We start from the raw sequence: 115,343 nt of genomic DNA on the forward strand, positions 1-115,343 counted from the left end.
ATCGGGGGCAGTGAGGACGGCGAGACGGTGCTGGCGGACTTCATCGGCACCGATGACGCGGCGCTGGAGCTGGTGGAGGACTTCCATGCGCTGGCTCCGTTGATCGCGGGTCTGGACGAGCGGGACCGGAAGATCATTCACTGGCGGTTCGTGGAGGAGCTGACCCAGGCGCAGATCGGGGAGCGTCTGGGGGTGTCGCAGATGCACGTGTCGCGTCTGCTGTCGCGCACGCTGAAGAACCTGCGCGAGGGCATGCTCTCCACCGGCTGACACCCTTCTGTCCGAGGCCGGGTCCCCGGGTACGGGACGACCGCGCACCGGCGCGACCGGGAGCGGCCGGCCCGTCGCCCGTCATGCCGGTCGGTGCCGGCCTCGTCACCGGGTCCGCGAGTGCGGCACAGGTAGGGCGGACGGCACAGGTAGGGCGGACAGGGGTCGGCAGGCGACGCGAAGGACGAGCTACGGGTGTTCCGGGTGGTGGAGGTGGCGTGGTCCGGCGACGTAGCGGTGCTCGCCCCGCGGGGCGAGCTGGACCACGACAGCGTCGTGCAGCTCGACGAGGCCGCCGACACCTCTCGCCGAAGGCGGCGCCCCGCTCTCCGTCGTCGAATGCTCCACGCCGGCCTTCTGCGACTCCTCCGGGATCGGCGGCTTGGTCCGCCTCTACCAGCGGCTGTCCCGCGACGGCGCGGTGCTGCGGGTGGCGGCCGCGCCGCCGTCCGTGCGGCGCGCCTTCGTCCTGACCGGTTCGGACCGGGCGATCGCGGTGCATCCGACCCTGGACGCGGCACTGGCCTGGCCGGTGGGGCATGCTGTACCGGACGGTGCGGCGGCCGCCGCGGCGGGACAGCGCGCCGTCGGGGAAGGGAGGCGGAGGACGTGACAGCCGAGCCCGAGCGGCGACCGGCTTTCCTCGCGGTGGCGAGGCCCGATGCCTCCGGAGCCCGGCGCGGAGCCGCGGCGCAGTGCACCGCCAAGGACGATCTGTCCACGCTTTTCGGCCATTCCCGCGCGGCCTTCGCGCTCATGTCGGGGCCCGCCCACGTACTCGAATCGGCCAATGCGACCTTCTTCGCGGCCATCGGCGGCGGTGAACGGGAACGCACGGGTGTGCCGCTCGGGGATCTGGTGCCGGAACTGGCCGGGCAGGGCTTCCTCGCCCTGCTCGACCGCGTCCACGGCACCGGCGAGCGCCACGTCGGCCGCAACGCCCGCATCGTCCTCGGCGAAGGTGCCGCCGCCCGCGAGGCCTACTTCGACTTCACCTACGAACCGCGCCTGGACGAGAGCGGCGACGTCGTCGGCGTGTGCATGATCGGGGTGGAGACCACCCAGGTCAAGCACGCCCAGCGGCTGGCCGCCGAACACCGGGTGCTGCTGGAGCAGATCGCCCGGGAGGCGCCGCTCGCTGACGTCCTGGACGGCATGTGCCGGGCCATGGAGGAACTCTCCCCCGAGGTGCTCGTCTCGGTGCTGCTGGCCGATCCGGACGGGGGCCGGCTGCGGCACGGCGCGGCCCCGAGCCTGCCCGACTTCTACAACCAGGCCATCGACGGGATCGCCGCCGGGGAGGGCGTCGGATCCTGCGGCACCGCCGCCCACCGGCGCGAGACGGTGATCGTCGCCGACATCGCCGGCGATCCGCTGTGGCGCGACTTCCGCCACCTCGCGGACCGGGCCGGGCTGGCGGCCTGCTGGTCGACGCCCATCCTGGCCCGCGACGGCCAACTGCTGGGCACCTTCGCGATGTACCACCGCACCCCGCGCGCCCCGCAGGAGGCGGACCTCGCCCTGGCCCGCGTCTTCGTCGACACGGCCGCGCTCGCCATCGAGCGGCACCGGGTCGAACAGGCCCGCCGGGCCGCCGACGCCCGCGAGAAGGCGGCCCGCGAGGACCTCGCCTTCCTCCTGGCGGCGAGTACCGCCCTGGCCGCAGGCCTGGACGAGATGCAGACACTGCACCGGCTGGCCGCCCTGTGCTCCCCGAACCTGGCCCCCATGGCCACGGTCGACGTCGTCGAGGAGGGCCGCGTGCGGCGCGTCGCCGCCGTGGCGCCCGCCGCCCGCGACCGCGCGCTGCTGTCCTCCCACGTCCCGGCCCACGACCCGGCCCGGAACGCGGTGGCCCGTGTCCTGCGCTCCGGTGTCACGGAGGTGGCCCGCCGCCCCCCGACCGAGCCGGGCCCCTGGCGGGAACTCGGTGTCACCGGTTACGTGTGCGTCCCGCTCACCGGCCGGGGACGGCCGTTCGGCGCCCTCACCCTGCTGTCCAGCGGTGACCACGGCCTGGACGGCCACCAGGTGGGCATGGCGGAGGAACTGGCCCGCCGCGCCGCCTCCGCCGCCCGCAACGCACGCCTGTACACCCAGCGCGCCGCTCTCGCCCGCGACCTGCAGAGGGGTCTGCTGCTGCCCGACCTGCCCGAGATTCCCGGGGCCGAACTGGCCGCGCACTACCACCCGGCCGGCGAGGGCCTCGACATCGGCGGCGACTTCTACGACGTCTTCGCCCTGGACGACGGCACCTGGGGGTTCGTGCTCGGCGACGTCTGCGGCCGCGGGGCGGTCGCCGCGACGACCACCGCCCTGGTCCGTCACACCGCGCGCGCCGTCGCCCCGCTCCTGCCCGGGCCGGTGGACGTCGTCAGGGCCGTCAACAGGGCGCTGCACAACCGCCCCCCGCACCACGGCAACGGCTTCGTCACCCTCATCTACGGCCGTCTCACCCCCACCCCCGAGGGCCTGGCCGTCGACCTCGTCCGCGCCGGGCACACCCTCCCCCTGCTGCTGGACGACCGGCACACCGTCCGCACCATCGACGCGCGGGGCGCCCTGCTGGGCGGGGGCATCGACCCGCAGGTGTCCCCCTGCCGTCTTCTGCTGCGGCCGCACGAGAGTCTGCTTCTCTACACCGACGGCATCACCGAGTGCCGCACCGCGACGGGGCCCGAGCAGTACGGCGACGCCCGCCTCGCCCGCGCCCTGGCCTCCGCCCCGCGGCGGCCGGGCGCCCAGGACGTCCTGAGGGCCGTGACGGGCGACGTGCACTTCTTCACCGGCGGCGGCGACGTCGACGACGACCAGGCGGCCCTCGTCATCACGGCGAGATGACGCACGGCGCGCGGGCGGACGGCCGTCCGCCCGCGCTCGGGGACCTTCGCCCCCCGGTCGGCCGTACGGGTGACGCCCGGTAACCTCCTGCATGGCCGCAGCCCGGCGAGGAAGACGGCAGTGGCTTGTTGGAACAGGCAAGGACGAGGCGCAACGCATGCATGAGACAGCGGATGGTGACCGCGGTGGTGAGCCGCTGCCGCAGCCGATTCGAGCGGCCGCGGCCTACGGCGGCTCGACCTCCGGGCTCATCGCCGACGCCCGTGATCTGGTGCGGGGCGTCCTGGTGCACACCCGGTCCCAGCGGGGCACGGTCGTCCCCGAGCACGTGATCGCGTCCGCCCAGATCGTCGTCAGCGAACTGGTCACCAACGCGTTCAAGTACGCGCACGGCACGTGCCAGCTCCGCCTCGAGGCCCGCGCCGACGTCCTGGAGGTGGCGGTCTGGGACGACAGCCCGGCGAAACCCGTGGCCCGCTCACCGGACCCGGGCCGGGTCGGCCAGCACGGCCTGGAGATCGTCAAGGCGCTCTGCCACAGCGTGGAGATCAGTTCCGCGGCCGCCGGGAAATGGGTCACGGCCGTCCTCGCACTGACCGGCTGACCCACCGGCACCATCCGCCGCCCGCGCCTGGGTCCACCCGCGTCCGCCCGCGCCTGGGTCCACCCGCGTCCGCCCGCGCCTGGGTCCACCCGCGTCCGCCTGCCCCGGGGTTCGTCCGCGTGCCCGCCTGCCCCGGGGTTCGTCCGCCCTCGCGTCCGCCCGGGCCGTCCGCGTGACGCCGCCTGCCGGAACCGCCCGCCACCGCCTGCCGGAACCGCCCGCCACCGCCCGCCGCGAGGACACCGGACGCCCGCCACCCCACTCCTCGCCGGCCACTCGGCGGCCTGCCGCTCGCCACCAGGTGGCCCGGTCCGTGCGGCGGGGGAGGACGGACGGACCGGTGCCACGCCGGCCAGGCGCGGCCCACCCCGCGCCGGCGGAACGGACGGGGCGCCTCCGCGCCGACGGCGCCGTGGCCGCGAGCCGCCGGGCATGCGACCGGGGCAAACCTGGTATACGTACGCCGACCAGCGGCTCGGAGTGCTTTTCGGGTTCGGAGGGGTCACCCCGCAGACATGACCGGCCACCGGGAGACGGAACGCGACGTGCGACAGGCGACGGAACACCACCAGGGCATCGACACCACCGCCATGGAGGCGGTGGACACGGCCGACCTCCGCAAGCAGCGTCTGCGAAGACGGCTGGAGCGTCTGATAGGCATCGCCGCGACCGAGGGGAACGAGCTGGTGCCGCTGCGCAACGGCGACGCCATCTTCCCCGCCATGCTCGAGGCGATCCGCGGCGCGCGGCACACCATCGACATGATGACGTTCGTCTACTGGCGCGGCGAGATCGCCCGCGAGTTCGCCGACGCGCTGGCCGAGCGGGCGCGTGCCGGTCTGCGCGTGCGACTCCTGCTCGACGGGTTCGGCGCCAGGGAGATCGAGAAGGACCTGCTGGACGCCATGGACGACGCGGGCGTGCAGGTGGCGTGGTTCCGCAAGCCGCTGCGGCTGTCGCCGCTGAAGCAGAACCACCGCTGCCACCGCAAGGCCCTCGTGGTCGACGAGACGGTGGCCTTCACCGGCGGTGTCGGCATCGCCGAGGAGTGGTGCGGAGACGCCCGCAACCCCGGCGAATGGCGCGACACCCATGTGCGGGTGCGCGGTCCCGCCGTCGACGGCATCGCCGCCGCCTTCGCGCAGAACTGGGCCGAGTGCCACGACACGCTCTACGACGAGTGCGACCGGTTCAACGAGCACGAGCAGCCGGGCCGGGCCACCGTCCAGGTGGTCCGCGGGTCGGCCAGCATCGGCTGGCAGGACATGCAGACGCTGATCCGGGTCGTGCTGACGTCGGCCGAGGAAAGCTTCCGGCTGGCCACCGCGTACTTCGCCCCCGACACGTACTTCGTGCGGCTGCTGGCCGAGACGGCCCGGCGCGGGGTGGCGGTGCAGATCCTGCTGCCCGGTCCGTACACCGACCAGCGCGCGTGCCAGCTGGCGGGACAGCAGCACTACCAGACACTGCTCGACGCGGGCGTCGACATCCGCCAGTACCAGCCCACCATGCTCCACACGAAGATCATCACCGTGGACGGCGTCGCCTCGCTGATCGGCTCCACCAACTTCAACCGGCGCTCCCTGGAGCACGACGAGGAGGTCATGCTCGCCGTCCTGGACGAGGACTTCACCGCCACGCTGGATCAGGACTTCGACAACGACCTGGCGCGCAGTGAGGCCATCGACCCCACCCGCTGGCGTCGCCGTCCCCTCGCGCAGCGGGCGCGGGAGGCCGTCGTCACGCCCATCCGACACTTCCTGTGAGGGGCGGGCCCTGCTCCGGCGGGCGGCGCCGGATGATCGTCCTGCGGGGCCCCTCGTACGGGCGCTCCGGACAGATCGATAAAGTGACTCCCACGGTTGACTAAAGAAACGTTCAAGTGGGGAGGGTGACCGTGGGCGCCATGCGCATGAGCAGCACGCCGTTGCCGGGCATCGGAGTCCGGTACGACCTGACGACGCGGGAGCACCGCCGGCTGTCCGTGGTCGCCCACCGGGACGGCTCGCGCACACTGAGCGCCTACCGGGAGGACGATCCGGACGCCTGCGCGCTGTCCGTGCGGCTGACCTCGCCGGAGGCGGAGGCGCTGGTCGCCGCGATGATGCCGGGGCACCACAGCCCCAGCCTGCTGTCGACGACCGAACTGGGACTGGTGGCCGAGCGCGTCGAGCTGTCCGCCGCGTCGCACTGGAACGGCCGGCTGCTGGGCGAGACCCGGATGCGCACCGAGACCGGCGTGTCGATCGTGGCGGTCCTGCGCCGGGCGGAGGCCTTCCCTTCCCCCGGACCGGACTTCCGCCTGGCGGGCGGTGACATCCTCATCGTGATCGGCACCCGCGAGGGTGTGGAGGCGGCCGCCGCGATCCTCGGCCGGGAGTGAGCGCGATGCACTCCTCCGCGGTCTTCCTGATCGAGTTCGGCGCCATCATCCTCGGCCTGGGGCTGCTCGGCCGCTTCGCCGGGCGCCTGCGGTTCTCCCCGATCCCGCTGTACCTGCTCGCCGGCCTGGCGTTCGGGGAGGGCGGGCTGCTGCCGCTGGGCGCCAGCGAGGAGTTCGTGGCCATCGGCGCCGAGATCGGCGTCATCCTGCTGCTGCTCATGCTGGGCCTGGAGTACTCGGCCAGCGACCTGGTCTCCAACCTCAGGACCCAGTACCCGGCCGGACTCGTCGACGCGGCACTCAACGCCCTGCCCGGCGCCGCCGCGGCCCTGCTGCTCGGCTGGGGACCGGTGGCCGCCGTCGTGCTGGCCGGCGTCACCTGGATCTCCTCCTCGGGCGTCATCGCCAAGGTCCTCGGCGACCTGGGCCGACTGGGCAACCGCGAGACCCCCGTCGTCCTGAGCGTCCTCGTCCTGGAGGACCTGTCCATGGCCGTGTACCTGCCGGTCGTCACCGCGCTGCTGGCGGGGACCGGACTGGCGGCCGGCAGTGTCACCCTGGCGATCGCGCTGGGGGCGGCCGGGCTGGTGCTGCTGCTGGCGGTGCGCTACGGACGGCACATCTCCCGCTTCGTCTCCAGCGACGACCCGGAGAAGCTGCTCCTGGTGGTCCTCGGCCTCACCCTCCTGGTGGCCGGCATCGCCCAGCAGCTGCAGGTCTCCGCGGCCGTGGGCGCGTTCCTGGTGGGCATCGCCCTGTCCGGCGAGGCCGCCGAGGGCGCGCACACCCTGCTGGCGCCCCTGAGGGACCTGTTCGCCGCCGTGTTCTTCGTCTTCTTCGGCCTGCACACCGACCCGGCCAGCATCCCGCCGGTGCTGCTGCCCGCGCTCGCGCTGGCCGCCGTCACCGCGCTCACCAAGATCGCCACCGGGTACTGGGCGGCACGGCGGGCCGGGATATCGGCGAAGGGCCGCTGGCGGGCGGGCGGCACCCTCGTCGCACGCGGCGAGTTCTCCATCGTGATCGCCGGCCTGGCCGTCACCGCCGGGATCGAGCCCTCGCTCGGCCCGCTGGCCACGGCCTACGTCCTCCTGCTGGTGGTCGTCGGCCCGCTGACCGCCCGCTACACCGAGCCGGTCGCCCTCTGGGCCACCGGCCGGCTGCGCGCCGGATCGCCGCAGCACCGGGCGCCCGCCCTGGCGCCGCACGAGCTGCCCGCCGACCGGGAGGACCCGGTCGGCGGGTCCTGACAGCGGCCGCCCCCGCGGTCCGGCCGGCCGGCCCTTAGTCACCCGTGAGTGCGTCGACCGGCCGGACGAAACCGCACACGGCTCCCACGAGAGAGGGCGGCGGTGCGGGGGGCGGGGCGGCGACCGGCTCGCACCGGCCGCCGCCCGCCCGCCACCGCACCGCCGCCCTTGCGTCACGGCCGTACCCGGCCGGTCCGCCCATGCTTCACGGCCGTACCGGTCCGGTCCGCCCCGTACCTCACGGCGGTACCGGCCCGGTCCGCTGGATCAGACAGCCGGGGCCGGGTACGTCGGGTACTCCACGCCGGAGACGTGCTGGACGACCCGGACGACCTGGCAGGAGTAGCCGAACTCGTTGTCGTACCACAGGTAGAGGATCGCGTTGTCGCCCTCGACCTTGGTGGCGCCGGCGTCGACGATCGAGGCGTGGCGCGAGCCGATGAAGTCGCTCGACACCGCGTCCGGCGCGCTGATGAAGTCGATCTGGCGCTTCAGCGGCGACGTCAGCGACACCTCGCGCAGGTAGTCGAGGACGTCCCGGCGGGTCGTCTCGCGCGCCAGCTGGAGGTTCAGGATCGCGATCGAGACGTCCGGCACCGGGACACGGATCGAGCTGCCGGTGATCCGCGCCTTGAGGTCGGGCAGCGCCTTGGCGACCGCCGAGGCGGCACCCGTCTCGGTGATGACCATGTTGAGCGGCGCCGAGCGGCCGCGGCGGTCGGACTTGTGGTAGTTGTCCAGCAGGTTCTGGTCGTTGGTGAACGAGTGGACGGTCTCCACGTGACCGCGCAGGACGCCGTACTCGTCGTCCATCGCCTTCAGCGGGGGGACGATGGCGTTGGTGGTGCAGGAGGCGCAGGACAGGATCTGCTCGTCCGGCTTGATCGTGTCGTGGTTGACGCCGTGGACGATGTTGGGGACGTCGCCCTTGCCCGGCGCGGTCAGCACGACCTTGTCGATGCCGGGACGCAGGTGCTTCGACAGGCCCTCGCGGTCGCGCCACTTGCCGGTGTTGTCGATCAGGATGGCGTTGTCGATGCCGTACGCGGTGTAGTCCACCGACGCCGGGTCGTCGGCGTAGATCACCTTGATCTCGTTGCCGTTGGCGACGATCGTGCTGTTCGCCTCGTCGACGGTGATGGTTCCCTGGAACTGCCCGTGGATGGAGTCCCGGCGCAGCAGCGAGGCGCGCTTGACGAGGTCCTCGGCGGCCCGCCCGCCGCCGCTCCGCACGACGATGGCGCGCAGCCGCAGACCGTTGCCGGAGCCCGACTTCTCGATGAGCAGACGCGCCACGAGGCGGCCGATGCGCCCGAAGCCGTAGAGGACGACGTCACGCGGCTCGCGGCGCTCGATCCTGTCGGCACCCGTCGCGCCGGCGACGGCCTCCGCGGTGAACTCCTCGACCGACAGCCCGCGGCCGTCGCTGCGGTGGGTCGCGGCGAGCATGCCGATGTCGATCTGGGACGGGCCGAGGTCGAGGGTGGTCAGAGCCCGCAGGAACGGCAGGGTCTGCGTCACCGAGAGTTCCTCGCCGGCGATCTGCCGGGCGAAGCGGTGGGTCTTGAGGATGCTGACCACCGACTTGTTCACCAAGGAGCGGCTGTGGAGCAGGACAGTGACGTCCCGCTCCCGGTGCAGCTTGCCGATCATCGGGATCATCGATTCCGCGATCTCTTCGCGGGTCTTCCAGTCGGTGAACGCGTCGTCGTTGACAGTCACAGAAGTCATCTTTCGAGCTAGGTGGCGCTCATATGCTAAGCCCATGCCGTGATGATCTTTCACTGGGTGTCCTGACGTGGGTCTCCCGGTGCGGGTGGCGAGGCGGCGTCCGCCGCGAGGGGGCTCGCTGTCCGACCGGGCGAAGGGGGTGTATCGGGTCGTTCCGCTCCCAAGGGGGCGGCAGGCCCGCGGGGTTCGCCCTTGGGGTGCTCGCGGCCGGGGCGGTGCCGTGGGCGGTCACGGAGGTCCGGCGCTCGTGCGGGGAAGTCGCCCGCGTCCTCCGCGCCGTCCGGCACGCGCGCGGTCCCGCCGGAACCCGTGAAGTGCGCGCGGTTCGCCCGCTCTTCCTCCGCCCCTCCCCCGGGCGTCACCACCGGGGTGCCGCGTCCGGCGGTGCGGGCGTCGGACCCGCCGCCGAGCGGCCGGGGAGGTCGTCCACCCGCCGGTTCCGCGTCATGCAAGGATGGGTGTGTGGTTCTTGTGACGGTCTGCAATTGCGGTGCCCGTCAAGCTCGTTGAGCATATGCGGCTGATAAGATCATCCCGCTTTTCGGTAGGCTGACGGCGTGTCATGAACGCGTACGGGGGACAGTCTCGTAGGCCCCATCGCTAAGGAGTGAGTGTTGGTCCGCCGGCAGGACCGCGGGTGTTCGAGAGCAGAGCCCCGACCCGGACCGGTGGGCTGCCCGCGCACGCTGTGCGATGCGACTTGAAGAGAGTCTCATGACGTCTTTGATCCGGGATCCACTGCTGTGGATCTTGATTGTGGTGCTCGCGGCTGCGGTGATCGCAGTGATGCGGGCGCGGAGAACCAACATGGCGCTCCGAAGAACGAAGAAGGACCTGGAGACAGGACTGGGCGAGGCCCGCGGTGAGGTCGGTCAGCTCCACGCCCACGTGTCGGCCCTCGGCGCACAGCACCAGCGTGACCTCGCCGACGTCCGCGCGGACGCCGAGTCGGCGACCAAGGCGGTGCTGAAGTCCGCCATGGGCACCCTGCAGTCCCTCGCCGAGGAGCAGCAGGTCCTGCTGGACAGCCTCCTGAAGAAGTACGGGAACGACACGGAGGTCCTCGCCGACCTCATGTCGGTCGACCACACGGGCAGCCAGTTCGGCCGCCGCGCCAAGGGCATCTCGGTCCTCTGCGGCGGATGGCTTGGCCGGCGCGACGGCGCCGCCACCGTCTACGACGTCGCCCGCAGCGCGCAGGGCCGGATCAAGGACTTCAACCGGGTCGGCGTCCACTCCCAGGTCAACGTCTCCATCGCCAGCAAGGCGGTCGAACCGATCGCGGTCGTCCTCGCCGAACTGCTGGACAACGCGACGAATTACAGCGCCCCCGGCACCCCGGTCGAGGTCAACATCCAGGCCGTGCCCACCGGTGTCTGCTTCATCGTCGACGACGCCGGCCTCGGCATGGACCAGGAGACCAAGGACCGGGCGGCGACCCTGCTGTCCGCCGACGGCCCGGTCGACATCACCAGTCTCGGTGACCCGCCCCGATTCGGTTTCGCCGTGTGCGGCATGCTCGCCGCGCGCTACGGCTTCACTGTCTCCGTCGGCTCGGTCTCCCCCTACGGCGGAGTGCGTGCAGTGATTCGTGTACCCGAGGAGCTCCTCGCGGCCGACGCCCCCGCGCCCGCCGCCGGTACCCAGGACACCGGCGACCAGGAACCCGCCCCCCAGCGCCTGGCGCCGGTTCCCGTCGTGGGCCCCTCGCACGTGGTGGGCACGACGCAGGGCGGTCTGCCCAAGCGCCGGCGCCGGTCGGGCCCCGTCTCGGTGGTCCCGGTTCCGGACGCCCCCACGCCCGAGGACGTCACCTCCGAGCCGGACAGCGAGGTCACGGCATCGCGTCTCGGGGCCTTCGCCCGCGGCACTCAGCTCGGTCGGACCACGAACACCACGGAAGGACCTGACAACCAGTGAACACCGATCTGTCGTGGGTGCTGAACGACGTGCTCGAGGTGCGCGGGGCCCGTCACGCGGTCCTCGTCTCGGGCGACGGCCTGCTGCTGCAGCGCTCGGACGACATCTCGCGCGACGACGCGGAGACGAACGCCGCGGCGATGAGCTCGATGCAGTCACTGAGCCGCGCCGTCGCCGGCTTCGTCGGTTCGGGCCACGGGATATGGAAGCAGACGCTGCTGGAGTACGACGGCGGCTGGATCTTCCTGATCGCCGCCGGCTCGGGCGCCTACCTCGCCGTCTCCGCCGCGCTGGACGTCGACATGGAGGCCATGTCGTTCCGGATGCAGAAGACGGTGGCCGCGCTGAGCAAGGCCATGAGTGTGGCGCCGCGCTCGGACAACGGTGTCGGCGCATGACGACCCCCGGCGAGGAAGGGTCCGTCACCAGCGACTTCGTCCGCTCCTACGTCATCACCGGCGGCCGGAGCCTGCCGGCCTCCGACGACCTGGCCCTGCACACCCTGGTCACCCTGGCTCCCGAGCGGACCCTTCCGCTGGGGGCCGGCCCCGAGGTCAAGGCGATCTGGAACCTGTGCGCGGGAGGCTACCTGTCGGTCGCCGAGGTGGCCGGCCACCTGGGCCTGCCGGTCGGGGTGGCCCGGCTCCTGCTCACCGATTTATTCGAACAGGGGCACCTCCTGCGCCGCGCCGAACCGCCCAGGGCGCAGAACGTTGACCGAGCGATCCTCGAGAAGGTTTTGAATGGACTCCACTCCCTCATCGGCTGAGACGGCCAATGGATCCATCTACGTCTCCAGCGCGGTGACCAACGCTGCCAAGATCCTGGTCGTCGGGCATTTCGCCGTGGGCAAGACGACCTTCATCGGCTCGCTGTCGGAGATCACCCCGCTGCGCACCGAGGAGAAGATGACGAAGGCGTCCCTCCACGTGGACGACCTGAGGGGCGTGGCGGACAAGACCACCACCACCGTGGCTCTGGACTTCGGCCGCCTGACGCTGAGCGACGAACTCGTGCTCTACCTGTTCGGCACCCCCGGCCAGCAGCGTTTCATGCAGCTGTGGGAGGACATGGCCCGCGGCGCGCTCGGAGCGCTGCTCCTGGTCGACCCCGCCCGGCTGGAGGAGACCTTCCCCGTCATCGACCTGGTCGAGGGCTGCGGACTCGAGTACGCGATCGCGGTCAACAGCTTCACACCGGAGAAGGCGTACGAGGAGTCCGAGGTGCGCGAGGCACTCGACCTGCTCCCCGACACCCCCGTGGTCTACTGCGACGCCCGCGACCGGCAGTCCTCCGCCCGGGCGCTGATCGCGCTGGTGCGTCACCTGCTCGACCGCGCAGCCTGATCCGCCACGCCCACCCGCCCGGACCGCGAGGTCCGGGACCAGCATAAGGATTCCCATGGACCGTCAGACAGTCTCCGCCCCCGCCGGCGGCAGATGCCCCATGCACGACGCCGCGTTCGCCGCCGACCCGCAGCAGGTCTACGACCGCCTTCGCGCCCACGGTCCGGCCGGACCGGTCGAACTCGCACCCGGCGTCGACGCCACCCTGGTCGTCGGCCACGAGGTGGCCCTGCGCGTGCTGCAGAACTCCACGCTCTTCGCCCGGGACGCCCGCCGCTGGAAGGCCCTCGGCGAAGGCCGCATCGGCATGGACAACCCCGTGCTGCCGATGATGGCCTACCGGCCCAACTGCCTGTTCACCGACGGCGCGGTGCACCTCAGGCTGCGCAAGGCCGTCACCGACAGCCTCGCCAAGCTGAACATGACCCGCATCCGCCGCGACGTGGAGCCGATCGCCGACTACCTGATCGACCGGTTCAGCGAACTCGGCCGCGCCGACCTCCTCAACGACTACGCCAAGCTGCTGCCGCTGCTGCTGTTCAACAAGCTCTTCGGCTGCCCGGCCGACATCGGCGACAGGCTCACCAGCTCCATGTCGGCGATCTTCGACGGCAAGGACGCCCTGCGCGCCAACGAGGAGCTCACCGCCTGCCTGATGGAGCTGATCGCCCTCAAGCGCCGCCAGCCGGGCGACGACGTCACCTCCTGGCTGATCCAGCACCCCGCCGGGCTCACCGACGAGGAGCTCAAGGACCAGCTGGTCATGCTGATGGGCGCCGGCGTCGAACCCGAGCGCAACCTGATCGGCAACGCCCTGCTCCTGTTGCTCTCGCCGAGCGGGGGCGGCCGCGCCGCCGGCATGCTGATCGAGGAGGCGCTCGACCACGTCCTGTGGAACCAGACGCCGATCGCCAACTACGCCACCCACTACCCCGTCCAGGACGTCGACCTCGGGGGAGTGGTCGCCGAGGCGAACACCCCGGTCGTCATCAGCTTCGCCGCGGCCAACAGCGACCCCGCGCTCGCCGAGGCCCGCCGCAAGCACAGCAAGGGCGCCCACCTGGCGTGGGGAGCCGGCCCGCACGCCTGCCCGGCCAAGGACCCGGCCCAGGTCATCGCCACCACGGCGATCGAGCGCCTGCTCAACGCCCTGCCCGACATGACGCTGGCCGCGCCCGAGCAGGGCCTGCAGTGGCGGCCCGGACCGTTCCACCGCGCCCTGGTCGCCCTGCCCGTGGCGTTCGGCCCGACGCCGGCGACCCGCATGGCGTCCCTGCGGCAGAACCGGACCGCCGCGACCGCGGAACAGCCGCCCCCGGCGGCCTCCACCGCGGCCGCCCGCCGCGAGCCGGCCAGGAGGAAGGGCTTCTGGAGCAGCTTCCTGGACATCTTCCGGGTCTGAGACCCGTCGCGCGTCCGCCCGCCGGCCCGGTACACGGCGCCGGATCGGCGCGGCCGCGGGGGCGGGTGCGCGCGGCCGCGGGGGGAGGGGAAGCCGGCGCCACGGGCACCCGCTCGTACCCGCCGGGAACTTCGCGGAGCCGCCGGCCGGCGGCTCCGCGGCCGACACGTGCGCCCGGACCGCGGCCCCCGACGATTCACACCGCACGTCCCGTGTCCACGGCATGTGACGGGAGCAACACGCAGCGGCGCATGGCGCAGGTGAGAGGAGGGGTAGATTCCGGCGGTACCGGTAGCGCCCAGCACAAAGGAGCTTCGCGTGACCGTCGTTGGCGACATACGCGGCACCACCACCGACCGCCGAGCCGTCATCTCCCTCCTCCGTCGCCTGCGTTCGCCCGAGGGCCAGGCCAACCCCCTGCCCGTCTGGGCCGACTTCCGTGCCCTGGGCGACGTGGTGCCCGCCCCCTGGGGCGGCTACTTCGTCACCGGATTCGAAACCTGCAGCCAGGTCCTGCGCGGCAGGAACTGGCTGGCCCCCGACTTCGCCTGGCAGGAGCGCCGGCCCGACCCGGAACGCTGGCAGGCCCCCGCCACGCGGGAGATGACACGAACCCTGTCCCGGCTCAACGCGCCCGCGCACACGTGTCAACGACGCGCTCTGGGCAACCTCTTCGACCGCCGCACCCTCGACGCCATGCGGCCCGCGATCGCCGCGCACGTCACCGGGCTCCTCGACGACCTCGACCAGCGGCTGCGGGAGAAGGGCGAGGCCGACTTCGTCTCCACCGTCAGCGAGCAGCTGCCGATCCGCACCGTCGGCGGGTGGCTCGGCATCCCGGCCGAGCACCACCCGCACATCCTGAGCTTCACCCACCGCCAGGTGCACGCCCAGGAACTGCTGCCCACCAAGAGCGAACTGGCCGTCTCCGCCGAGGCCACCCTGGAGATGAGGGCCTTCTTCACCGACCTGGTCCGCCGGCGCCGGGCGCACCCTGGCAACGATGTCGTCACCGGCTGGATCCACCACTGGGACGCCCAGTACCCCGACGACCGCGCGGCTGCCGACCAGGTGCTCTACGACCTGACGATGTTCATCACCATCGCCTCCCTGGAGACCACGGCGACCCTGCTGACCAACGCCGTGTGGTTCCTGACCCAGGACCCCGCCCGGGCCGGCTGGCTGCGCCGGCACCCCGAGCACATCGACGACGCCATCGACGAGGTCCTGCGCTACGACCCGCCCATCCACCTGAACTCCCGCGTCGCCGCCGACGACACCGTCCTGGCCGGCGTCCCGGTCGCCAGGGACACGATGGTCCACGTCCTCTACGGCGCCGCGAACCACGACCCGCGCCGCAACGAACGCCCCCACGTCTTCGACATCCGCCGGGGCGGCAGCCACCTCACCTTCGGCGGTGGCGCACACTACTGCCTGGGAGCCGCCCTGGCCCGTCTGGAAGCCCGCCTGCTGCTCACCCGGCTGCTGGAACGCTTCAGCACCCTGAGGCCGACCGCACCGCCGGTCTACGAGCCCCGTATGGTCTTCCGACGCGCGACTTCCCTGAAGGTGACGACATGACTGCCCTGCCCCTGACCACCGACCCGGACGAACGGATCCTGAAGACCCTGCGCACCCGGCAGCAGGGGCACGTCCTCACCGTCGAGCTGCACGCCCCCGAGCAGGGCAACACCGTCACCGAGGCCATGCTGGACGACCTCCTGGCGGTCCTGAACCACCAGGACCCGGCCGTGAAGGTCGTCGTGCTCACCGGCGCCGGGGACGACTTCTGCCTCGGCGGCGACCGCGCCGAGTTCGCCCAGCACCTCGCCCACGATCCGACGGCCGCCGGGGTCCGCGTCTCCGCGGCCAAGGCCCGGCGGGTGTGCGACGCCCTGACCGCCCATCCCGCCGTCACCATCGCCCGGGTCCACGGCAGGGCCATCGGGGCGGGCCTCGCCCTCGCACTCGCCTGCGACCTGCGGGTCGGGGCGCAGGACGCCACGTTCCGTCTGCCCGAGCTCGCCCTCGGGCTGCCCACCGCCTGGGGCGGGCTGCTGCCCCGCCTCATCAGCGAGGCGGGCGCCGCCCGGGTGCGCGAGCTGATTCTGACCGGCCGCGTCTTCACCGCCGAAGAGGCCAAGGCGCTGTCCGTCCTCCAGCGGACCGTCCCCGCCGACGAGCTCGACGCGGCCGTCACCGCCTGGGCCCGGCCCGTCCTCAGGCGCCCCGCCGCGGCCCTACGCGTCACCAAGACGCTGCTGAACTCCCTGAGCGCCGCGACCCGCCTCGCCGACGCCTCCCTGCTGGACGCCGAGCTGCTGGCGGCGGTCGTGGCGGAGGCACACGCGGCCCGCGGAGCGGACTGACCCGCGCGGTCGGGGGCTGGTCCGCGCGGGCCGGGGACACCGCGCCGCGCGCGCGGACCCTCCGGCGTCCTGCGGTGGCGCCGGCGGCCGCCGCGCACGGCACCGGGGCGACGTACGGGGGTGCCGATGAGGCCGCACGAGCACTTCCGGACCCGCGGCACGGGAGCCCCGGAGGTGGCCGGCGGCCCCCCACGGAACAGGAGCGGGGCGTGCCGTGGGCCGTCCGGCACGGCGTCGGCCAGGGGGCTCCGGCAGAACCCGGCCGGCCGGCGGGACCGCGGTGGTCGGGGCCGTACGAGCCTGCGCCTAGACTCAGCAGCTGCTGCAGTGCGGTGAAACCGCAGACAGGAAGGCTCAGTTACGTGTTCCAGGACGCCCCCATCTATCACCAGCTCGTCGCCGAGCGCGGTGATGTGCCCGCCCGAGTTCGCGACGCGGCCGAGAGCATACGGCGCGAACTCGAGGGGGTGATGAGGACGGGACACCCCTCGGACGCCTTCCGGCAGCCCTCGGACGCCTTCCGGCGCCCCGCACCCGCCGGCGCGCTGCCGCCGCACCCGCCCGCGCTGCCTCCGCACCCCTCCGCACTGCCCCAGGGCCCGCACCGGCTGTGATCCCCCGGCCGCCGTGCGGTCACCCCTCGGCCGGCCGCGGCAAGGCCCGCGGCGTGACGACGGGCGGCCGGGTCGCACACCGGCCCGGACGCCCGCTGCGTCGAGCCGCCGGTGCCGCCGGGCGGCCGGGGCGGGGAGGGGGCCGGTGCGGGTTGAGGGGGAGTGGCCGGGCCCCCCGATGATCCAGTTCGCCGAGGCCGTGACGGCCCGGGACCGGCAGTGTTAGAAATGCTGGATGGCAGACCGTTTTGCCCGGCTTCGGGGTGTATCGCTGCGCTCCCTGGCGGGAAAGAGCCCGCGGAGTGTCGCCGGGCAGGTGTTCGTGTTGCAGGTGGCACTGGTCGTGCTGCTGGTGGCCTTCGCCGTCTTCGCCCTCGTCCTGCAGTCGCAGCGCGACACCCAGGCCGAGGCACGACGCCGCTCCGTGGCCGTCGCGCAGACCTTCGCCCACTCCCCGGGCGTGCTCACCGCGCTGCGGGCCCCCGATCCGTCGAAGGTGCTCCAGCCGCTGACGGAGGCGGGGCGCAAGGCGGCCGGGGTGGACTTCATCGTGGTCATGGACACCAACGGCATCCGCTACACGCACCCCCTGCCGGACCGGATCGGCCGGCGGTTCGTCGGCACGATCGCCCCCTCGCGGGCCGGGAAGGTCCACACCGAGAGCGTCCACGGCCCGCTCGGCCACGAGGTGCAGGCCACCGTCCCCGTCAAGAGCCCCGAAGGCAAGGTGGTCGCGCTCGTCTCCGCCGGCCTCAAGGTCAGGAACGTGGCCAGCCAGGTCGACCGGCAGATCCCGATCATCCTGTCCGCCGGGGCGGGCGCGCTCGGCCTGGCCACCGCCGTGACGGCGCTGGTCGGCAGGCGGCTGCGCCGGCAGACCCACAGCCTCGCCCCGGACGAGATGACGCGCATCTACGACCACCACGACGCGGTCCTGCACTCCGTGCGCGAAGGGGTGCTCATCATCGGCGAGGACGGACGGCTGGTCCTCGCCAACGACGAGGCCAGGCAGCTCCTGGGCCTGCCCGACGACGCCGAGGGCCGGCACGTGACCGAGCCGGCGCTCCTCGAACCCGGGATCGCCGAGCTGCTCACCTCCGGGCGCGAGGCGACCGACGAGGTCCTGTTCGCCGGGCCGCGGCTGCTGGCGGTCAGCCAGCGGCCCACGGACCGCGGCCAGGGCCCCACGGGCACCGTGGTGACCCTGCGCGACTCCACGGAGCTCCAGGCCCTCTCCGGCCGGGCCGAGCTGGCCCGCGAGCGGCTCAAGCTGCTCTACGACGCCGGCCTGGGCATCGGCACCAGTCTGGACGTCGTCCGGACGGCCGACGAGCTCGCGCGGGTCGCCGTCCCGCGCTTCGCCGACTTCGCCACCGTCGACCTGGCCGACGCGGTCCTGGACGGCGAGGAGCCGGACGCCCCGGCCTCCGGGATGCGCCGCATCGCCGTGGCCGGAGTCCGGGACGACCACCCGCTCTACGAGAAGGACCGGCTGATCCACTTCCTGCCGTCGACGCCGCAGGGACGCGGCTACGGCACCGGCCGCGCCCAGCTGGTGCCCGACCTGTCGACGGCGCGGGACTGGCACGCGCAGGATCCCGAGCGCACCCGGCAGATCATGGACTACGGCATCCACTCGCTGATCACGGCACCGATCCAGGCCCGCGGCGTCGTGCTCGGCACGGCCAACTTCTGGCGCTCCAAGGAACACGGCTCCTTCGACGAGGAGGAGCTGTCCCTGGCGGAGGAGCTGGTGGCCCGCGCCGCCGTGAGCATCGACAACGCCCGCCGCTACACCCGCGAGCATGCCCTCGCGGTCACCCTCCAGCGCAGCCTGCTGCCGCGGGCCCTGCCCGAACAGAGCGCGCTCGAGGTCGCCTACCGCTACCTCCCCGCCCAGTCGGGCGTCAGCGGCGACTGGTTCGACGTCATCCCCCTGCCGGGCAGCCGGGTGGCGCTGGTCGTCGGCGACGTCGTCGGCCACGGCCTGCACGCGGCCGCCACCATGGGACGGCTGCGCACGGCGGTGCACAACTTCTCCACGCTCGACCTGCCGCCCGACGAACTGCTGAGCCACCTCGACGACCTGGTCGGCCGGATCGACCAGGACGAGGCGAGCTCGGGAGGCGCCGCGGCCGTCGTGGGCGCCACCTGCCTGTACGCGATCTACGACCCCGTGACGCGCCGCTGCGCGATGGCCCGGGCGGGACACCTGGCGCCCGCGGTGGTCCACCCGGACGGCAGCGCGACCTTCCTCGACCTGCCGGGCGGCCCGCCGCTCGGACTGGGCGGGATGCCCTTCCAGACGGCCGAGTTCGAGCTCGCCGAGGGAAGCCGGCTCGTCCTGTACACCGACGGCCTCATCGAGGACCGCGCGCGCGATCTGGACGTGGGCATGGAGCTGCTGCGCGAGGCCCTGGCCGGCCACCCCGGCCGGCTGCCCGACCAGAGCTGCCAGGCGGTGCTGGACGAGCTGCTGCCGGACCGGCCCCAGGACGACGTCGCCCTGCTGATCGCCCGAACCCGTGCGCTGCCGGCCGACCGGATCGCCCACTGGGACGTGCCGGCGGATCCGGCCGCCGTCTCCCGGGTGCGCCTCGCCCTGTCCGAGAAGCTCGACGAGTGGGGCCTGACCGAGCTGGGCTTCGCCACGGAACTCGTGCTGAGCGAACTCGTCACGAACGCGATCCGCTACGGCTGCGAGCCGATCCACGTACGGCTGATCCTCGATCGCACGCTGACCTGCGAGGTGGCCGACGGCAGCAGCACCGCCCCGCACCTGGGGTACGCGGCGACGACCGACGAGGGCGGCCGCGGGCTGTTCCTGGTCTCGCAGATGACGGAACGCTGGGGCACGCGGTACACGCCGCAGGGCAAGGTCATCTGGGCGGAACAGAAACTGCCGGAGGATTTCGGCGATCCCGGCCCGGCCGTGGACGCGGAGACGGCCGCGGCTGCGGAGAGTGTCGCGGCTGTGGAGACGGCGGTGGCTGCGGAGACGCCGGCTGCGGAGAGGGTCGCGGACGGGGCGACGGAGCCGGAGACCGAGCCGGCCGCGGACGGGGCGACGGAGCCGGAGACCGAGCCGGCCGCGGACCGCGGGGCCGAGACGGATGCGGACCGCGGGGTGCGGCCGGCCGCGAAACGCGGGGCCGGGCCGGTGGGCCGGATCGAGCATCCCTGCGCGGTCCCGGCGCCGTCAGGGAGGGTGCCGCCCACCGGTGCCCCGAGGCCCGCCGGGCCCCGGCGCACCGATGCCGGGCCCGTCGAGCCCCGGCGGGCCGGTGCCGGGCCCGTTGAGCCCGCCGAGCGGCGTGGCCGGTGACCGGCGGCGCGGAGCACGTACCGCAGCGGCACGGGTCCGGGAAGGGACCCGTGCCGCTGCCGCACGGAGCGGGGCGGTCGCCCCGGGGAGCGTCAGACGGCGGGCTCGGTGGCCTCCGCGGGCGCGTGCCCGGCCCGCCGCGGCAGGGTCAGCACGGCGAGGAAGCCGAGGACCGCGACGGCGGCGAAGAAGTAGAAGCCCCAGGGGTGGCCGATGCCGGCGGTGACCAGGGCGCCGGTGATCGACGGGCCGACGATCGAGCCGAGCCGGCCGATGCCCGAGGCCGAGCCGAGGGCCGTGCCGCGCACGGAGGCCGGGTAGAAGTTCGTCACGTAGGCGTAGACGAGCACCTGGGCGGAGAAGACGAACACGCCCGTGAGGAAGACGACCGTGTTCAGCAGCAGGTCGCTGTTCATCCTGATGCTCAGGCACGCCAGCATGACCACCGAGACCCCGAACCAGCCGAGCGTGGTGCCCTTGATGCCGCGCCGGTCCGCGACGAAGCCGCCGAGGACCAGGCCGACGACGCCGCCGACGTTGAGCACGAGGAGCTGGGTGACGGCGGTGGGCACGGGGTAGCCGGCGTCGTTCATCAGCTTCGGCAGCCAGGTGTTCAGGCCGTAGACCAGCAGCAGCCCCATGAAGGACGCGACCCAGACCCCGATTCCCGCGCGCAGGTAGGCGGGCTTGAGCAGTTCGGTGAACGGGACGCGCTGCGCCCCGCTCGTCTGCTTGGCCTGGACGAACGCCTCCGACTCCGGCAGGCGGAACCACTGGATGCCGGCGATGACGAAGCCGGCCACGCCGAGGACGTAGAAGAGGATCTCCCAGTTGTCGGTCACCTGGAGCGCCAGGAGGGAGGTGATCACGGCGCCCGTGTGGTAGCCGGTCATCGTCAGGGTGCTGGCCCGGGCCCGCCGGGCGGCGGGCATGTGCTCGGCCATCATCGTCAGCGACACCGGCATGCAGGCGCCGAGGCCGACACCGGCGATGAGGCGGAGCACGGCGAACATCGTGACCGAGCCGGCCAGCGGCACCAGGATCGTGAACAGCGAGAACAGCACCACCGACCCGATGAGCAGCAGGCGCCGGCCCAGCCAGTCGGCCATCGGGCCGACGCAGACGGCGCCGATCGCGACGCCGACCAGGGAGAGCGTCGCGACGGTGGTCGCGTCGCCCGCGGTCATGCCGAGGTGGTGGGTCTTCAGCAGCGTCGGGATGATCGCGCCGAGGACGACGAGGTCGTATCCCTCGAGCAGGACGGTGATCCAGCACAGGACCACGGTCCAGGTGCTGCGTCTGTCGGTGCCGGTCTGCGCCGGCGCGGCGGAGGACGTGATGGATGACATGGTGGTCTTCCCCTGAGGCGGCTACGGGAGAATCGGGGCGCCGGCCGGTACGGTGGCCGGTCCGGCGGGGGACGGGAAACCGGGCGGGCGGCTCAGTACGGGTAGTCGGCGATGTCCGGGCGGACGGTCACCCACTGCGTCTCGGTGAACGCCTCCACGTTGGCCGCGGCACCGCCGAAGCGGGACCCGGTACCGGAGGCCTTGACCCCGCCGAAGGGCGCGTTCGGCTCGTCGTTGACGGTCTGCTCGTTGATGTGGACCTTGCCGGAGTCGATGCGGTCGGCGAGCTTCATCGCCGTCCCGACGTCCCCGAGGATGCCGACGGACAGCCCGAACTCGCAGTCGTCGACGATGCGCGCGGCCTCCTCGAGCGTCGAGAAGCCGATGACGGGGGCGACGGGACCGAAGATCTCCTCGCGCCACGCCGGCATGTCGGTCGTCAGGCCGGTCAGGACGGTGGCGCGGTAGCCGGCCCCCTCGATCTCGCCGCCGGCGGCGAGGGTCGCGCCCGCCGCGACGCTCTCGGTGACGATGCCGTGCACCCGCTCCAGCTGACGGCGGTCGATGAGCGGGCCGAGCGCCACGTCCTCGCGGGCCGGGTCGCCGACCGGCAGCGCCTCGGCCTTGGCCGCCAGCGCCGCCGTGTACTCCTCGAGGAGCGACTCGTGGACGATGTGCCGGCCGGTCGTCATGCAGATCTGGCCCTGGTGCAGGTACGAGCCGAACGCGCCGGCGGAAGCCGCCTTCGCCACGTCGGCTCCGGGCAGCACGACGAGGGCGTTGTTGCCGCCCAGTTCGAGGTGGGCCCGCTTCAGCAGGCGGCCGGCCTGTTCCCCGATGGCCCGCCCCACCGGCGTGGAGCCGGTGAAGGAGACGACCCGGATCTCCGGCGCCTCGACGACCGCCTGCCCGACCGAGCCGTCGCCCGGCAGCACGTGCAGGACACCTGTGGGCAGCCCGGCCTCCTCGAAGACGCGGGCGATGACGACGCCGCCGCTGACCGCGGTGCGCGGGTCCGGCTTGAGCAGCACCGCGTTGCCCAGGGCCAGCGCCGGCGCGACCGAGCGCAGACCGAGGACGAGCGGGAAGTTGAACGGCGAGATGACGCTGACCACCCCGGCGGGCCGGCGGCGGGCGAACGACCAGCGGGCCTCCTCGGAGGTGAGCACCTCGCCCTGCGGGTGCGTGGGCAGCGCCGCGCACTCGAAGCACTCGCCGACGGCCAGCTGCACCTCGAAGCCGGCCTTCGCCCGCACCGAGCCGGCCTCGCGTGTCAGCCAGTCCTCGATCTCCGCGGCGTGCTCGGTGAGGAGTTCGCCCGCGCGGCGCAGGACGGCGGCCCGCCGCTGCGGGGAGGTCGCCGCCCAGGCGCGCTGCGCCTCGGCGGCCCGGGCGGCGGCCCGGCCCGCGTCGTCGGCCGTGGCCAGACCGACCAGGCCGAGCTGGTCCCCGGTCGCGGGCTCGGTCACCGGGTGGGTGAGGGCGGACTCCCGCCAGCCGTCGCTGAAGAAGCGCTTGCCCCAGACCTCGTTGTCCAGGAGTGTCATCGGTTTCCCTTTCTGCCAAGGGGTGGAAGCTGTGCCGGAGGTGGACGGGGTGAGCGTCAGGAGGGGGTGGTGAGCGCGGTGTCCACCTGGATGAGCCGGGGGTGCGCGGGTCGCTCGGCGAGCGCGGCCCGCAGCTCGTCGGCCCCGCCGACGTGCTGGGACCGCACGCCGTAGCCCTCCGCGATGCGGGTGAAGTCCAGGCCGGGGATGTCCAGCCCGGGCGCGTCCGGCACGCCGAGGAGGCCGCCGAACCAGCGCAGCGCCCCGTAGGTCCCGTTGCGCAGCAGCACGACGGTCAGCGGGACCTGGTGCTGGGCCGCCGTCCACAGGGCGGTGATGCCGTAGTTGGCCGAGCCGTCCCCGATCACGCCGACGACGGGGCGGTCGGGCTGGGCCATCGCGACGCCCACCGCGCCGGGCAGCCCGAAGCCGAGTCCGCCCGCCGCCGGGAAGTAGTAGGAGCCGGACCGGCGCAGGTCCATCTGGCGCCACCACGAGGAGTTCGTCGAGGTGGACTCGACGACGTAGGACGTGTCCTCGGGCAGTTCGTCGCGCAGCGCGGCGAAGACCTGCTCCGGGTGCATCCGCGGTCCCTCGGCCGCCGGCGGCTCGGGCGCCGGCCGGTAGACGTCCGCGGGCGCCGCGAGCCCGCCGAGCGCCTCGGTCAGCAGGTCGATCACCGCGCCCGGGTCCGCGACCAGCGCCTCGCCCATCGGGGCGCGCGCGGCGGCGGAGGCGTCCTCGGTCACCTGGACCAGCCGCGTGCCCTCGGGCAGGTACCGGCCGGGCAGGTACTCGTGGTAGCGGAACACCGGCGCCCCGAGCACCAGCACCAGGTCGTGGCCCTCGAACGCCTCGCAGATCGGCGCGATGCCCGCGGGCAGCACCCCGCGGAACAGCGGGTGACGGTTCGGGAAGGGCAGCCGGAACTGCGACGGGGCGGCCCACACCGGACCGCCCAGGCGCTCCGCCAGCCGGACCGCGTCGTCGAAGAGGCCCGCCGAGTCGATGTCGCCGCCGAGCACCAGCGCGGGCCGCCGGGCGGCGGTGACCTGCTCCACCAGCGCGCCGGCCTGCTCGGCACTCGGCACGGACGCGCGCTGCACCTGCCGGTCGAGGACCGCCAGGCTGTTGTCCCCGGCCTCGGCCTCCCAGTCGTCGTAGGGCACGGACAGGTAGGTCGGGCGCCGCTGCAGCCGCGCCTCGAACACGGCCTGCGCCAGGGCCCGCGGCACGTCCTCGGCGCAGGCCGGCTCGGCCGCCCAGCCGACCAGCGGCTTCATCAGCGCCGGGGCGTCCACGTTGGCCAGGTTGGCCTCCGGGCCGACGGCGGACCGCACCTGCTGGCCGGCCACGACCACGAGCGGGGTGCGCGAGGCCACGGCGTTGGTGAGCGCGCCCATCGCGTTGCCGGATCCCGAGGCCGCGTGCAGGTTGACCAGGACGGGGCGTCCGGTGGCCTGGGCGTAGCCGTCGGCCATGCCCACCACGGCGCCCTCGTGCAGACCGAGGACGTAGCGGAAGCCGTGCGGGAGGTCGGCGAGGAAGGGCAGTTCGTTGGAGCCCGGGTTGCCGAAGACGGTGGTGAGTCCCTGGCGCTCCAGGAAGTCGTGGGAGACACGGCGCACGGTAGGCACGGACGTTCCTTTCGGGGTGACGCCCGACACGCTAGGCAACGCCCGACGAGAGCACTAATAGATGTTCCGACGTGGCGATATAGAGTCCGTCGATGTGAGGAACTTCGACCTCAATCTCGCCCGAGTCTTCGTGCTGCTGTACGAGACCGGGAGCGTCACGGCCACCGCCGAGACGCTCCACGTCACCCAGCCCACCGTGAGCTACAGCCTGGCCAAGCTCCGCCGCCACTTCGGCGACGAGCTGTTCCGGCGCACCGGGCGCGGCCTGACACCGACGGCCGGAGCCCGCCGGCTCTACGAGCCGCTGCAGCGCGCCCTCGCGGACATCGACGGGACGATCCGGCAGTCCGACGCCTTCGAGCCGGCGACCATGGCGGGCCGTTTCACGCTGGCGCTGTCCGACCTCGGCGAGGCGACCCTGCTGCCGCGCCTGCTCGCGGCGGCCCGCGCCCGCGCGCCGCGGGTGTCGTTCACCGTCCGCCCGCTCGACGTGGAGGACGCCGAGAGCCAGCTGCGCCGCGGCGACCTCGACGCGTTCGTCGCCACCCCGGTGCTCACCTCGCACCGCACGGTGCGCATCCCGCTCTTCCACGAGCGCTACGTCGGCATGGTGGCCGACGACCACCCCCGTGTCCGGGGCGAGGCGGTGACCCTGGCGGACCTGGAGGCCGAGCACCACGCGACGGTGTTCGGCCCCAGCGGGCACGTGGTGCCCCGGGCCGTGCTGGCCGCGCACGGGCTGCTGGACCGTGTCGTCGTGGACGCCACCCGCTTCTCGATGCTGCCCTACCTGCTGGAGCAGACCGACCTCATCGCCATCGTCCCCGAGTACGTCGGGGAGGTCTTCACCGCCTCGCACGGCCTGCGCCTGGTACGGCTGCCGTTCGACACCGAGCCCATCGAGGTGGCCCTGTACGCCCGGCACGAGTCCTCGCGCAGCCCTTCGCAGCGGTGGCTGGTGCAGTTCATGACCGAGGTGCTGGGCGAGCGGGTCAGTCCGGCCCAGCTGCCGCCGTACGCCGGCCGGTAGCCGCTGCGCCCGGGTCCAGCCGTACGCAGCGGCGGCCGAAAAACGCCGGCGTCCGGGCCGCCGACGCCGTCACCCCGTGGCGTCGCGCCCGGCGACGACGCGGAACGTCGCCGGGCCGAGCTCGATCACCCCGTCGCTCAGCGGCGTGCACCGCACCCCGCCCCTGCCGCGCAGCGCGCGCTGCGCCCCGGGGCCGACGGTGACGTCCATCCAGGCGCAGGGCCGGGCCGGCCGGTTCACCGCGAACAGCACGGGCCCGGAACCCGAGTCCAGGGCGATCGTCGCACCGACCAAGGCGTCGACGTCGACGCCGCGAAGCAGCATGTTCCGGCGGGTGTGCCGCAGATCGGCGCCCGGAGCGATGTCCAGGGGCAGGCTCTCGGCGGCCATTATGGTCACCGAGGCGTTCCGGTGGGCGGGCCGCGCGAAGTAGCGGCCGCCGACCAGTCCGAGGCCGCTGCGCACCTCGACGCGGGGCACGCGTTCGTCGGACGGCCCGGGCGCCGGCCCGTCGGCGGGCCGCCCGGCCAGCCGGTGCGAGGCCGACACCAGGAGCTGCACCACCTCCACCGCGGTCATGCCTCCACCCTAGGGCCGCGGGCGCACCGGCCCACGCCGGGGGACGGGGCCGCTGCCGCCGCGGGCCCCGCGCGCGGCACCGCTGCCCGCCGCCCGCCATCGACACTGCCCGCCATCGACACTGCCCGCCGGCCGCCGGTCCGGGATCGTACGGCTGTTCTTGCTGGTAAGGGGGAAGATGAGAGCGCGAGCGGATGCACGACCGACATGGAGGAGTCTGCGCATGCAGCACGAGCGAGCGGGCAAGCCGGCCGCGGCCGGGGACCTGATCGACGTCGCACGGCTGGTGACGGCCTACTACGCGCTTCACCCGGACCCGGCCGAGCCGGGACAGCGCGTGGCGTTCGGCACGTCGGGGCACCGCGGGTCGTCGCTGGCGGTCGCCTTCAACGAGGACCACATCGCCGCGACCAGCCAGGCGATCTGCGAGTACCGCAAGGCGCAGGGCACCGACGGGCCCCTCTTCCTCGGCGCCGACACGCACGCCCTGTCCGAGCCCGCGAAGGTCACCGCCCTGGAGGTGTTCGCGGCCAACGACGTGACCGTGCTGATCGACGCCGAGGACGGCTACACCCCCACCCCGGCGGTCTCGCTGGCCATCCTGACCCACAACCGGGGCCGCACCTCGGGCCTGGCCGACGGCGTGGTCGTGACCCCCTCGCACAACCCGCCGGCCGACGGCGGTTTCAAGTACAACCCGCCGAGCGGCGGGCCGGCGGGCTCCGAGGCGACCTCCTGGATCCAGGACCGGGCCAACGAGATCATCGCCGGCGGGCTGAAGGACGTACGGCGCGTGCCCTACCCGCGGGCGCTCGCCGCGCCGGGCACCGGCCGCTACGACTTCCTCGGCGCCTACGTCTCGGATCTGCCGAACGTCCTCGACCTCGACGCGATCCGGGCCGCGGGCGTGCGGATCGGCGCCGACCCGCTGGGCGGTGCGTCCGTCGCGTACTGGGGCCGCATCGCCGAGCAGCACCGGCTCGACCTGACCGTGGTCAACCCGCTCACCGACCCCACCTGGCGGTTCATGACGCTGGACTGGGACGGCAAGATCCGCATGGACTGCTCGTCGCCGTACGCGATGGCCTCGCTCATCGGCCGGCGCGACCGCTTCCAAATCGCCACGGGCAACGACGCCGACGCCGACCGGCACGGCATCGTCACCCCCGACGCCGGCCTGATGAACCCCAACCACTACCTCGCCACGGCCATCTCCTACCTGTACGCCCACCGCACGCAGTGGCCCGCCGACGCGGGCGTGGGCAAGACACTCGTCTCCTCCGGCATGATCGACCGGGTCGCCGCCGACCTCGGCCGCCGGCTGGTCGAAGTGCCCGTGGGCTTCAAGTGGTTCGTGGACGGGCTGATCGGCGGCTCGCTCGGCTTCGGCGGCGAGGAGTCCGCGGGAGCGTCCTTCCTGCGCCGCGACGGATCGGTGTGGACCACCGACAAGGACGGCATCATCCTGGCCCTGCTCGCCTCCGAGATCACGGCCGTCACGGACCGGACCCCGTCCCAGCACTACGCGGCCCTCACCGAGCGCTTCGGAGAACCCGCCTACGCCCGCATCGACGCGCCGGCCTCCCGCGACGAGAAGGCCCGCCTGGCCAAGCTGTCCCCGGCCCAGGTCACCGCCGACACCCTCGCCGGGGAGGCGGTCACCGCCGTGCTCACCGAGGCCCCGGGCAACGGCGCGGCCATCGGCGGCATCAAGGTGACCACCGAGAACGCCTGGTTCGCGGCCCGCCCCTCCGGCACGGAGGACGTCTACAAGATCTACGCGGAGTCGTTCCTCGGGCCCGACCACCTGGGCCGGGTGCAGGACGAGGCCAAGGACGTCGTCCTGCGGGCGCTCGGCGGCTGACGCCCCGCGCCCGCCGCCGTCGCCCCGCCGGCCGCCGCACCGCGCCGCGCCTGAGGCGGAGCGAACCGGCGGCGGCTCGGCCTTCCTGACGGCGCGTCAGGCGGGCGGCGAGGCGTGTCCGGCCTCGCCGCCCGCCGCACCGGCCGGGCGCGCCCGCCGCACCGGCGGGTCGCCCGTCCCGTTTCCCGCGGCGCGCTGCGTCAAGCCGGTCGCTTTTCCCAACTCCCGCCGCTACGTTGCCTGTCAGGCGATCAACGGTCGGACCCCGGAGGACATCACGTGACCGAGAGACTCCCCGTGGACGAGGCACTGCGGCGGATCAGGACGGACCAGCCGCACACCGCCCGCATCTGGAACTACTGGCTCGGCGGCAAGGACAACTACACGGTCGACCAGCAGGCGGGCGACCAGATACGCCGGCTCCACCCGGGCATCGGGGACTACGCCCGGGCCGACCGGGAGTTCCTCGGCCGGGCGGTCCGCCACCTCGTGGCAGAGGAGGGCATCCGGCAGTTCCTGGACATCGGCACCGGGCTGCCCACCGCCGACAACACCCACGAGGTCGCCCAGCGCATCGCGCCCGAGTCCCGCATCGTCTACGTCGACAACGACCCGATCGTCCTCGCCCACGCGGCGGCCCTGCTCCACAGCACCCCCGAGGGCAGCACCGACTACCTGGACGAGGACCTGCGCAACGTCGACACCATCCTGGAGCACGCCGCGCGCACCCTGGACCTGAGCAGGCCCGTGGCCCTGATGCTCCTCGGCGTCGTCATCTTCCTCGAGGACGACGAGGAGGCCCACAGCACCGTGCGGCGCCTCGTCGACGCCCTGCCGGCGGGCAGTTTCCTGGTCCTGTCGCACACGGTCACGCGGCCGGACATGCCGGACGTGGACGCCGCGGTCGCCTTCTGGAACGAGCACGGGACGCCGAAGCTCACCCAGCGCACCCCCGGCGCCGTAGCCCGGTTCTTCGACGGCCTGGAGCTCCTCCCGCCCGGCGTGGTCTCCTGCAACCGCTGGCGTCCCGACGCGGACGAGGGCGAACTGCCCGAGGTCGCCATGTTCGGGGGAGTGGGGCGCAAGGGCTGACGCACCCCGCCCGGCAGGGCACCGCCACCGGGCGGCCGCGCGGACCGCCCGGTGGCCGGTCACGGCGTGCGGCGCCACCATGGAAAGGGAGTGGATCAACGCCCCGGCAGCGCCGTCGACGGCACTGTGCACGCGGGCACCGTCCGCACGACGGCACCGTCGGAAGGACGCACATGACCGACCACACCCAGGTCCTGATCGCCGGCGCCGGTCCCGTGGGCCTCACCGCGGCCCTGGAGCTGCGGCGCCGGGGCGTGGACTGCCGCCTCGTCGACCGCCTGCCCCAGCGCCTGCCGTACGCCAAGGCCGTGGGCATCCAGCCCCGGACCTTCGAGATCTGGGACCGCGTCGGCGTGGCCCGCGCGGCGCTGGACGCGGCGGTGCCCATCCGCGGGCAGCTTCTCCACGTCGACGGGACCGAGCAGGCACGCGTCGAGCTGGCCCTGCCCCCGCAGGTGCCCTACGGCTTCGCCTCGCTGCCGCAGTACGAGACCGAGCGCATCCTGGAGGAGCGGCTCGCCTGCCACGGCACGCACATCGAACGCGAGACCGAACTCGTCTCCTTCGCGCACGACGCGAAGGGCGTGACCAGCAGGCTGCGCACGGCCGTCGGCGAGGAGAAGGAGGTGCGGAGCGAGTACCTCGTGGGGTGCGACGGCGCGCACAGCGTGGTGCGCCGGCAGCTGGGGCTGTCGTTCGACGGCGGTGCCTTCCCCGAGGAGTACCTGCTCGCCGACGTCGAACTGGACTGGGACCTGCCCGCGGGCTACGCGGTGCGCTCCGTGCGCCGGACCGCGGACGGGGCCGCCGACGACCTGCTCGTCTGCATCCCGCTGCCCGGCCGGTCCCGCTACCGGGTGACCACCCTGGCCCCGCCCGGGCTGTCCGGGGACCGGCCCGGTCCGGTGGCGCAGGCCGAGGAGCCGGCCCACGGGCTCGGCAACGGGGAGGGGCTGCGGATCGACCACGTCCAGGCGGCGCTCGCGCGGCTCGCGCCCGCACCCGTCACCGCCACCGCACTGCGCTGGTCGTCGGTGTTCCGGGTCAGCCACCGCATCGTCGACCGCTACGCCGAGAACCGGGTCTTCGTCGCGGGCGACGCCGCGCACATCCACCCGCCGACCGGTGCCCAGGGCATGAACACCGGTGTCCAGGACGCCTACAACCTCGGCTGGAAGCTCGCGCTCGCCGTCAAGGGCCTCGCGCAGCCCCGGCTGCTGGAGAGCTACACGGCGGAGCGCAGGCCGGTCGGCGAGGAGGTCGTCGGCCGCACGGTCCGGCACGCCGCCCAGGGCGTGCGGGCGGACCGGGACGACGCCACCACTGTGATGATGCGCGAGGCCCAGCTGCTGGTCTCCTACCGGGGCAGCCCCATCATCGAGCCGGGCCTCGGGGGAGGGGGACCCCTCGCCGGCGAGCGCGCCCCGGACTGCGCGGGACTGCGCGATCCGCTCTGCTCCTGGCCGCTGCGGCTGTTCGACCTGCTGCGGGAACGCGACCACGTGCTGCTGCTCTACGCCGGCGCCGCCGGGCAGGCGGCCGGCTTCGACGAACTCGCCGCCGTCGCGTCGAACGCGGCCAGGGGCGAGCTGACCTGCTATGCGATCCTCGCCCCGGACGCCGGCGCCCCGGGGCTGCTGCTGCCCGCGGTCCGGGACACGGCCGGCGAGTTCCGCCGCGCGTACGGCGTCGAGGAATCGACCGCCGTCCTGATCCGGCCGGACGGGCACATCGGGGTCCGCGTCACTCCCGTCGGCCACCTGGACGTCCTGGCCTGCCTCACGCGCGTGTTCGACTGACAGGGCGGCTGAGGGGCGGGGGCCGGGCGACCGGAGCAACCGGGTCGTCCCGGTCCTCCTGCCGGCGTGGGCCGTCGAGTTCACCGAGCACTGCCCGGCCGGCTACCGGAACAAGGCGCTCACCCGGTGAGCCGGGCCGGTCCTGCCGCCCGGGCGGTCCCGGGCACGCACTCCCGGGTGCCGGTGACGTGGTCGAGCTCCGGGCCGTAGCCGGGGAACGTGGCGATGTCGTGCGGAGCGAGCGTGCGGCAGGGCACGGACCGGCCGTCGGCGTAGTCCACGGTGACGTGCACGACCGTGTCGCAGTCGTTGACGACCGTGGTGTACCGCCAGCCGGGATACGTGTGAACACATGCCGGTGCCGCGGTGTCCCCGCGCGGGCCGGCCTCGGCCCGCGGGCCGGGTGCGAAGGCGGTGAGCACGAGGGCCGTCGCGGCCGCGCCGGCCACCCGCCTGGGCAACGAACTCCTGGGGATCATCGGCGGGCTCCCTCGGGTCTGCCGGACCCCGGCCCCAGCGGCCGGGTGGTGGTGACGGCCCGACACTGCCCCGCCGCACGGCGTTGCTGCAAGTTGCTGCAAGCATTTTCAGTCGGCCGTCCGCCACTCAACCAGTCCTCGTGACCAGCCGCGTGACGGGCCGGAGGCGTCGGACAGACCACCGGAAAAATCGGTCGATCCGTCGCATCCGGCGCATCCGCGCACCGCTTCCGAGCCGAAAGGACGGTGAGGGTCCGACGGGATTCCTCGCCCCCTGACTCTGCTCCACGGGAAACCAACAGCCAGGGGGCACCCCCCGAAGCGCGGCGCCGCCGCACCGCCGCGGCGGTCCTGCGTCCGTCAGGGCACGCGCAGCAGCGCGGCGGTGCCGGTGGGGTACCAGTGAGGGAACGCGTGCGCCCCGGAGGTGACCACCACTCGCCCCCGGGGCGCCCGCCGTGCCAGGTCGTGCATCCACCCCGGAGGGCAGAGCGCGTCGTCCCGGCCCCCGGCGACGAGCACCGGGCAGGCCACGGACGGCAGCGCGTCCTCCGGGCTGTCCGCCTGCGCCGAGCGGAGGTAGCGCACCAGGCGGCCGACCCCGGCTCCGGCGTAGTGGGGCAGGAGGGCCGGCAGGACGGCGGGGTTCTCGTGCACCGCGGTACGGGCGAACGCGGCGGCCAGCGGCAGCGCACGGCGCAGCCAGGGCGGGAAGACCGGCGCGAGCAGGACCAGGGTGCCCACCCGGTGGGGGACCCGCGCGGCGGCGTGCAGCGCCACCAGCGCCCCGGTGGAGTGCCCGGCCAGCACGACGGGACCGCCGGGTGCCGCGGCCAGCCACCGCGCGACGGTCCCGGCGAGCGCGCCGAGCGTCTCCGGGCAGGCCGGGCCGTCCGGATCGGCGAAGCCGGGCAGGTCCAGCAGGCGCACCGGGGAATGCCGTGCGCACTCCCGGGCGGCGCGCAGCAGATATCCCGGCGCGCCCAGTCCGGGGATCAGCACCACCGTGCGCCCGCCCGCGCCGGGCCCGTCGGCGCCGAAACTCCGCACCGTCGCCGGCCCCACCCGGTCACGCCGGACGTACAGGAGGGGGCCGTCGCTCTCCCGCGGCATGTTCCGCCGGGTCGCCGGCGCCGGGCGGACTCCGGTCGCGGGACCGGAGGCCGGACGGAGGGCCGTGGCGCCGCCCGGCCGGGACGCGCCGGGTGCGGGCAGCCGGAGCCGGATCACGGGACGTCGGAGAAGCGCAGCCGCGCCTCCACCCGGCCGTCGACGACGCGGGTGTCGAAGGAGGGCTGCGGCGCGGTGGCCGGACCCCGCACGTTCCAGCCGTCGGAGAGCCGGAAGGCGCTGCCGTGCCAGGGGCAGCGCAGGCACCCGTCGACGACGGTGCCCTGCGACAGGGGGCCGCCCATGTGGCTGCACCGGTCGGCCAGCACGTGCACCGACCCCGAGGCGTCCCGGACGACCGCCACGGCGACGCCGTCGACCTCGCCGCGCACCGGCCGGCCCTCCGGGAGCCCGGCCAGATCGGCGACCTTGTGCCAGCCCGGCGTGACCAGGTGCGGCACGAACTCCGCGTGGTTGGCGCCGGACGCCTGCCGGTAGGCCAGGTGACCGCCCAGCGCGCCGCCCACGCCGACCGCGCTCAGCCCGCCCAGGGCGAGGAGCCGGCCCAGTGCCTCCCGGCCGCGCAGGCGCGCGGTGAGCGACCCGGTGTACAGGCCGAGCGCCGCCACGTTGGCCGCGGCGTGCACCAGGCCGACACGCATCTGCTGACGGTGCAGTTCCGCCCAGTCCACCCAGCCCGCCACCGCGGCAGGCAGTGCGGCGACGATGCCCGTGGCGATCAGGGTGCGTGCGGCGCGCCGCTGCCCGGGCATCGTGTCGAGCACGGCCGCGGACATCCAGCTGCCGATGGGCACCTGCACCATCAGCGGATGCACGGGGTGGCCCAGCCACCGCCCGTGCAGCGCGTCGCGGGCGCGGCCCAGGGGCGCCGCGCGCACCAGCCGCTGCACTTGCCGCACGATCCGGTCGGCCCCGGAGAACCGCTCGAGCTTGTCGGTGGTACGCAGGACGCGTCCGGGCCCCGACGCGTCGGGCAGTGCCCGGCCGGCCGCCTCCGTGGCCCGGCGCATGAAGGTGCTGTGTGTCATGCACTCCCGAGTAGCCCGGCGTCGCCGTCCTAACCGGTCGAGGCGGGTGCCCGGCCCCCTCCCCGAGCGCCTGCGACGGGTGGCGGCCGAAGGCGGCAACGGCGTACGCGGCGGCCGCGGCCGGAGCGGCACCTCGGCCGCCCCGGGCACACGACCGCGGGCGGAACGCCGGTCACCGGCCGGCGGCACGCTCCAGGACGTCGGTCACCTGCCGGCGCACCACGTCCCACGCCGAGGGCGGCAGGGAGCCGAGACCCGTGCGCTCCAGGAGCGGCAGGACCTGCCCGGGGCCGCGCTCGCAGGCCGTGCTCTCGCCGACCACCTCGTACCCGTCCCGGACGGCGACGACGAGACGGCGCCGGCCGCCGCCGTCGTCGTGCACGGCGGCGGCGACCACCAGGGGCGGCGCGCCGCCCGCCGCGCCGGGCAGCTTGCGGTACCCGCTGACGAGCGGGGCGCGCCAGCGCAGGGAGAGCAGGAGGTGGCGCTTGGCCAGGACCTCGGCCAGGTCGGTCACCCGGACACCGTCCGGCTCCAGCACGGTGGCCCACGCGTCCAGGACGAGTGCCGCGGGCAGCAGGCAGCGCAGCGTGCTGCCGACGAGGTTGCCGCCGACCGTCGCCGCGCGGCGCACGGCCCCCGTCCCGACCGAGGCCGCCGCCCGGTGCAGCACCTCCGGCACCCGGTCGTCGATCCGGTGCAGCACCACCGCCGCGCCCAGCGCCTCACGTCCGATCACGTTGGCCTCGGCGACGTCGCGCAGTGACATCGCCTGCTCGGGGAAGCCGTCCCGCTGCCACACGGCCCAGACGAGCGTGGCCCCGCCCACGGGCACCGCTCCCTCGGCCAGGTACCGCTGTGCTTCGGACACGGACGTGGGCAGACGCAGCAGCATGCAACCGACCTCTTCCAAAGTCGCCGGCGGTGGGAAGGGGAGCCGGGTCACTGCCGACGGTGCGCGTTCCTCCCGCGCGGGTGAAGGGCGCGTACGGGGCTCACATCCGCACACGCGCGCGCCGCGAGCGCGGCCGTCGGCGCCGTACACGATCGCCGTGCCGTGCGCGTGCAGGGGCCCACCCTTGCCGTGGCGCACGCGTGTACGGGCCACTCTCGCGGTGGCCCCGCGTGCACTAGGGTGCTCGCTGCGCCGAGCCAGAGGGAGATCATGAAGACCGCCGCGGACTCACCACCGGCCACCCGCGGCACGCCGTGGGGCGTCCCGGCCTTCCGGCGCTTCCTGGCGGCCGGCCTGATCTCGGCCACCGGATCGGCGATGGCCCCCCTCGCCCTGGCCTACGCGGTCATCGGGCAGGGCGGAGGCGCCGGGGCGCTGGGGCTGGTGCTCGCCACCGCCACCGTCCCGACGATCCTCCTCCTGCTGGCGGGCGGCGTCCTCGCCCGTCGACCGCCCGTCCACAGCCGGACGGGGCCGGGCCCCGGCCGCTCGAGGCGGGGGCCCGGCCCCGTGCGGGCCGGCGGCGGTGTCCGGGATCAGGCGGTCGTCCGCTGCCGGCGGGCGGCCATGACGGCGTAGACGATGACGCCCGCCAGGAGGAAGAGCACTCCCTGGTACACCGCCGCGTACCCGGCGCCCGCGATGAGCCACAGGGAGAAGGCGGCGGCGACGGCGGTGATCACGCCGTCGCGCACCAGGCGGGCCCGGTCGACCCGCTCGCCGTGCCCGGAGACGAGGTGGAAGATCTGGGCGGCGGTCGCCAGCAGGTAGGGCACGGTCGCGGTGAAGGTCGTGATCAGCACGAGGATGTCGAAGACCCTGGCCGAGTGGGAGGTGTAGTTGTAGACGGTGAGGAGCGAGGCGAGGACGACGGTGACGGCGACGCCCACGGTCGGGACGCCTCGCCGCTTGCGGGCGAACGGGGTGGGGAAGAGGCCGTCGCGTGCGGCCGCGTACGGCGTCTGGGCGCTGAGCAGCGTCCATCCGTTCAGGCAGCCGGTCATCGACACCAGCGCGGCGAGCGCGACCGCGACACCGCCCCAGGTGCCGCCGAACATGGCGTTGACGGCGTCCGAGAACGGCGCGGTGGAGTCGACGAGGCGGCCGTGGGGGACGGTGCCGAAGACCGACAGCGTGCCCAGGAGGTAGACGAAGGCCGCGCCGGCGGTGCCGATGACGGTGGCGCGTCCCACGTTGCGCCGGGGGTTGTCGACCTCACCGGCGCTGACGGCGGCGGACTCCACCCCGAGGTAGGAGAAGAGCAGGATCGCGGCGCAGGCGGAGACGGCGCCGACGGTACCGGTGCCGGTGGCGTTGAACGGGCCGAGGTTGCCGGGGTCGAAGAAGAACAGGCCGCCGACGGCGACGAGCAGCAGGGGCGCGAACTTCAGGACGGTGGAGACGAGCTGGACGGCGCCGACGTAGCGGGTGCCGGCGAAGTTGGCCAGGGCGGGCAGCCACTGCAGCACGAGGGCGGCCAGGCAAGCGGTCCAGCGGTGGCCGTTGACCGGGATCAGCACGTCGAGGTAGCCGACGGCGGCGACGGCGAGCGCCGCGTTCGACACCCAGGTGGTGATCCAGTAGGCCCAGGCGGCGAGGAAGCCGGCGAAGTCGCCGAACGCCTCGCGGGCGTAGACGTAGGGTCCGCCGGTGCTGGGGTGGCGCTGGGCGAGCCGGCCGAAGACCAGCGCGAGGGCGACGGCGCCGACGGTCAGGACGGCGAAGGCGACCAGGCTGACCGTGCCGTAGGGGGCGACGGAGGCCGGCAGGAGGAAGATGCCGCCGCCGATGATGTTGCCCATGACCAGGGCGGTGGCGACGGGAAGGCCGAAGCGGCGGGCGTGGCTGCCGCTGCTGCCGGGCGGATCCTCGGACGGGGTGGGGGCGCTCTGCGGGGCCGGAGCCGATGGCCGGACGGTTCCGGTGTCGTGCATGGGGTCGTGCCTCTCGTCGAACTGACGTCCGGGATCGCCGGGACGAACCCATGGTCCGGCATGGCTGGCCCTGTCACCAAATCACTCACTTTCGTCCTGTATGACTGCCTCTGGTGCCGCAAAACGTGCGCCGTCGCGGGCACCGCGCCGGGAAATGTCCAGCCGGCCGGTGACCTCCGTCAGTCGACGGGCCAGGTGTGGGCCGGCGCGTTGAGGTGCATGTAGTCCATGTACAGCCGCGTCATCCGCCGCAGGGCCTCGTGGCGGCCGCAGTGGGCCGAGGCCTCGATGCGGTGGAGCGTCTCCTTCTGCCAGACGGCCCCGTTGCGGGCGGTGACACACCGCTGCTCGATGACGCCGAGCAGCGGCTCGCGCCAGGCCTCGTCCATGCCCGAGCGTTCCAGCCCGCGGTGCGCCAGGGGCAGCAGGCGCCGCAGGACGAGTTCGGCGACCGGCACCTCGCCCATCCCCGGCCAGTACAGGCGGGCCTCGATGCCGTGCCGCGCCGCCGTGCGCAGGTTGTCCTCGGCGGCCGAGAAGGACATCCGCGACCACACCGGCCGGTCCTCCTCCACCAGGGCGCGGGTGAGGCCGTAGTAGAAGGCGCCGTTGGCGAGGGTGTCGGCGACCGTCGGACCGGCGGGCAGCACGCGGTTCTCCACCCTCACGTGCGGCTTGTCGTGGGAGATCGCGTAGACCGGCCGGTTCCAGCGGTAGATGGTGCCGTTGTGCAGGGTCAGCTCGGCCAGCTCCGGGATGTCACCGCGGTCCAGCATGTCCCCCGGGTCCTGCTCGTCGCACAGGGGCAGCAGCGCCGGGAAGTACCGCAGGTTCTCCTCGAACAGGTCGAAGACGCTGTTGATCCACCGCTCCCCGAACCACACGCGGGGCCGCACCCCCTGCACCTTGATCTCCTGCGGACGGGTGTCGGTGGCCTGCTCGAACAGGGGGATGCGGGTCTCGTGCCACAGCTCCTTGCCGAAGAGGAACGGCGCGTTCGCCGCCAGCGCGACCTGGATCCCCGCGATCGCCTGCGCCGCGTTCCAGTAGCCGGCGAACTCCTCCGGGGACACCTGGAGGTGGAACTGGGTGCTGGTGCACGCGGCCTCCGGAGTGATCGTGTCCGCGTACGTCCGCAGCCGGTCGGCGCCGTCCACCTCGATGCGCAGGTCCTCGCCCCGGGCCGCGAAGACCTGGTCGTTGAGCAGCCGGTAGCGCGGGTTCTCCGACAGCGCCGCCTCGCCGACGTCCTCCTGCCGCAGCGTGGGCAGGATGCCGACCATGATCAGATGCGCGCCGACCGAGCTGGTGCGCTCCTCCGCGTGGTTCAGCGCGTGGCGGATCTCGGACTCCCAGGCGTCGGGACCGCCAGCCGTCAGCCGGCGGGGCGGCACGTTGATCTCCAGGTTGAACCGGCCCAGCTCGGTGGACCAGGCGGGGTCCGCGATGGCCTGGAGCACGTCGCTGTTGCGCATCGCCGGCTCCGCCTCGTCGTCGACGAGGTTCAGCTCGATCTCCAGCCCCACCTGGGGCCGCTCGGACTCGAAGCGCGACTCGCGCAGCATCTGGGCGAACGCGTCCAGGCACTCCTGCATCTTGATCCGGTACCGGCGGCGGTCCTCCCGGGTGAAGACCAGCGCCGGGACGTCTCGTCCCATCGGCCCTCCAGGGTTTCCCTCGGCGGCCACGTCTCCACCCAGCGTCGCACCGCCGGGCAGCCTCGACCATGCGGGACGGAGCACGCCGGCACGGGCACTCCGCCCGGGAAGCACGGCAGTGCGGCGACCCGCCGGGCGGAGCGCCCACCGCACCCCCCGCCGGGGTCACCGCGCCCGGCGCGCCACCGCGAAGCGGTCGATCGCATGGCCGCCGTCCCGCCGCCCCGAGCGGGTGTTCGGCCGTTCCGGTCCGATCGGTCGACCGCGCGGCCGTTCCCGGGTACTCGGCCGCTCCCTGCAACACACGAAGGGTGGAGACGGTATGCAGATCGACCTGAAGGGGCGCACCGCGCTGGTCACCGGTTCGACGCAGGGCATCGGCGCGGCGATCGCCGAGGGCCTGGCCCGGGCCGGTGCCAGGGTGGGCGTCAACGGCCGTTCCGCCGAGCGGACCGAGGAGGCCGTCGCCCGGCTCCTCAGGGACGTGCCCGGCGCCGAGCTGGTGCCGGTGGCCGCGGACGTGGCCACCGAGGAGGGCGCGCACCGAGCGGTGGACACCCTGGGCCAGGTGGACGTCCTCGTCAACAACCTCGGCGTCTTCGGCACCGCGGACCCCCTGGAGATCACGGACGAGGAGTGGCGGCGCTACTTCGAGGTGAACGTCCTCGCCGCCGTGCGGCTGACCAGGCTCCTCCTGCCCGGCATGACGGAACGCGGCTGGGGGCGCGTGCTGAACATCGCCAGCGACTCCGCGGTGGTGACCCCCGCGGAGATGATCCACTACGGCATGTCGAAGACGGCGCTGCTGGCGGTCAGCCGGGGGTTCGCCAAACAGGCGGCCGGGACCGGCGTCACGGTCAACTCCGTCATCGCCGGCCCGACGCACACGGGAGGGGTGGAGGACTTCGTCTACCAGCTCGTCGACCGCGACCTGCCCTGGGACGAGGCCCAGCGCGTCTTCATGCGCGAGCACCGGCCGCAGTCCCTGCTCCAGCGGTTGATCGAGCCCGAGGAGATCGCGCACATGGTGGTCTACCTCAGCTCCGAGCAGGCCTCCGCCACCACCGGGGGCGCCCTCCGCGTCGACGGCGGCTACGTCGACTCGATCCTGCCCTGACCGTCGGCGCGGGGCCCGGAATGAGCCCCGCGCCGACGTCGTCCGCAGTGCCGCGGCCGCCGCTTCAGGCGGCCGCGGCGAAGCGTCCGCGCCGCGGCCGGCCGGGCACCGGAGGCCGGCTGCCCTGCCCGTCCGGCCCGGGCGCCCCGGAAGGCCGGCCGGCGGGCGGGCGGCGGACGTCACCCCGCTCAGCAGTAGAGGTTGCCGCCGGGGCTGACGCCGAGGATGGACGTGAAGCGCTGGTAGGCGTCGACGCGGCTCTGCACCTGGGCGGGGTTGCGGCCGTCGCATTCCAGGGAGCCGTTGATGGAACGGATGGTCTGGCCGAAGCCGGCTCCGTTGACCATGGCGTTGTGCGGGGTCATGGTGCCGGGGCCGGACTGCGTGTTCCAGTACCACAGGCCGGTCTTCCAGGCGACGGAGGCGTCGTTCTGCACCAGCCAGGGGTTGTTGAGCAGATCGATGCCGAGTGCGTCGCCGGCGGCCTTGTAGTTGAAGTTCCAGCTGAGCTGGATGGGGCCGCGGCCGTAGTAGGCGGCCTGGCCGGCGGGGCAGCCGTAGGGCTGGTTCCAGTCGCAGTAGTGCGGGTAGTTGGCGGTGTTCTGCTCGACCACGTGGACGAGGCCGCCGGTCTCGTGGTTGACGTTGGCGAGGAAGGCCGCGGCCTCCTGCTTCCTGGTGGTGTCGCTGCCCGTGTTGGCGAAGCCGGGGTAGGCGCTGAGCGCGGCCTTGAGGCCGCTGTAGGTGTAGAAGCTGTTCCGGTTCGGGAACATCTGGTTGAACTGCGCCTCGGTGACCGGGAAGGTCCCGGCCGGCGTCTGGGAGCCACCGCTGTCGCAGGCGTACGGCTCCCAGTACCAGGTGCTGATGATGGGGTCGTAACCCGGGTTGTCGTGTTCGGCCACGTAGGCCTTGCCGTCGGTGTAACGGACGACGTCACCGGCACGGTACGACTTGCCGGCCACCCAGTTCGGGTAGCTGGAGCAGGTGGCGGCGGAGGCCTGCGTGGCGGGCAGGAGCACGGGAACGGCTCCCGCGAGCGTCAGTGCGGTCACGACGGCGGATATGCGACGCCTCGACAAGGGATCAACTCCTCGGCAGGGTACGGCCGCACCCCGCGAGGACAGGGTGGAACGAAGTCTTCTCCGCACGCGCCGGCCGGACCGGGCACGGCGTGGGATGCGACCGTGGTGGGGGGTGTGGGAGCACACTCAACCGGATTGGTCCGTACCAGTCAAGGGTATAGACCAGTCAACCAGGCTGGAAAAGGCGGGAGATGAGCCCGAGGCCCCGGGCCGGCAGCATCCGGGACCGGCTGACACCGCGACAATTCGGGCGCCCGGCACGGCCGGTCGCCGGGGCCCGGCCGCATGATGCCGCTCACGCGTCGCGATCAAGACGCGATCAAGACGGGCCGAGCCGGGTAGACGGTCCCGAGTCCTCGTCTCCAGGAAGGCCATCGATGATGCACCCATCCCCGGACCGGCACAGGCCCGCGTCGGCCACGCGACCGCACGTCGGCGGCAGGCCGCCGAGGGCGCAGGACATGAGGCGGCGCGTCCGCGGCGGCGGCCGCACGGCGGACCAGGTGTCGACCCGCGCCACCAGAAGAGCAGTCATCCCCGTCACGGTCGGGAGGGTCTGACGTTGCTCCTGCCCCACCGCAGCCGCTCGGCCGCCCCGCTCATCCCCACCGGGGCCGACCTGCTGCGCATCATCTCCGACCCCGGCACCCCCGTGTTCCTCACCGTCCACGCCGACGGCCGGCGCAGGTACAGCTACTGGCAGCCCCACGACCCGCGTACGGGCAAGGGGAGTTGCTACGTCTCCCTGCCCACCGCCGCGTGCGACATGCTGCACTCCAGCGGCCGGATCGCTCTGGGCGAGCCCCTCACGGATCCGGCCCGGACGATCTACCGCGTCAGGTCCGTGCGCACCCCGGCCGTGCGCCGGCAGCCGGCCCGTCCCACGCCCCGGCACTGGACCCGTGCGGCCTGACCGCCTCGCCGCGTTCGGCCCGCCGATGGCCGCTTCCGCCCGCCGTCCGCGCGCCGAGGCTGCCCGTGAGGATTCTGTGGGTAGGTGTGAAAGCGCTGTGGAGTTCAGGCAGGCTTCGGGAGGTGGAGAGCGGTGCGGGAGCAGGCTGCGGGGCCGCGCACCACGGTGGTGCCGGTGGTGGACTGGCTGTTGGAGACCGCTTCGCTGCGCGAGTTCTTGCAGAACCTGGTCGACGAGGCCGTTCGTGTGTCCGGCGCGGACGGATGCGGGGCTACGCTGCAACGCCTTCGGCGCCCGCTGACGGTGGTCAGCACCGGCGGGGTGGCGGACAAGCTCGACGAGAAGCAGTACGGCCAGGACGACGGGCCGTGCCTCCAGGCCCTGCGCACCGGCCGGATGGTCCATGTGCCCGACATGCTCCAGGAGACCCGCTGGGGGCCGTACCCCGACTACGCGGCCTCGCTCGGCATCCGCTCCTCGCTGTCCGTGCCCGTGCCCATGGGAAGCGAGGGCGCCGCCGGCGCCCTGAACTTCTACGCCTGCGGTCCGGACGCCTTCGCCGAGTGCGACATGGCACGGCTGGGGCAGGTGGCCGCGCAGGCGGGGGGCGGCATCGCCCTGGCCCAGCGCCTCGCGGACGCCGAGGACTTCACCCGCGACCTGCAGGCCGCGCTGCGGTCCCGCACCGTGATCGACCAGGCCATCGGCGCCGTCATGCAGCAACGGCAGTGCGGCGAGGACGAGGCGTTCGACCTGCTGCGCCGCCTGTCCCAGCAGACCAACGCCAAGCTCCGCGACGTGTGCGCCCGCCTGCTGACCGAGGTGGGCGGACAGCCGCCGAAACCCCGCCCGCCGCTGCGTCCCCGACCGTGACCGGCCGGGTCGTGAGCCGGCGCACGGCTGCGGCCGGACGGGGCGCGACCTGCCCGTGTTCCCGGTTCGCCGTCCGGTTCGCCGCCCGCCGCTCCGGCGCCCTCACGACTGCGGATACAGCCACCGCCGCAGCGACCGGCTGAGCCAGGGCATGACCGCGTAGGGGAGCAGGGGGGCGAGGACGAGCGGGAAGACCGCCGTTCGCCACGCCAGTGGCCAGTCGTGGAAGTACTGCGTGACCAGGCCGTCGTACAGCAGGGCGAACGGGTCGACGGCGAGGACGGTCGTCAGCGACATCTTCCACCGGGCGGGCGGTCTCGCCGGGACACCGGGGACGTCGAACCACCTCTCCAGACCGGTGGTGGTCAGCCGGGGACTCGCCGGCCTGCCGAACGGAGTGACGCGTTCTGTCCTGGGCACCGCGATCGGCGCCGCCGGCGTCGGGACGGATCGGCAGTCCCCGCCGGCGCACCGCTCAGGGGCGGGGACGCAGGGGCCGGCCCTCTCCGGCGGGGCTGCCGCCGACGTTGGTGATCAACTCGGCGCAGAGGTCGCGCAGCTTGACGTTGCGGCGCTGGGAGGCGGAGCGCAGGAGCCCGAAGGCCTCGTCGGCGGGGCAGCGCTGCTGGCCCATGATGACGCCGATGGCCTGGTCGATGACGCTGCGGGACTTCATCGCCTCCTGCAGATCGGCGGCGTACTGCCGGGTGTCGGCGATGCGCTGGGCGATGGCGATGGCCCCGGAGGCCTGGGCGGCCAGCTTCCGCAGGTCACCGAGATCGAGGTCGGCGAAGCCCTGCGCCTTGGGGGAGTACAGGTTCAGCGCGCCGGCGGTGTGGGTGTGGGCGGCGATCGGCAACGACACCGAGGACAGCGTGCCGCAGGAGGCGGCGTAGGCGGGATAGGGCCCCCAGCGGCCTTCGCCCAGCATGTCCGGGACCAGGACTTCCTCACCCGAGCGCAGCGCCGAGAGGCAGGGCCCGTCGTCCTGCCCGTACTGCGCCTCGTCCAGGTCGCGGGCGTTGGCGCCGGCACTCACCACGGTCACCGGCCGGTGCTCCTGCTCGACGGTGATGCCCGCCCCGTTCGCGGTCGGCGTCACCTCCAGCGCGCTGTCCGCGAGAGCCTGCAGGAACTCCTCGAAGGACTGGGTGCTCAGCAGCAGGCTGGTCACGTCCGGCAGGCCGGACGACTGGTCGGTCACGGTGAGACTTCCTTCCGGGCCAGGCCCTCGGCACCACGGTCCGCCGCCGGGCACCACGGACTTCCTGCCCGCGGGGCGCACCCCGGTGGAACCGGCCGCCCGCGCGTGAGGACGCAGAGGTGACGGCCGCTGCTTCCACTATGCGCCCCCCGGCGGCGACCGCGGACCGGATCTGCTTTTTCTCGCGCGTACCCCGGGCCTCCGCCCATCCGATACCCCCCGCAGCCGTGTACCGGCACGGTGTGACCGGGGCGCAGGCGAGGCGACGGCCGCTCGCCGCGGGCCGGCTCCGCCCCAGCCGCCCCGATCCCCGTGGGCGGGGTTTTTCGGCTCGGGTTTCCGTGCGGGTGGGCGAGGGTATTCCCACGCTTTCCCGCCCCTCAAACACGGAATCCTCGTCTCGCCACTCACTACCCTGCTGGCGTAGCATCGAACCGGCCAGTATGTGAGTGGTTCTTCGTCGCGCGGTCCTCACATGCTCGAGTCCGACGGCAAAACGAGTCGTCATCGGTTCGGCGACCAGAAGGCGGACGCACGGGAATGCGTGTCGATCAGGTGGAATGAACCCACCCGGTGATCCGCCGGGAGAGCGAGGTGTGCGCTTGTGGGCACACTGGTCATGGAAACACCCACGGTCAGGGACGGGGCCGCAGCGTGGCGCATGGCCCGGGATTCCCAGGTGCTCGACGTGAACTCCGCCTACAGCTATCTGCTGTGGTTCCGGGACTTCGCCCGCACGTCCGTGGTGGCCTCGGAGCCCGACGGCGTGCCGGTGGGGTTCGTGACGGGCTTCCGCCGCCCCGAGCAGCACGACACCCTAGTCGTCTGGCAGATCGCCGTGGACCGGGGGCAGCGGGGACGCGGCATCGCCAGTGCCATGCTGGACCACCTCACGGCCCGGTTGCGCGCCCGCGGTGTCCTGCGCTGGCTGGAGACGACCGTCAGCCCGGACAACGCCGCGTCGCGCAGGCTGTTCCGGGCGTTCGCGGAGCGGCACGCGGCGGCGCTCGAACGCGAGGAACTCTTCCCGGCGGAACTCTTCCCCGACACCCATGAGGCCGAGGACCTGTACCGCATCGGGCCGCTGCGCTGACCACCGGGTGTCGCGGGCGGGTCCGCATATCCGATTCTTTTTCTCTGTGCTGAGGAGCGTGCCATCATGGCGGTCACGCAGCCCGAATCCGATGTCTTCGAAAGCCTCGAATCCGAGGTGCGAAGTTATTGCCGAGGCTGGCCCACGGTATTCGACCGCGCGCATGGGAGCCGATTGCACGACGAAAACGGGAGATCCTATCTCGACTTCTTCTCCGGCGCCGGCGCCCTGAACTACGGACACAACAATCCGGTACTCAAAAAGGCACTGCTCGACTATGTGGAACGGGACGGTGTCACCCACGCCCTGGACATGTCGACGGCCGCCAAACGCGCTTTCCTGGAAACCTTTCGGGACACCGTGCTGGAGCCGCGTGAGCTGCCCTACAAGGTGATGTTCCCGGGCCCCGCCGGAACGAACGCCGTCGAAGCCGCCCTGAAACTGGCCCGCAAGGTCAAAGGCCGGGAAGCCGTCATCTTCTTCACCAACGCGTTCCACGGCATGACGCTGGGCTCCCTCGCCGTCACCGGCAACGCCTTCAAACGGGCGGGCGCGGGCACGGCGCTGGTGCACGCCACCCCCATGCCCTTCGACCACTACCTGGACGGGCGGACGCCGGACTTCGTGTGGCTGGAGCGGTTACTGGCGAGCGAGGGATCGGGCCTGAACCCCCCGGCGGCCGTGATCGTGGAGACCGTGCAGGGCGAGGGCGGGATCAACGTCGCACGGGCCGAGTGGCTGCGTGACCTCGCCGAACTGTGCCGCCGCACGGACATGCTGCTGATCGTCGACGACATCCAGATGGGCTGCGGCCGCACCGGCGCGTTCTTCTCCTTCGAGGAGTCCGGTATCACCCCGGACATCGTGACGCTGTCGAAGTCCGTCAGCGGCTACGGCCTGCCGATGGCGCTGACCCTGTTCCGTCCCGAGCTGGACGTCTGGGAGCCCGGCGAGCACAACGGCACCTTCCGCGGCTGCAACCCGGCCTTCGTGACGGCCACCGCCGCGCTGGAGGAGTACTGGAGCGACGGCCGGCTGGAGAAGCAGACCCTGGCCCGCGGCGAGCAGGTCGGGCAGGCGCTGCACGACATCGCCGCCGAGGGGCCGGCCCCCGCGCCCGGCGTGCGCGGCCGGGGCCTGGCGTGGGGCATGGAGTTCGCCGACACGTCACGCGCCGCAGCCGTCTGCGCCCGCGCCTTCGCGCGGGGCCTGCTCCTGGAGACGTCCGGCCCCGAGGGCGAGGTCGCCAAGCTGCTCCCGCCGCTGACCGTCAGCGACGAGGAACTGGAGGAGGGCCTCGCGCTGTTCGGCTGCGCGGTGCGGGAGACCGAGCGCCCGCCGCGGGCCCCCGCCCGCCGGTGAGCGCGCGAGCGGCACCCGGGGGACGCAGGCCGTGCGCCACGCGAGGAAGGAAGGTGGCGACTCGTCGTGATTCCGGCTGTTTCGAGGAGATCGAGGACACCGTCCGGAGGACCACGACGAGGACGGTGTGCACCAGCTGCCGACGACATCCGCGACCGAGAAGGCGTGAGGACACCATGACGACGCTCTCCCACCACCGCCGGACCACCGACCCGTACCCGACCCGGGGCAGGACCGAGGGGACGGTGCCGCGCCGGGACCCCGTGGTGTGGTCCGCGCCCGGCACGCCGGGCCCCCTCGACCGGGCCGCGCTGACGACCTACGAGCACACCGGGTTCACCACCGTGGACGCGCTGCTGGACCCCGACGAGGTGGCTTCCTACCGCGCCGAGCTGGACCGGCTGATCCGTGACCCGGCCGTCCGCGCGGACGAGCGCGCCGTCGTCGAGCCCGCGTCGCAGGACATCCGCTCGGTGTTCGAGGTGCACCGGATCAGCGAGGCCTTCGCCGCGCTGGTGTCCGACGAGCGGGTCGTGGGAGTGGCCCGCCAGGTCCTCGGCTCCGACGTGTACGTCCACCAGTCCCGCGTCAACGTCAAACCGGGCTTCGGGGCGAGCGGCTTCTACTGGCACTCCGACTTCGAGACCTGGCACGCGGAGGACGGACTGCCCCGCATGCGCGCCGTGTCGGTGTCGATCGCGCTCACCGACAATCACACCACCAACGGCAGCCTCATGATCATCCCCGGCTCGCACCTGACCTTCCTGGGCTGTGCGGGTGAGACGCCGGAGGACAACTACCGGACGTCGCTGAGGATGCAGGAGGCGGGCACACCGTCGAACGAGGCGATCGCCGCGCTGGCCGGCCCGAACGGGATCCGGCTGATCACGGGCCGGGCCGGCTCCGCGACGTGGTTCGACTCCAACTGCATGCACGGCTCGGGCGACAACATCACCCCGTACCCGCGCAGCAACGCCTTCATCGTGTTCAACAGCGTGGAGAACACGCCGGAGGAGCCCTTCGCGGCCCCGGCACGGCGGCCCGCGTTCGTCGGAGCACGTGACTTCACGCCGGTGAGGTGAGAGCCAGGCCCGTCAGGTGACGCCGGTGAGGTGAGAGCCAGGCCCGTGAGGTGACCGCCGGGCGCGGCGATCCGCATCCGGCGGTCACCACGGGTGCGACGCGGCCACGCGCGTCGCACCCGTGGTGACCGATCAAGGACCTCGGACCCATGGCAGACGTGCGATTCCGTACCCCCGGCGGGCGCCGGAACGCTGTCGCCTTCACCACCTCCGCGCGGCTGCGGGCGGCCCTCGGCCAGGACCAGCACTGGATCCGGCTCTCCCTCTCCGCGCTGCGCTCCCTCGCCTCACCGCTGGGGTGCACCACCCTCACCGTCGACCCGCAGAGGACGGCGGAGCCGGGCGCGGTGACCGTTTTACGCCCCGTCCGGACACCGGCAGGCGCCGGCCGGGGCCGAAGCGGTGAACGGCCGGACCCGGCTTCCCCAGCGGGCCCGGCCCGGCGCGGGCGCCGTTCAGGAACCGGCCTCCTCCGCGGGGCCCTCGGCGTTCAGCACCGGGGAGCTGCGCACCAGGCGCAGCGCCGTCGTCAGTACCAGGCCGCCGACGATGTTGCCGAGCACCGCCCAGCCCAGCCACCCCAGCCAGTCGGCGTAGCCGTACGCCGTGCCGCCGGCGTGCAGGCCGGCGAACGCGATCAGCGAGTCCAGGATCGAGTGCCACAGACCGAGCCCGGCCAGCACGAACGCGGCGGCGATCGAGGCGACGAGCTTCCCCGTCATCGAGTCGGTGCCGTGGTGCATGCGGGTCATCAGCGTGATGACGGCGCCCCCCAGCACGGTGAGGCAGAAGGTGCTCAGCGTGTAGCCCCCGTCGACGAAGTGCGCGCCCGAGGTGGCCGCGGTCTCGTGCAGCCGCGGGAAGGCCTGCATGACCAGCCAGGTGAACACCCATCCGCCGACCAGGTTCATCACCAGGACCACCGCCCACATCCGCAGCAGGTCCAGCCAGGTGGCCGCCCCGGCGACCACGGTGACGACGGGCACCAGGAAGCCCTCCGTGAACAGCTCGCTGTGGCCGAGCAGCAGGGCGATCAGCCCCACGGAGAAGGCCAGTCCGGCCAGCAGCTCGCTGCCCGTCTCCTGCCGCACGAACAGCAGCGCCATGATGCCGACGCCGACGTCGATGCCGCCGAGCAGCGAGGTCGCCACCAGGGACGTCCAGGTGCGGTGCAGCCGCGGCCGGCCCTCGGCGACGATCCGTTCCGCGGCCTCGGCGACGCGCCGCTCGCCGGGGCCCTTCATGATGTGGTCGTCCGGCTGCATGGCGGTTCCTCCGCTCTCGCGTCACCGCGGAAGTGGCTCCTGCTGGCATGGTCGCAGGATTCGGTGGAACAGACCTTGCGTGGATCCGGCCGCGGCTCCGCCGCCCGCGCCGTCACGGCGGAGCCGCCGGCCGGTCACGGACGACGGACCGTGTGCTCCGCGCTCCGGGTGGTCGCTTCGGCCCGGTTGCGGGCGCACGCCCCCGGCGTAGAGTCTGAGAGGCCGTACGCCCCCGCACGAAGGAGCTGGGAGATGGGCCTGGAACGGTGGCTCGGGGAGTGGCCGGTGTACCGGCAGCTCACCGGAGCCGATCGGCTGGGGCGCGGCAAGGCCGCCCAGTCCCGGCGCTCGGCCGGACTCACGCCCCGCACGGACCGCGCCGACCGGGTCGTCGACTCGGTGTGCCCGTACTGCGCGGTGGGCTGTGCCCAGCGGGTGTACGTCGAGAACGAGCGGGTCACCCAGATCGAGGGCAACCCGGACAGCCCCATCTCCCGCGGCCGGCTGTGCCCCAAGGGGTCCGCGAGCAAGCAGCTCGTCACCGGCCCGCAGCGGGAACAGAAGGTGCGCTACCGGGCGCCGTACGCCACCGAATGGCAGGACCTCGACCTCGACACGGCCATGGACATGGTCGTGGACCGGGTGCTGGACGCGCGGCGCAGGGGCTGGCAGGACGAGGACGAGTCCGGGAACACGCTCCGCCGCACCATGGGCATCGCCAGCCTGGGCGGGGCGACGCTGGACAACGAGGAAAACTACCTGATCAAGAAGCTGTTCACCGCTCTGGGCGCCATCCAGATCGAGAACCAGGCGCGTATTTGACACTCCGCCACCGTTCCCGGTCTGGGAACCTCGTTCGGACGCGGCGGCGCGACCGACTACCAGCAGGACCTGGTCAACGCCGACTGCATCATCATCATGGGCTCGAACATGGCGGAGGCCCACCCCGTCGGGTTCCAGTGGGTGATGGAGGCCAAGGCGCGCGGCGCCCGGGTCATCCACATCGACCCGCGGTTCACCCGCACCAGCGCGCTGGCCGACCAGCACGTCAACCTGCGGGCGGGCACCGACATGGCGTTCCTCGGCGGCGTCATCAACCACATCCTGTCCAACGACCTGTGCTTCAAGGAGTACGTGCAGGCGTACACCAACGCCCCGTTCCTGCTGAGTGAGCGGTTCCAGGACACCGAGGACCTGGACGGCCTGTTCAGCGGCTACGACCCGCACACCGCGTCCTACGACTCCTCCAGCTGGGCGTACGAGAGCACCGACGTGGACGAGCGCGTGAGCCACCGTGACAAGGAGCAGGCCGCGCCCTACCAGCACGGCGCCGGCGGCCCGGTCATCGAGGGAGGCGCCGAGGAGATCGCCTCCGACCCGACCCTGCAGCACCCGCGCTGCGTCTACCAGGTCCTCAAACGGCACTTCGCGCGCTACACCCCGGAGATGGTCGAACGGATCTGCGGAGTGCCCCGCGAGCTGTTCCTGGACGTCGCCCGGGCCTGGACTCAGAACTCCGGGCGGGAGCGCACGGCCGCGCTGGTGTACAGCGTCGGCTGGACCCAGCACTCCGTCGGCGCCCAGTACATCCGGGCCGGCTCGATCATCCAGCTGCTGCTGGGCAACATCGGCCGGCCCGGCGGCGGGATCTACGCACTGCGCGGGCACGCCAGCATCCAGGGCTCCACGGACATCCCCACGCTGTTCAACCTGCTGCCCGGCTACCTGCCGATGCCGGACACCACGCACCGGGACCTGGCCGGGTACCTGGACGCGGTCCGCAGCCCCCGGCAGAAGGGATTCTGGGCCAACGCCGACGCCTACATGGTCTCGCTGCTCAAGGAGTACTGGGGCGACGCGGCGACGGCGGACAACGACTACTGCTTCGACTACCTGCCCCGCATCAACGGCGACCACGGCACCTACCGCACCGCCATGGACATGGTCGACGGGAAGGTCTTCGGGTACTTCCTGCTGGGCCAGAACCCCGCGGTCGGCTCGGCCCACGGCCGCCTGCAGCGCCTGGGCATGGCCAACCTCGACTGGCTGGTCGTCCGCGACCTGACCATGATCGAGAGCGCCACCTTCTGGAAGGACGCCCCCGAGGTCGAGACCGGGGAGATCGTGCCCGAGAACTGCCGCACGGAGGTGTTCTTCTTTCCCGCCGCCTCGCACGTGGAGAAGTCCGGCACCTTCACGCAGACCCAGCGGATGCTGCAGTGGCGCGACCAGGCCGTCGAACCCAGCGGTGACCAGCGTTCGGAGCTGTGGTTCTTCCACCACCTCGGCCGGCGCATCAAGGAGAGGCTGGCCGGCTCGACCGACGACCGCGACCGTCCCGTGCTCGACCTCGCCTGGGACTACCGCACCGAGGGCGACGAGCCGTCCGCGGCGGACGTCCTGCGCCACATCAACGGGATCGACCTCAGCACCGGGCGCACCGTCAGCGGCTACCCCGACCTCAAGGCCGACGGCAGCACGTCCTGCGGCTGCTGGATCTACAGCGGCGTGTACGCCGACGAGGTCAACCAGGCCCGGCGCCGCAAGTCCCGGTTCGAGCAGGGGCCGTACGAGGCCGAGTGGGGCTGGACCTGGCCGCTGAACCGGCGCGTGCTGTACAACCGTGCCTCGGCCGACCCGCAGGGCAGGCCCTGGAGCGAACGCAAGGCCCTGGTCTGGTGGGACGAGGAGCGCGGCGAGTGGACCGGGCACGACATCCCGGACTTCGAGAAGAACAAGCCGCCGAGCTACCGTCCGCCCGAGGGGGCGTCGGGTCCCGAGGCGCTCGGCGGCGAGGACGCGTTCATCATGATGGCCGACGGGAAGGCCTGGCTGTTCGCGCCCAGCGGCCTGGCGGACGGCCCGCTGCCCACCCACTACGAGCCGCACGAGTCGCCCGTGCGCAACCTCCTGTACGGCCAGCAGGCCAACCCCACGCGCAAGGTGTACGGGCGCCGCGACAACCCGTCCAACCCGGCGCCGCCCGAGGCGCACGGCGAGGTCTTCCCGTTCGTGTTCACGGCGGCGCGGCTCACCGAGCACCACACCGCCGGGGCCATGAGCCGCCAGCTGCCCTACCTCGCGGAGCTCCAGCCGGAGCTGTTCGTGGAGGTGTCGCCGGAACTGGCCGCCGAGCGCGGACTGCACCACATGGACTGGGCCCACGTGATCACCAGCCGGACGGCGGTGGAGGCCCGCGTCCTCGTCACCGACCGGCTGGCTCCGCTGCGGGTCGGGGGCCGGACCATCCACCAGGTGTGGATGCCCTACCACTGGGGCCACACGGGACTGTCCCACGGCGACGTGGTCAACGACCTCATCGGAGTGGTGACCGACCCCAACGTGCTCATCCAGGAGAGCAAGGTACTGACCTGCGACGTCCGTCCCGGCCGGCGGCCGAGGGGCGCCGCGCTGCTGGAGTACGTCCAGGACTACCGCCGCCGGGCCGGGATCACCCCGGCGACCGGCACCCGTATCGCGACGGCCGGCGACGGCCACACGCCGGCCCACACCGAAGAGGACCGGCCGGAGGGCACCACATGACGCAGGAGCACAGCCTCTACGGGCCCCTCGAGGACCCCGCGGGGAACGCCGGCCACCGCGACCACCCGCCCCGGGTCGGCTTCTTCACCGACACCTCCGTGTGCATCGGCTGCAAGGCGTGCGAGGTCGCCTGCAAGGAATGGAACAACGTCCCCGACGACGGCCTCGACCTGCTCGGCATGTCGTTCGACAACACCGGCATGCTCGGGGCGAGTTCCTGGCGGCACGTCGCCTTCATCGAACAGGAGCGCCCGTTGGGGCGGCAGGACCCCGGCCTCACGGACCTGCCCACCGGCCCCTCCGCCACCGAGCACACGGCCCAGATCACCGCGGACGCCCTGCGCGACGCCCCCAGGGGCGGCGGCGAACTGGGCACCGAGCCGGTGGACCTCGGCTTCCCCTCATTCGACCTGCCCGGCGCCTCCACCGGCGCCGAGAGCCGCACCGACTTCCGCTGGCTGATGTCGTCCGACGTGTGCAAGCACTGCACGCACGCCGGATGCCTCGACGTGTGCCCCACCGGTGCGCTCTTCCGCACCGAGTTCGGCACCGTCGTGGTCCAGCCGGACATCTGCAACGGCTGCGGCTACTGCGTGTCCGGCTGCCCGTACGGCGTCATCGACCGGCGGCCCGACGACGGCCGGGCCTGGAAGTGCACCCTGTGCTACGACCGGCTGCGCGGCGGCCTGGAACCGGCCTGCGCCAAGGCCTGCCCCACGGACTCCATCCAGTTCGGGCCGCTCGACGAACTGCGGGAGCGGGCCGACCGGCGGCTGGAGCAACTGCACGAGGCGGGCGTGGAGGAGGCACGGCTCTACGGCCGCGACCCCGAGGACGGAGTGGGCGGCGACGGCGCCTTCTTCCTGCTGCTCGACGAACCGGAGGTCTACGGCCTGCCGCCGGACCCCGTGGTGCCCACACGCGACCTGCCGTCCATGTGGAAGCACGCCGGCGTGGCCGCCTCGGCCATGCTCGCGGCCGCCGCCGCCGTCTTCCTCAAGAAAGGCCCCCGATGACCGACGACGACCCCGTCCTCCGTGAGCCGCGCAGCGACGCGGGCGCCGCCGACGTCCAGGCGCGCACCTTCGGCTCGGGCCCCGAGCGCGGCGGCCGGCAGGGCCGAACCGCGGGGCCCGACGGCGAGTTCCGTTCCTACTACGGCCGGCCGGTACTGAAACCGCCGGTGTGGGAGTGGAAGGTCCCGGCCTACCTGTTCACCGGCGGCCTGTCGGCCGGCGCCACCCTGCTCTCGGCGGGCGCGGACCTGACCGGCCTCCCGGCCCTGCGCCGGGCCGGGCGTCTGGGCGGCTTCGGCGCGCTGCTGGCCAGCACCTACCTGCTGATCGCCGACCTCGGCCGCCCCGAGCGCTTCCACCACATGCTGCGGGTGGCGAAGCCGAGTTCACCGATGTCCGTCGGCACCTGGATCCTCGTCGGCTACGGGCCCGGCAGCGCGCTGGCAGCCGCTGCCGAACTGCTGCCCGCCTCCGTGCGCGGCACCCTGCCCGGCCGGCTGCTGCAGCGCGCCGCCCGCCCGGCCGGTCTGTCCGCGGCCCTCTTCGCTCCCGGCCTGGCCTCCTACACTGCGGTCCTGCTGTCCCAGACGGCCGTCCCGGCCTGGCACGAGGCCCGCCGTGAACTGCCCTTCCTGTTCACCGGCTCCGCGGCCGCGAGCGGGGCCGGACTCGGCATGCTGCTGGCGCCGGTGGCCGAGGCGGAGCCCGCCCGGCGGCTGGCCGCGGTGGGCGCCACGGCCGAACTCGTCGCCGCCCGGCTGATCGAGCGCCGGCCCGGTCTGGAGCTCAAGGCCTACACCAGGGGCCGGGCGCACCGCCTGCGGCGTGCCTCGGAGTACCTGACCCTGGGCGGGGCCCTGGCCGCGGCGACCGTCGCCCGGCGCAGCCGCCCGGCCGCGGCGGTGGCCGGGCTGGCCCTGCTCGCCGGCAGTGCCCTGCAGCGGTTCGGCACCTTCGACGCGGGCGTCGCCTCCACGAAGGACCCGGCCTACGTCGTGGTTCCCCAGCGCGAACGTCTGCGGGCCCGTGGCGGCCGGCACGTCACCGGCTGATCCGCGCGCGGAGCAGGGGGGCCGGGACGGCGTCCCGGCCCCCGGCCCTGTGCGGCGTCGGCGCCGACGGCCCGGCGCCGGCGCCCGGGAGAGCCGCTCGCACGAGGAGGCGTGAACGGACTTCCCCGACGGGAACCCTCGGGGAAGTCCACCCGACGAGGACGCAACCCGGCCCGGCTCGCCGGGCGGGAGGTCCGCACGGGCGGAACCGAACCGGGGATCCGCCGGCCGAGCCGTCCGGCGGCCGGGCGGATCCCCGGGTGGCGTTCAGTCATCTCCATCGCGATCAGGAGGTCGAACCCCCGGACGGCGAGGGCGGCCAGGCTCGTGGCCGGTGCCCGCACACTGAGGAGGAGGATCTCCGGTGCGATCAGCCACACCACCGACTGCATGGCGAGGACGGCCAGTCCGAACGTCACGCGCCACCCGCCGCTGCCGGCGAAGAGCCGGCCGCACAGGTACGGGATCAGCCGGCCGATGGCCACCGTGAGCTGGAACAGGACCATGAGACGGCCGTGGATCGCCCGGGGAGCCACCTCCGCGATGTGGACCGGCACCATGTCGGACGCTCCGCCGAAGTCCCGCCTCGGGAGGCGTGCGCCACGAGAAGCCGGCCACGAGCAGCCGCACCGTGAGGAGTTGAGGCCGCACGAACCCGGACCGCCGCGGTACCGACACGGCTCCGGCCGGACCCGCCGGCGTCCGCCCGGTGCCGCGGCCGCCCTCAGGGGGTGAGCGCTTCCCGGAGCGTGGGGTGGCACGGGATGACGGCGTCGACGCCGACGAGTTCGACGATGCGCATCACCGGCGCCTGCGGCCCCGCCAGGCGGAGCCAGCCGCCCGCCCGGGTGAGCTGGTGGTGGGCGGCGATGAGGGCGTTGATGCCGGTGGAGTCCATGAAGGTGACCTGCCGCATGTCGGCGACGGTGCGCGGCGAGGCGCCGGCGTCGGCCGACAGGGCCTTCTGGAGGGCGCCCACGGTGTGGTGGTCGATCTCGCCGGCCACGGTCAGGACGCGCATGCCGTCCGTCGCCGTGGAGACGACCGACAGCCGCCCGGGGCCCTGCGTTGTGCCGGTTTCCGCCATCTCGTCCTCTGTGCATGGGTCATGACCGGCCTGACCGGCCGGATCCAGCGTATGGTGCCCCGGGATCACGCGGGTGATGCACCCGTGTGGCCGACACCACAGCCGTGACGGGGGCGCGTGGAGGCGTAGAGAGCGCGACTCCGGGTAAGAGCGCGTCGTGAACGGAGTGAAGGCGGTCTGGATGGAACCTGCGCCCTTGGGGGAGGACGGCTTGGCGCCGGACACCGGTGCCATCCGGACCTCGGCCACCCTGGACGGGGACGGCACCTGCATCGCCCAGGCCCGTCACCTCGCCGCCGAGTTCCTGGTGTCCGTCCAGTCCGTGCACGGCATCCCCGTCTCGCAGCGCGCCCTGGACCTGACCCAGCTCGTGGTCAGCGAGCTGGTCACCAACGCGCGGAAGTACGCGCCCGGTCCCGTCCAGCTGGACCTGCGGGTGACCGGCGGCCTGGTCGAGGTGGAGGTGTGGGACACCGACCCGATGCTGCCGGTGGCCAGGGCCGCGGACGCGGGCCGGGTGGGCCAGCACGGCCTGGAGATCGTGATGGCCGTCTGCCAGGGCTTCGAGGCGCAGCGCGAACCGGTCGGCAAGCGCATCACCGCCCGACTGGCCCTGATGGACGACCCCGGCGGCGACATCGCCGGCCACCGCCCGCTCTGACCGCTGCGACCGGCCCCCGCGGCCGCGGGTTCCCTGCGGGGCGAACCCGGATCCGCTCGCACCCCGTGTCCGGACTCCCAGCTTCCGGATCAGCCCCGGCGACACCGTGGGGCCGGACCGGTGGCGGTCGGCCGGCGGAAGTCGTCGCCCGGACCCGGGGCCCCGGGTCCAGGATGGTCGAGAGCCGTCCGGCCGGGACGCCGGGGCGGCTCGCACCGCTGTGGACGCCGAGATGCCGGACCGGGTGCCGGCTGGGAAGGGTGGGCGAAGGTGGGCAAGGACCCCTGGATCCGGGAACTGCGCCGAGGGCGGCACGCCGTGGCGCACGTGGTGTTCCTCCCGCACGCGGGCGGCGCCGCGACGTACTTCCTGCCGTTCGCCCGGCACCTCCCCGAGACCTTCGACGTCAGCGCCGTCCAGTACCCCGGCCGGCAGGAGCGTCTCGACGAACCCCTCGTGCCCACCGTGGAACTGCTCGCCGACCGGGTGGCGGACTCGCTGCGGCGGTACGCCGGCGACGGCACGCCGCTCGTCCTGTTCGGCCACAGCATGGGGGCGAGCGTGGCCTACGAGGCGGTGCTCCGGCTGGCCGCCGGGAACGCCGCCGACTCGTGCCGGCTGGTGGTCTCCGGCCGGGGGGCGCCGTCGGCGCCGCGCGAGATCCTCGCCCCCGGTGAGTCCGACCGGGAACTGCTCGACCACCTCGTCCGACTGGGCGGCACGGACGCCGAACTGATCCGCAGTCCGGAGCTGATGGAGCTGTTCCTGCCCGCCCTCCGCAACGACTACCGCGCGGTCGCGCGCTACCGGCCCGCGGTGGGCACCGCGGTCGACGTGCCCGTCCTGTGCCTCACCGGGGAGGCCGACCCCCAGGTGACCGTCGAGGAGGCCGCCGCCTGGAAGGCGCACACGTCCTCGGACTTCCTGCTGCGGACGTTCCCCGGGGGCCACTTCTTCCTCATCGACCACGTGGACGCCGTGACCGGACTGCTGACGGACTGGGCCGGACCCCGGGGCGGCGGTCCGGCGGCGGCCGCGGACGGCGGGTGACAAAGGTCGGGTCACCCCGGTGACCCGACGCCTGGCCCTGTGCTGCCGACTCGGTCGCACGCGGGGTCGGCCGCACATTCCGGACCGCATCGGATGCACGCGCCCGCGCACGGACCGTAACCGTGCGCCCCCTTCGTGCCTTCGCGTCCGGGACCTCGCCCCCGCCGTCGCGGCACCCTTTCCGCCACCCGCCGGCCGGTTCGCGTCCAGTCCCGAGTCGACAACTGGCCGAATCGCCGTGCGCATACCGGCCCATGACCGACCATCGGCCATCCCCGGCCGCCGGGTCGCGGTGTCCGGGCAACGGCCCTGGTCGCGGGCGTACCGGTGCGAAAGCCATGATTCTTTGGACATTCGTGAGTTTGAAGGGGAGTCGCGGGGGCACACGCCGGGGCGACGATCCGGCCGGACCGTTGCACAAGGGGAGACCCGCACGAGGCGAGATCCGCTGAGGCCGACAGGTGGCCGCGGCGGAAGCCCGAGACAAGCACTCTCCGTAAGATCTCAGGGGGTTGCTATCGGGTGACGCACCGTGAAGACTGTGGCCGAGTTCGACTGGAACGAAGGTGTTCTGGAGTGCGCATTGTGCCAACCATCGGACAGGGCTTGTCGGATGCGCGCCCTCGCTCACCGTGTTCCGGGCGTCGGGACCCCTGGGGCCCGTCGTGAGTTCATGTGTGCTGGGGGAGAGCCCCGCGCGGAAAGCGCGCGGGAGGTACCACTGGGGGGATTGCGATGCCGGGTCGGTCCGCGGTGCGGGCACCGATGTGGGGGAACGAACGCACAAGGAGCCCCGGCGCCTTCCGCCGGACGTGTTGAGGCCGCGCGGCCGCCCCGACGACCGACTGAGGCGTCCGTGGCCGGCGCGCCGTCCACCGGAATCCCGGGTCGTCTCCACACCGGCGGCCCGCCGCCTCCGCGGTGAGGCGCCGCAGGTGGCGTGACGAGGTCCACCGCCCCTCCCGGGCGGAGCGGCCGTCCGCGCCGAAGCCATCCGAGTGGGGCCCGGGACGGCCCCTTCCCAGCACATCGAAACAGCGAACACACCGGCATGCGTGGCCCCGCCCGCGCCCCTGCACCCGCCGAGCGAGGAGAACAGGTGAACAGCAAGCAAGTGACCGGTGAGCGGTTACTGGTCGAAGAGTTACCGGAGCGCTGGCGGGCCCTGCGCGAGGCCGGCCCGGTGCGCCACGACGAGGCCCAGGGCGTGTGGCAGGCAGTGGACCACGAGACCGTCACCGCCGTTCTCGCCGACCCGGCGACGTACTCCTCGGACCTCTCCCCGATCGCCCCCACGCAGCAGGACTTCGAGACCTTCCGGCAGGGCAACTTCGTCGGCATGGACCCGCCGGAGCACCGCAAGCTCCGCACCCTGGTGAGCCAGGCGTTCACCCCCCGTGTGGTGCGTGGCCTGGAGCCGCGCATCGAGGCCGTGTGCGCACGCCTGCTGGACGCCGTCGCCGACCGGGACAGATTCGACCTGGCCGACGCGCTGGCGTATCCGCTCCCCATCATCGTCATCGCCGAACTCCTCGGCGTCCCGGCCGGCGAGCACAGACTCTTCCAGGAGTGGGCCGCCGTCCTGTTCAGCGGCGACCAGCTCGGCGAGGCGCCCGACATGGCCGACCTGGAACGGGCGCTGGAAGCCATCGCCCCCACCGTGCGTGAGATGAACGGCTACGTGCTGGAGCACATCCGCCACCGTCGCGCGCACCCCGGTGAGGACCTCACCAGCAGACTCATCGCCGCCGAGGTGGACGGCGCCCGTCTTCGGGACCAGGAGATCGTGGGCTTCGTCGCCCTGCTGCTGGTCGCCGGGCACATCACCACCACCGCCCTGCTGGGCAACGCCGTCGTCGCCTTCGACCGGCACCCCGACGCGGGCGCCCGGCTGCGCGCCCGCCCCGACCAGCTCCCCGAGGCCCTGGAGGAGGTGCTGCGGTGGCTGCCGCCCTTCCCCGAACTGGGGCGTCGCACCACCCGGCCCGTGGTCCTCGGCGGTGAGCGGCTTCCGGCCGACGCGCTCGTCATGGCCCACCTCGGCGCCGCCAACCGCGACCCGGCCCGTTTCACCGCGCCGGACGCATTCGACATCACCCGCAGCCCGAATCCCCATCTCACCTTCGGGCACGGCATCCACTTCTGCTTCGGTGCCCACCTGGCCCGGCTGGAGGCCCGGATCGCGATGTGCATGCTGCATGAACGTTTCCGCAGCCTGGCGGTCCCGTCCTACGCGGACGTCGTCTTCCAGAACCCGGCCGTGATCGTCGGCGTGCGCCACCTGCCCGTCGAGGTCGGCAGGCCGTAGCGCGCGGCGCGACAGCACCCGAACCGGACCCGCACCGCTCACCAGCGGGCCCGGCTCCGTCACCCGCCCATGAGGCCCAGTCAACGGGAGTCCCCTTCTCATGCCGTACACCACCACCGCCGCTCCGGTCGCCGAGCGCGGGACGTCGCTCCTGCGCGAGGAACTGCAGGACCGTCTGGACGCCCTCGCCCGCGTCCACCGCGTACCCGGCGCCCAACTGGCCGTGACGGCCGGCACCGAGGTCCTGACCGTGCACACCGGCACGGCCGACGCCGCCACCGGTGCCCCCTTCACCGCCGACACCGCCGTCCCCCTGGGGTCACTGACCAAGCCCTACACGGCCGCACTCGTGATGCTCCTGGTGGCCGACGGCGACCTCGAACTGGACGAGCCCGTCGCCGAACTCCTCCCCGAACTGCGCGAGTTACCGAAGGTGGAGATACGCCACCTGCTCAGCCACACCGCCGGCCTGCCCACCGGGCCCGACTCCGACACCGCCGCCCGCACCACCGCCTCCCGGTACCTGTCGGAGGTCTGCACCGCCCGCGACGCGCTGTTCGCCCCCGGCGCCGACTTCTCCTACTCCAACGCCGGTTACGTCGCCGCCGGACTGCTGGTCGAGAGGGTCACCGGCATGCCGTGGCACGAGGCGGCGCGGGCGCTGGTCCTCGAACCCCTCGGCACGGCACCGGCGTTCCTCGGTGACACCGCCTCCGGCCGTCCCCGCGCACGGGGCCACGCGGTCAACACCGCCTCGGGGAGGCTCCTCCCGGCCCACCAGAACCTCGCCCCCCTCGAGGCGCCGGCCGGCGCCCTGCTGGCGGGCGCCGCGGACCTGCTCGCACTGGGCCGTGCGCTGATCGGGCGGTCCGCCGTCCTGCCCCCCGCCGTCGCCGAGCGGATGCGCCGCCCCGAACCCGCCGCCGCGGCGGGAGCCCTGGCCGACGCCTGGGGCCTGGGGCCGGCCCTGTACCGGCACGGCGGCCGGACCTGGTGCGGCCACGACGGCAACGCCCAGGGCACCTCCTGCCACCTGCGCGCCGAACCGGACAGCGGTGTCGTGGTCGCCTTCACCGGCAACGCCGGCGGCGCCACCGCGCTCTGGCGGGACCTCGCCGACGACCTCACCCGCATCACCGGGGTGCGGGTGCCCACCGCCCCGGCCCCCGCGCGCCGGGAACGTCCCGTCGCCCTGCCCGAGTGCGCGGGCACCTACGCCAACGGCCCCACGGAGTACCGGATCACGCTCCGCCCGGACGGTTCGCCCGTGCTGTCCGTGGACGGCGACCTGCCGATCCCCCTGGTGTGCTACCCGGACCTGTCCTGCGACCTGGTCGATCCGGCCACGGGCCGGCGAGAGCCGGGCGGACGCTTCCACCGCGACCCCGCCACCGGCGCGGTGAACCGCGTGCAGATCTCCGGACGCACCGCCCGCCGCACCGGCGCCGCCTGAACCGTACGCAGCGCCGCGCCCCCTTCGTGCGCGAGACCCACCGCACCGCTCCGGTGGGCCCCAGGGCTGCCCGCCGTACCCGGCCGGCCCGCCGCCTCGTCCCCGCCCCACAAAGGACTGCACCCATGACGGACCTGCACGACAAGCCCACACCGGCGTCCTTGCGGCCGCGGCCGCCGCGGACCGACGGCGCCACCCCGGCCCCGGAAGGCGACGGCGCCCGGCGGCCGGCGCACCCGTCGCTGGGCGAGCTGTTCTCCGCGTGGGTGTCCCGGACCCCGCACGCGCCCGCGCTGACCGACGGCCGGCGGACCTGGTCCTACCGGGAGCTGGCGGCACGGGCCGGCCGCCTGGCCGACGACCTCGTGCGGCGCGGCGCCGGTCCCGAGCGGACGGTCGCCCTGGTCCTGCCGCGCTCGATGGAACTGGTCGCGGCGGAACTGGCCGTGGTCCTGGCGGGTGCCGCCTTCCTGCCCGTCGACCCCGCCTACCCGGCCGAGCGGCGGGAGCTGATGCTGACCGACGCCGCTCCCGCCGTGGTCCTCGACGATCCGGCGTGGGTGCGGCACGTCATGGAGGACCCGGCCGCGACCGGGGCCGGCCCGAGCGGCCGCACCGCGGCGGACGGCGGCCCGGACGCGCCGGGGACCGCCCCGGGCGGCCGCCCCGCGGTGCACGCCGACCACGCGGCCTACGTGATCTACACCTCGGGCTCCACCGGACGACCGAAGGGCGTCACGGTCACCCACCGGGGCATCGGCGCGTTCACCGCGGCCGCCGCCGAGCAGTACGCCGTCGGCCCCGGCGACCGTGTCCTGCAGTTCTCCTCACCCAGCTTCGACGCCTCCGTACTGGAGCTCGCCACCTCCGTCCTGGCCGGCGCCACCCTGGTGGTGCCGCCCGACGGACCGTGGCTCGGGGACGAACTCGCCCACGTCCTGGACGAGCACCGCATCACCCACGCCCTCATTCCGCCCGCCGCCCTGGCCACCCTTCCCGACACCGCGCCGACGGGCGCGGCACGCGGCCTGCGCACGCTGATCGTGGGCGCCGAGGCCTGCCCGGCCGGGCTCGTCGACCGCTGGGCCCCCGGCCGCCGCATGATCAACTCGTACGGCCCTACCGAGGCCACCATCGTCGCCACCTGGACCGGGCCGCTGTCCGCCGGCGGCGGCACTCCCACGATCGGCACCGCGCTGCCCGGCACACGGGTGTACGTGCTGGACCCGGCCATGCGCCCCGTGCCGCCGGGCACCGACGGCGAGCTGTTCGTCGGCGGGGAGGGGGTGGCCCGCGGCTACCTGGGGCGCCCGGGCCTGACCGCCGCGCGGTTCGTCGCCGACCCCTTCGGCCCGCCCGGAGCCCGGCTCTACCGCACCGGCGACCGGGTGCGCCGGACCGCCGGCGGGGAGCTGGAGTTCCTCGGCCGGCTCGACCGCCAGGTGAAGATCCGCGGCTTCCGCATCGAGCCGGGCGAGGTCGAGGCGGCCCTGCTCCGCCAGGAGGGCGTCCACGAGGCCGTGGTCGTGGTCCGTGAGGACGAGCCGGGCAGGAAGAGGCTCGTCGGCTACGTCACCCCCACCGACCCGGAGCGGGTCCCGGAGGCGCCGGCCCTGCGCGCGGCGGTCGCCGCCGTGCTGCCGGCCCACCTGGTCCCGTCCGCCGTCGTCGTCCTGGACGAACTGCCCCTGACCCCGCAGCACAAGGTCGACCGGAGGGCCCTGCCCGCGCCGGCCGCCCCGGCCGCGGCCGGCCACGTGGCTCCGCGCACGGCCGGGGAGCGGGCCCTGGCCGCCGTCTGGGCGGACGTCCTCGGGGCCGACGTGGTGGGCGTCACGGACGACTTCTTCGACCTGGGCGGGGACTCGATCCTGGCCGCCCGGGTCCTGGCCCGCGTCCGGGACGAACTGGGCGTCCGGCTCACGGTGCGGGACGTCTTCACCGCGCGCACCATCGGCGCGCTGGCCCCGCTGCTCGACGACCCGTCCGCCGCCGCACCGCCCGACCCGATCCCGCCGGCCCCGCGCGACGGGCTGCTGCCGCTGTCCAGCGCCCAGCGGCGGCTGTGGTTCCTGGACGACCTCACCGCCGGCGGCACCGAGTACAACACCGGCGTCGTCCTCGGTCTGCGCGGGCCACTCGACGCGGACGCGCTGCGCCGGGCCCTGCGGCGGCTCGCCGCCCGCCACGACTCGCTGCGCACCACGTTCACCACGGTGGACGGGCAGGGCGTCCAGCGGATCGGCCCCGACCCCGACCTGCCGCTGCGCACCGCCGACCTCGGCGGCACCCCGCCCGAGGACCGCGCCGACGCCGCCGAACGCCTGGTCACGGACGAGCTGAGACGTCCCTACGACCTCTCCGCGGGCCCGCTCACCCGCGCCCTGCTCATCCGGTGCGGACCGGAGGACCACGTGCTGCTGCTGGCGCAGCACCACATCGTCACCGACGGGTGGTCGGTCGGCGTGCTGACCCGCGAGCTGGCCGCGCTCTACCACGCGGAGGTCTCCGGCGAGCCCGACGGCCTGCCCGCGCCGGGCGTCCAGTACCCCGACTTCGCGGTGTGGGAGCAGCGGCGGCGCAGCGCGGACGGCGACGAGGACGACCTCGCCTACTGGAAGCGGCACCTGGCCGGGCTGCCGCACCTCGAACTGCCCACCGACCGGCCCCGGCCGGCGGTGCGCACCCCCGCCGGCGCGGCCCACCGCCACCACCTCCCGGCCGACCTCGTGGCACGGCTGCGGACCCTGGCCGGCGACCGGGGCACGACCGTGTTCACGCTGCTCGCCGGCGCGGCCGCCGTGCTCTTCGCCCGCTACTCCGGGCAGCGGGACGTGGCCTTCGGGACCATCACCAACGGACGGGGCCGCCGCGACCTGGAGGACGTGACGGGCTTCTTCGCCAACACCGTCGTGCTGCGCGGCGAGGTGGACGAGTCGCTCACCGTCGACCGGTTCGTCGAGGGCATGCGCGCCACCGTGCTGGACGCCTTCGCCCACGACGGGGTGCCCTTCGACCGGGTGGTGGAGGAACTGGCCCCACCCCGCGACCCCAGCCGGACCCCGCTGGTGCAGGCCCTCGTCGTGCAGCAGGCCGCCGCGCCCGCCCTGCCCCCGGCGGGCGGACTGCGCATCGAGGACCGGCCCCTGCCCCGCCCCGCCGCGCGCTTCGACCTCGTCCTGGAGTTCGCGCCGCGGGCCGAGGGCGGCTGCGAGCTCACGGTCGAGTACAACACCGACCTCTTCGAAGCGCGCACCGCGGCCCGGATGGCCCGCCATCTGCACCGCCTGCTCCAGGGCATGGCGGACGGGCCGGGCCGGACACTGGGCGAACTTCCCCTCCTCGGCGAGGAGGAACAGCGCACGCTGCTCGGCACCTGGAACCTGCGGGCGCCCGCGGCGCGGGACGGCCATGCCCCGTGCGCCACGCTGCCGGAGCTGTTCGAGGCGCAGGTGGCCCGCACCCCCGGCCGGACCGCGGTCGTCTGCGGACCGGTGCGACTGGACTACGCGGAGGTGAACCGGCGCGCCAACCGCCTCGCCCGGCTGCTCGCGGCCCGCGGGGCGGGACCGGAGACGCTGGTGGCCCTGTGCCTGCCGCGCTCCGCCGACCTGCTGCCCCTGCTGTGGGCGGTCCTGAAGTCGGGCGCGGGCTATCTGCCGGTCGACCCCGGCTACCCGGCCGAGCGCATCCGCTTCATGCTCGCCGACGCCGCCCCCGCCCTGGTCCTGGCGACCCGTGAGACCGCGGCGGCCTTGCCCGACGGCTGCGAGCCGCTGATCGTCGACGACCTGGCCGCCGTCGGCTCCGGCCCCGCAGGCGCCGCGGGGGAGGGCCCGGCCGGCGAGCCCGGCGACGACGCAGACACCGCCTCGGCCGGCCTGACCGACCCCGACCGGACGCGGCCGCTGGACCCCGACCACCCCGCCTACGTCATCTACACGTCGGGGTCGACCGGCCGGCCCAAGGGCGTGGTGGTCACACATCGCAGTGTCGCCGCGCTGGCCGCCTGGGCGGCGGAGCGGTTCGGCGCCGCGGGCCTGGCGCACGTGGTGGCGTCCACCTCCCTGAACTTCGACGTGTCGGTCTTCGAGATGCTGTGCCCCCTGCTGGCGGGCGGCACCGTCGAGGTGGTCGCCGACCTGCCGGCGCTCGCCGACGCGCCGGGCCCGCGCCGGGCCGGACTGGTCAGCGGGGTGCCGTCGGTGGTCTCCCGGCTGGTCGGCGGCGGCGCCACCGCCGTCGAGGCGGACACGGTGGTGCTGGCCGGCGAGGCGCTGTCCGCCCAGACCGTGCGCGACCTCAGGGCGGCCATGCCCTCGTGCGGCGTCGCCAACATCTACGGCCCCACCGAGGCCACCGTCTACGCCACCGCCTGGTTCGCCGGCGACACGGTTCCGGAGCAGGCCCCGCCCATCGGCCGGCCGGTGGCCCGCACCCGCGCCTACGTGCTGGACCGCATGCTGCGCCTGCAGCCCCCCGGCGTGACGGGCGAGCTGTACCTCGGGGGCGGCGGCCTGGCACGCGGGTACCTGCGGCGCCCCGGCCTGACCGCCGGCCGGTTCGTCGCCGACCCCTTCGGCGCGCCGGGGGAGCGCATGTACCGCACCGGTGACCTGGTGCGCTGGACGGCCGACGGCGAGCTGGAGTACCTCGGCCGCATCGACCAGCAGGTCAAGGTCCGCGGCTTCCGCATCGAACTGGGCGAGGTCGAGGAGGCGCTGCGCCGCTGCGCGGGCATCGCGGAGGCGGCCGCCACCGCCTTCGACGCCGGCGGCCACCGGCGCCTGGTCGGCTACGTCGTGCCCGTCCCCGGCGGCCGGGTGGAACCGGAGGCGGTGCGCCGGGAACTGAGGCGCACGCTGCCCGACTACATGGTGCCCGCCACGGTCATGACGCTGGACGCCCTGCCCCTCAACCCCAACGGCAAGCTGGACCGCGGCCGCCTGCCCGAGCCGGGGGCCGCCGCGCACGCCGTGCGCCACGTCGCGCCCCGCACGCCCACCGAGCGCACCCTGGCCGCCGTCTGGGCCGACGTCCTGCGCGTCGAGCGGGTCGGGGCCGACGACAACTTCTTCGAACTGGGCGGCGACTCCATCCTCAGCATCCAGGTGGTGGCCCAGGCGCGGCAGGCGGGTCTGGCGATCACCTCCCGCGACGTCTACCGGTACCAGACGGTCGCCGCCCTCGCCCGGTGCGCCGACGCCGCCGGGAGCCTGCGCACGGCCGCCCCGGCCGCGGTGGCGGCCACCGGTCCGGCACCGCTGACGCCCATCCAGCACTGGCTGTTCGAGAGCGCCGCGGAGCGGGCCGGCCACTTCGCCCAGACGGTGTCCGTCTACGTGCCCGAGTCCGTCGACGCGGCGGCCCTGGAGGACGCGCTGAACGACGTCGTGGCCCACCACGACGCCCTGCGCTCGCGCTTTCCCGGCGAGGGCACCGGCGACGGCGGCCCCGAGGCGCGGTGGCACATCGACGACCGGGCGCCCCGGATCCGCCTGGCCCGCCACCGCGGCCCCGACGGCGACGCCCCTCACCTCGGCCCCTTCGACCTGCGACAGGGGCCCCTGCTGCGGGCGGCCCTGCACGACCGCGCGCCCGGCCGGCTCCCCGTGCTGCACCTGGCCGTGCACCACCTCGTGGTCGACGGGGTCTCCTGGCGGCTGCTGCTGGAGGACCTGGACCGCGCCTACCGCGCCCGCAGCGGCGGCGCCGACGGCGCGTCCGCGCTGCCGGCGAAGTCCTCGGCGCTGCGGCACTGGGCCCGGCGGCTGGCCCGGCTGGCCGCCGACGGCGGCTTCGACGACGAGCGCTCGTACTGGGCCGAGGCGGTCAGTGGTGCCGCGGACGCCCTGCCCACCGACGGCAGCGGCGCCAACACCTACGCCTCGGCCCGCTCCGTGACCGTGCGCCTGAGCCCGCAGGACACCTCCGTCCTGCTGCGCACCCTCCCCGAGACCTACCGCACCCAGGTCAACGACGTGCTGCTGAGCGCCCTCGGCCGGGTCCTGTGCGCGTGGACCGGGCAGGACCGCGTCCTGGTCGACGTCGAGGGGCACGGACGCGAGGAACTCTTCGCCGACGTCGACACCAGCCGCACCGTGGGCTGGTTCACCACCCGCCATCCCGTCGCACTCGCCGTCCCCGGGGAGGCGGACTGGGACGCCGTCCTGAAGCGGGTGAAGGAGCAGCTGCGGGCCGTCCCCCGCCACGGAATCGGCCACGACGTGCTGCGCCGCCTGGCACCGCGGGAAACGGGACCCGGGACCCCGGACGCGCAGATCAGCTTCAACTACCTGGGACGGATGACGCTGCCGCAGGAACCGGACGGGCTGTACCGCGGCCTGTCCCGGCCGCTGGAGCTGGACGCCGACCCGGCGGCCACCCGCCCGCACCTCCTCGAAGTGGTGGGGCTGCTGGACGACGAGTCGCTGGAGTTCACCTGGTTCTACTCGGAGCAGGTGCACGACGAGGCCACCGTCGCCGGCCTGGCCGAACGGTTCGCCGGCGCGCTGGCGGGCCTCGCCCGCCACGCCGCCCGGCCGGGCGCGGGCGGACGCACCCCGTCCGACTTCCCGCTCGCCCGGCTCGACCAGGCGGCCGTGGACCGGCTGGCCGGGGACGACCCCGCGGCCGTGGAGGACGTGCACGCGCTCACCCCGGCCCAGGCCGGCATGCTCTTCCACGGGCTCTCCCAGGACGACCGGAGCGTCTACTTCCAGCAGCTGACCTTCGTGCTGGACGGCGTGCCGGACCCGGACGCGCTCGCGGCGGCCTGGCAGCGGGTGACGGACCGCACCCCGGTGCTGCGCGGCCGCGTCGTGTGGCAGGACGTGCCGGAGCCGGTGCTGGTCGTGCAGCGCCACGCACCCGTGCCCGTCACCCGCCTGGACTGGCGCGGCCTGTCCGAGGACGCGCGCGCGACCCGGCTGCGCGAACTCCTCGACCGGGACCGCGAGCAGGGCCTGGACCTGACGCGCGCCCCGCTGCAGCGCCTGGTGCTCGTCCGGCTCGCAGGCGACAGCGTCCGGGTGGTGTGGTCCTTCCACCACCTGCTCCTGGACGGCTGGAGTCTGTTCCAGGTGCTGTCGGACGTCTTCGCCTGCCACGCGCACCCGTCCGGCGACGCCACGGCCCTGCCCGAACGCCGTCCGTTCCGCGACTACGTCGCCTGGCTGCGCGAGCGCGACGTGGCGGAGGCCGAACGGCACTGGCGCGACCGCCTCGCCGGGCTGGCCGAGACCACCCCGCTGCCCTACGACCACGAGCCGCGCGAGACCCATCGGGCCGAGTCCACGCAGGCGGTCCGGGTCACGCTGCCCGAGACCGCCACCCGGGCGCTGGAGGAGCTGGCCAGGACGTCGGGCCTGACCCTCAACACCCTGGTCCAGGGCGCCTGGGCGGTGCTGACGAGCCGCCAGGCCAACCGCGGCGAGGTCGTCTTCGGGACCACCGTGTCCGGACGGCCGCCCGAGCTGCCCGGGGCGGACGCCATCACCGGCCTGTTCATCACCACCCTGCCCAGCCGGATCACCGTGCCCCGCGACGGCACCCTGCTCGACTGGCTGCGCCGGCTCCAGCAGGACCAGAGCGAGGACCGGCGCTTCGACCACCTGCCGCTGACGCGGATGAAGGCGCTCACCGCCCTGCCCGAGCGGGCCGCCCTCTTCGACAGCATCGTCGTCTTCGAGAACTACCCCGTCGACGACGGCCTCGCCGCCGCGCACGGGCTGCGGCTGAGCGGACTCGACGGCGTCGAGACCACCAACTACCCGCTGAGCCTGGTGGCCTACCCCGGCCCCGAACTGACGCTGCGCCTGGGCTACGACCCGGACCTGTTCGACGCCGGGACCATCACCCGGATGGCCGAGCACCTGACCGTCCTGCTGGAGGGCATGACCGCCGGGGCCCACCGGCCGCCCGCCGCGCTGCCGCTGCTGACGGCGGCCGGCCGCCACCAGGTTCTCCACGCCTGGAACGACACGGCCACCTCCCTGCCCGAGGCCACCGTCGCGGACCTCTTCGCCGCACGCGTGCGGGAGACCCCCGGCGCCGTCGCCGTGGAGTCCGGCGGCGAACGCCTCACCTACCGTGAGCTCGACGAGCGTGCCGCCGCGCTCGCCGGCCGGCTGACCGGGCTCGGCGTCCGGGCGGAACGCCCGGTGGGCGTGCTCATGGACCGGTCCGTGGCGCTGGTCGTCGCCCAGGTCGCGCTGGCCCGCACCGGCGGGGTGTACGTGCCCCTCGACGGCAGGGCGCCGCGCGAACGGCTGCGGCGGATGCTGGCCGAGGTCTCGGCGGACCTGCTGCTCACCGACGCCGCGTGGGAGGAGACGGCGCGCGAGCTGCTGCCCGGCGAGGGCGTCCTGCGACTGGACGCCGCCGGGGCCGCGTTCCGCGCCGGCCCGGCCACGGCCCAGCCGGCCTCCGCTGCCCCGGACGCCCCCGCGGCACAGCCCGCCCCCTTGGCCGCGGACGCCCCCGCGGTGCACCCGGACAACGTCCAGTACGTCATGTTCACCTCCGGCTCCACCGGCACCCCCAAGGGCGTCGCCGTGCGGCAGCGGGACGTCGTCGCGCTCGCCCTCGACCGTGCCTTCGCGGACCACGAACGAGTCCTCGTGCACTCCCCGCACGCGTTCGACGCCGCCACCTACGAGGTGTGGGTGCCGCTGCTGCGCGGCGGCACGGCCGTGCTCGCGCCCCCGGAGGAAATCGACGCGTCCGTGGTCCACCGGGCCGTCACCGAGCAGGGCGTGCGCTGCCTGTGGCTGACCGCGGGCCTGTTCCGGCTGCTCGCCCAGGAGGACCCCACCTGCCTGCGCGGCGCCCGCGAGGTGTGGACCGGCGGCGAGGCCGTGCCCGGCGCGGTGGTGCGCCGCGTCCTCACCGCCTGCCCCGGCCTGACCGTCGTCGACGGCTACGGGCCGACCGAGACCACCACCTTCGCCACCCGGCGTGTCTTCCGCCCCGGCGACCCGCTGCCCGCGGTCCTGCCGATCGGGCGTCCCCTGGACAACACACGCGTGTACGTGCTGGACGCCCTGCTGCAGCCCCAGCCGCCCGGCGTCCCCGGCGAGCTGTACATCGCCGGAGCGGGACTGGCCCGCGGCTACGCGGGCCGGCCCGGAGCCACCGCCGCCCGCTACCTCGCCGACCCGTTCGGCCCGCCCGGCGGCCGCATGTACCGCACCGGCGACATCGTCAAGTGGAGCGCCGACGGCGAACTGCACTTCGTGGGACGCGCGGACGACCAGGTCAAGATCCGCGGCTTCCGCATCGAGCCCGCCGAGATCGAGGCCCGGCTCACCGCCCACCCCGCGGTCGCCGAGGCCGTCGTGTCGGTGTACGAACACGCCGGGCGCAAGCGGCTGGCCGCCCACCTCGTGCCGGCCGGGGACGCGGTGGTCCCCTCCGGCACCGCCCTGCGCACGCACCTGGCCGCCGACCTGCCCGACTACATGCTCCCGGCCGCGTTCGTCACCGTCCCCGAACTCCCGCTCACCGCCAACGGCAAGGTGGACCGGCGCCGGCTGCCGGCCCCCGACTGGGCGGGAGCCGGCGACAGCGCCTACCGCGCGCCGCGGACCGAGGCCGAACGGGTCCTCGCCGGCATCTGGGCGGACCTGCTCGGCGTCGAGCGGGTCGGCGTCGACGACAACTTCTTCATGCTGGGCGGCGACTCGATCCTCAGCATCCAGGTGGTCTCCCGCGCCCGCGCCGAGGGCCTCGCGCTGACGCCCCGCGACCTGTTCCGGCACCCCACCGTCGCCGCCCTGGCCGCGGCCACGGGCACCGCCGCGTCCGTCGCCGGGACCGGCCCGGTGACCGGCGAGGTGCCCCTCACGCCCGTCCAGCACTGGTTCCTCGACCCACGGCCGCAGCAGCCGGACCTGTTCGACCAGTGCGTCGTCGTGGAGACGGCCGACCGGCCCGACCCGGACACGCTGCGCCGCGCCCTGTCGGCGCTGTGGGCGCACCACGACGCGCTGCGGTCGCGCTTCGTCACCGGGGACGACGGCGAGTGGCACCAGTACTGCGCCCCCGCCGAGGCGGGCCCGCCGCCGGAGCTGCTGGAGGTCTGCGACCTGACGGGCCTGGACCCGGCGGCGGCCGCGGAGACCGAGCAGCGCGTCACGGCGGCGGCGCACGCCGCCCTCCGGCTGGAGACCGGCCCGCTCCTCACCGCCCGCCTGTTCGTCACGGCGGACGTCCCGCGCGCCCGGCTGCTGCTGGCCGTCCACCACCTGGTGGTCGACGGTGTCTCCTGGCGCATCCTGCTGGAGGACCTGGAGACCGCCTACCGGCAGGCCCGCGACGGCCGGCCCGTGCGCCTGCCGGCCCGCACGACGTCCGTGCAGGAGTGGGCGCGGCGGCTGCGCGCCCACACCGAGCAGGGCGGCTTCGCCGGCGAACGCGACCACTGGGCCGCGGTGGCCCGGCACTGCGCGGCGGAGCTGCCGGTGGACGGCGACGGCGGCAACACCATGGCCGACGTGCGCGAGGTGACGGTCCGTCTGGACCGCCGGCGCACCGACGAACTGCTGCGCGAGGTGCCCGGCGTCTACCGCACACGCATCGACGACGTCCTGCTGACCGCACTGGGCCGCGTGCTCGCCCAGTGGACCGGGCGGCGCACCGTCGCCGTCGCGCTGGAGGCCCACGGCCGCGAGGACCAGATGTTCGACGACGTGGACCTGTCCCGCACGGTCGGCTGGTTCACCACCTTGTTCCCGGTCGCCCTCGACGTGCCCGAAGGGGACTGGGGCACCGCCCTGAAGGCCGTCAAGGAGCAGATCCGGGCCGTGCCCGGCCGGGGCCTCGGGCACGGCGCCCTGCGCCACCTGGCGCGCGACGCCCGGCTCACCGGCCCGTCGGCGCCCGGCATCAGCTTCAACTACCTCGGCCGGTTCGACTGGTCCGCCGGCGAGGCGGCGCTCGTCCGCGCCGTGCCCGGCGGTCTGGGCGGCGCGGACGCACCCGCCTCGCAGCGCCCCCACCAGCTGGACGTGGTGGCCCGCGTCGAGGACGAGCGGCTGGAGATCACCTGGCACTACAGCCGCGGACGGCACCGCGAGCGGACCGTCACCGCGCTCGCCGAGGGCATGCTGCGGGCCCTGGAGGAGATCGTCGCCCACTGCGCCCGCCCGGACGCCGGCGGACGGACACCGTCCGACTTCCCGCTGGCCCGCCTGGACCAGGCGGGCGTGGACAAGGTCGCCGGCGACGGGCGCGAGGTCGCGGACGTGTACCCCCTCACGCCGATGCAGGCCGGCATGCTGTTCCACAGCCTGTTGGACCCCGACGGCCGCACCTACGTCAACCAGGTGCAGCTGGTGCTGTCCGGCGTCACCGACCCGCACGTGCTGGCCGAGGCATGGCAGCGGACCGCCGACGAGAACCCGATGCTGCGCACCCGGCTGGTGTGGCAGGAGACCGCCGAACCCCTCCAGGTCGTGCAGCGGCGGGCCACCGTGCCCGTCGCCCACCACGACTGGTCCGGGTGGCCGGCCGACCGGTGCGGACGGGAACTGGACCGGCTGCTCGCCGAGGACCGGCAGGCCGGCGTCGACCTGGCCGCGGCGCCGCTGATGCGGCTGGCACTGATCCGTCTCTCGCCCGACCGGGTGCGGATGGTGTGGACCTTCCACCACGTGCTGCTGGACGGGTGGAGCGCCGCCCAGGTGTTCGACGAGGTGTGCGAGCGGTACGCGGCCCTCACCGCGGGGCGCCGCCCGCAGGTCCCGGCCCGGGCACCCTTCGGCGACTACCTGCGCTGGCTCGCCGAGCAGGACACCGCGGGCGCGGAGGAGTTCTGGCGCCGGACCCTGGCCGGGTTCCGCGCCCCCACCGAACTCCCGCGGGACCGGCGGCCCGCCGAGGCGCACCGGACGTCGTCGTCGGGCACCGTGCACGTCACCCTCGACGCCGGCGTGTCGGCCGGGCTGCGCGAGACCGCCCAGCGGGCGGGCCTGACCGTCAACACGCTGCTCCAGGGCGCCTGGGCGCTGCTGCTGTCCCGCCACGGCGGCGGGGACGACGTGGTGTTCGGCACCACCGTGTCCGGCCGCCCCGCCGAACTGCCCGGTGTCACCTCGATGGTCGGGCTGTTCATCAACACCCTCCCGACGCGGGCGCGGATCGACGGACGGCGCCCCCTGCTGGAGTGGCTGGGCGACCTCCAGGCGGCCCAGTCGGAGGCCCGCCGGCACGACTTCGTCTCCCTGGCCGAGCTGCAGACGTGGAGCGAGGTGCCGGGCGGGACCAACCTGTTCGACAGCATCGTGGTCTTCGAGAACTACCCGTTCGACGACGGCGCGCCGGCCCGGCACGGGCTGGGCGTCGAACAGGAACGCGACCTGGAGCCGACCAACTACCCGCTCAGCGTGGTCGTCGCCCCCGGCGACACCCTGTCGGTGTCCCTCGACTACGACCCGGCCGCGTTCGACGCGGCCACGGTGGAGGGACTCGGCGCGGGCCTGCGGACCCTGCTGACGGAGATGGCCACCGACCCGGACCGGCCGCTGGCCGACCTGCCGCTGGTGGACCCGGCGGAGGGCCGCCGCCTGCTGGACCGCTTCGGCGGCCCGGTGACGCGGGCGCCGCACCGCACACTGCCGAGCATCTTCCAGGAGCAGGCGGCACGCACCCCCGCCGCCCCGGCCGTACTGGCCGGCTCCGAACGCCTCACGTACCGCCAACTCGACGAGCGCGCCAACCGGCTGGCCCGGCTGCTGGTCGCGGCCGGCGCGGGTCCCGAGCGGTTCGTCGCCCTGGCACTGCCCCGCACGGCCGACCTGATCGTCGCCCTGCTGGCGGTCCTCAAGAGCGGCGCCGCCTACCTGCCGGTGGACCCCGGATACCCGCCGGAGCGCATCGCCTTCCTCTTCGAGGACGTCCGGCCCGACGCGGTGGTGACGACCGCGCGGATCTCCGCCGGCCTGCCCGACGGCCCGTTCGAGCGGATCGTGCTCGACGACCCCGGGTGCGCCGGCCGGCTGGCGGCGCAGTCCGCCGCCGGCCTCGACGACAGCGACCGGAACGCACCCCTGCTGCCCGGCCACCCGGCCTACGTCATCCACACCTCCGGCTCCACCGGCCGTCCCAAGGGGGTCGTGGTCGCCCACGCCTCGGTGGCCGCGCTGACCGACTGGGCCGCCGCGGAGTTCACCGGCCGCGGCCTCGCCCACGTCGTGGCCTCCACCTCGCTCAACTTCGACGTGTCGGTGTTCGAGATCCTCTCCCCGCTGCTGTCCGGCGGGTGCGTGGAGGTCGTCCGCGACCTGCTGGCGCTCGCCGAACGCACCGAGCCGTGGCGCGCCGGACTGCTCAGCGCCGTCCCGTCCGCGCTGGGCCGGCTGCTGGCGGAGGACACCGTCCACGTCACCGCCGACACGGTCGTCCTCGCCGGTGAGGGGCTGCCCGCCCGCACCGTCCGCCAGGTACGGGCCGCCGTCCCCGGCTGCCGGGTGATGAACATCTACGGCCCGACCGAGGCCACCGTCTACGCCACCGCCTTCGCCTGCGACCCGGCCGAGCCCGACCGCGTGCCGCCGATCGGCAGGCCCGTCGGCGGCGCCCGCGCCTACGTCCTGGACGACCGCCTGCGCCCGGTGCCCGCCGGCGTGCCCGGCGAGCTGTACCTCGCCGGCACCGGCGTGGCCCGCGGATACCTGGGCCGTCCGGGCCTGACCGCCGCCCGTTTCCTCGCCGACCCCTTCGGCCCGGCCGGCACCCGCATGTACCGCACCGGCGACCTGGTGCGCTGGACCGCCGAGGGCGACCTCGTCTACCTCGGCCGCACCGACGACCAGGTGAAGGTGCGCGGCTTCCGCATCGAACTCGGGGAGGTGGAGGCCGCCCTCGCCCGGCACCCGCGGGTGTCCGCGGCCGCGGCCAAGGTCGTGGACCACGACGGCCACCGGCGGCTGGTCGGTTACGCCGTCCCCCACGACGCCGAGCCGCCCGAGCCGGCCGAGCTGCGCGCCTTCCTCGCCCGCACCCTGCCCGACCACCTGGTCCCCGCGGTCGTGGTGCCGCTGGACCGGCTGCCGCTCGGCGCCACCGGCAAGCTGGACCGGCGGGCGCTGCCCGAACCCGTGTGGGCCGTCCCCGCCGCGGCCGGCTCCACCCGCCCGCCCCGCACCGGCACGGAGCGGACACTGGCCGCGATCTGGTCCGAGGTCCTCGGCGTGCCCGAGGTGGGCGCACAGGACAACTACTTCGAGCTCGGCGGCGACTCGATCCTCGGCATCCAGATCGTCTCCGCCGCCCGCAGGGCGGGCCTGGCCCTGACCCCGCGCCACCTGTTCACCCACCAGACCGTCGCCGACCTGGCCACCGCGGCCGAGGCGCTGCCGGCCCCGGTGACGGCCGCAGAGCAGGGCCCGGTCGTCGGAGAGGTCCCGCTCACGCCCGTCCAGCACTGGCTGTTCGACACCCTCACCGGCGACCCGGCGCACTTCACCCAGGCGGTCTCCTTCCACCTGGCCGCCGGCGCCGACGAGGCCCTGCTGCGCGCGGCACTGGCCGCCGTGTGGGACCACCACGACGCGCTGCGGCTGCGGTGCGAGCCGGCCGGCGACGGACGGTGGCGCCCCTACGGCACCCCGCCAGGCACGGCCCCGCACCTGGAGGTGCACCACCTGCCCGACGGCACGCCGGACGACACCGAGGCGGCGCTGCGCGCCCTGACGGACACCCTGTGCGCGGGCTTCGACCTGGCCTCCGGACCCCTGCTGAAGGCCGCCCTGTGCCGGCCGGGCGGCGACCGGCGCCCGGTCCTCGTGCTGGCCGCCCACCACCTGGTCGTCGACGCGGTGTCCTGGCGGATCCTGCTGGAGGACCTGGACAGCGCCTACCGGGCCCTGGCGGAGGGGAGCGACCCCGGCCTCGGGCCGAAGACCACCTCCTTCCGGGCCTGGGCGCAGCGGCTCGCCGCGCACGCCGCCGCCGGCGGCTTCGACGGCGAACTCGCCCACTGGCGCGCCGCGGCGCCGGCCACCGCCCTCCCCACGGACCACGCCGGCGCCAACACCGCCGACCGCGAGGAGTCCCTGACCGCCGGCCTGGACGCCGAGGAGACCCGCCGGCTGCTGAAGGAGGTGCCCGACGCCTACCGGACCCGCGTCAACGACGTCCTGCTGTGCGCGCTGGGCCGGGTCCTGGCGCGCTGGACGGGACAGGACCGGGTGGCGGTCGCGCTGGAGGGCCACGGCCGTGAGGAGCTGTTCGAGGACACCGACCTGTCCCGGACCGTCGGCTGGTTCACGACCATGTACCCCGTCACGCTCGACGTGCCCCGCGACGCCGACACGGCGACGGCGCTGAAGTCGGTCAAGGAGGGCCTGCGGGCCGTGCCGCGCGGGGGACTGGGCTACGGCGCCCTGCGCTTCCTGCACCCCACCGCCGGCGCGGACCTGCCCGGCCTGCCGCAGATCGGCTTCAACTACCTCGGGCAGCAGGACTGGAGCGCCTCACCGGGCGGCCTGCTGCACGCCCCGTACGGGGGGCTCACCGGCGGCATGGACCGCGCGGCGCAGCGGCCGCACCTCATCGACGTGCTCGGCCGGGTGACCGACAAGCGCCTGGAGTTCACCTGGTCGTACTCCCGCGAGGTGCACCGGCGCGACACCGTCGCCCGGCTCGCGGAGGAACTGGCCGCGGAACTGCGCGCGATCGTCCGCCACTGCGCCGAACCCGGCGCCGGCGGCCGGACCCCGTCGGACTACCCGCTGGCCGCGCTGGACCAGGCCGCGGTCGACCGGCTCGTCGGCACCGGACGGGACGTGACGGACGTCTATCCGCTCACGCCCACCCAGACCGGCATGGTCGTCCACGGCATGGACGAACCCGGCGAGGGCCTGTACGTCGAGCAGATCACCTTCGTCGCGGACGGCGTGCGCGACCCGCGCACGCTGGCCGCCGCGTGGCAGCACGTCGTCGACAGCACCCCGGTGCTGCGCACGTCCGTCGCGCTGCACGGCGTGCCCGAGCCCCTGCAGGTGGTGCACCGCAACGTCACCCTGCCGGTCACCGAGCACGACTGGAGCGACCTGACGGCGGAGCAGCGCGCGGCACGGCTGGAGGAGCTGCTCGCCGAGGAGCGGGCCCGCGGCATCGCCCTGGACCGCGCGCCGCTGCTGCGCGTCGCCCTGGTCCGGCTCGGCCCGGACGAGGTCCGGGTGGTGTGGACCTTCCACCACGTGCTGCTGGACGGGTGGAGCGTCTTCCACGTCCTGTCCGACGTCACCGCCGCCCACGACGCGCTCGCCCGCGGCGGCGAGCCGCGGCTGCCGGACCGCCGGCCGTTCGGGGACTACGCCGCCTGGCTGGCCGGCCGCGACACCGGCCGGGCCGAGGAGCACTGGCGCGAGGCGCTGGCGGACCTCACCGCGCCCACGGCGCTGCCCTACGACCGCAGGCCCGCCCAGGGCGCCACGGCCCGCTCCGGGACCTGGCTGTCGCAGCGCCTGGACACCGCAGCGACTCAGCGGCTCCAGCGGTTCGCCCGCCGCCACCGCCTCACCCTGAACACGCTGGTGCAGGGCGCGTGGGCGCTGCTGCTGTCGCGCTGGAGCGGCGAGCCGGAGGTGTGCTTCGGCACCACCGTCTCCGGGCGGCCGGCCGACCTGCCCGGTGCCGACACCGTCACCGGCCTGTTCATCACCACCCTGCCCGCTCGGGCCGGCGTCGACGGCGACGCGCGCTGCGACGCCTGGCTGCGCGCGCTGCAGCAGGCGCGGGCCGAGGACCGCCGCTTCGACCACGTACCGCTGACGGACCTGCAGGCACTGAGCGGACTGCCCGCCGGCACGGCGATGTTCGACAGCCTCGTCGTCTTCGAGAACTACCCCGTCGGCGACACGACGGCCGACGCGCACGGCCTGCGCATCCGCGACCTCGACGCCCGGGAGGCCACCAACTACCCCCTCACCGTGGTGATCTCGCCCGGGGACGAGCTGAGCGTCGAACTCGGCTACGACCCGCGGTACTTCGAACCGGCCACCGCGCGCTCCCTGGCCGGCCAGCTGCTGCACACCCTGCACGCCCTGGCCGGCGCCGGCGACTCCACCCGCCTGGACCAGCTCGACGTGCTGCCGCCCGAGGAGCGGGGCCGGCTGCTGCGGGGACCGGTACGCCCGGACCTCGCGCCCCCGGCCCCCCGCACCCTGCCCGCCCTGGTCGAGGCGGCGGTGGACCGCACCCCGGCCGCGCCGGCGCTGGACGCGCCGGGTCTGCTGCTGACCTTCGCCGAGGTGGAGGAGCGGGCCAACCGCCTGGCCCACCGGCTCATCGCCCGCGGCGCGGGCCCCGGCGACCTCGTCGCCCTGGTCCTGCCGCGCTCGGCCGACATGGTCGTCGCCCAGCTCGCGGTCGCCAAGGCCGGAGCCGCCTTCCTCCCGGTCGACCCCGCCTACCCCGAAGAGCGGATCGCGCTGATGCTGCGGGACGCGGCGCCCGCCGTGACCCTGGACGCGGCCGAGGTCGCCGGCCTCGTCGCCGCGCCGCCGGACGGCGTCCCCGGGCACCGGCCCACCGACGGCGACCGCACCCGCCCGCTCCAGCTCGACGACCCCGCCTACGTCATCTTCACCTCCGGCTCCACCGGCACCCCCAAGGGCGTGGTCGTCACCCACCGCGGCCTGGCGGGCTTCGCCGCCGCCGAGGCCGAGCACTACCAGGTGGCACCCGGCGACCGCGTCCTGGCCTTCGCCACGCCCAGCTTCGACGCCTCCGTGCTGGAGCTGTGCATGTCGCTGCCGCGCGGTGCCCGCCTGGTCGTCCCCGAGCCCGGACCGCTGCTCGGGGCCGAGCTGGCCGCCGTGCTGCGCGGCCGGCGCATCACCCACACCCTGCTGCCGCCGGCCGCCCTGGCCACCGTGCCGCCCGACACCCCGGGCACCCTGCCCGACCTGAAGACGCTGGTGGTCGGCGCCGACGCGTGCGGCGCGGAACTGGTCGCCCGCTGGGCCCCGCACCACCGGATGGTCAACTCCTACGGACCCACCGAGGCCACGGTGGTGGCCACCTGGTCCGCACCCCTGCGACCGGACGGCGCCGCGCCGCCCATCGGCCGCCCCCTGCCCGGCACCGGCGCCTACGTCCTCGACGCCCGGCTGCGGCCGGTGGCCGACGGCGTGCCGGGCGAACTGTGGCTGAGCGGGCCGTCCCTGGCCCGCGGCTACCTCGGCCGGCCCGGCCTGACGGCGTCCCGCTTCACGGCCGACCCCTTCGGCCCGCCCGGCAGCCGCATGTACCGCACCGGCGACCTGGTGCGGCGCGACGCCCACGGCGAACTGCACTACCTGGGGCGCACCGACCACCAGCTCAAGCTGCGCGGCCACCGCATCGAGGCGGGCGAGGTCGAGGCCGCCCTCGCCGGCCATCCGGCCGTGCTGGACGCCGTGGTGACCGTACGGGAGGACGAGCCGGGACTGCCCCGGCTGGTCGCCCACCTGCTCGCCGCACCCGGGGCCGAGCCGCCCGCCGCCTCCGAGGTGCGGGCCCTGGCCGCCCGCACCCTGCCCGCTCACATGGTCCCCTCGGCGTTCGTGGTCCTCGACCGCTTCCCGCTCACCGAGAACGGCAAGACCGACCGGGCCGCCTTGCCCGCCCCCGCACCCGCCGAGGAGGCGCCGGCCGGCCGCGTCGCCCCCCGCACCCCCACCGAGGAGGTGCTGGCGGCCCTGTGGGAGGAGACCCTGCACACGGCCGTGGGCGTGGAGGACGACTACTTCGACCTCGGCGGCGACTCCCTGCGCGCCCTGCTCATCGCCTCGCGCGCCAACGACGCCTTCGGCGTCACGCTCACCCCCCGCGACGTCCTGGTCTCCCGCACCGTGGCCGCCCTGGCGGACCTGGTGGAGGAGCAGGTGCTGAGCGAACTCGAAGACGCCGCCCGCGGCGACAGCGACCACGACGAACGGTGAGGATCCGACGACCATGACGTCTTCGAAGCGAGACCGCGCCGAAGCCCTGCCCCGGGACCTGCAGGAGGCGCTGCGCCGCCGGCTGGCCGGACGCGCCGCCGCCGCGGCGGGCGCCGCCCCCGCACCGGGCATCCCGCCGGCCGACCGCACCCGGCCCCTGCCGCTGTCCTTCGCCCAGCAGCGCCTGTGGTTCCTGGACCGGCTGCGCCCCGGCGACCCCCGCTACAACAGCGCGGTGGCGCTGCGGCTCACCGGGACGCTGGACCGCGACGCGCTCGCCCGCGCGCTGACCGCCGTCGTCGAGCGCCACGAGGCGCTGCGCACCGTCTTCGACGAGGCCGACGGCCGGCCGGTGCAGACGGTGCGGCCGGCCGGTCCCGTGCCGCTGCCCGTGCGCGAGGTGGCCGCGCCGTCCGGGACCGCCGACGCGGCGGCCGCCCTGGAGGCGGCGCTGCTGGAGGAGTACTCCCGCCCGTTCGACCTGAACACCGGTCCGCTGCTGCGCGCGTCGCTGCTGCGCGAGTCGGGCACCTCGCACGTGCTGCTGCTGACCGCCCACCACATCGTCACCGACGGCTGGTCGATGGGCGTGCTGCTGGACGAACTGTGCACCGTCTACGACGCGCTGGCCCGCGGTGACCGGCCGCAGCTGCCGCCGGTGGCCGCGCAGTACCCGGACTTCGCGGTGTGGCAGCGCGAGCAGCTGTCCGGGCCCCGGCTGGAGGGCGACCTCGCCCACTGGTCGCGGCGCCTGTCCGGCGCCGTGCCACCGGAACTGCCCCTGGACCGGCCGCGCAGCGGCGAGGAGTCCGGCGCGGGCGCGGTGCACACGTTCACCGTCCCCGCCGGCGTCACCGCCGCGCTGCGCCGGCTCGCGGCCGAGCAGCACACCACGCTCTTCACCGCCCTGGTGGCCGCGACCCAGGCGCTGCTGGCCCGCTGGTCCGGCCAGGACGACATCACGGTCGGCTCCCTGACCCCCGGGCGGACCCGCACGGAGCTGGAACGGGCCGTCGGCTTCTTCGTGAACACCGTCGTGCTGCGCACCCCGGTGGAGGCGTCCCGGTCCTTCCGCGACCTGCTGGCCGCCGCCGCGGACACCGTCAACGACGCCTTCGCGCACGGCGACACCCCCTTCGAACGGCTGGTGGAGGCCGCGGGCGCGACCCGCGAGGCCGGCCGCAACCCCCTGTTCGACGTGATGGTCCTGCTGCACCCGGCCCCGCCCGCGGCGCCCGCACCGCACGGGCTGACCACCTCACCGGTCACGGTGCCCCGCCGGGCGGCCACCTTCGACCTGAGCGTGGAGTTCGTCCCGGACGGCGAGGAGCTGACCGGCCTGCTGGAGTACCGCACCGACCTGTTCGAGGCGGGCACCGCCCGCCGGATGGCGGAGCAGCTGCTGCGGACGCTGGAGGGCGCCGCCGCCGAACCGGACCGGCCGCTCGGCGCGCTGCCGCTGCTGTCGCCGGGGGAGGAGCAGCGGGTGACGCGCGAGTGGAACGCCACCGCCCGCCCCGTTCCCGACACCACCTACCCCGAACTTTTCGAGCGCCAGGTGCGCCGCACCCCGCACGCCACCGCCCTCGTCGCGGGCGGCGACCGCCTGGACTACGCGACGCTCAACGCCCGCGCCAACCGCCTGGCCCACCACCTCATCGCTCTCGGCGCCGGCCCCGAGGCGCTCGTCGCGCTGCGGCTGCCGCGCACCACCGACATGATCGTCGCGATCGTCGCCGTGCTGAAGTCCGGCGCGGGCTACCTCCCGCTCGACCCCGCCCTGCCCGAGGAGCGGGTCCGCTTCCTGCTGGACGACGCCCGCCCGGCCCTGGTGCTCGACGCGGCCGCGCTGCGGGCGGTGCCGGACACCCTGCCGGACACCGACCCCACCGACGCCGACCGGCTCGCCCCGCTGGACCCGGGCAACACGGCCTACGTCATCTACACCTCCGGCTCCACCGGCCGCCCCAAGGGCGTCGCCGTCGCCCACCGCTCCCTCGGCAATCTCCTCGCCGGGCACCGCGAGGGGTTCGTCGCCGACGCGGGCGGCGGCCCCCTGCACGTGGCGCTGACCGCGTCGTTCGCCTTCGACACGTCCCTGGAGGGCGTGCTGCTGATGGCCGACGGCCACCGGCTGCACCTGGTCGACGAGACCACCCGCATGGACGCGGCCGCCCTGGTCGAGTACGTCGTCGAGCACCGCATCGACTTCCTCGACCTCACCCCCTCCTACCTGCGGCAGCTGCTGCCCGCCGGACTGCTCGCCGATCCGCGCCACCGCCCCCGGGTGCTGATGCTCGGCGGCGAGGCGGTCGGCCCGGCGCTGTGGCGGGAGCTGGCCGCCCACCGCGAGGTCGCCGCCTACAACTTCTACGGCCCCACCGAGTGCACCGTGGACGCGCTGGCCTGCCGCATCGAGGGCGGCGGCCGCCCCCTGGTGGGCCGGCCGCTGCCCAACGTACGGGCCTACGTCCTGGACGACCGGCTGCGGCCGGTGCCGCCCGGAGTCGGCGGCGAGCTCTACCTCGCCGGCCCGCAGGTGGCCCGCGGCTACGCCGGCCGTCCCGGCCTGACCGCGGCGCGCTTCGTGGCCGACCCGTTCGGCCCGCCCGGGACCCGCATGTACCGCACGGGCGACCTGGCCCGCTGGACCGCCGGGGGACAGCTGGACTACCTGGGGCGCGCCGACGACCAGGTCAAGGTGCGCGGCCACCGCATCGAGCCCGGGGAGGTCGAGGCGGCCCTGCTGGACCTGCCCGGCCTCGCCGCCGCCGCGGTCGTCGCGGTCGCCGACGCACACGGCCACACCCGGCTGGCCGCCTACGTCGTGCCCGCCGCCGGCGCCGCCCGGCCCGCCTCAGCCGAGCTGCGCGCGGCCCTGCGCCGCACCCTGCCCGACCACATGGTGCCGTCGTCGTTCACCGCGCTCGACGCGCTCCCGCTGACCACCAGCGGCAAACTGGACCGCCGCGCCCTGCCCGCGCCCGACCCGCGCGACGACGAGCGCGCCGGGGAGTTCGTCGCCCCGCGCACTCCCGGCGAGGAGACCCTCGCCCGCATCTGGGCCGACGTGCTGGGCGTGCCCGCCGTGGGCGTCACCGACAACTTCTTCGAGCTGGGCGGCGACTCCATCCTCAGCATCCAGGCCGTCTCCCGCGCCCGCGCCGCCGGACTGCACCTGGGCTCGCAGGACGTCTTCCGCCACCAGACCGTCGCCGACCTGGCCGCGGCCGCCGCACGGCGGACGGCCACGGTCCCCGCGCCCCGGCGGCCGCGCGAGGAGGGTCCGGCCCCGCTGACCCCGGTGCAGGAGTGGTTCTTCGCCACGCACGGCCCCCTGCGGCACTTCAGCATGTCGATGCTGCTCGCCCTGCCGCACGACCTCGACGAGCAGGCGCTGGAGCGGGCCGTGGAGGCCGTGGCCGCCCGGCACCCGGCGCTGCGGACCCGGTTCGCCCGCACGGCCGACGGCTGGCGCCAGCACCCCGGCGAGGGCCCGGCCACCGGACTGCTGACCCGGCACGAGCCGCCCGCCCCGGGCACGGACCCCTCGACCGCCCGGACCGAGGCCGCCGACGCGGCCCGCGCCGCCCTCGACCCGGCCACGGGCGCCCTGTTCCGCGCCGCGCTGCTGCCGGCGGTGCCCGGCGAGCGGCCGCACCTGTTCCTGACGGCCCATCACCTCGCCGTGGACAGCGTGTCCTGGCGCATCCTCCTCGCCGACCTGGAACAGGCCTACCGGCAGGCGGCCGTGGGCGAGCCGGTGGAACCGGAGCCGGAGCTCACGCCGTTCGCCGACTGGGCCGCGCACCTGTCCCGGCGGGTGCGCGCCGGTGACCTGGACGACGACCTGCCGTACTGGACGGCCCGGGCCGCGGCCCCGCGCACCCCGCTGCCGGTGGACCGCCCCGGCACCGCGCTGGCCGGCTCCGTGCGCACCGTCCGCACCCGGGTGGACCGCGCCGTCACCGAGGCGCTGCTGCGCAGGGTGCCGGGCGTCTACCGCACCCAGGTCAACGACGTGCTGCTCAGCGCGCTGGGCCGGGTGCTGGCCGACTGGGCGGGCACCGAGCGGGTCACCGTCGCGCTGGAGGGCCACGGCCGCGAGGACCTCGGCGGAGCGGTCCCCGACGACACCACCGACGTCTCCCGCACCGTGGGCTGGTTCACCACCCAGTACCCCGTCACCCTCACACCCGCCGGCCCGTCCGGGGCCCCCGACTGGGGCGCCACCCTCAAGGCCGTCAAGGAGAGCCTGCGCGGAGTGCCCCGGCGCGGCCTGAGCTACGAGGCCCTGGCCCGCCTCGGCTCTCCCGACCCCGCCGCCCGCGCCCTGCGGGACCTGCCGCTGCCCGAGGTGTGCTTCACCTACCACGGGCAGTGGGAGGCCCCCGGCGGGCGGGACTTCGCCCCGGCCGCCGACGTGCCCGGCCGCGACATGGACCCCGGCGAGCCGCTGGACCACCTCCTCGACGTGTCCGCCGTGGTCGCCGACGGCGAACTCGAGGTCACCTGGCACTACAGCGACCAGGTCCACGACGCGGACACCGTCCGCGGTCTGGCGGACGGCATGGTCCGGGCGCTGGCCGCGATCGCCGACCACTGCGCCCGGCCCGGCGCCGGCGGCCGGACCCCCTCCGACTTCCCGCTGGCCCGCCTGGACCAGGCCGGCGTGGACCGGCTGGCCGGCGACGGCCGGAGCGTGGAGGACCTGCTGCCGCTGACCCCGCTGCAGGAGGGCATGCTCTTCCACCGCCTGGTCGGCGGGCCCGACGACGTCTACGTCGACCAGGCCGCCCTGCTGCTGGAGGGCGTCGCGGACCCGCACGCCCTCGCCGTCGCCTGGCAGCGGGTCGCCGACCGCACGCCCGCACTGCGCACCAGCGTGGTCTGGGAGGACGTCCCCGTTCCGCTCCAGGTCGTGCACCGGAGCGTGCAGGTGCCGGTCACCCACCTCGACTGGCGCGAGACGGACCCGGCGAAGCGCGCCGGGGAGTGGGAGCGGCTGCGCGCCGACGACCTCGCCCGCGGCGTGGACCTCGGCACGGCCCCGCTGATGCGGCTCACCCTGGTCCGGCTGCCCGAGTCGCGGCTGCACGTGCTGTGGACCTCCCACCACCTCATCCTGGACGGCTGGAGCCTGGCCCAGGTGCTCACCGAGGTGTTCGAGGAGTACGCCGCCCTCACCGCCGGCAACGAGTCCCGCCCGCCCGCGCGCCGCCCCTTCGGCGACTACGTGCGCTGGCTGGCCGGCCAGGACGCCGAGGCCGCCCACGCGCACTGGCGCGACGTCCTCGGCGGCTTCGCCACGCCGACCCCGCTGCCCGCCGACCGTCCCCTGCGCGACACCCACGACGCCCGCTCCGCCGGCGTCCACACCGCCGCCCTGTCCGGCGCGGTCTCCGCACGGCTGGCGCGCACCGCGCGCAGGGCCGGGCTGACCCCGAGCACCCTGGTGCAGGGCGCCTGGGCGCTGCTGCTGGCCCGCTGCAGCGGCGAGCCGGACGTCGTGTTCGGGACCACCGTCTCCGGACGCCCCGACGACCTGCCCGGCGCCGAGTCGATGGTCGGCATGTTCATCAACACCCTGCCCACCCGGGTGCGGGTGGACGGCCACCGCACGGCCACCGCCTGGCTGCGGGACCTGCAGCAGGCCCAGGCCGAGGCCCGCTGCTTCGCCGCGGTCTCCCTCGCCGAGCTGACGGGCCTGAGCGACGTCCCGTCGGGCACCCCGCTGTTCCAGAGCATGGTCGCCTTCGAGAACTACCCCTTCGACGAGGCCCGCACGGCCACGTCCGGCCTGCGCCTGGTGGACGTCGCCTCCCGGGACGCCACCAACTACCCGCTCGTCCTGCGGGCCTACCAGGGCGAGCACCTCGGCTTCGACCTCGCCTACGACCCCGCGCTGTTCGACGCCGCGACGGTGCGGACGCTCGCCGACCGGCTGTGCCTGCTGCTCACCGAACTCGCCGCCGACCCGGACCGCCCGCTGCGCGCCCTGCCCTGGACGACGGCCGCGGAACGGCGGCGCGTGCTCACCGAGTGGAACGGCACCGAGGAGGGCCGGCCCGAGGACACCCTGGTGGACCTGTTCGAGGCCCAGGCCGCCCGCAGACCCGGCGCCGTCGCCGTCACCTGCGGCGGGGACAGCCTCGACTACGCCGGCCTCGACGCGCGGGCCGGCCGGCTCGCCCACCGCCTGGCCGAACTCGGCGCCGGGCCCGAGCGGTTCGTGGCCCTCGCCCTGCCGCGCTCCACCGAACTGGTGGTGGCGGTCCTGGCCGTGCTGAAGACGGGCGCCGCCTACCTGCCCGTCGACCCGAACTCGCCCGCCGAACGCATCACCGGGCTCCTCAGGGACGCCGCACCGGTGACCCTGGTGACGACCGCGCAGACCTCCGCGCGCCTGGCGGACGCCCCCGTGCCGCTGCTGCTGCTGGACGACCCGGAGGTCCGCTCCGACCTCGCGGCCCGTCCGGCCGGACCGGAGGCCGCCCGCCGTCCGCTGCCCGAGAGCCCGGCCTACGCCATCTACACGTCCGGTTCCACCGGCCGCCCCAAGGGTGTGGTGGTCCCGCACGCCAACGTGGTGCGGCTGTTCACCCGCACCCGCCCCTGGTTCGGCTTCGACGAGCACGACGTGTGGACCCTGTTCCACTCCTACGCGTTCGACTTCTCCGTGTGGGAGCTGTGGGGCCCGCTGCTGTACGGCGGCCGGCTCGTCGTCGTCCCCGACGACACCGTCCGCTCGCCCGAGGACTTCCTGCGCCTGCTGGCCGACGAGCGCGTCACCGTCCTGAACCAGACGCCCTCGGCGTTCTACCCGCTGGCCCGCGCCGACGCCGAACACCCCGACGTGAGCGCACGGCTGGCCCTGCGCACGGTGGTCTTCGGGGGCGAGGCACTGGACGTCGAACGGCTCGCCGGCTGGTACGACCGCCACCCGGACACCGCGCCGCGCCTGGTGAACATGTACGGCATCACCGAGACCACCGTGCACGTCACCTACGCCCCCCTCGACCGCACGACCACCCGCGCCGGCTCGGGCAGCCCCATCGGCACCGGCATACCCGACCTGCGGGTGTACGTCCTCGACGACACCCTCTCGCCCCAGCCGCCCGGCGCCGTCGGCGAGATGTACGTGGCGGGGGAGGGCCTGGCCCGCGGCTACCTCAACCGGCCCGGCCTGACCGCGACCCGGTTCGTGGCCGACCCGTTCGGGCGGCCCGGCAGCCGGATGTACCGCACCGGCGACCGGGCCCGTCGGCGCGCCGACGGCACGCTGGAGTACCTGGGCCGCGCCGACCAGCAGGTGAAGATCCGCGGTTACCGCATCGAGCCCGGCGAGATCGAGGCCGCCCTGCACACCCACCCGGGCGTGAGCGCGGCCGCCGTGGGCGTGCACGAGGACGCCTCCGGCACCCGCCGCCTGGTCGCCCACGTCGTCGGCTCCGGCGGCGGGGCGCACCCCGCCGCCCCGCCCTCGGCCGCCGATCTGCGCGCCCACCTGGAGCGCCTGCTGCCCGCGCACATGGTGCCCGCCGCCTACGTGCCGATGGCCGAACTGCCCCTGACCGTCAACGGCAAGCTCGACCGGCGCGCCCTGCCCGCGCCCGGCCCGGAGGGCTTCGCCACCGGCACCGACCGCACCCCGCCGCGCACCCCCGCCGAGCGTCTCGTCGCCGCCGCCTGGGCCGACGTCCTCGGCACCGCGCAGGTCGGCGCCGACGACGACTTCTTCGCCCTGGGCGGTGACTCCATCCTCGCGGTCCGCGTCACCTCCCGGCTGCGGGCCTCGTTCGGCACGGACGTCTCGCCGCGGATGCTCTTCACCCACCCGAGGCTGTCCGCCCTCGCCGCCGCCCTGGGCGAGCCGCCCGCCGGCCGCGCCGCCCCGGCCGACGTCATCCCGGCCGCCGACCCGGACACGGCGCCGCCGCTGTCGTACGCCCAGCAGCGCCTGTGGTTCCTGGACCGCTTCGAGCCGGGAAGCACCGAGTACACGACGCTGTCGGTGCTGCGCCTGCGCGGACGGCTCGACGAGGCCGCCCTGCGCCGCGCCCTGGACGCACTGGTCGCCCGGCACGAGACGCTGCGGACCACCTTCGCCGAGGAGGACGGCCGCGCCCGGCAGGTCGTCCACCCGCCCGCGCCGGTGGAACTGGACGCGGACGACCTCACCGGCGCCGCCGACCCGGAGGCGGCCCTGGACGCGCTGCTCGAACGCGAGGCCGCCACCCCCTTCGACCTGACGGCCGGGCCGCTGCTGCGCGCCCGGCTGGCGCGGACGGCCGACGACGAGCACGTCCTCGTCCTGGCCGTCCACCACATCGCCACCGACGGCTGGTCCGTCGCCGTCCTCGGCCGCGACCTCGGCGAGCTGTACGCCGCGGCACGCCAGGACCGTGCCCCCGTCCTGCCGGACCTGCCGGTGCGCTACGCCGACTACGCCGCCTGGCAGCGCTCCCGCGGCGACCGCACCGAGCAGCAGCTCGCCCACTGGCTGCGGACGCTTGACGGCCTGGCCCCGCTGGAACTGCCCACCGACCGGCCGCGCCCGGCCGTGCGCAGCCGCGACGGGGCCCTGGTGACCTTCCACCTGCCCTCGGCACTGACCGACCGGCTGCGCGAGACCGGCCGCGCGGCGGACGCCACCCTGTACATGACCCTGCTGACGGCGTGCCAGGTCCTCCTCGCCCGCTGGGCCGGCCAGGAGGACATAGCCGTCGGCACGGTCACCGCGGGCCGGGAGCGGCCCGAACTCCACGACCTGGTCGGCATGTTCGTCAACACGCTGGTCCTGCGCGGACGCGTCCGCCCCGACCGGTCCTTCCGGGACCTGCTGACCGAGACCCGCGGCACCGTCCTGGACGCCTTCGCCCACCAGGACGTGCCCTTCGAGCGCGTCGTCGACGCCCTCCAGCCCGAACGGGACACCAGCCGCACCCCGCTGTTCCAGGTCTTGGTCGCGCTGCACAACCTGGGCGCCGAGACGCCCCGCCTGCCCGGCCTCGACGTCGAGCCGGTCACACCGCCGGTCCGCAACGCCACCTTCGACCTCGCCTTCGACTTCGTGGAACACGACGGCGGGCTCACCGGGCACCTGGAGTACAGCACCGCCCTGTTCGAGGCGGACACCGCCGAGCGCCTGGCGGCACGGCTGCGGCTGCTGCTCGAGGCCGCCGCCGACGCCCCGGAGCGGGAGGTCGGCGCACTGCCGCTGATGACCGCCGCCGAGCGGCAGCAGGTCCTGCACGACTGGCAGGGCGCCGTCCTGCCCGTCGCGGACGCCACCTTCCCCGACCTGTTCGAGGCCCAGGCGGCGCGCACCCCGCACGAGACGGCCCTGGTCGCCCAGGACGCCGCCCTCGACTACGCCGCCCTCAACCGGCGGGCCAACCGGCTCGCCCACCACCTCGTCGCCCGGGGCGCCGCCCCGGAACGGCTCGTCGCCGTCCGCCTGCCGCGCACCACGGACCTGCTGGTGGCACTCCTCGGCGTGCTCAAGGCGGGCGCCGCCCTGCTCTGCGTCGACCCGGACCTGCCGGAGGAACGCGCCGCGTTCCTCCTCGCCGACGCCGCGCCGCACATCGTCCTGACCCCCGGCGCACTGCGCGAGGTGCCGTGGGACCGGCTGCCCGACCACGACCCCACCGACGCCGACCGGCTCCGGCCGCTGCTGCCGCAGCACACCGCGTACGTCGTCTACACCTCCGGCTCCACCGGCCGGCCCAAGGGCGTCGCCGTGGAGCACCGCCACCTGGTCAACCTCTGCCACGACCACCGCGAGGGGCTCGTCGCGCCCCACACCGCGGACGGAGGGCGGCTGCGCGCCGCGCTCAGCGCCTCCTTCTCCTTCGACACCTCCTGGGAGGGACCGCTGCTGCTCGCCCTCGGCCAGGAGGTCCACCTCGTCGACGAGGACGTGCGCCTGGACCCGGAGGCGTTCTGCGCGCAGGTCGCCGAGCGGCGGCTGGACCTGGTCAACGTCACCCCGTCCTTCCTGCGGGAACTCACCGCCGCCGGACTCCTGGCCCCCGGCCGCCACCGTCCGCGGCTGCTGCTCGTCGGAGGCGAGGCCGTCGGCCCCGACGCCTGGCGGGAGCTGTGCGCCGCGCAGGACCTCGGGGTGACCGCGTACAACATGTACGGGCCGACCGAATGCACCGTCGACGCGGTCTACGGCCGCTGCGCCGACGGTGCGGACCGCCCGGTCATCGGCCGTCCCGGCCGCAACCTGCGCGCCTACGTCCTCGACGGCGCGCTGCGGCCGGTGCCGCCCGGCGTGCCCGGCGAGCTGTACCTGGGCGGGGCGCAGGTCGCCCGCGGCTACCTCAACCGGCCCGGGCTGACCGCGTCCCGCTTCCTGCCCGACCCGTTCGGGGCGCCGGGTGCGCGCATGTACCGCACCGGCGACCGCGCCCGCTGGGACGCCCGGGGTCTGCTGGAGTTCCTGGGCCGGGCCGACGACCAGGTCAAGATCCGCGGGTTCCGCATCGAACCCGGTGAGGTGGAGGCCGCCCTCCTCGGCCACCCCGACGTCGCCGAGGCCGCGGTGGCCGCGCGCGAGCACGCCGGCCGCACGATGCTCGTCGGCTACGTGGTGCCCGCGGGCGACCGCGTCCCGCCGGCCGAGGAACTGCGGGTCCGCCTGCGCGCCGCACTGCCCGACCACATGGTGCCCGCCGCCTTCGTGCCGCTGGAGCGCATCCCGCGCACCACCAGCGGCAAGACCGACCGCCGCGCCCTGCCCGCGCCGCCCGCGCAGCCCGAGCGCACGACCGCCTACGTGGCGCCCCGGCCCGGCACCGAGGAGCGGCTGGCCGCCGTCTGGGCCGAGGTGCTGGGCGTCGAACGGGTGGGCGCGCGGGACAACTTCTTCGCCCTGGGCGGCGACTCGATCCTGAGCATCCAGATCGCCTCCCGCGCCCGCCAGGCCGGACTCGCCCTCACCACCAAGGACGTCTTCCGCCACCAGACCGTCGCCGAGCTGGCCCTGTGCGTCACGGACGCCGCACCCCGCGCGGAGGCCGGCGACGCCCCGCCGCCCGAGGCGCCGCTCACCCCGATCCAGCAGTGGTACCTCGACGGCCGCCGCCCCGGCGACGCGCTGCGCTTCACCATGACCCAGCGCCTGGAACTGGCCCCCGGCACCGACCCGTCCGCCCTGCACCGGGCGGTCGACGCCCTCGTGCACCACCACCCGGCGCTGCGCACCCGGTTCCGGCGCACCGCACAGGGATGGCGCCAGGAGGTCCTGCCCGAGGCGCCCGACGCGGTGTTCACCCGGCACGACGTCGCGGCGCTGGACGCCGCGGACCTGGAAGCGGAGGTGCAGCGCACGACGGACGCCGCACAGGCCGCGCTCGACCCGGCCGCGGGCCGGGTCGTGCGGGCGCTGCTCTTCGAGACCGGCCCCGGCCGCTCGCCCCAACTGGTGCTCACCGTCCACCACCTGGCCGTGGACGGCGTCTCCTGGCGTATCCTGCTCGCCGACCTCGACACCGCCCACCGGGCCGCCCGAGCGGGCCGCCCCGTCGACCTGCCCCCGGCCTCCACCGCCTACGGAACCTGGGCCGCCCGGCTCGCCGAACACACCCGCTCCGGCGCCTTCGACGCGGATCTGGAGTACTGGACGCGCACCGGCGCGGCCCCGGCCGGCCTGCCGCCCGGACGCGTCGGACCCAACACCCACGGCACCGCCGCCACCGTCACCGCGGCACTGGAGCCGGAGGTGACCGAGGCCCTGCTGCGCCAGGTGCCCGACGTCTACCGCACCCAGGTCAACGACGTCCTCCTCAGCGCCCTGGGCCACACCCTGGCCCGCTGGTGCGGACGCGACACCGTACTGGTCGGCGTCGAGGGACACGGCCGCGAGGACCTCTTCGACGACGTGGACCTGTCCCGGACCGTCGGCTGGTTCACCGCCGAGTTCCCCCTCGCCCTGAGCGTCAGCCCCGGCGCCGGCTGGCACGACACCCTCCGCTCGGTCAAGGAGCAGCTGCGCGCGGTCCCGCTGCGCGGCCTCGGCCACGGGGCGCTGCGCCACCTGCGGCCCGGCAGCCCCCTCGCCGGCGCCGCCGCCCCCCAGGTCGGGTTCAACTACCACGGGCAGTGGGACGCCGGCACCGGCGGGGACCGCCAGGGCGGCCTGTACCGCGCGGCCCTGCCCCCGGCCGGCCGCGACACCGACCCGGACGAGACGCGCCCCTACCTGCTCGACATCACCGGCGTCGTGCAGGACGGCCGGCTCGAACTGGGCTGGACCTACCCGGCCGCCGTCTACGACGAGGCAACCGTGCGCCGGCTGGCCGACGACATGTGCGAGGCGCTGCGCGCGATCGTGGCGCACTGCGCCCGCCCGGACGCCGGCGGACGCACCCCGTCGGACTTCCCGCTCGCCGGCCTGCCCCAGGAGCCCCTGGACCGGCTGGTCGGCGACGGGCGGCAGGCCGAGGACGTCCTCCCGCTCACCCCCCTGCAGTCCGGCATGCTCTTCCACGGACTCGTCGACACCGAGGGCGCCTACTTCGACCGCACGGCGGTACGGCTGTCCGGGATCGCCGACCCGGACGCCTTCGCCACCGCCTGGCAGCAGGTCGCCGACCGCACCCCGGCGCTGCGCACCAGCGTCCACTGGAAGGCCCTGCCGCACCCGGTCCAGGTGGTCCACCGGCGTGCGGAGCTGCCCGTCACCCACCTGGACTGGCGCCGGCTGACGCCCGACGAGCGGGAGGAGCGGATCGAGCGGCTGCTCGCCGAGGACCGCGCGGCGGGCATGGACCTGACCACGGCCCCGCTCACCCGCATCACCCTGGCCGCCCTGCCCGGCGACGAGGTGCTGCTGCTGTGGTCCACCCACCACCTCGTCCTGGACGGCTGGAGCACCGGGCAGCTGCTCACCGAGGTCTGCGAGCGGTACGCGGCGCTGACCGGCGGTCCCGACGCCCCCGCCCCGGTACGGCGGCCGTTCGCCGACTTCCTGCGCTGGCTGCGCGACCAGGACGAGGAGGAGGCCGAACGCCACTGGGCCGACGCCCTCGCCGGCTTCACCGCGCGCACCCCGCTGCCGTACGACCGCACGCCCGCCGAGGCGCACCGCGCCCGCTCCGCGGCGGCCGTCCACCAAGAGCTGGACGAGACCACCACCCGGCGGCTGCGGGAGACGGCCGCCCGCTGCGGACTGACCGTCAACACCCTGGTGCAGGGCGCCTGGGCACTCCTCCTGGCCCGCTACAGCGGCCGCCGGGACGTGGTGTTCGGCACCACCGTCTCCGGCCGCCCCGCCGAACTGCCCGGCGTGGACGCCATGATCGGCATGTTCATCAACACCGTGCCGGCCCGGGTCCGCGTCCCCGTCGGCCCGGTCCTGCCCTGGCTGCGGGAGCTGCAGGAGCGGCAGAGCGACGCCCGCCGCTTCGACTTCCTCGCCCTGCCCCGCATCCAGGCCCTCAGCGACGTCCCGGCCGGCGAGGCGCTGTTCGACAGCATGGTCGTGTTCGAGAACTACCCCGTCGACGCGTCGGCCACCGCCCGCACCGGCGTGGGCGTGGAGGAGGTGCGCGCCGACGACGCCACCACCTTCCCGTGGTGCCTGCGCGCCCACCTGACCGACCGGCTCGGCTTCGACCTCGCCTACGACGCGGCGCTGTTCGACCGCGCCACCGCCGAGCGGGCCGCGGCCCGGCTGGCCGTCGCGCTCACCGCCCTGGCCGACGGCGCCGACGGCGCCGACGGCGACATCGACGCCCTGGACCTGCTCACCGGCGCGGACCGCGAGGTGCTCCAGCGGTGGAACACCACCGCCCGGCAGGCGGCCCCGCGCAGCCCGGTCGACCTGTTCACCGCGCAGGCCCACCGCACCCCGGACGCGGTCGCCCTGCGCGACGGCGACCGGGAGCTGACCTACCGCGAACTCGCCGACTGGTCCGACCGCGTGGCGGCCCGGCTGCTCGCCGGCGGCCTGGCGGCCGAGGAGCGGGTGGCGCTGCTGATGGACCGCTCCGCCGAACTCGTCGTCGCCCAGCTCGGGGTCCTCAAGGCGGGCGGCGCCTACCTGCCCGTCGACACCCGCGCCCCCGAGGAACGGCGCGGCGCCCTGCTCGCCCAGGCGCGGGCCGAGGTCCGGCTCACCGCCGGCGACGTCGCCGCCGCCCGCGCCGCGTCCGCCCAGGACGCCCCGGCCGCGCCGCCCGCCGACCCCGACCGGCTCGCCTACGTGATGTTCACCTCCGGCTCCACCGGGCAGCCCAAGGCGGTGGCCGTGCGGCACCGCGACGTCGCCTCGCTGGCCACCGACAGCCGGTTCACCGGCGGGGTGTGCGACCGGGTGCTGCTGCACTCCCCGGTGGCCTTCGACGCCGCCACGTTCGAGGTGTGGGCGCCGCTGCTCAACGGCGGCTGCGTGATCGTCTCCCCCCGGGAGACGGTGGACGCGGCACTGCTGCGGCGGCTCGCCGGCGACGGCGGCCCGACGGCGCTGTGGCTGACCGCGGGCCTGTTCCGGCTGCTGGCGCAGGACGCGCCGGACTGCTTCAGGGGCCTGCGCCAGGTGTGGACCGGTGGCGACGTGGTACCGGCCGCCGCCGTCCGCCGGGTGCTGGCCGCCTGCCCCGGCCTGAGTGTCGTGGACGGCTACGGCCCGACCGAGACCACGACCTTCGCCACGTCGCTGGCCCTCACGGACGCGGCGGCCGTGCCCGGCACCGTACCCATCGGCCACCCCCTGGACGACAAGCGCGTCCACGTGCTCGACAGCCGGCTGCGGCCCGTCCCGCCGGGCTGCGCGGGCGAGCTGTTCGTGGCAGGCGAGGGCGTGGCCCGCGGCTACCTGGGCCGCCCCGGCGACACCGCGGCCAGGTTCCTCGCCGATCCGTTCGGGCCGCCCGGCGCCCGCATGTACCGCACCGGGGACCTGGCCCGGCGCCGCCCCGACGGCACGGTGGAGTTCCTCGGCCGCGCGGACGACCAGGTCAAGATCCGCGGCTTCCGGGTGGAGCCCGGCGAGGTGGAGGCCGCCCTCGCGGCGCACCCGGGCGTCGTGGACGTGGCCGTGCTGGCCCGCGAGGACCGCCCCGGCACGCGCACCCTGGTGGCCTACCTCGTGGGCCCGGCCGGTGACGACCTCGACGACGTACGCGCCTTCGCCCGCCGCGCGCTGCCCGACTACCTCGTCCCCTCCGCGTTCGTGCCGCTGCCGGCGCTGCCGCTCAGCGGCAACGGCAAGGTCGACCGGGCCGCGCTGCCGGCGCCGGAGACGGAACCCGCCGGGCGCGGTACCCGGGTCGCCCACCGGAACGAGACCGAACGGCTCACCGCCGACGTCTTCGCCCGGGTCCTCGGCGTGGACCCGCCCGGCGTGGAGGACGACTTCTTCCAGCTGGGCGGCGACTCCCTGCTCAGCATCCGCCTCGCCTCCCGCCTGACCGAGGTGTTCGGCACCGACCTGTCGCCCCGGGAGGTGTTCACCCACCCCACGCCGGCCGCCCTCGCCCGGCTGCTCGACGAGCACCGCGCCGCCGGCACGGGCCGCCCCGCCATCGTCCCGGTGCCCCGGGACACGCCGGCGCCCATGTCGTACGCCCAGCAACGCCTGTTCTTCCTGGAGGAGTTCGCACCCGGCGGCAGCGAGTACATCACCGCGCTCGCCCTGCGCCTGCGCGGGACGCTCGACACCGGCGCCCTCGCCTCGGCCCTGCACGCCCTGGTGGCCCGGCACGAGTCCCTGCGCACCACCTTCGACACCGCCGACGGCCACGGCGTGCAGATCGTCCACCCGCCGCAGCCCGTGCCCCTGCCGCTGCACGACCTGTCCCCGCTGCCGCCGAAGGAACGCGAGCCGCGGCTGCGGGACCTGCTCGCCGAGGAGCGCACCCGCCCCTTCGACCTGCGTGTGGGCCCGCTGCTCCGCGCCGGCCTGGTGCGTCTGGCGGACGACGACCACGTACTGACCCTCACGCTCCACCACATCGTCACCGACGGCTGGTCCACGTCCGTGCTCACCGGCGACCTGGCCCACCTCTACCGGCTGGAACTGGGCGCCGCGACCGGGCCGCTGCCGCCCCTGCCGGTGCAGTACGCCGACTACGCCCACTGGCAGCGCACCGAGGGCGCCACCGGGGCCGACGCCCAACTCGCCTACTGGAAGGAGCAACTGGCGGGCACCCAGCCGCTGGAGCTGCCCACCGACCGGCCCCGCCCGGCGGTGCGCACCAGCAACGGCGCGACCACCCGCCTGGTCCTGCCGCCCCGGACCGCCCGCCGTCTGACCCAGGCCGGCCGGGAGCGGGGGGCCACCCTGTTCACCACGCTCGCCGCCGCCGCCCAGGCCTTCCTCGCCCGCCTGTCCGGCGCGGGGGACGTCGCCGTCGGCACCGTCACCGCCGGCCGCGACCGGGCCGAGACCCGCGACCTCGTCGGGTTCTTCGTCAACACCCTGGTGCTGCGCTCCCGGGTCGAGACGGAGCGGCCCTTCGGCGACTTCCTCGCCGACGTACGGCAGACCGTGCTCGACGCCTTCGCCCACCAGGACGTGCCGTTCGAACGGGTGGTGGACGAGGTGCAGGCGGTGCGCGACACCAGCCGCACCCCGCTGTTCCAGGTCATGGTCGTCCTGCAGAACACCCCGGCGGCCGGCCTCGACCTGCCCGGCCTCGACGTCGAGGACGTCGAACCGGACCTCCAGCAGGCGGCGTTCGACCTCACCCTGGAGTTCGCCGAGACGGACTCCGGAGCCCTGCACGGCCTGCTCACCTACAACACCGACCTGTTCGACGCGACCACCGCCGAGCGGCTGGCCGGTCAGCTCCGGACCCTGCTCACCGCCGTCGCCGAGAACCCGGACCGCACGGTGGGGGCGCTGCCGCTGGCCTCCGACGAGGAGCTGAAGGCCCTGCTGGACCAGGGACGCGGCACCTTCCCGCCGGTGCCCCCGGCGACCCTGCCGGAACTGTTCGAACGGCAGGCGGCCCGCACCCCCGACGCGGTCGCGCTGGCCGACGCCACCCGCGAACTGACGTACGCGGAGGCCGACCGGGCGGCCAACCGGCTGGCCCACCACCTGATCGGGCGCGGCGTCGGCCCCGAGCGCATCGTCGCCCTGTCCCTGCCCCGGGCCGTGGAGACGGTGGTGGCGCAGCTCGCCGTCACCAAGGCCGGCGGCTGCTTCCTGCCGGTCGACCCGGCCTACCCCGAGCAGCGGCGGGAGTTCATGGTCCGCGACGCGGGGGCGTGGCTCGTCCTGGACGACCCCGAATCCGTGTGGACGGCCGGCGGGCCGGACACCGCGCCCACGGACGCGGACCGCGCCACCGCACTCGGCCCGGACCACCCCGCCTACGTCATCTACACCTCCGGCTCCACCGGCACCCCCAAGGGCGTGGTCGTCAGCCACCGCGGTCTGGCCTCCTTCGCCGCGGCGGCCGCCGAGCAGTACGCCGCCGGCCCCGGCGACCGGGTGCTGCAGTTCGCCTCGCCCAGCTTCGACGCCTCCGTCCTGGAGCTGTGCGTCTCCCTGCTCACCGGAGCCACCCTCGTCACCGGGGAGGAGGGGCCCCTGGTCGGCGAGCGGCTGGCCGAGGTGCTCGCCGAGCGGCGCATCAGCCACACGCTCATTCCCCCCGCGGCGCTGGCCACCGTGCCGCCCGGCACGGCCGGCGCGCTGCCGGACCTGCGCACACTGATCGTCGGCGCCGAGGCGTGCCCGGCCGACCTGGTCGAGAAGTGGGCGCCCGGCCGCCGGATGGTCAACTCCTACGGGCCCACCGAGGCCACCGTGGTCGCCACCTGGACCGGCCCCCTGGCACCCGGCCCGGAGGCGCCGCCGATCGGCCGCCCCTCCGGCGCCACCCGCGTCCACGTCCTCGACGCCGCCCTGCGCCCGGTCCCGCCGGGGGTGACCGGCGAACTGTATGTGGCGGGCCCCGGAGTCGCCCGCGGCTACCTGCACCGCCCCGGCCTGACCGCCCGCCGGTTCGTCGCCGACCCGTTCGGCGCGCCGGGGGAGCGGATGTACCGCACCGGTGACCTGGTGCGCTGGGACGCCGACGGGCAGCTGCGCTTCGCCGGGCGCGCCGACGACCAGGTCAAGCTGCGCGGCTTCCGGATCGAGCCGGGCGAGATCGAGAGCGCGCTGCGCCGCAGCCCGCGGGTGCGGGACGCCGCGGTCGTGGTCCGCACCGACGGCCCGGCAGCGGAGCCGGGCACCGCGGCCGCCCGGCTCGTGGCCTACGTGGTCCCCGAGCCCGGTGCCGCCCAACCGGAGCCGGCCGGGCACGGGCCCGCCCCGATCGCCGTGACGGAGCTGCGCGAGCACCTGGCCGGGCTGCTGCCCCCGCACATGATCCCGTCGGTGTTCGTACCGCTGGAGCGGCTCCCGCTCACCCCGAACGGGAAGACCGACCGGCGGGCCCTGCCCGAGCCCGGCCCCGCGCAGACCGCCGCCGGACCGCGCACCGCGCCGCGCACCGACACCGAGCGCCGCATCGCCCGCATCTGGGCCGACGTCCTGGGAGTGGAGGAGGTCGGCGCCGACGACAACTTCTTCCACCTCGGCGGGGACTCCATCCTCAGCATGCAGGTCGTCTCCAGGCTCCGCCGGGACGGACTGCACCTGGCCACCCGGGACCTGTTCACCCACCAGACCGTCGCCGAACTGGCCACCGCCGTCCGCGAGATGCCGCAGCACACGGGCGAGGGACCGGTGACCGGAGAGGTCCCGCTCACCCCCATCCAGGAGTGGTTCCTCACCACCCCGCGCGCCGCCCACCACCACTTCAACCAGTCCGTCCTCCTCGAACTCGCCGCGGTCCCGGACACCGACGCCCTGCGCACCGCGCTCGCCGCCCTCATGGAGCACCACGACGCCCTGCGCATGCGCTTCACCGAGGACGCCGGCGGCTGGCACCAGTTCAACCCGCCACCGGCCGGGTCCTGCGACGTCCTCGTCGCCCACGACCTGGCGGGACTGACCCCGGAGGAGGCCGACGCGGCCATGGAGGAGGCCGCCGACCGCCTGCACGCCGGCTTCGACCTCGCGCGCGGCCCGCTGCTGCGGGCGGCCCTGTTCACCGGCGACCCGGACCGGCCCGCCCACCTCCTGCTGGTCGCCCACCACCTCGTCGTCGACGCCGTGTCCTGGCGGATCCTGCGCGACGACCTGGAGGCGGCGTACCGGCAGGCCCGCCAGGCCGGCCCCGTCACCCTGGGGGAGCGCAGCACCTCCTTCCGGGACTGGGCCCGCCGCCTCGCCGCACACGTCGCCGACGGCGGCCTGGACCACGAACTGGCCTACTGGGAGCAGGCGGTGACCGCCGAGCCGCTGCCCGCCACCCCCGCGGCGCCCGACGCGGCCCGGACCGGGGCGCTGACCGTGGAACTCGACGAGGAGGACACCACGGCCCTGCTGCGCGCCGCGCCGACGGCCTACCGCACCCGCGTCAACGACGTCCTGCTGGCCGCCCTCGCCCTGGCCCTGTCCCGCTGGACCGGACACGACCGGGTGCGCCTCGACCTCGAGGGGCACGGCCGCGAGGACGTGCTCGACGGAGTCGACCTCTCCCGCACGGTCGGCTGGTTCACCACCGTCCACCCGGTCGCCCTCCAGGTGCCCGACCCGGACGACCTCGGCCCGGCACGCGACTGGCGGTCCCTGGTGAAGTCGGTGCGCCGCCAGCTGCGCGCGGTGCCCGGCAACGGCCTGGGATTCGGCGCCCTGCGCACCTTCGGCCCGCCCGAGGTCCGCGAGCGTCTCGGCGCGGCGGCGCACGGACAGGTGGTGTTCAACTACCTCGGCCAGTGGGACGCCCGCCCGGAGACCTCCGACGACGGCCTGGTGCGCGCCGAGCACGGCTCGTTCGGCCGGGACCACGACCCCCGGGACGGAGGCTCGCACCTGCTGGAGGTGGTCGGCGCGGTGCAGAACGGCCGCCTCGCCTTCACCTGGCACCACCGCCCCGGCGTGCACGACACGGAGACCGTGCGCCGCGTCGCCGGCGAGTTCGCCGAGGCCCTGCGGCACATCGCCCGGCACGCCCGGGGAAGCCTGTGACGCTCTCCCGTCCCGGCGCCGCCAGGCCGGGGCGGGCCCCTCGCGGTCCGCGGTCGCCGCCGGCCCCGCGCCCCGGCCTCCGGCCGGGACACGGCCCGAGCGGCAGCCCGGGCGACCCCCGAACCGGGCCGGCCGGACCCACCGGCCGGCCCGCCCACCCCGACCGAACCCACCGACGAAAGAGCTGACATGGACGAGAACACCCGCTACCAGGTCCTGCGCAACGACGAGGAGCAGTACTCGCTGTGGCCCGTCGACGTCGAGGTGCCCGCCGGCTGGCACCCCGTCGGGAAGGAGGGCACCGAGGCCGAGTGCTCCGCGTACGTCGACGAGGTCTGGACCGACATGCGCCCGCGCAGCCTGCGCGAGCGCATGGAGAACGCGGAGGCCTGATCCCGCCCGCCGCCGTGGACCGGGCCCGGGGACGCGGGTGTCACGCCCCCGGGCCCACCCGGCCTTCCGCCCGTCAGGAGGAGCACCGCATGACACCTGAACTGCACACCGAACGAATCGACTTCGTCCCCTACCGCCCCGAGGACGAGGACCACTTCGTCGCGCTCCTGCGCGATGAGGAGGTCTGCCGCTGGATGGGCCAGGACAGGGTGCCCGAGGAGGACATCCGCACCCTGTTCCGCGCCATCCTGACCGAGGTCTACCCCAAGCGGATGTTCGACGTGTGGGGACTGTGGTGCGACGGCGCCTACGTCGGGCACGCCGAGATCAAGAAGACCGGCAACGTCGACGGCCACGAGCTGGTCACCGCGCTGGTCCCGGGGCACTGGGGCAGGGGCCTGGGCACCGAGGTGGTCCGCGGCCTGCTCCGCCACGCCGCCGACAACCTGGGCCTGAAGGAGGCCTACGGCATGGTCGGCGCCGAGAACGCCGCCAGTCTGGCGATGTGCCGGCGCCTCGGCTTCCGGCACGTGCGCGATGTCGTCGGCGACGACGGGACGGTGACCAGGATGGTCGTCATCTCCACCACCGAACCGGTCTGAACGAGGATGACGTCTTCGTGGGCCGGCCGCCCGGCCCACGACTCGACGACGCGGTACGCGACGGCGGTTCCGCACCGCGCGCCCGCCCTCCGGCGACCGGGAACGGCGCTGCGGCGACGCCGGGACGAACGCCGCCGCACCCCGGCCGGCGCCGTCGTCGCAGGTCCTGTCTGACCGTTCGCGTCGTCGCCCGAAGGGCGGCCGCGCGGCGTCAGGTGCGTGCTCTCGGCGTGCCGGCCCCAGGCCCTCGTACGGGACGTACTCGGGTCCGGGGCCGGTGCGGCGAGCGGGGGTACCCCCTGCTCGAGCCAAGCCGAGAGCCTGGGGGAGCGTGCACGGCGTCGCGCGGCAGACGCGCATGGTCGGACAGGGCCTACCCGCGGTCGCCGGGCTCGGCGTCCTCCCCCTGGCGGTCGCCGGGCTCGTCACCGTCCGCCTCGCGGCCGCCGGGCTGGACGTCGTCCGACTGGGACGTGCAGTGCGCGTGACGCGCCGCGGGCTCCGCGGGCCTGGGGACGATGGCCCACAGCAGGGCGTCGAAGCCCTGCCTGGCCGGCTTCGCGTCGCAATTCTGCACCTGTCCCTCACGGTCGGGCGGGGAAGCGGCGTCCGCGGCGGCGACGGAGGCGGAGGCCAGGACAGCGGCGAGGCTGACGACGGTCGCAGCAGCCGAGCAGGCGAGGGAGCGCTGCAGACAGCGCAGTGGCGTGGTCTTCATGATCACACTGTGCGCGGGGAGCCCTCCCGACGGAAGGCCGACAGCCGCCCGGGCGGGCAACTTGACCCGATCGCACGATCGCACGATCGCGCGCACGAACGCACCCGCACGCGCCGCCGGTTCGCGGGAGGTCGTCCCGCACCGGCCCACGGCGGACGACACGAAACGACAAAGGCAAGGAGGTCACGCACTCCTTGCCACGCTCAACGTATAGCGCACCGGGGGGCTTGCGGCAAGACCCGGGTCGTGCCGCACAATCGCGGACCGAAGCCACGACCTGCGCGAACGGGCAGACGGGCAGAGGGGGGACCGATGATCGACACAATCGTCGCCGGCGGCGGACCGACCGGACTGATGCTGGCCGCCGAGCTGAGGCTGGCAGGGGTGCACGTCGTCGTGCTGGAGAGGCTGACCGAGCCGGCCGAACAGTCCCGCGGCCGCGGCCTGCACGCGCGCAGCGTCGAGCTGATGGACCAGCGCGGCCTGCTGGACCGGTTCCTCGCGGTCAGCGACACGTTCCAGGTCGGCGGTCTCTTCGGCGGCATCGTCAAGCCGTGGCCGGACCGGCTGGACACGGCTCACCCCTACGGCCTCGCCACCCCGCAGCCGGTCACCGAGCGGCTGCTCGAGGAACGCGCCCTGGAACTCGGCGCCGAGATCCGGCGCGGCTGCGAAGTGGCCGGCCTGAGCCAGGACGAGGACGGGGTGACCGTCGAACTGGCGGACGGCACGCACCTGCGCTCGCGCTACCTCGTCGGGTGCGACGGCGGCCGCAGCGTGGTGCGCAAGCGCCTCGGCGTCCGTTTCCCCGGTGGGCCCGCCACAGTGGAGACGCTGCTGGGCGACATGAGGGCGACCGAGGACGCGGCGACCATCGCCGCCGTCGTCGAGGAGGTCCGCAGGACCCAGCTGCGGTTCGGCGTCATGCCGGACGTGGACGGGCACAAGGGGCTGTACCGCATCGTCGTGCCCGCCGACGGAGTGGCCGAGGACCGTACGGCCGCGCCGACGCTCGAGGAGTTCAAGCGGCAGCTGCGGGCCTACGCGGGCACGGACTTCGGCGTGCACTCCCCGCGCTGGCTGTCCCGGTTCGGCGACGCCACCCGGCAGGCCGAGCGCTACCGCGTCGGCCGGGTGCTGCTCGCCGGGGACGCGGCGCACATCCACCCGCCGACCGGCGGGCAGGGGCTCAACCTGGGCGTGCAGGACGCGTTCAACCTCGGGTGGAAGCTGGCCGCCGAGGTCAACGGCTGGGCTCCGGAGGGCCTGCTGGACAGCTACCACGCCGAACGGCACCCGGTTGGCGCCCGCGTGCTGGAGAACACGCGCGCGCAGATGACCCTGCTGGGCACCGATCCGGGTGCGACCGCGCTGCGGGAGCTGTTCTCGACGCTGATGGACTTCGAGGAGGTGAACCGGTACGTGACCGGCATGATCACCGCGGTCGGGGTCCGCTACGACTTCGGCGAGGGCCACGAGCTGCTCGGCCGGCGGCTGCGGGACGTGCGGCTGAAGCGGGGACGCCTCTACGAGCTGATGCACGGCGGCCGCGGACTGCTGCTCGACCAGACCGGCCGGCTCTCGGTGGAGGGCTGGGCCGACCGGGTCGACCTCGTCGTCGACGTCAGCGAGGAACTGGACGTGCCCGCGGTGCTGCTGCGGCCGGACGGGCACGTCGCCTGGGCTGGTGAGGACCAGCGGGAACTGCTCGGCCCGCTGCGGAAGTGGTTCGGCGCCGCCGCCGTGGAGCCCGATGCCCTCACAGGCCACACCGCGGCGCGGCGCGGCTGAGCGGCGGCCACGGAGCGGCGCCCACGGAGAGGGGCCCGCCATCGTCCCGTCCGTCCACCGCACCGAGAGCCACAACCCCAACCGCACCGCAGCGGGCAGCATATGACGGAACGTCAGGATGGGCGGAGACGGTGGCGGCGGGAACATTCCGGCGCCCCGCCTCGTTGCCCCTGGGTCCGTCCACGCCGCCGTCCAGGGAGGCACTGTGCCCGACACCTCATCCGCCCCCACCGCCCCCGTTCTCCCCGTACTCCCGCCCCTGAGCGCGCAGGCCGAGCGGCTGATCGGGCTGGGGATGCCGGAGATCGCCGGACTGTCCGCCGCCGGACTGCGTACCTTCGCCACCACCGCGGAGGCCGCCGCGGGCCGCCGGGGCGCCCTGCTCGCCGTTCACCCCGACCGAGCCCCCGCCTCCGCCCTCGCGCCGCTGCTCCGCCGCGACGGCAGGCCGGGCTTCGTCGTCACCGACATGTCCGACGTCGACCTCTTCGCCCCGCTCGGCACGGTCCCCCTGCCCGACGCCCCGCTCTACCTCCTCACCGGACTCGACCGCGGCGACGACCTGGCCGACTGGAGCCCGAACGAGGCGCTGCCCGCCCTCACCGCGCGGGCCCGCACGCCACTGCTGCTCACCGAGGGGCTCCACTGGGTGCTGCAACAGCCCGCCGTCCTGGAACGCAACCACTGCTTCATGACCATCGGCTCCCGGCTGCGCAAGGCCGACGGCGCCCTGGACTCCCGCACCCCGGCGATCTGGATCAGCAACGGCACCGGGCGGGACGGACGCGAGCGCCGCGACGCCCCCAAGGTCGGCTGGTGCTGGGCGGGCAACCGGCACACCTGGCTGGGCTTCGCCTCCGCGACGGGCCGCCGGGTCCCGGACGCGTGAAGGCCGGTGATCACGCGGCGGGGCGGAGGCCGCGGAGCCGGACGGCCGAGCCGCCGAAGCCCCGCCGGTGGCCGTGCCGTGTCCTGCTGCGGGGGATGCCCGGGCCACCGTCCCGTATGCCGTGTCCTGCTGCGGGGGATGCCCGGGTCGCGCCGGCGTGCTGTGCGCTGCCGCCGGGGTTCCCGGGCCGTGCCGTCGACGCGACCGTCCTCGCTCGGACATCCTCCGCACGGGCCGGCGCCCGAGCCCGCCGCCCCTCGCCTGCGTCAGGCCACCGCTCAGGCGCTCCGGGGCCGCCGGCCGGCCGTCTTCTTCGCCGTCTTCTTGGCGGCCTTCCTGGCGGGCTGCTTCTTCGCCGGCGCCTTCTTCGGAGCGGGCAGTTCGTGCACCTCGGCCTCGCCGCCCGTGTCCTCGCCGCGGGCGGCCCGGGCCTGCGCGACGGACGCGTTCAGGGCGGCCATCAGGTCGAGGACCTGCCCGGGCTCCGCGGCCGGCTCCGGCGGGGCGGACGGCTCCTTGTGCTCCCGCTTCGCCTCGATGATCTGCTCCAGCGCCTCGGTGTAGGTGTCCCGGAACTCCGGGCCCTCCAGTTCCTCGCGGGTCATGGAGTCCATCAGCGCGAGCGCGCCCTGGATCTCGTCCTCGGACAGCTCCACCGGCGGCGGGACGAGCCCGGCCGGGTCGCGGATCTCGTCGGGCCAGCGCATCAGGTGCAGCACGATCACGTCGTCCTTGACCCGAAGGATGCCGAGGCGCTCCCGGCCGTGCCACGCCCACTTCGCGATCGCCACCCGGGAGGAGCGGCCGAGGGCACGCCGCAGCAGCTCGTACGGCTTCGCGGCGACCTGGCCGTCCGGGGCGAGGTAGTAGCCCTCGCCGATGCGGATGGGGTCGATGGACTCCAGCGGTACGAACGCCTCGATCTCGACCGCCTTCGCGGTGGGCAGCGGAAGGTTGCCGAGGTCGTCGTCGCTGATGGGGACGACCCGGTCCCGGGCCCACTCGTACCCCTTGCCGATCTCGTAGGACTCCACTTCGCGGTCCTCGAGCTCGCAGAACTTGCGCACCCGTACCCGGCCCATGTCCTCGAGGTGGTACTGGTGGAAGCGGATCGAGTGGTCCTCGGTCGCGGACTGCACGTGGATGGGCACGGTGACCAGGCCGAACGAGATGGCTCCGGACCAGATGGTGCGAGGCATACCGGACTCCAGGCGTGGCGGGCCCCGAGCCCCTCCAGCCTACTGTGGGACCCCTGGGATCCGCCGCCGCTCGCCGTCCCGGCCGCCTCCCGGCGCACCGGCGCCTTCCCGTGTCCGTGAGTCGGCCTCCGCCCTGTCCCGGTGGCCGCCTCGCCTCGGTCGTCCACCGATGACGGCGGATCCCGGCGATCGCGGCGGCTCCGGTGCGCCGGCGGCCTCCCGTTCGTGCGACGCCCGATGGGGGAAGGCAGCATGGAACATGGCCGGCAGCCGCAGCCCTCGGGCTCCGTCACGGAGGGAGCTGCAGGATGGAAGCGGACGAATCGTTCAAGGACGAGGAGCAGGCCCGCCAGCAGGGGCCGTTGCCGCCCGGAGGTCTGCTCGACCTGCTCAGCGTGTCCGCCGTGGTGCTGGACAGCGAGGGGCGGATCGTGTTCTGGAGCCCGCAGGCCAGCGACATCTTCGGCTACACCCCCGAGGAGGCACTGGGCCGGTACGCGGCCCGGCTGCTGGTCCACGAGGAGCACCGTGAGCTGGTCACCCGGTTGTTCGCCGAGGTGATGGGCACCGGCGCGAGCTGGGCCGGCGCGTTCCCCATCCGGCACCGGGACGGCAGCACCCGCCTGGTGGAGTTCCGCAACATGCGGCTGCTGGACGACCTCGGTGACGTGTACGCCCTGGGCATCGCCGCCGACCAGGCCACCCTGGAGGGGGTCGAGGCACAGCTGGCGCTGTGCGAGCGCCTGGTGTCCCAGTCGCCCATCGGCGTCTCGCTCCTGGACACCGACCTGCGGTACCTGCTGGTCAACCCGGCCCTGGAACGGATCAACGGCATCCCGGCCGCCGAGCACATCGGCCGCCGCCCGCGCGACATCCATCCGTTCACCGGCATCGACACCATCGAGTCCGCCCTGCGGCAGGTCCTGGTCACCGGTACTCCGCTGATCGACCAGTACATCGTCGGCCGCACCCCGGCCGACCCCGACCACGACCACGCCTGGTCGGTGTCGTACTACCGGCTCGAAGGATCCAACGGGCGGGTGATCGGCGTGGCCAACTCCGTCGTCGACGTCACCGAACGCCACCGGAGCGCGACCGAGGCGGACCGGGCCCGGCGCCGTCTGGCGCTGATCGCCGACGCCGCGGCCCGCGTCGGCACCACGCTGGAGGTCGAGCAGACCGCTCAGGAGCTGGCGAATGTCGCCGTGCCGGACCTGGCCGACATCGCGGCGGTCGACGTCCTCGACGCCGTCCTGGCCTTCCGCCGCACCACCGGCCCCCACGAGGGCCCGGAACTGTTCCGCGCGCTCGCCGTGACCGCCGCCCACCCCACCGAGGCCACCGCCGCCGCGGACCAGGTCGGCGACCTCGCCGCCTACGGCCCGGACCGTCTGATCACCCGGTGCGTCCACACCGGACAGCCGGTCGTCGTCGCCCACACCGGGCAGGAGGACCTGCTGCACATCGCCCGCGACCCGGAAGCCGCCGCCGCCTTCGCCCGGGCCGGCGTGCACTCCTACGTGGCCGTGCCGCTGATCGCCCACAACGAGGTGCTCGGCGCCTTCGACCTGCTCCGCACCCGCAACCCCCTCCCGTTCGACGAGGACGACGTCCTCCTCGCCTGCGAGCTGGCCGCCCGGGCCGCGGTGGCCATCGACAACGCCCGCTGGCACGAGAGCGTGCGCAACTCCGCGGAGACCCTCCAGCGCAGCCTGCTGCCCGGCCGGCATCCCCGCCTGGCCGGTCTGGAAGTCGCCTCCCGGTACCAGCCCGCGCAGGCGTCCTGCGAGGTCGGCGGCGACTGGTACGACGTCATCCCCCTGAGCGGCGACAAGACGGCCCTGGTGGTCGGCGACGTGATGGGAAACGGCATCGACGCCGCCGCGGCCATGGGGCGCCTGCGCACCGCCACCTGCGCCTACGCCGACCTGGAGCTCTGCCCCGAAGAGGTCCTCCAGCACCTCGACAAGATCACCTGTGGACTGGAGCACTACATCGTCACCTGCCTCTACGCCGCCTACGACCCGCACCGGCGCCAGTGCCACATCGCCAACGCGGGGCACCTGCCGCCCGTGCTCATCCCCAACGGGAAACACCCCGAACTCCTCGACCTCCCCACCGGGGCGCCCCTCGGTGTCGGCGGCGTCCCGTTCCACACGGTCACCTTCGAGCTGAATCCGGGCGACCGGCTCGTGCTGTACACCGACGGCCTCGTCGAGACCCGCCACCACCCGATCGACGAGCGCCTGAGCACCCTGCTCCACATCCTCGACGAACCGTCCCGCCCGCTGGACACCACCTGCCAGCGGCTGCTGCACTCCCTGCGCCACCCCGACGACCACGACGACGTGGCCCTCCTCATCGCACAGGCCCAGCCGTTCGCCGCGGGGGAGCGGGACGCCGCCTGAGGGCATCGCCGGCAGCCGCGGATTTCCGTGCGCGGGGCGGGAACATCCGCGGGGCGGGTGCTGTTGTGCAGGGTGTGACCGTGGAGGGGACAGTGTCCCCGGGCCTCACTTATAGCCTGCAGGGACGATCGTTCGGCTGAAGCCCTGCAGAGCCTTTCGCCGCGTAGGCGACCGCCCTTCACGGTCACGACCTCGTTCGCGGCCCCGGCCGGCATTCCGCCGGCCGGGGCCGCGCCCTTTCCGGCAGGCGATGACCGGGCGGAGCGCGCATACCGGGATCACGGTCATCCCCCTCGTCCGTCCGCGGCAGGAACCTGGTACCGCGCCCCGGACAAAATCTGTAGCGGCGGGTGTAGACATGCTGGGATCGGGTAAATAAAGTGTGCTCGTACTTACAGAGGTCGAAGAAGACGCGGCAGACACGAACCGCCGCGGAAACCGTCCGGCAGGACGGGACGGCAGGCGGTGGCGGGACCGTGAAGGACGGTCCCGCCGGTCACCGCCGGGCCGCACGCAGTACCGACGATGTCCAGCAAGTACCGCCGGCAATCGAGTGAGGTGAGGAGCAGACGCCATCAGGATCGCCCGGGCACGGCACACCGCCCGGGTACCGCAGGCCCCAGAACGGAAGGTGGTCCACGGTCATACCCACGCGATCCCCGCACCGCCGCCCTCCCGGGCGGACGGGCGGAACAAGGAAGCCGGCCTGAAGCAGGCCGGCGGATGGTGTTGAAACCTCGGGGCCCGGGCGCCGCAGTCGGCGTCCGGGCCCCCTGACGCGTTGTTCGAAAGAAGAGGTCTGTGCCCGCTGAGCGTTCCCACCCCGTCGCCGCTCTCGACGACGAGGACTACCCCGCCTACACCATCGGCCGAGCCGCCGACATGCTCGGCACCACCCCCGCCTTCCTCCGCGCCCTGGGCGCCAACCGCCTGATCACCCCGCTGCGTTCCGAGGGCGGCCACCGCCGGTACTCCCGCTACCAGCTCCGCATCGCCGCCCGCGCCCGCGAACTCGTCGACGCCGGCACCCCCATAGAGGCCGCCTGCCGCATCGTCATCCTCGAGGACCAGCTCGAAGAAGCGCAACGCATCAACGCGGAACTGCGCGCCCGCGGCTCAGGGGAGCAGCAGGCCGGCACCCCGGCCTGACGCGGCGGGGCCCGCACGCCGCGGCCACCGCGGCGTGCGGGCCCCGCCGCTCGCGGGCGGCGTGCCCCGTACGGAGGGCGGGCGCTCGGTCAGGGCTCGCGGCGGGCCGAGGACGCGGTGGCGCGCAGCGCCGGGTCCTTGCGCAGCCGTACGAAGGTCACGAACAGGACCAGGGCCTGCAGCACGGCGCACGCCCCGATGACGTCGGCCAGATACGGCGGCGGGGTGACGGCGAGCACGACGCCGGCGACGGGGTAGGGCAGCAGCAGGAGCAGGATGGTCAGGGACAGCGTCGTGGCGAACGCCGCGGGCGGGATGACCAGCGAGCGGACGGTGCGCAGGACGACGGTGAGCCCTCCGTCGGCGGCCATGAACAGGGCCACCAGCGCCACGTAGCCGGCGTAGGAGGGGGCCTGCGGCACGGCCAGGCAGGCGGCGGCCGCGACGGTCGCGCTAATGACGCCGACCCCCCACAGACCCAGCCGGTCGAGAAGGAACCGGCAGCAGGCGACCGCGACCAGCGTGGCGGCGGCCGCGACCGACCAGAGCGTGCCGACGGCGGCCGCGGACCGGCCGAAGCGGCCCTCCACCAGGACGGGGCTGGCCGACTGCAGCAGCCCGAGCGCGAGGTTGGAGCAGACCAGCCCCGCCACCAGCCGGCGCAGGGACGGCAGGGAGCGCAGGGTCCGCCAGCCCTCCCGCAGGCCGCCGCCCGACTCCGGGCCCTTCTGGTGCGCGCCGCGCAGGGGAGTGGGCGGGGTCTGCAGGGCCAGTCCGGCGGACAGGAAGGACAGCAGGCTCAGGCACGCGAGCATCCGGGTCGGCCCGGTGAGCAGCAGGACACCGCCCAGCGCCGGGCCGACCAGGGTGGCCGTCTGGTCGATGCCGATCAGCACCGACTGCACCTTGTGGGACTGCCCTTCGGTGCGGCGGCTGACGATGGCGCCGACCGCCTCGTTGGCGATGAAGCTGAACTGCGTCAGGGCGCCCGTCACGGCGGCCAGCGCCATGACGGTGAAGGTCTCCGTCGTACCCGGCGGCAGCAGGACCAGCACGGCGCCGCCGCCGGCCACCAGCAGGGCGCGAGCGAGTGAGGCGAGGAAGCACACGATCGCCGCGCCGCTGCGGGACACCAGGGCGCCGGCGAAGCTGAACGCGGCCACCCGGGGTATCCATTCCAGCGCGAAGGCCAGACCCGTCAGGGACGCGGAACCGGTGGTGGCCAGCACCACGAGTGGCATGGCGTAGGTCGCCATGGAATAGGCGAGCGCGTCGCAGGCGCGCGGCGCGTAGATCCGCCGGAACAGGTTGCCCGTGGGGACTGCCGCGTGCCGGCCGGCCGGCTGGGCCTCGTGCAGGGAGACGGTCACGAAGTGAGGGTCTTTCGTCGAGCGGGGACGGTCGGAGGGCCGGGGCGTCGTCCGCCACTCACGCGGAGGAGAACGCTTCGGACATTCCGACCATGGCCATGACACAGCTCTGGGTCACGTGAACTCCGCTCGGAAAGGGAGGCCGAAGGCAGGCAGGGGGGAGCGTCGGCAGGCCTGGTTGAGGTGTGAACTACGACGCGGTAACAAGATAGCGGAAGAGGAACCTCCAGTAACTCCCGCGCCGATCGGCACGCTTTTGCCGGGCTGGGTGCCGGGTGGGTAGCGTCGCCGTCCGTGACTCCCACCTTGCGTACCGAGCGGTTGCTCCTGGAGCCGTACGTCCCCGAGGACGAAGAGGGCTTCGTCGCCCTGTTCCAGGACACCCGGGTGTCGCGGTGGACGGGCGACGGCCCCGCTTCCGAAGCGGCGGACCGCGCCCTGTTCGGGCGGATCTTCACGAAGGTCTACGCCGAGGACTTGTTCGACGTCTGGGCCGTTCGCCGGGACGGACTCCTGGTCGGGCATGCCGAGATCAAGCCGACCGAGGTCACCGGGGGCCACGAGATCGTCTACGCGCTGGCTCCGGCGGTCTGGGGACGCGGCCTGGGAACCGAACTGGCGGAGGCGGTCGTCGCCCATGGCCTCGGCACCCTCGGACTGACCGACGTGTACGCGACCGTGGCCGCACCCAACCGTGCCTCACTGGCCCTGCTGGGCAGAATCGGCTTCGAGCACGTCCGGGACATCGAGGAGGAGGACGGCAGCACCACACGCGTGCTCGTCCGCCGTCGGCCCCCGGGCGACACCTCCCCCCTGGCCCGGTAGGCCAGGCCGGACCGCAGCCTTCGCGACCACCCCGGGAAAACGGGGCCGCGCCAGTCGGCCCCGCGCACCGCGTACGCGGTGACGACCTCGTCCGGGAGCGTGAGGTGGCGATGCAGGCGCGCAATGGGGGAAGGGCCTCGGGCACGGGCCGGCCCCTTCGGCCAGACTTGCGTACGCAGCCGGCGTGCCGCGTCCACGCTGAAGTGCCCCACCGGCGAAGCCCCGTGGCTAGGGTGGTGACTTGTACAGGGGTGGTGCACCGGCAGGGAAAGGCAGCACACGGGGGGCTTGCGGTGGGGTCTGTGTTCGTCGACCGAGTTGAGCACCTTCAGGCGCTGGAGGGGTTCCTGCACCAGGTCGCTCAGGGCAAGGGCGGAGTGTTCGTCATCCAGGGTGAGCAGGGCATCGGCAAGTCCGCTCTCCTGAAGGAGGCCGTCCGGCGGACTCAGGCGCGCCCGGAGGTGGCCGATTGCCGGATCGTCCAGGTCCGGTGCCTCAGCTGGATCGGCGCGGACAACGCCTACGGTCCTGTCATCGATGTCCTGATGACGCTCCAACGACCGCGGCGGTCGGTGTTCCGTCTCTTCGGGCGGTCCGCAGTTCAAGCCGTTCCGGAACTGGTGTCCTTGGTGCCTGCACTGGGCCCCCTGCTCAAGGCCGCCGCGCAGATCACTCAAACCGCTCTGGACTCCGGGTCTGCGCAGGGCGACAGTCTGATGCCCTATCGGCAGAGCGTGGCCCGGACCGTGGCGACGGCCCTGGCCGACGCTGCGGCGCGCGGCGGCCCGACGGCGGTCTTCATCGACGACGCCCAGTGGCTCGACCCCAGCAGCCTCCTGGTCCTGGAGCATCTGGTGGAGCTGCTGGAGCGCGGAGGGCCGGCCATTGGGCTGATCCTCGGGCACCGAAGCGATCCTGAGCCGGAGCCTGGAATCGTCACTGACGTGCTCGCTCGCTGGGAGATTCAGGGGTCGCTGACCCGGCACCAGCTCGGTGGCCTGCCCGAGCACGCGGTCACCGACCTGGTCAGGCATCTCGCCGGCCCGGTCGCGGCGTCCGTCCCCGCCAGGTTGATCGAATTGACGAAGGGGCACCCCGTCTTCGTGACGCAGTGCCTGCGGCTGATCGGTCCGGACGGGGTCTTGAGGGGTCCGTTGCCCGAGACGGTAGAGCCACTGGTCCGCGGTCGGTTGGCCCGCCTTGACCCGGCCACGATGGAACTGCTGGTGATTGGTGCGACCCAGGGCGAGACGTTCGAGACCGGCGTGGTGGCAAGGGTGGCCGGAGAGCCGACGGACGAGGTCGTGCGGCGACTGCACGAGCTGAGCCGACGGCACGGGCTGATCGTCGCGGTCCCGGCGCCCGACTGGGCCTTGGACGGCTTGTCCGACCACTACCGTTTCGAGAACGCTCTGCTGCAGATGGCCGTGAGCGCTGAACAGAGCCCCGCCCAGGCCAGGAAGCGGCACCACCTGATCGCCAATGCCTTGGCGGGGTCGACGAACGGGAGCGGAACAGGCGCCCTTCCGCTGCCGGTACGACTGGACATCGCACGCCACTACTCCTTGGCCCGACAGTGGGACGACGCCGAGCGGGAGCAGTTCGCACTGGCGCGGGCGCTGGCCGTTGGCGGGCTCTCGTTCTCCGAGGCTGAAGCCCTGTGCCGGCAGGGTGTGGAGAGTGCCCGCAGACTTCCCTCCACGGCCGATGATCGCGATGGCCGGTTGGCGCGGGGGATCGAGCTCTTGCTCTCCCTGACCGAGGTCCGCTGGCAGGGCCGTTCAGCCACGGGTGGTGGCGAGAGTCTCGATGCCTTGGCGCGCGAGGCCGAAGAGGCCGGCCGGCGCAGCGGCGACCTGCCCTTGATCGCCCGCACCGCGTTGCTGCACGGCAAGTGTCTGCTGCGTACACAAGGTCTGCAGCCCGCCCTCGGCAAGCTGGAGGAGGCCGTGGGGCTGGCCCAGGACTGTAATGACCCGCCGGCGTTGTACGTGGCCCTGGCCGAGTACGGGAGCCAGCTGCCCAAGCGCGACCTTGCAGCAGGGCTGAGGGTGCTGCGCCAGGCGGAAGAGCTGTACGAGCGTGCGGGTCTCCACAGCAGCGGTGACCCTGTGGTCGGCCATGTCCGCAACCTCGCCGAGATGCAGCTGGGCGTCAGCCTCTTCGACGCGGGCCACCTCGTCACGGCCAGGGACCGGCTGACCGGGTGCCTGCAGCGGTTGAGAACCGAGCCCGTGCATGCCGAGCTGCCCGTCGGCCTCAACTATCTGGCGCAGGTGCAGCGGGCCATGGGGTCCGAGAGCGAAGCCCGCGACTCCCTCGAAGAGGCGTTGGCGTTCGAGGAGGCGCGCGGTGGAGCGAGCGGCTGGCACGCCAACAACGCAGCTCTGCTCGCCCTGTTACTGAGCGGCGAGCCGGGCGAGCGCGATCGCTGCAGGGCCATGGTGGAGGCGGCCTGGCAGGAAGCCCAACGGACCTGGCTGCTGGATCTGGTGCCCATCGTCAGGAACCTGTATGCCGAGGTCGTGCTGAATCTGGCGGGCGGCGATCCCGCGGAGCTGGCCGTGGCGGACCGGCTGGCCGAGGAGACTGTAGGGGAGACCTCTCAGACGGGAATGGTGCGAAGCGGAGTGGCGGCGTTGATTCTGCGCAGCCGTATCCACCTGGGGCTGGCGGACGCCGCCGCGGCGGCCGGGTTCGCGCGCGAGGCGGTGGCAGTCCTCGACCGGGTCGGTGATATGCCGGCGTTACGCACGGAAGAGGTGCTGCATCACGCGTCGCTCGCTCTGCGCGCGGCTCACAGCCCTGAGGAGGCAGACGCCCTGGCCCTACGGGCGCGCACCGAGGTGCTCCGCAAGGCGGAGCTGATGACCTGCCCGGTGGACCGGAACCGATTCCTGCGCGGGGTCGTACTGAATCGGACGATTCTCGGAACACCGGCACCTCTCGGCTCCGTCCGGGACCACCCGCAGTGGTGATCCGGCCTTGCATGGGGCCCCTTCGACGAGACAGGTACTTCAGAGGCTCGGTTTCCGCGCCGGAGCGCTCAGCTCCTGGCCAGGGTGCGGCCGAGAAGGGGCAGCAGGCGGTCCCAGTGAAGCTGCAGTGCGGCGGGGTCGAAGGCATCGGTGTCAGACATGGTGAACCCGTGGACGGTGCCGGGATAGATCTCGGAGGTGTAGCCGACCCCCGTCGCGTCCAGGGCCTTGTTGAGCTCGCCGAGAGCCTCGGACGTCAAGTCGCTCTCGGCATGACCGAAGTGGACCTCGGCGGTGAGCTCGGAAAGGCTGTCGGGTCCGTCGGCTCCCACCGGGCCGTGGAATGCGGCGAGGGCGGCGATCTGACCGGGGTGGGCCGCGGCGGTGCGCGTGGCCAGGAGGCCACCGATGCAGTAGCCGATCACCGCGACCGGTCCGGTGCTGACCTCTGGCTGAGCAGTGAGAAACCTGAGATAGGCGTCAGCGTCTCGCAGGACACGGTCGGCGGTGTGCGCCTCGATCAAGGGAATCAGCTGGGCGAAGACCCCGGCGCGGGCCTCTTCTCCGATGTGCTCGGGAAGTTCGATCACCGGTGCCGGGCCGTGCCGGTAGAAGAGGTTGGGGACGAGCACGTAGTACCCGTGCCCGGCCAGTTCGCGGGCCATCTCCCGCAGCACGGGCCGGATGCCGAAGCCGTCCGCGTACATCAGCACCCCCGGGTGCCGCCCGCCGGCGTCGGGGAGGGCGGCGAAGGCGTCGGCCTGGCCGTCCGCGGTGGAAATCTGCAGCGTCTTGGTGGGCATGAATTCTCCTGTCGTGAGGGATGTGTCGAGCCTGTGATCAACACGACGGAGGCGGAGCCCGCGCGGCAGCGCAAGGCCCTCGATCGAACAGCGGGCCCGCACTGGCCCGTACGGCGCTCAGAAGGGCGCCGGGTAACCAATCCGTGTGTGGCGCAATGCCGTCCCGGTAGTCATGTCTGCAACCTAGCCCACCCAACGAAGCCGCCGCCAACACCGCCAGTCCACAGTGCGGTGCGCGCGAATGATCTCGGCCAACACCTCGCTCCCGAACCCCGTCGGCGCAGCCCGTGCACCAGTACCGATCTTGAGGCTGCACAGTCCTCACGGCACCGTGAAGCACCGCCTGGCCTCAACACGCAGGACGTGACAGGGAATCCGACGGGGTGGGGCACTCGCGGTGAGCTGGAGGACCACCCGGTACGCCCCGACCTCGTGGTGGTTCCCCGCCGACACCGCTGTCGACGAGGGTCTGTACCGCCACCCGGTCCGCTTGCTGCGCCTGCGCGACGACCTCACCGTGCAGCAGGTTCCGCCGTTCGGGACCTGACCCCGCCCTGCCCGATCTCATCCGCGGCCGGTGGCCTGCGTTCGACGGCTGCGAGTGCGGCGGGAACCGAAGTCCTCTCCTCCCGGCTGCACTTGATTCGCACGCGCAGTCGCGGGGCGCAGTCGGATGCGGGCGTCGAGGCCGGTACCGGGGGCGGGGTGGAGCGTGATGGTGCCGCCGGAGGCGTCGACGAGGTGGCGGACGATGGGCAGGCCGAGGCCGGTGCCGTCGTGGTGGGAGTCGGAGGAGCGCCAGAACCGGTCGAAGGCGCGCTCCCGGTCGGCGTCGCTCATGCCCGGGCCCTGGTCGACGATGTGGAGTTCGCTGCCGGGACCGCGGTGGAGGGCGATGGTGGTGCTGGGTGGGGAGACGCGCAGGGCGTTGGCGAGGA

At 74.3% G+C, this 115,343-nt stretch carries 67 protein-coding genes and 2 pseudogenes (1 of these 69 running past the window's edge); 46 read left to right on the forward strand and 23 right to left on the reverse strand.

All coding sequences use genetic code 11. The annotated features are described in order from the left end of the window. Positions 1 to 270, forward strand: a 270-nt coding sequence (locus ABZ920_RS00005) for a sigma-70 family RNA polymerase sigma factor (RefSeq protein WP_361496630.1), incomplete at its 5' end; no start/stop codon positions are given. A 189-nt stretch (positions 271 to 459) separates the two neighbouring features. Here the strand turns inward: ABZ920_RS00005 and ABZ920_RS00010 are convergent. After that, positions 460 to 618 carry a hypothetical protein gene (locus ABZ920_RS00010; RefSeq protein WP_361496633.1) on the reverse strand — a complete coding sequence of 53 codons (159 nt, stop codon included), beginning with the start codon at positions 616 to 618 and terminating at the stop codon, positions 460 to 462. Positions 619 to 652: 34 nt separating this feature from the next. On the opposite strand from ABZ920_RS00010, the gene ABZ920_RS00015 reads away from it, so the two are divergent. The 6 genes from ABZ920_RS00015 (at position 653) to ABZ920_RS00040 (ending at position 7,348) form a co-directional block, all read left to right on the forward strand. Continuing rightward, positions 653 to 883: a hypothetical protein gene (locus ABZ920_RS00015; protein ID WP_361496636.1), complete on the forward strand. Its 231-nt coding sequence runs from the start codon at positions 653 to 655 to the stop codon at positions 881 to 883. Further along, positions 880 to 3,111 carry a SpoIIE family protein phosphatase gene (locus tag ABZ920_RS00020; RefSeq protein ID WP_361496639.1) on the forward strand — a complete coding sequence of 744 codons (2,232 nt, stop codon included), beginning with the start codon at positions 880 to 882 and terminating at the stop codon, positions 3,109 to 3,111. Before ABZ920_RS00015 ends, ABZ920_RS00020 begins: the two co-directional genes overlap by 4 nt. A gap of 157 nt (positions 3,112 to 3,268) precedes the next feature. Next, a complete protein-coding gene (locus ABZ920_RS00025; protein WP_361496642.1) occupies positions 3,269 to 3,715 on the forward strand; it encodes an ATP-binding protein in 447 nt (148 codons plus the stop codon). Positions 3,716 to 4,305: 590 nt separating this feature from the next. Continuing rightward, on the forward strand, positions 4,306 to 5,481 hold the full coding sequence (locus ABZ920_RS00030) for a phospholipase D-like domain-containing protein (protein WP_361497541.1): 1,176 nt from the start codon (positions 4,306 to 4,308) through the stop codon (positions 5,479 to 5,481). A 146-nt stretch (positions 5,482 to 5,627) separates the two neighbouring features. Further along, positions 5,628 to 6,098: a TrkA C-terminal domain-containing protein gene (locus ABZ920_RS00035; RefSeq protein WP_361497544.1), complete on the forward strand. Its 471-nt coding sequence runs from the start codon at positions 5,628 to 5,630 to the stop codon at positions 6,096 to 6,098. A 5-nt stretch (positions 6,099 to 6,103) separates the two neighbouring features. Beyond that, entirely contained in the window at positions 6,104 to 7,348 is a 1,245-nt protein-coding gene (locus ABZ920_RS00040; RefSeq protein ID WP_361496644.1) for a cation:proton antiporter, read from the forward strand. Positions 7,349 to 7,615: 267 nt separating this feature from the next. Here the strand turns inward: ABZ920_RS00040 and ABZ920_RS00045 are convergent, their stop codons facing one another. Next, positions 7,616 to 9,070, reverse strand: a complete 1,455-nt coding sequence (locus tag ABZ920_RS00045; protein ID WP_361497547.1) for a glyceraldehyde-3-phosphate dehydrogenase — start codon at positions 9,068 to 9,070, stop codon at positions 7,616 to 7,618. Between the two features lie 723 nt (positions 9,071 to 9,793). Here ABZ920_RS00045 and ABZ920_RS00050 point away from each other — a divergent pair. From ABZ920_RS00050 to ABZ920_RS00090, 9 genes are all read left to right on the forward strand, one after another. Beyond that, positions 9,794 to 10,999, forward strand: a complete 1,206-nt coding sequence (locus tag ABZ920_RS00050; RefSeq protein WP_361496647.1) for an ATP-binding protein — start codon at positions 9,794 to 9,796, stop codon at positions 10,997 to 10,999. Continuing rightward, a complete protein-coding gene (locus ABZ920_RS00055; protein ID WP_361496650.1) occupies positions 10,996 to 11,397 on the forward strand; it encodes a roadblock/LC7 domain-containing protein in 402 nt (133 codons plus the stop codon). Before ABZ920_RS00050 ends, ABZ920_RS00055 begins: the two co-directional genes overlap by 4 nt. Next, positions 11,394 to 11,768 (forward strand): DUF742 domain-containing protein, encoded by a 375-nt coding sequence (locus ABZ920_RS00060; protein ID WP_361496653.1) that lies wholly within the window; start codon positions 11,394 to 11,396, stop codon positions 11,766 to 11,768. Before ABZ920_RS00055 ends, ABZ920_RS00060 begins: the two co-directional genes overlap by 4 nt. After that, positions 11,743 to 12,345, forward strand: a complete 603-nt coding sequence (locus ABZ920_RS00065) for an ATP/GTP-binding protein (protein ID WP_361496656.1) — start codon at positions 11,743 to 11,745, stop codon at positions 12,343 to 12,345. Before ABZ920_RS00060 ends, ABZ920_RS00065 begins: the two co-directional genes overlap by 26 nt. Positions 12,346 to 12,445: 100 nt before the next feature. Next, positions 12,446 to 13,747 carry a cytochrome P450 gene (locus tag ABZ920_RS00070; RefSeq protein ID WP_361497550.1) on the forward strand — a complete coding sequence of 434 codons (1,302 nt, stop codon included), beginning with the start codon at positions 12,446 to 12,448 and terminating at the stop codon, positions 13,745 to 13,747. Between the two features lie 318 nt (positions 13,748 to 14,065). After that, the gene (locus ABZ920_RS00075) at positions 14,066 to 15,328 is read left to right on the forward strand and encodes a cytochrome P450 (RefSeq protein ID WP_361496659.1); all 1,263 of its coding nucleotides are present in this window, start codon (positions 14,066 to 14,068) and stop codon (positions 15,326 to 15,328) included. After that, positions 15,325 to 16,116: an enoyl-CoA hydratase/isomerase family protein gene (locus ABZ920_RS00080; protein WP_361496662.1), complete on the forward strand. Its 792-nt coding sequence runs from the start codon at positions 15,325 to 15,327 to the stop codon at positions 16,114 to 16,116. The genes ABZ920_RS00075 and ABZ920_RS00080 overlap by 4 nt, the downstream gene beginning before the upstream one ends. 362 nt (positions 16,117 to 16,478) lie before the next feature. Beyond that, complete coding sequence (locus ABZ920_RS00085; RefSeq protein ID WP_361496665.1) at positions 16,479 to 16,730, forward strand: hypothetical protein; 252 nt, start codon at positions 16,479 to 16,481, stop codon at positions 16,728 to 16,730. Positions 16,731 to 16,965: 235 nt separating this feature from the next. Next, entirely contained in the window at positions 16,966 to 20,055 is a 3,090-nt protein-coding gene (locus ABZ920_RS00090; RefSeq protein ID WP_361496668.1) for a SpoIIE family protein phosphatase, read from the forward strand. Between the two features lie 92 nt (positions 20,056 to 20,147). On the opposite strand, the gene ABZ920_RS00095 is transcribed toward ABZ920_RS00090, so the two are convergent. From ABZ920_RS00095 to mdlC, 3 genes are all read right to left on the reverse strand, one after another. Further along, positions 20,148 to 21,404, reverse strand: coding sequence for an aromatic acid/H+ symport family MFS transporter (locus tag ABZ920_RS00095; RefSeq protein ID WP_361496670.1), 1,257 nt, complete (start codon positions 21,402 to 21,404; stop codon positions 20,148 to 20,150). A 92-nt stretch (positions 21,405 to 21,496) separates the two neighbouring features. Continuing rightward, positions 21,497 to 22,951, reverse strand: a complete 1,455-nt coding sequence (locus tag ABZ920_RS00100) for a benzaldehyde dehydrogenase (RefSeq protein ID WP_361496673.1) — start codon at positions 22,949 to 22,951, stop codon at positions 21,497 to 21,499. 56 nt (positions 22,952 to 23,007) lie between these two features. Continuing rightward, positions 23,008 to 24,588, reverse strand: a complete 1,581-nt coding sequence (gene mdlC / locus ABZ920_RS00105) for a benzoylformate decarboxylase (protein ID WP_361496676.1) — start codon at positions 24,586 to 24,588, stop codon at positions 23,008 to 23,010. 94 nt (positions 24,589 to 24,682) lie between these two features. Between mdlC and ABZ920_RS00110 the strand changes: the two genes are divergently transcribed. Then, the gene (locus ABZ920_RS00110) at positions 24,683 to 25,618 is read left to right on the forward strand and encodes a LysR family transcriptional regulator (RefSeq protein WP_361496679.1); all 936 of its coding nucleotides are present in this window, start codon (positions 24,683 to 24,685) and stop codon (positions 25,616 to 25,618) included. Positions 25,619 to 25,687: 69 nt separating this feature from the next. Here ABZ920_RS00110 and ABZ920_RS00115 read toward each other — a convergent pair whose 3' ends face one another. Continuing rightward, positions 25,688 to 26,197 carry a molybdenum cofactor biosysynthesis protein gene (locus ABZ920_RS00115; RefSeq protein WP_361496682.1) on the reverse strand — a complete coding sequence of 170 codons (510 nt, stop codon included), beginning with the start codon at positions 26,195 to 26,197 and terminating at the stop codon, positions 25,688 to 25,690. A 223-nt stretch (positions 26,198 to 26,420) separates the two neighbouring features. On the opposite strand from ABZ920_RS00115, the gene pgm reads away from it, so the two are divergent. From pgm to ABZ920_RS00130, 3 genes are all read left to right on the forward strand, one after another. After that, the gene (gene pgm, locus ABZ920_RS00120) at positions 26,421 to 28,061 is read left to right on the forward strand and encodes a phosphoglucomutase (alpha-D-glucose-1,6-bisphosphate-dependent) (RefSeq protein ID WP_361496685.1); all 1,641 of its coding nucleotides are present in this window, start codon (positions 26,421 to 26,423) and stop codon (positions 28,059 to 28,061) included. A 279-nt stretch (positions 28,062 to 28,340) separates the two neighbouring features. Further along, positions 28,341 to 29,153, forward strand: coding sequence for an SAM-dependent methyltransferase (locus ABZ920_RS00125; RefSeq protein WP_361496688.1), 813 nt, complete (start codon positions 28,341 to 28,343; stop codon positions 29,151 to 29,153). A gap of 173 nt (positions 29,154 to 29,326) precedes the next feature. Further along, positions 29,327 to 30,952 carry an FAD-dependent monooxygenase gene (locus ABZ920_RS00130; protein WP_361496691.1) on the forward strand — a complete coding sequence of 542 codons (1,626 nt, stop codon included), beginning with the start codon at positions 29,327 to 29,329 and terminating at the stop codon, positions 30,950 to 30,952. Positions 30,953 to 31,071: 119 nt separating this feature from the next. On the opposite strand, the gene ABZ920_RS00135 is transcribed toward ABZ920_RS00130, so the two are convergent. The 4 genes from ABZ920_RS00135 to ABZ920_RS00150 form a co-directional block, all read right to left on the reverse strand. Continuing rightward, complete coding sequence (locus tag ABZ920_RS00135; RefSeq protein WP_361496694.1) at positions 31,072 to 31,431, reverse strand: alpha-amylase; 360 nt, start codon at positions 31,429 to 31,431, stop codon at positions 31,072 to 31,074. Positions 31,432 to 31,791: 360 nt separating this feature from the next. After that, positions 31,792 to 32,544: an alpha/beta hydrolase gene (locus tag ABZ920_RS00140; protein ID WP_361496697.1), complete on the reverse strand. Its 753-nt coding sequence runs from the start codon at positions 32,542 to 32,544 to the stop codon at positions 31,792 to 31,794. 113 nt (positions 32,545 to 32,657) lie between these two features. Next, the gene (locus ABZ920_RS00145) at positions 32,658 to 33,572 is read right to left on the reverse strand and encodes a Rieske (2Fe-2S) protein (protein ID WP_361497553.1); all 915 of its coding nucleotides are present in this window, start codon (positions 33,570 to 33,572) and stop codon (positions 32,658 to 32,660) included. A 190-nt stretch (positions 33,573 to 33,762) separates the two neighbouring features. Further along, on the reverse strand, positions 33,763 to 34,485 hold the full coding sequence (locus tag ABZ920_RS00150) for an FAD binding domain-containing protein (RefSeq protein ID WP_361496700.1): 723 nt from the start codon (positions 34,483 to 34,485) through the stop codon (positions 33,763 to 33,765). A gap of 270 nt (positions 34,486 to 34,755) precedes the next feature. Between ABZ920_RS00150 and ABZ920_RS00155 the strand changes: the two are divergent. Continuing rightward, positions 34,756 to 34,995 (forward strand): annotated as a pseudogene (locus ABZ920_RS00155) (MFS transporter); the annotation flags it as partial. 86 nt (positions 34,996 to 35,081) lie between these two features. Here the strand turns inward: ABZ920_RS00155 and ABZ920_RS00160 are convergent. Beyond that, positions 35,082 to 36,479 (reverse strand): amino acid permease, encoded by a 1,398-nt coding sequence (locus ABZ920_RS00160; protein WP_361496703.1) that lies wholly within the window; start codon positions 36,477 to 36,479, stop codon positions 35,082 to 35,084. A gap of 179 nt (positions 36,480 to 36,658) precedes the next feature. Next, on the reverse strand, positions 36,659 to 38,137 hold the full coding sequence (locus tag ABZ920_RS00165; protein ID WP_361496706.1) for a glutamate--cysteine ligase: 1,479 nt from the start codon (positions 38,135 to 38,137) through the stop codon (positions 36,659 to 36,661). Between the two features lie 322 nt (positions 38,138 to 38,459). Between ABZ920_RS00165 and ABZ920_RS00170 the strand changes: the two genes are divergently transcribed. Next, a complete protein-coding gene (locus ABZ920_RS00170; RefSeq protein WP_361496709.1) occupies positions 38,460 to 39,254 on the forward strand; it encodes an SDR family oxidoreductase in 795 nt (264 codons plus the stop codon). Between the two features lie 188 nt (positions 39,255 to 39,442). Here the strand turns inward: ABZ920_RS00170 and ABZ920_RS00175 are convergent, their stop codons facing one another. Further along, a complete protein-coding gene (locus ABZ920_RS00175) occupies positions 39,443 to 40,336 on the reverse strand; it encodes a glycoside hydrolase family 19 protein (protein ID WP_361496712.1) in 894 nt (297 codons plus the stop codon). A gap of 565 nt (positions 40,337 to 40,901) precedes the next feature. Between ABZ920_RS00175 and ABZ920_RS00180 the strand changes: the two genes are divergently transcribed. Together ABZ920_RS00180 and ABZ920_RS00185 are read left to right on the forward strand one after the other, a co-directional pair. Further along, positions 40,902 to 41,252, forward strand: a complete 351-nt coding sequence (locus tag ABZ920_RS00180) for a cell envelope biogenesis protein OmpA (RefSeq protein WP_361496714.1) — start codon at positions 40,902 to 40,904, stop codon at positions 41,250 to 41,252. 132 nt (positions 41,253 to 41,384) lie between these two features. Next, a complete protein-coding gene (locus ABZ920_RS00185; RefSeq protein WP_361496716.1) occupies positions 41,385 to 42,125 on the forward strand; it encodes a GAF and ANTAR domain-containing protein in 741 nt (246 codons plus the stop codon). A 102-nt stretch (positions 42,126 to 42,227) separates the two neighbouring features. Here ABZ920_RS00185 and ABZ920_RS00190 read toward each other — a convergent pair whose 3' ends face one another. Both ABZ920_RS00190 and ABZ920_RS00195 read right to left on the reverse strand, forming a co-directional pair. Continuing rightward, a complete protein-coding gene (locus ABZ920_RS00190) occupies positions 42,228 to 42,422 on the reverse strand; it encodes a hypothetical protein (RefSeq protein ID WP_361496719.1) in 195 nt (64 codons plus the stop codon). Positions 42,423 to 42,600: 178 nt separating this feature from the next. Continuing rightward, complete coding sequence (locus ABZ920_RS00195) at positions 42,601 to 43,329, reverse strand: GAF and ANTAR domain-containing protein (RefSeq protein WP_361496722.1); 729 nt, start codon at positions 43,327 to 43,329, stop codon at positions 42,601 to 42,603. A 619-nt stretch (positions 43,330 to 43,948) separates the two neighbouring features. On the opposite strand from ABZ920_RS00195, the gene ectA reads away from it, so the two are divergent. The 4 genes and pseudogenes from ectA to ABZ920_RS00215 all read left to right on the forward strand — a co-directional run. Further along, on the forward strand, positions 43,949 to 44,422 hold the full coding sequence (ectA, locus tag ABZ920_RS00200) for a diaminobutyrate acetyltransferase (RefSeq protein ID WP_361497556.1): 474 nt from the start codon (positions 43,949 to 43,951) through the stop codon (positions 44,420 to 44,422). A 66-nt stretch (positions 44,423 to 44,488) separates the two neighbouring features. Then, the gene (ectB, locus tag ABZ920_RS00205; RefSeq protein WP_361496725.1) at positions 44,489 to 45,784 is read left to right on the forward strand and encodes a diaminobutyrate--2-oxoglutarate transaminase; all 1,296 of its coding nucleotides are present in this window, start codon (positions 44,489 to 44,491) and stop codon (positions 45,782 to 45,784) included. A gap of 176 nt (positions 45,785 to 45,960) precedes the next feature. Then, positions 45,961 to 46,866 carry an ectoine hydroxylase gene (thpD, locus tag ABZ920_RS00210; protein ID WP_361496728.1) on the forward strand — a complete coding sequence of 302 codons (906 nt, stop codon included), beginning with the start codon at positions 45,961 to 45,963 and terminating at the stop codon, positions 46,864 to 46,866. 149 nt (positions 46,867 to 47,015) lie between these two features. Then, positions 47,016 to 47,180, forward strand: a pseudogene (locus ABZ920_RS00215) (SAV_915 family protein); the annotation flags it as partial. 141 nt (positions 47,181 to 47,321) lie between these two features. Here the strand turns inward: ABZ920_RS00215 and ABZ920_RS00220 are convergent. Next, the gene (locus ABZ920_RS00220) at positions 47,322 to 48,131 is read right to left on the reverse strand and encodes a formate/nitrite transporter family protein (RefSeq protein ID WP_361497559.1); all 810 of its coding nucleotides are present in this window, start codon (positions 48,129 to 48,131) and stop codon (positions 47,322 to 47,324) included. 252 nt (positions 48,132 to 48,383) lie between these two features. Between ABZ920_RS00220 and fdh the strand changes: the two genes are divergently transcribed. Genes fdh through nrfD form a run of 3 tightly spaced genes read left to right on the forward strand, consistent with a single transcriptional unit; the run spans position 48,384 to position 53,742 of the window. After that, complete coding sequence (gene fdh, locus ABZ920_RS00225) at positions 48,384 to 51,674, forward strand: formate dehydrogenase (protein ID WP_361497562.1); 3,291 nt, start codon at positions 48,384 to 48,386, stop codon at positions 51,672 to 51,674. Next, a complete protein-coding gene (locus ABZ920_RS00230; RefSeq protein ID WP_361496731.1) occupies positions 51,671 to 52,690 on the forward strand; it encodes a 4Fe-4S dicluster domain-containing protein in 1,020 nt (339 codons plus the stop codon). Before fdh ends, ABZ920_RS00230 begins: the two co-directional genes overlap by 4 nt. After that, entirely contained in the window at positions 52,687 to 53,742 is a 1,056-nt protein-coding gene (gene nrfD, locus ABZ920_RS00235; protein ID WP_361496734.1) for an NrfD/PsrC family molybdoenzyme membrane anchor subunit, read from the forward strand. Before ABZ920_RS00230 ends, nrfD begins: the two co-directional genes overlap by 4 nt. On the opposite strand, the gene ABZ920_RS00240 is transcribed toward nrfD, so the two are convergent. After that, positions 53,679 to 54,503: an MFS transporter gene (locus ABZ920_RS00240; RefSeq protein WP_361496737.1), complete on the reverse strand. Its 825-nt coding sequence runs from the start codon at positions 54,501 to 54,503 to the stop codon at positions 53,679 to 53,681. The two genes, nrfD and ABZ920_RS00240, sit on opposite strands and share 64 nt — an antisense overlap. Then, positions 54,467 to 54,829: an STAS domain-containing protein gene (locus ABZ920_RS00245; protein ID WP_361496740.1), complete on the reverse strand. Its 363-nt coding sequence runs from the start codon at positions 54,827 to 54,829 to the stop codon at positions 54,467 to 54,469. The genes ABZ920_RS00240 and ABZ920_RS00245 overlap by 37 nt, the downstream gene beginning before the upstream one ends. Before the next feature lie 181 nt (positions 54,830 to 55,010). Here ABZ920_RS00245 and ABZ920_RS00250 point away from each other — a divergent pair, with 181 nt between their 5' ends. From ABZ920_RS00250 to ABZ920_RS00285, 8 genes are all read left to right on the forward strand, one after another. Further along, a complete protein-coding gene (locus tag ABZ920_RS00250) occupies positions 55,011 to 55,490 on the forward strand; it encodes an ATP-binding protein (protein ID WP_361496743.1) in 480 nt (159 codons plus the stop codon). 270 nt (positions 55,491 to 55,760) lie between these two features. Then, positions 55,761 to 56,540, forward strand: a complete 780-nt coding sequence (locus ABZ920_RS00255) for an alpha/beta fold hydrolase (protein ID WP_361496746.1) — start codon at positions 55,761 to 55,763, stop codon at positions 56,538 to 56,540. A gap of 1,099 nt (positions 56,541 to 57,639) precedes the next feature. Beyond that, positions 57,640 to 58,848: a cytochrome P450 gene (locus tag ABZ920_RS00260; protein ID WP_361496749.1), complete on the forward strand. Its 1,209-nt coding sequence runs from the start codon at positions 57,640 to 57,642 to the stop codon at positions 58,846 to 58,848. A 100-nt stretch (positions 58,849 to 58,948) separates the two neighbouring features. Then, positions 58,949 to 60,301, forward strand: a complete 1,353-nt coding sequence (locus ABZ920_RS00265) for a serine hydrolase domain-containing protein (protein WP_361496752.1) — start codon at positions 58,949 to 58,951, stop codon at positions 60,299 to 60,301. Between the two features lie 125 nt (positions 60,302 to 60,426). Then, positions 60,427 to 79,233, forward strand: coding sequence for a non-ribosomal peptide synthase/polyketide synthase (locus ABZ920_RS00270; protein ID WP_361496755.1), 18,807 nt, complete (start codon positions 60,427 to 60,429; stop codon positions 79,231 to 79,233). 13 nt (positions 79,234 to 79,246) lie between these two features. Next, positions 79,247 to 99,280: a non-ribosomal peptide synthase/polyketide synthase gene (locus ABZ920_RS00275; protein WP_361496758.1), complete on the forward strand. Its 20,034-nt coding sequence runs from the start codon at positions 79,247 to 79,249 to the stop codon at positions 99,278 to 99,280. Between the two features lie 189 nt (positions 99,281 to 99,469). After that, positions 99,470 to 99,673: an MbtH family NRPS accessory protein gene (locus tag ABZ920_RS00280; protein ID WP_061926049.1), complete on the forward strand. Its 204-nt coding sequence runs from the start codon at positions 99,470 to 99,472 to the stop codon at positions 99,671 to 99,673. A gap of 89 nt (positions 99,674 to 99,762) precedes the next feature. Next, positions 99,763 to 100,275, forward strand: coding sequence for a GNAT family N-acetyltransferase (locus tag ABZ920_RS00285; RefSeq protein WP_361496761.1), 513 nt, complete (start codon positions 99,763 to 99,765; stop codon positions 100,273 to 100,275). Between the two features lie 373 nt (positions 100,276 to 100,648). Here ABZ920_RS00285 and ABZ920_RS00290 read toward each other — a convergent pair whose 3' ends face one another. After that, positions 100,649 to 100,993 carry a hypothetical protein gene (locus tag ABZ920_RS00290; protein WP_361496764.1) on the reverse strand — a complete coding sequence of 115 codons (345 nt, stop codon included), beginning with the start codon at positions 100,991 to 100,993 and terminating at the stop codon, positions 100,649 to 100,651. Positions 100,994 to 101,305: 312 nt separating this feature from the next. Between ABZ920_RS00290 and rox the strand changes: the two genes are divergently transcribed. Further along, positions 101,306 to 102,784: a rifampin monooxygenase gene (gene rox / locus ABZ920_RS00295; RefSeq protein WP_361496767.1), complete on the forward strand. Its 1,479-nt coding sequence runs from the start codon at positions 101,306 to 101,308 to the stop codon at positions 102,782 to 102,784. Positions 102,785 to 102,989: 205 nt separating this feature from the next. Next, positions 102,990 to 103,673 carry a DUF5701 family protein gene (locus ABZ920_RS00300; protein WP_361496770.1) on the forward strand — a complete coding sequence of 228 codons (684 nt, stop codon included), beginning with the start codon at positions 102,990 to 102,992 and terminating at the stop codon, positions 103,671 to 103,673. A 278-nt stretch (positions 103,674 to 103,951) separates the two neighbouring features. Here the strand turns inward: ABZ920_RS00300 and ABZ920_RS00305 are convergent, their stop codons facing one another. After that, positions 103,952 to 104,872 (reverse strand): Ku protein, encoded by a 921-nt coding sequence (locus ABZ920_RS00305; RefSeq protein WP_361496773.1) that lies wholly within the window; start codon positions 104,870 to 104,872, stop codon positions 103,952 to 103,954. A gap of 308 nt (positions 104,873 to 105,180) precedes the next feature. On the opposite strand from ABZ920_RS00305, the gene ABZ920_RS00310 reads away from it, so the two are divergent. Next, positions 105,181 to 107,280: a SpoIIE family protein phosphatase gene (locus tag ABZ920_RS00310; protein WP_361496775.1), complete on the forward strand. Its 2,100-nt coding sequence runs from the start codon at positions 105,181 to 105,183 to the stop codon at positions 107,278 to 107,280. Between the two features lie 801 nt (positions 107,281 to 108,081). Next, the gene (locus ABZ920_RS00315) at positions 108,082 to 108,429 is read left to right on the forward strand and encodes a MerR family transcriptional regulator (RefSeq protein ID WP_361496778.1); all 348 of its coding nucleotides are present in this window, start codon (positions 108,082 to 108,084) and stop codon (positions 108,427 to 108,429) included. Positions 108,430 to 108,518: 89 nt separating this feature from the next. Here ABZ920_RS00315 and ABZ920_RS00320 read toward each other — a convergent pair whose 3' ends face one another. Then, positions 108,519 to 109,799 (reverse strand): MFS transporter, encoded by a 1,281-nt coding sequence (locus ABZ920_RS00320; RefSeq protein WP_361496781.1) that lies wholly within the window; start codon positions 109,797 to 109,799, stop codon positions 108,519 to 108,521. 294 nt (positions 109,800 to 110,093) lie between these two features. Between ABZ920_RS00320 and ABZ920_RS00325 the strand changes: the two genes are divergently transcribed. Both ABZ920_RS00325 and ABZ920_RS00330 read left to right on the forward strand, forming a co-directional pair. Next, entirely contained in the window at positions 110,094 to 110,624 is a 531-nt protein-coding gene (locus tag ABZ920_RS00325) for a GNAT family N-acetyltransferase (protein ID WP_361496784.1), read from the forward strand. 302 nt (positions 110,625 to 110,926) lie between these two features. Beyond that, positions 110,927 to 113,602, forward strand: a complete 2,676-nt coding sequence (locus ABZ920_RS00330) for an AAA family ATPase (RefSeq protein WP_361496786.1) — start codon at positions 110,927 to 110,929, stop codon at positions 113,600 to 113,602. A 68-nt stretch (positions 113,603 to 113,670) separates the two neighbouring features. On the opposite strand, the gene ABZ920_RS00335 is transcribed toward ABZ920_RS00330, so the two are convergent. Then, on the reverse strand, positions 113,671 to 114,405 hold the full coding sequence (locus ABZ920_RS00335) for a dienelactone hydrolase family protein (protein ID WP_361496789.1): 735 nt from the start codon (positions 114,403 to 114,405) through the stop codon (positions 113,671 to 113,673). A gap of 397 nt (positions 114,406 to 114,802) precedes the next feature. Between ABZ920_RS00335 and ABZ920_RS00340 the strand changes: the two genes are divergently transcribed. Continuing rightward, positions 114,803 to 114,952 (forward strand): hypothetical protein, encoded by a 150-nt coding sequence (locus tag ABZ920_RS00340; RefSeq protein ID WP_361496792.1) that lies wholly within the window; start codon positions 114,803 to 114,805, stop codon positions 114,950 to 114,952. A gap of 17 nt (positions 114,953 to 114,969) precedes the next feature. On the opposite strand, the gene ABZ920_RS00345 is transcribed toward ABZ920_RS00340, so the two are convergent. Then, on the reverse strand, positions 114,970 to 115,343 hold the final stretch of the coding sequence (locus ABZ920_RS00345; protein WP_361496795.1) for a HAMP domain-containing sensor histidine kinase. 1,072 nt of this gene lie beyond the right edge of the window; 374 of the gene's 1,446 nt are visible here — the last part of the coding sequence; the start codon falls outside the window, past its right edge; its stop codon occupies positions 114,970 to 114,972.

The sequence above is a fragment of the Streptomyces sp. NPDC046831 genome, from assembly GCF_040645305.1.
In the GTDB taxonomy this organism is placed as follows: Bacteria; Actinomycetota; Actinomycetes; order Streptomycetales; family Streptomycetaceae; genus Streptomyces.

Bases quoted from the DNA above. Each gene is read 5' to 3' on its own strand.
- ABZ920_RS00305 (WP_361496773.1), bottom strand. From the start codon at position 104,872: ATGCCTCGCACCATCTGGTCCGGAGCCATCTCGTTCGGCCTGGTCACC.
- ABZ920_RS00090 (WP_361496668.1), top strand. From the start codon at position 16,966: ATGGCAGACCGTTTTGCCCGGCTTCGGGGTGTATCGCTGCGCTCCCTG.
- thpD (WP_361496728.1), top strand. From the start codon at position 45,961: ATGACGACGCTCTCCCACCACCGCCGGACCACCGACCCGTACCCGACC.
- ABZ920_RS00290 (WP_361496764.1), bottom strand. From the start codon at position 100,993: ATGAAGACCACGCCACTGCGCTGTCTGCAGCGCTCCCTCGCCTGCTCG.
- ABZ920_RS00070 (WP_361497550.1), top strand. From the start codon at position 12,446: ATGCACGACGCCGCGTTCGCCGCCGACCCGCAGCAGGTCTACGACCGC.
- ABZ920_RS00160 (WP_361496703.1), bottom strand. From the start codon at position 36,479: ATGCACGACACCGGAACCGTCCGGCCATCGGCTCCGGCCCCGCAGAGC.
- ABZ920_RS00310 (WP_361496775.1), top strand. From the start codon at position 105,181: ATGGAAGCGGACGAATCGTTCAAGGACGAGGAGCAGGCCCGCCAGCAG.
- ABZ920_RS00140 (WP_361496697.1), bottom strand. From the start codon at position 32,544: ATGCCGCGGGAGAGCGACGGCCCCCTCCTGTACGTCCGGCGTGACCGG.
- ABZ920_RS00190 (WP_361496719.1), bottom strand. From the start codon at position 42,422: ATGTCGCTGACGACCGTCCTCGCCGTCGACCCGTTCGCCCTGCTGTAC.
- ABZ920_RS00100 (WP_361496673.1), bottom strand. From the start codon at position 22,951: ATGACACTCCTGGACAACGAGGTCTGGGGCAAGCGCTTCTTCAGCGAC.
- ABZ920_RS00135 (WP_361496694.1), bottom strand. From the start codon at position 31,431: ATGATCCCCAGGAGTTCGTTGCCCAGGCGGGTGGCCGGCGCGGCCGCG.
- ABZ920_RS00150 (WP_361496700.1), bottom strand. From the start codon at position 34,485: ATGCTGCTGCGTCTGCCCACGTCCGTGTCCGAAGCACAGCGGTACCTG.
- ABZ920_RS00115 (WP_361496682.1), bottom strand. From the start codon at position 26,197: ATGACCGCGGTGGAGGTGGTGCAGCTCCTGGTGTCGGCCTCGCACCGG.
- ABZ920_RS00145 (WP_361497553.1), bottom strand. From the start codon at position 33,572: ATGCGCCGGGCCACGGAGGCGGCCGGCCGGGCACTGCCCGACGCGTCG.
- ABZ920_RS00270 (WP_361496755.1), top strand. From the start codon at position 60,427: ATGACGGACCTGCACGACAAGCCCACACCGGCGTCCTTGCGGCCGCGG.
- ABZ920_RS00060 (WP_361496653.1), top strand. From the start codon at position 11,394: ATGACGACCCCCGGCGAGGAAGGGTCCGTCACCAGCGACTTCGTCCGC.
- ABZ920_RS00130 (WP_361496691.1), top strand. From the start codon at position 29,327: ATGACCGACCACACCCAGGTCCTGATCGCCGGCGCCGGTCCCGTGGGC.
- ABZ920_RS00285 (WP_361496761.1), top strand. From the start codon at position 99,763: ATGACACCTGAACTGCACACCGAACGAATCGACTTCGTCCCCTACCGC.
- ABZ920_RS00040 (WP_361496644.1), top strand. From the start codon at position 6,104: ATGCACTCCTCCGCGGTCTTCCTGATCGAGTTCGGCGCCATCATCCTC.
- ABZ920_RS00245 (WP_361496740.1), bottom strand. From the start codon at position 54,829: ATGGCGGAAACCGGCACAACGCAGGGCCCCGGGCGGCTGTCGGTCGTC.
- ABZ920_RS00335 (WP_361496789.1), bottom strand. From the start codon at position 114,405: ATGCCCACCAAGACGCTGCAGATTTCCACCGCGGACGGCCAGGCCGAC.
- rox (WP_361496767.1), top strand. From the start codon at position 101,306: ATGATCGACACAATCGTCGCCGGCGGCGGACCGACCGGACTGATGCTG.
- pgm (WP_361496685.1), top strand. From the start codon at position 26,421: ATGCAGCACGAGCGAGCGGGCAAGCCGGCCGCGGCCGGGGACCTGATC.
- ABZ920_RS00095 (WP_361496670.1), bottom strand. From the start codon at position 21,404: ATGTCATCCATCACGTCCTCCGCCGCGCCGGCGCAGACCGGCACCGAC.
- ABZ920_RS00030 (WP_361497541.1), top strand. From the start codon at position 4,306: ATGGAGGCGGTGGACACGGCCGACCTCCGCAAGCAGCGTCTGCGAAGA.
- ABZ920_RS00265 (WP_361496752.1), top strand. From the start codon at position 58,949: ATGCCGTACACCACCACCGCCGCTCCGGTCGCCGAGCGCGGGACGTCG.
- ABZ920_RS00165 (WP_361496706.1), bottom strand. From the start codon at position 38,137: ATGGGACGAGACGTCCCGGCGCTGGTCTTCACCCGGGAGGACCGCCGC.
- ABZ920_RS00050 (WP_361496647.1), top strand. From the start codon at position 9,794: ATGACGTCTTTGATCCGGGATCCACTGCTGTGGATCTTGATTGTGGTG.
- ABZ920_RS00280 (WP_061926049.1), top strand. From the start codon at position 99,470: ATGGACGAGAACACCCGCTACCAGGTCCTGCGCAACGACGAGGAGCAG.
- ABZ920_RS00065 (WP_361496656.1), top strand. From the start codon at position 11,743: ATGGACTCCACTCCCTCATCGGCTGAGACGGCCAATGGATCCATCTAC.
- ABZ920_RS00170 (WP_361496709.1), top strand. From the start codon at position 38,460: ATGCAGATCGACCTGAAGGGGCGCACCGCGCTGGTCACCGGTTCGACG.
- ABZ920_RS00220 (WP_361497559.1), bottom strand. From the start codon at position 48,131: ATGCAGCCGGACGACCACATCATGAAGGGCCCCGGCGAGCGGCGCGTC.
- ABZ920_RS00250 (WP_361496743.1), top strand. From the start codon at position 55,011: ATGGAACCTGCGCCCTTGGGGGAGGACGGCTTGGCGCCGGACACCGGT.
- nrfD (WP_361496734.1), top strand. From the start codon at position 52,687: ATGACCGACGACGACCCCGTCCTCCGTGAGCCGCGCAGCGACGCGGGC.
- ABZ920_RS00035 (WP_361497544.1), top strand. From the start codon at position 5,628: ATGAGCAGCACGCCGTTGCCGGGCATCGGAGTCCGGTACGACCTGACG.
- ABZ920_RS00025 (WP_361496642.1), top strand. From the start codon at position 3,269: ATGCATGAGACAGCGGATGGTGACCGCGGTGGTGAGCCGCTGCCGCAG.
- ABZ920_RS00275 (WP_361496758.1), top strand. From the start codon at position 79,247: ATGACGTCTTCGAAGCGAGACCGCGCCGAAGCCCTGCCCCGGGACCTG.
- ABZ920_RS00080 (WP_361496662.1), top strand. From the start codon at position 15,325: ATGACTGCCCTGCCCCTGACCACCGACCCGGACGAACGGATCCTGAAG.
- ABZ920_RS00230 (WP_361496731.1), top strand. From the start codon at position 51,671: ATGACGCAGGAGCACAGCCTCTACGGGCCCCTCGAGGACCCCGCGGGG.
- ectA (WP_361497556.1), top strand. From the start codon at position 43,949: ATGGAAACACCCACGGTCAGGGACGGGGCCGCAGCGTGGCGCATGGCC.
- ectB (WP_361496725.1), top strand. From the start codon at position 44,489: ATGGCGGTCACGCAGCCCGAATCCGATGTCTTCGAAAGCCTCGAATCC.